The organism is Fimbriimonadaceae bacterium, from assembly GCA_019454125.1.
GTDB lineage: Bacteria > Armatimonadota > Fimbriimonadia > Fimbriimonadales > Fimbriimonadaceae > JALHNM01.
On the sequence record CP075365.1, the window covers coordinates 1,943,475 to 2,058,817 of the forward strand.

General features: G+C 65.3%; 103 protein-coding genes and 1 tRNA gene. 38 read left to right on the plus strand and 66 right to left on the minus strand.

The features are described 5' to 3' along the window. Window positions 1-77: 77 nt before the first annotated feature. From KF733_09570 to KF733_09585, 4 genes are all read left to right on the plus strand, one after another. Complete coding sequence (locus KF733_09570) at window positions 78-1,583, plus strand: PQQ-dependent sugar dehydrogenase (GenBank protein QYK55250.1); 1,506 nt, start codon at window positions 78-80, stop codon at window positions 1,581-1,583. A gap of 71 nt (window positions 1,584-1,654) precedes the next feature. Further along, window positions 1,655-1,999, plus strand: a complete 345-nt coding sequence (locus KF733_09575) for a winged helix-turn-helix transcriptional regulator (GenBank protein QYK55251.1) — start codon at window positions 1,655-1,657, stop codon at window positions 1,997-1,999. Further along, window positions 1,996-2,472 (plus strand): SRPBCC domain-containing protein, encoded by a 477-nt coding sequence (locus tag KF733_09580; protein QYK55252.1) that lies wholly within the window; start codon window positions 1,996-1,998, stop codon window positions 2,470-2,472. The genes KF733_09575 and KF733_09580 overlap by 4 nt, the downstream gene beginning before the upstream one ends. A gap of 34 nt (window positions 2,473-2,506) precedes the next feature. Next, a complete protein-coding gene (locus KF733_09585) occupies window positions 2,507-2,866 on the plus strand; it encodes a sulfite exporter TauE/SafE family protein (protein QYK55253.1) in 360 nt (119 codons plus the stop codon). Here KF733_09585 and KF733_09590 read toward each other — a convergent pair. Further along, window positions 2,863-3,483 carry an iron-containing redox enzyme family protein gene (locus KF733_09590; protein ID QYK55254.1) on the minus strand — a complete coding sequence of 207 codons (621 nt, stop codon included), beginning with the start codon at window positions 3,481-3,483 and terminating at the stop codon, window positions 2,863-2,865. The genes KF733_09585 and KF733_09590 overlap by 4 nt on opposite strands. Before the next feature lie 172 nt (window positions 3,484-3,655). On the opposite strand from KF733_09590, the gene KF733_09595 reads away from it, so the two are divergent. Then, entirely contained in the window at window positions 3,656-5,083 is a 1,428-nt protein-coding gene (locus KF733_09595) for a DUF2779 domain-containing protein (GenBank protein ID QYK55255.1), read from the plus strand. On the opposite strand, the gene KF733_09600 is transcribed toward KF733_09595, so the two are convergent. From KF733_09600 to KF733_09650, 11 genes are all read right to left on the minus strand, one after another. Continuing rightward, a complete protein-coding gene (locus KF733_09600) occupies window positions 5,072-6,511 on the minus strand; it encodes a hypothetical protein (protein QYK55256.1) in 1,440 nt (479 codons plus the stop codon). The two genes, KF733_09595 and KF733_09600, sit on opposite strands and share 12 nt — an antisense overlap. A 39-nt stretch (window positions 6,512-6,550) precedes the next feature. Next, window positions 6,551-6,625 (minus strand) — tRNA-Val (locus KF733_09605). A gap of 85 nt (window positions 6,626-6,710) precedes the next feature. Further along, the gene (locus tag KF733_09610; GenBank protein QYK55257.1) at window positions 6,711-6,887 is read right to left on the minus strand and encodes a hypothetical protein; all 177 of its coding nucleotides are present in this window, start codon (window positions 6,885-6,887) and stop codon (window positions 6,711-6,713) included. A gap of 65 nt (window positions 6,888-6,952) precedes the next feature. Further along, a complete protein-coding gene (locus KF733_09615; protein QYK55258.1) occupies window positions 6,953-7,978 on the minus strand; it encodes a helix-turn-helix transcriptional regulator in 1,026 nt (341 codons plus the stop codon). A gap of 185 nt (window positions 7,979-8,163) precedes the next feature. Continuing rightward, window positions 8,164-9,762: a peptide ABC transporter substrate-binding protein gene (locus KF733_09620; GenBank protein ID QYK55259.1), complete on the minus strand. Its 1,599-nt coding sequence runs from the start codon at window positions 9,760-9,762 to the stop codon at window positions 8,164-8,166. 10 nt (window positions 9,763-9,772) lie between these two features. Further along, a complete protein-coding gene (recO, locus tag KF733_09625) occupies window positions 9,773-10,552 on the minus strand; it encodes a DNA repair protein RecO (protein QYK55260.1) in 780 nt (259 codons plus the stop codon). A 3-nt stretch (window positions 10,553-10,555) separates the two neighbouring features. Then, window positions 10,556-11,338 (minus strand): hypothetical protein, encoded by a 783-nt coding sequence (locus KF733_09630; protein ID QYK55261.1) that lies wholly within the window; start codon window positions 11,336-11,338, stop codon window positions 10,556-10,558. Further along, window positions 11,335-12,306 carry a hypothetical protein gene (locus KF733_09635; protein ID QYK55262.1) on the minus strand — a complete coding sequence of 324 codons (972 nt, stop codon included), beginning with the start codon at window positions 12,304-12,306 and terminating at the stop codon, window positions 11,335-11,337. The genes KF733_09630 and KF733_09635 overlap by 4 nt, the downstream gene beginning before the upstream one ends. Further along, the gene (locus KF733_09640) at window positions 12,303-13,250 is read right to left on the minus strand and encodes a hypothetical protein (protein ID QYK55263.1); all 948 of its coding nucleotides are present in this window, start codon (window positions 13,248-13,250) and stop codon (window positions 12,303-12,305) included. The genes KF733_09635 and KF733_09640 overlap by 4 nt, the downstream gene beginning before the upstream one ends. Further along, window positions 13,247-14,224 (minus strand): hypothetical protein, encoded by a 978-nt coding sequence (locus tag KF733_09645; GenBank protein ID QYK55264.1) that lies wholly within the window; start codon window positions 14,222-14,224, stop codon window positions 13,247-13,249. Before KF733_09645 ends, KF733_09640 begins: the two co-directional genes overlap by 4 nt. Further along, window positions 14,225-14,521, minus strand: coding sequence for a hypothetical protein (locus tag KF733_09650; protein QYK55265.1), 297 nt, complete (start codon window positions 14,519-14,521; stop codon window positions 14,225-14,227). It abuts the gene before it with no gap. 469 nt (window positions 14,522-14,990) lie between these two features. Between KF733_09650 and KF733_09655 the strand changes: the two genes are divergently transcribed. Continuing rightward, a complete protein-coding gene (locus KF733_09655) occupies window positions 14,991-15,650 on the plus strand; it encodes an alpha/beta fold hydrolase (GenBank protein QYK55266.1) in 660 nt (219 codons plus the stop codon). Window positions 15,651-15,656: 6 nt separating this feature from the next. On the opposite strand, the gene KF733_09660 is transcribed toward KF733_09655, so the two are convergent. The 4 genes from KF733_09660 to smc all read right to left on the minus strand — a co-directional run bounded on the left by KF733_09660 (window position 15,657) and on the right by smc (window position 22,279). Further along, complete coding sequence (locus tag KF733_09660) at window positions 15,657-16,667, minus strand: ribose-phosphate pyrophosphokinase (GenBank protein ID QYK55267.1); 1,011 nt, start codon at window positions 16,665-16,667, stop codon at window positions 15,657-15,659. Further along, entirely contained in the window at window positions 16,598-18,076 is a 1,479-nt protein-coding gene (glmU, locus tag KF733_09665) for a bifunctional UDP-N-acetylglucosamine diphosphorylase/glucosamine-1-phosphate N-acetyltransferase GlmU (protein QYK55268.1), read from the minus strand. The genes KF733_09660 and glmU overlap by 70 nt, the downstream gene beginning before the upstream one ends. Window positions 18,077-18,138: 62 nt before the next feature. Further along, on the minus strand, window positions 18,139-18,723 hold the full coding sequence (locus KF733_09670; protein QYK55269.1) for a PEP-CTERM sorting domain-containing protein: 585 nt from the start codon (window positions 18,721-18,723) through the stop codon (window positions 18,139-18,141). Between the two features lie 85 nt (window positions 18,724-18,808). Beyond that, complete coding sequence (gene smc, locus KF733_09675; GenBank protein QYK55270.1) at window positions 18,809-22,279, minus strand: chromosome segregation protein SMC; 3,471 nt, start codon at window positions 22,277-22,279, stop codon at window positions 18,809-18,811. Between the two features lie 160 nt (window positions 22,280-22,439). On the opposite strand from smc, the gene KF733_09680 reads away from it, so the two are divergent. Next, a complete protein-coding gene (locus tag KF733_09680) occupies window positions 22,440-23,033 on the plus strand; it encodes a hypothetical protein (protein QYK55271.1) in 594 nt (197 codons plus the stop codon). 3 nt (window positions 23,034-23,036) lie between these two features. Here KF733_09680 and KF733_09685 read toward each other — a convergent pair whose 3' ends face one another. After that, the gene (locus KF733_09685; protein QYK55272.1) at window positions 23,037-23,750 is read right to left on the minus strand and encodes a dienelactone hydrolase family protein; all 714 of its coding nucleotides are present in this window, start codon (window positions 23,748-23,750) and stop codon (window positions 23,037-23,039) included. Between the two features lie 56 nt (window positions 23,751-23,806). Here KF733_09685 and KF733_09690 point away from each other — a divergent pair, with 56 nt between their 5' ends. Beyond that, window positions 23,807-25,633 (plus strand): hypothetical protein, encoded by a 1,827-nt coding sequence (locus KF733_09690; protein QYK55273.1) that lies wholly within the window; start codon window positions 23,807-23,809, stop codon window positions 25,631-25,633. Window positions 25,634-25,692: 59 nt separating this feature from the next. Continuing rightward, window positions 25,693-28,263: an alpha-glucan family phosphorylase gene (gene glgP / locus KF733_09695; protein ID QYK55274.1), complete on the plus strand. Its 2,571-nt coding sequence runs from the start codon at window positions 25,693-25,695 to the stop codon at window positions 28,261-28,263. A 3-nt stretch (window positions 28,264-28,266) separates the two neighbouring features. On the opposite strand, the gene ftsZ is transcribed toward glgP, so the two are convergent. The 16 genes from ftsZ to KF733_09775 form a co-directional block, all read right to left on the minus strand. Next, entirely contained in the window at window positions 28,267-29,460 is a 1,194-nt protein-coding gene (gene ftsZ, locus KF733_09700; GenBank protein ID QYK55275.1) for a cell division protein FtsZ, read from the minus strand. A 14-nt stretch (window positions 29,461-29,474) separates the two neighbouring features. Beyond that, window positions 29,475-30,701: a cell division protein FtsA gene (gene ftsA, locus KF733_09705; GenBank protein ID QYK55276.1), complete on the minus strand. Its 1,227-nt coding sequence runs from the start codon at window positions 30,699-30,701 to the stop codon at window positions 29,475-29,477. Beyond that, window positions 30,698-31,120: a small basic family protein gene (locus KF733_09710; protein QYK55277.1), complete on the minus strand. Its 423-nt coding sequence runs from the start codon at window positions 31,118-31,120 to the stop codon at window positions 30,698-30,700. Before KF733_09710 ends, ftsA begins: the two co-directional genes overlap by 4 nt. After that, entirely contained in the window at window positions 31,117-31,824 is a 708-nt protein-coding gene (locus KF733_09715) for a DUF881 domain-containing protein (protein QYK55278.1), read from the minus strand. The genes KF733_09710 and KF733_09715 overlap by 4 nt, the downstream gene beginning before the upstream one ends. Window positions 31,825-31,885: 61 nt before the next feature. Next, entirely contained in the window at window positions 31,886-32,614 is a 729-nt protein-coding gene (locus KF733_09720) for a cell division protein FtsQ/DivIB (GenBank protein ID QYK55279.1), read from the minus strand. Beyond that, window positions 32,589-34,880, minus strand: coding sequence for a D-alanine--D-alanine ligase (locus KF733_09725; protein QYK55280.1), 2,292 nt, complete (start codon window positions 34,878-34,880; stop codon window positions 32,589-32,591). Before KF733_09725 ends, KF733_09720 begins: the two co-directional genes overlap by 26 nt. Beyond that, window positions 34,877-35,974 (minus strand): undecaprenyldiphospho-muramoylpentapeptide beta-N-acetylglucosaminyltransferase, encoded by a 1,098-nt coding sequence (murG, locus tag KF733_09730; protein QYK55281.1) that lies wholly within the window; start codon window positions 35,972-35,974, stop codon window positions 34,877-34,879. Before murG ends, KF733_09725 begins: the two co-directional genes overlap by 4 nt. Next, window positions 35,919-37,124, minus strand: coding sequence for an FtsW/RodA/SpoVE family cell cycle protein (locus tag KF733_09735; GenBank protein ID QYK55282.1), 1,206 nt, complete (start codon window positions 37,122-37,124; stop codon window positions 35,919-35,921). The genes murG and KF733_09735 overlap by 56 nt, the downstream gene beginning before the upstream one ends. Next, window positions 37,121-38,503, minus strand: coding sequence for a UDP-N-acetylmuramoyl-L-alanine--D-glutamate ligase (gene murD, locus KF733_09740; protein QYK55283.1), 1,383 nt, complete (start codon window positions 38,501-38,503; stop codon window positions 37,121-37,123). Before murD ends, KF733_09735 begins: the two co-directional genes overlap by 4 nt. Continuing rightward, entirely contained in the window at window positions 38,500-39,459 is a 960-nt protein-coding gene (locus tag KF733_09745) for a hypothetical protein (GenBank protein QYK55284.1), read from the minus strand. The genes murD and KF733_09745 overlap by 4 nt, the downstream gene beginning before the upstream one ends. Before the next feature lie 11 nt (window positions 39,460-39,470). After that, window positions 39,471-40,838 (minus strand): UDP-N-acetylmuramoyl-tripeptide--D-alanyl-D-alanine ligase, encoded by a 1,368-nt coding sequence (locus KF733_09750; GenBank protein QYK55285.1) that lies wholly within the window; start codon window positions 40,836-40,838, stop codon window positions 39,471-39,473. Then, the gene (locus KF733_09755) at window positions 40,835-42,340 is read right to left on the minus strand and encodes a UDP-N-acetylmuramoyl-L-alanyl-D-glutamate--2,6-diaminopimelate ligase (protein ID QYK55286.1); all 1,506 of its coding nucleotides are present in this window, start codon (window positions 42,338-42,340) and stop codon (window positions 40,835-40,837) included. The genes KF733_09750 and KF733_09755 overlap by 4 nt, the downstream gene beginning before the upstream one ends. A 4-nt stretch (window positions 42,341-42,344) precedes the next feature. After that, a complete protein-coding gene (locus KF733_09760; protein QYK55287.1) occupies window positions 42,345-43,967 on the minus strand; it encodes a penicillin-binding protein 2 in 1,623 nt (540 codons plus the stop codon). Further along, complete coding sequence (locus KF733_09765) at window positions 43,964-44,350, minus strand: hypothetical protein (protein ID QYK55288.1); 387 nt, start codon at window positions 44,348-44,350, stop codon at window positions 43,964-43,966. Before KF733_09765 ends, KF733_09760 begins: the two co-directional genes overlap by 4 nt. Next, window positions 44,347-45,249, minus strand: a complete 903-nt coding sequence (gene rsmH / locus KF733_09770) for a 16S rRNA (cytosine(1402)-N(4))-methyltransferase RsmH (protein QYK55289.1) — start codon at window positions 45,247-45,249, stop codon at window positions 44,347-44,349. The genes KF733_09765 and rsmH overlap by 4 nt, the downstream gene beginning before the upstream one ends. Further along, window positions 45,246-45,731, minus strand: a complete 486-nt coding sequence (locus tag KF733_09775; protein QYK55290.1) for a hypothetical protein — start codon at window positions 45,729-45,731, stop codon at window positions 45,246-45,248. Before KF733_09775 ends, rsmH begins: the two co-directional genes overlap by 4 nt. A gap of 712 nt (window positions 45,732-46,443) precedes the next feature. Here KF733_09775 and KF733_09780 point away from each other — a divergent pair. Further along, the gene (locus KF733_09780; protein QYK55291.1) at window positions 46,444-49,020 is read left to right on the plus strand and encodes a hypothetical protein; all 2,577 of its coding nucleotides are present in this window, start codon (window positions 46,444-46,446) and stop codon (window positions 49,018-49,020) included. On the opposite strand, the gene mscL is transcribed toward KF733_09780, so the two are convergent. Then, window positions 49,017-49,445: a large conductance mechanosensitive channel protein MscL gene (mscL, locus tag KF733_09785; protein ID QYK55292.1), complete on the minus strand. Its 429-nt coding sequence runs from the start codon at window positions 49,443-49,445 to the stop codon at window positions 49,017-49,019. The two genes, KF733_09780 and mscL, sit on opposite strands and share 4 nt — an antisense overlap. A gap of 74 nt (window positions 49,446-49,519) precedes the next feature. On the opposite strand from mscL, the gene KF733_09790 reads away from it, so the two are divergent. Then, on the plus strand, window positions 49,520-50,098 hold the full coding sequence (locus tag KF733_09790; GenBank protein QYK55293.1) for a YHS domain-containing protein: 579 nt from the start codon (window positions 49,520-49,522) through the stop codon (window positions 50,096-50,098). Here KF733_09790 and rfbD read toward each other — a convergent pair. Then, complete coding sequence (gene rfbD / locus KF733_09795; protein QYK55294.1) at window positions 50,095-51,066, minus strand: dTDP-4-dehydrorhamnose reductase; 972 nt, start codon at window positions 51,064-51,066, stop codon at window positions 50,095-50,097. The genes KF733_09790 and rfbD overlap by 4 nt on opposite strands. A gap of 59 nt (window positions 51,067-51,125) precedes the next feature. Here rfbD and KF733_09800 point away from each other — a divergent pair, with 59 nt between their 5' ends. Further along, window positions 51,126-52,337 (plus strand): hypothetical protein, encoded by a 1,212-nt coding sequence (locus KF733_09800; GenBank protein ID QYK55295.1) that lies wholly within the window; start codon window positions 51,126-51,128, stop codon window positions 52,335-52,337. Window positions 52,338-52,377: 40 nt separating this feature from the next. On the opposite strand, the gene KF733_09805 is transcribed toward KF733_09800, so the two are convergent. The 7 genes from KF733_09805 to KF733_09835 all read right to left on the minus strand — a co-directional run bounded on the left by KF733_09805 (window position 52,378) and on the right by KF733_09835 (window position 58,281). Beyond that, a complete protein-coding gene (locus KF733_09805) occupies window positions 52,378-53,289 on the minus strand; it encodes a hypothetical protein (GenBank protein QYK55296.1) in 912 nt (303 codons plus the stop codon). A 4-nt stretch (window positions 53,290-53,293) separates the two neighbouring features. Beyond that, complete coding sequence (locus KF733_09810) at window positions 53,294-53,674, minus strand: RidA family protein (protein QYK55297.1); 381 nt, start codon at window positions 53,672-53,674, stop codon at window positions 53,294-53,296. Between the two features lie 9 nt (window positions 53,675-53,683). Further along, window positions 53,684-54,148, minus strand: coding sequence for a hypothetical protein (locus KF733_09815; GenBank protein ID QYK55298.1), 465 nt, complete (start codon window positions 54,146-54,148; stop codon window positions 53,684-53,686). 79 nt (window positions 54,149-54,227) lie between these two features. Continuing rightward, window positions 54,228-55,472, minus strand: coding sequence for a flagellar hook protein FlgE (locus tag KF733_09820; protein QYK55299.1), 1,245 nt, complete (start codon window positions 55,470-55,472; stop codon window positions 54,228-54,230). 125 nt (window positions 55,473-55,597) lie between these two features. Then, window positions 55,598-55,963 carry a hypothetical protein gene (locus KF733_09825; protein ID QYK55300.1) on the minus strand — a complete coding sequence of 122 codons (366 nt, stop codon included), beginning with the start codon at window positions 55,961-55,963 and terminating at the stop codon, window positions 55,598-55,600. A 3-nt stretch (window positions 55,964-55,966) separates the two neighbouring features. Further along, window positions 55,967-56,389 carry a hypothetical protein gene (locus KF733_09830; protein QYK55301.1) on the minus strand — a complete coding sequence of 141 codons (423 nt, stop codon included), beginning with the start codon at window positions 56,387-56,389 and terminating at the stop codon, window positions 55,967-55,969. Window positions 56,390-56,397: 8 nt separating this feature from the next. Continuing rightward, window positions 56,398-58,281: a flagellar hook-length control protein FliK gene (locus tag KF733_09835; protein ID QYK55302.1), complete on the minus strand. Its 1,884-nt coding sequence runs from the start codon at window positions 58,279-58,281 to the stop codon at window positions 56,398-56,400. Window positions 58,282-58,484: 203 nt separating this feature from the next. Between KF733_09835 and KF733_09840 the strand changes: the two genes are divergently transcribed. From KF733_09840 to KF733_09855, 4 genes are all read left to right on the plus strand, one after another. Further along, window positions 58,485-61,658 (plus strand): hypothetical protein, encoded by a 3,174-nt coding sequence (locus KF733_09840; protein QYK55303.1) that lies wholly within the window; start codon window positions 58,485-58,487, stop codon window positions 61,656-61,658. Beyond that, a complete protein-coding gene (era, locus tag KF733_09845; protein QYK55304.1) occupies window positions 61,651-62,628 on the plus strand; it encodes a GTPase Era in 978 nt (325 codons plus the stop codon). The genes KF733_09840 and era overlap by 8 nt, the downstream gene beginning before the upstream one ends. Window positions 62,629-62,732: 104 nt before the next feature. Further along, window positions 62,733-64,124 carry a glycosyltransferase family 4 protein gene (locus KF733_09850; GenBank protein ID QYK55305.1) on the plus strand — a complete coding sequence of 464 codons (1,392 nt, stop codon included), beginning with the start codon at window positions 62,733-62,735 and terminating at the stop codon, window positions 64,122-64,124. Window positions 64,125-64,718: 594 nt separating this feature from the next. Beyond that, window positions 64,719-65,444, plus strand: a complete 726-nt coding sequence (locus KF733_09855) for a hypothetical protein (GenBank protein ID QYK55306.1) — start codon at window positions 64,719-64,721, stop codon at window positions 65,442-65,444. A 6-nt stretch (window positions 65,445-65,450) separates the two neighbouring features. Here KF733_09855 and murB read toward each other — a convergent pair whose 3' ends face one another. Genes murB through KF733_09875 form a run of 4 tightly spaced genes read right to left on the minus strand, consistent with a single transcriptional unit; the run spans window position 65,451 to window position 69,002 of the window. Further along, on the minus strand, window positions 65,451-66,410 hold the full coding sequence (gene murB, locus KF733_09860; GenBank protein QYK55307.1) for a UDP-N-acetylmuramate dehydrogenase: 960 nt from the start codon (window positions 66,408-66,410) through the stop codon (window positions 65,451-65,453). Beyond that, complete coding sequence (gene tsaB / locus KF733_09865) at window positions 66,407-66,979, minus strand: tRNA (adenosine(37)-N6)-threonylcarbamoyltransferase complex dimerization subunit type 1 TsaB (GenBank protein ID QYK55308.1); 573 nt, start codon at window positions 66,977-66,979, stop codon at window positions 66,407-66,409. The genes murB and tsaB overlap by 4 nt, the downstream gene beginning before the upstream one ends. After that, a complete protein-coding gene (locus tag KF733_09870; GenBank protein ID QYK55309.1) occupies window positions 66,976-68,007 on the minus strand; it encodes a hypothetical protein in 1,032 nt (343 codons plus the stop codon). The genes tsaB and KF733_09870 overlap by 4 nt, the downstream gene beginning before the upstream one ends. 59 nt (window positions 68,008-68,066) lie before the next feature. Next, on the minus strand, window positions 68,067-69,002 hold the full coding sequence (locus KF733_09875; protein QYK55310.1) for a DMT family transporter: 936 nt from the start codon (window positions 69,000-69,002) through the stop codon (window positions 68,067-68,069). Between the two features lie 78 nt (window positions 69,003-69,080). Here KF733_09875 and KF733_09880 point away from each other — a divergent pair, with 78 nt between their 5' ends. Beyond that, on the plus strand, window positions 69,081-69,635 hold the full coding sequence (locus KF733_09880) for a DUF899 family protein (protein ID QYK55311.1): 555 nt from the start codon (window positions 69,081-69,083) through the stop codon (window positions 69,633-69,635). Between the two features lie 18 nt (window positions 69,636-69,653). Continuing rightward, window positions 69,654-70,349 (plus strand): M48 family metallopeptidase, encoded by a 696-nt coding sequence (locus KF733_09885; GenBank protein ID QYK55312.1) that lies wholly within the window; start codon window positions 69,654-69,656, stop codon window positions 70,347-70,349. 1 nt (window position 70,350) lies between these two features. Here KF733_09885 and KF733_09890 read toward each other — a convergent pair whose 3' ends face one another. Then, window positions 70,351-72,582: a penicillin acylase family protein gene (locus tag KF733_09890; GenBank protein ID QYK55313.1), complete on the minus strand. Its 2,232-nt coding sequence runs from the start codon at window positions 72,580-72,582 to the stop codon at window positions 70,351-70,353. Between the two features lie 25 nt (window positions 72,583-72,607). Beyond that, window positions 72,608-72,820 carry a DUF5326 family protein gene (locus KF733_09895; protein ID QYK55314.1) on the minus strand — a complete coding sequence of 71 codons (213 nt, stop codon included), beginning with the start codon at window positions 72,818-72,820 and terminating at the stop codon, window positions 72,608-72,610. Between the two features lie 169 nt (window positions 72,821-72,989). On the opposite strand from KF733_09895, the gene KF733_09900 reads away from it, so the two are divergent. Further along, the gene (locus KF733_09900) at window positions 72,990-73,856 is read left to right on the plus strand and encodes an NAD+ synthase (protein ID QYK55315.1); all 867 of its coding nucleotides are present in this window, start codon (window positions 72,990-72,992) and stop codon (window positions 73,854-73,856) included. After that, window positions 73,853-74,125, plus strand: a complete 273-nt coding sequence (locus tag KF733_09905) for an acylphosphatase (protein QYK55316.1) — start codon at window positions 73,853-73,855, stop codon at window positions 74,123-74,125. The genes KF733_09900 and KF733_09905 overlap by 4 nt, the downstream gene beginning before the upstream one ends. On the opposite strand, the gene KF733_09910 is transcribed toward KF733_09905, so the two are convergent. Then, window positions 74,122-75,522 carry an aspartate ammonia-lyase gene (locus KF733_09910; protein QYK55317.1) on the minus strand — a complete coding sequence of 467 codons (1,401 nt, stop codon included), beginning with the start codon at window positions 75,520-75,522 and terminating at the stop codon, window positions 74,122-74,124. The genes KF733_09905 and KF733_09910 overlap by 4 nt on opposite strands. Window positions 75,523-75,607: 85 nt before the next feature. Between KF733_09910 and KF733_09915 the strand changes: the two genes are divergently transcribed. Next, window positions 75,608-76,621, plus strand: a complete 1,014-nt coding sequence (locus KF733_09915) for a Gfo/Idh/MocA family oxidoreductase (protein QYK55318.1) — start codon at window positions 75,608-75,610, stop codon at window positions 76,619-76,621. Window positions 76,622-76,625: 4 nt separating this feature from the next. Here the strand turns inward: KF733_09915 and KF733_09920 are convergent, their stop codons facing one another. The 4 genes from KF733_09920 to ppdK all read right to left on the minus strand — a co-directional run bounded on the left by KF733_09920 (window position 76,626) and on the right by ppdK (window position 84,539). After that, window positions 76,626-77,708 carry an alkene reductase gene (locus KF733_09920; GenBank protein QYK55319.1) on the minus strand — a complete coding sequence of 361 codons (1,083 nt, stop codon included), beginning with the start codon at window positions 77,706-77,708 and terminating at the stop codon, window positions 76,626-76,628. 65 nt (window positions 77,709-77,773) lie between these two features. After that, window positions 77,774-79,096 (minus strand): hypothetical protein, encoded by a 1,323-nt coding sequence (locus KF733_09925; GenBank protein ID QYK55320.1) that lies wholly within the window; start codon window positions 79,094-79,096, stop codon window positions 77,774-77,776. Window positions 79,097-79,168: 72 nt separating this feature from the next. Then, the gene (locus tag KF733_09930) at window positions 79,169-81,703 is read right to left on the minus strand and encodes a hypothetical protein (protein QYK55321.1); all 2,535 of its coding nucleotides are present in this window, start codon (window positions 81,701-81,703) and stop codon (window positions 79,169-79,171) included. Between the two features lie 142 nt (window positions 81,704-81,845). After that, window positions 81,846-84,539, minus strand: a complete 2,694-nt coding sequence (gene ppdK, locus KF733_09935) for a pyruvate, phosphate dikinase (GenBank protein ID QYK55322.1) — start codon at window positions 84,537-84,539, stop codon at window positions 81,846-81,848. Between the two features lie 239 nt (window positions 84,540-84,778). On the opposite strand from ppdK, the gene KF733_09940 reads away from it, so the two are divergent. From KF733_09940 to rpsD, 6 genes are all read left to right on the plus strand, one after another. After that, entirely contained in the window at window positions 84,779-85,498 is a 720-nt protein-coding gene (locus KF733_09940) for an aquaporin (protein ID QYK55323.1), read from the plus strand. 18 nt (window positions 85,499-85,516) lie between these two features. Beyond that, complete coding sequence (locus KF733_09945) at window positions 85,517-85,993, plus strand: hypothetical protein (protein ID QYK55324.1); 477 nt, start codon at window positions 85,517-85,519, stop codon at window positions 85,991-85,993. 39 nt (window positions 85,994-86,032) lie between these two features. Further along, complete coding sequence (locus tag KF733_09950; GenBank protein QYK55325.1) at window positions 86,033-87,004, plus strand: hypothetical protein; 972 nt, start codon at window positions 86,033-86,035, stop codon at window positions 87,002-87,004. 88 nt (window positions 87,005-87,092) lie between these two features. After that, window positions 87,093-87,593, plus strand: coding sequence for an RNA polymerase sigma factor (locus KF733_09955; protein QYK55326.1), 501 nt, complete (start codon window positions 87,093-87,095; stop codon window positions 87,591-87,593). 25 nt (window positions 87,594-87,618) lie between these two features. Beyond that, window positions 87,619-88,764 carry a DUF4349 domain-containing protein gene (locus KF733_09960; GenBank protein ID QYK55327.1) on the plus strand — a complete coding sequence of 382 codons (1,146 nt, stop codon included), beginning with the start codon at window positions 87,619-87,621 and terminating at the stop codon, window positions 88,762-88,764. A gap of 121 nt (window positions 88,765-88,885) precedes the next feature. After that, the gene (gene rpsD / locus KF733_09965; GenBank protein ID QYK55328.1) at window positions 88,886-89,494 is read left to right on the plus strand and encodes a 30S ribosomal protein S4; all 609 of its coding nucleotides are present in this window, start codon (window positions 88,886-88,888) and stop codon (window positions 89,492-89,494) included. A gap of 65 nt (window positions 89,495-89,559) precedes the next feature. On the opposite strand, the gene KF733_09970 is transcribed toward rpsD, so the two are convergent. Genes KF733_09970 through KF733_10010 form a run of 9 tightly spaced genes read right to left on the minus strand, consistent with a single transcriptional unit; the run spans window position 89,560 to window position 96,608 of the window. Next, complete coding sequence (locus KF733_09970; GenBank protein QYK55329.1) at window positions 89,560-90,696, minus strand: histidinol-phosphate aminotransferase family protein; 1,137 nt, start codon at window positions 90,694-90,696, stop codon at window positions 89,560-89,562. Window positions 90,697-90,703: 7 nt separating this feature from the next. Continuing rightward, a complete protein-coding gene (gene trpA / locus KF733_09975) occupies window positions 90,704-91,498 on the minus strand; it encodes a tryptophan synthase subunit alpha (GenBank protein ID QYK55330.1) in 795 nt (264 codons plus the stop codon). Then, window positions 91,482-92,177 (minus strand): hypothetical protein, encoded by a 696-nt coding sequence (locus KF733_09980; protein QYK55331.1) that lies wholly within the window; start codon window positions 92,175-92,177, stop codon window positions 91,482-91,484. The genes trpA and KF733_09980 overlap by 17 nt, the downstream gene beginning before the upstream one ends. After that, window positions 92,174-92,953 (minus strand): hypothetical protein, encoded by a 780-nt coding sequence (locus KF733_09985; protein QYK55332.1) that lies wholly within the window; start codon window positions 92,951-92,953, stop codon window positions 92,174-92,176. Before KF733_09985 ends, KF733_09980 begins: the two co-directional genes overlap by 4 nt. Window positions 92,954-93,001: 48 nt before the next feature. Further along, window positions 93,002-93,664, minus strand: coding sequence for a TrkA family potassium uptake protein (locus KF733_09990; protein QYK55333.1), 663 nt, complete (start codon window positions 93,662-93,664; stop codon window positions 93,002-93,004). 3 nt (window positions 93,665-93,667) lie between these two features. Continuing rightward, on the minus strand, window positions 93,668-94,129 hold the full coding sequence (locus tag KF733_09995) for a TrkA family potassium uptake protein (GenBank protein QYK55334.1): 462 nt from the start codon (window positions 94,127-94,129) through the stop codon (window positions 93,668-93,670). Between the two features lie 47 nt (window positions 94,130-94,176). Further along, window positions 94,177-95,736, minus strand: coding sequence for a hypothetical protein (locus KF733_10000; protein ID QYK55335.1), 1,560 nt, complete (start codon window positions 95,734-95,736; stop codon window positions 94,177-94,179). Then, window positions 95,733-96,053, minus strand: coding sequence for a hypothetical protein (locus tag KF733_10005; GenBank protein QYK55336.1), 321 nt, complete (start codon window positions 96,051-96,053; stop codon window positions 95,733-95,735). The genes KF733_10000 and KF733_10005 overlap by 4 nt, the downstream gene beginning before the upstream one ends. Beyond that, the gene (locus KF733_10010) at window positions 96,054-96,608 is read right to left on the minus strand and encodes a sigma-70 family RNA polymerase sigma factor (protein QYK55337.1); all 555 of its coding nucleotides are present in this window, start codon (window positions 96,606-96,608) and stop codon (window positions 96,054-96,056) included. 78 nt (window positions 96,609-96,686) lie between these two features. Here KF733_10010 and KF733_10015 point away from each other — a divergent pair, with 78 nt between their 5' ends. Beyond that, window positions 96,687-98,207: a hypothetical protein gene (locus KF733_10015; GenBank protein QYK55338.1), complete on the plus strand. Its 1,521-nt coding sequence runs from the start codon at window positions 96,687-96,689 to the stop codon at window positions 98,205-98,207. Between the two features lie 15 nt (window positions 98,208-98,222). On the opposite strand, the gene KF733_10020 is transcribed toward KF733_10015, so the two are convergent. Next, window positions 98,223-98,432, minus strand: a complete 210-nt coding sequence (locus KF733_10020; GenBank protein QYK55339.1) for a hypothetical protein — start codon at window positions 98,430-98,432, stop codon at window positions 98,223-98,225. Between the two features lie 151 nt (window positions 98,433-98,583). Between KF733_10020 and KF733_10025 the strand changes: the two genes are divergently transcribed. Together KF733_10025 and KF733_10030 are read left to right on the plus strand one after the other, a co-directional pair. Then, window positions 98,584-100,488 (plus strand): glycogen debranching enzyme family protein, encoded by a 1,905-nt coding sequence (locus KF733_10025; protein QYK55340.1) that lies wholly within the window; start codon window positions 98,584-98,586, stop codon window positions 100,486-100,488. Beyond that, window positions 100,485-101,738 (plus strand): hypothetical protein, encoded by a 1,254-nt coding sequence (locus KF733_10030; protein ID QYK55341.1) that lies wholly within the window; start codon window positions 100,485-100,487, stop codon window positions 101,736-101,738. Before KF733_10025 ends, KF733_10030 begins: the two co-directional genes overlap by 4 nt. Here the strand turns inward: KF733_10030 and KF733_10035 are convergent. From KF733_10035 to KF733_10045, 3 genes are all read right to left on the minus strand, one after another. Further along, on the minus strand, window positions 101,704-102,723 hold the full coding sequence (locus KF733_10035; protein QYK55342.1) for an alpha-ketoacid dehydrogenase subunit beta: 1,020 nt from the start codon (window positions 102,721-102,723) through the stop codon (window positions 101,704-101,706). The two genes, KF733_10030 and KF733_10035, sit on opposite strands and share 35 nt — an antisense overlap. Continuing rightward, window positions 102,720-103,859, minus strand: a complete 1,140-nt coding sequence (locus KF733_10040) for a thiamine pyrophosphate-dependent dehydrogenase E1 component subunit alpha (protein ID QYK55343.1) — start codon at window positions 103,857-103,859, stop codon at window positions 102,720-102,722. The genes KF733_10035 and KF733_10040 overlap by 4 nt, the downstream gene beginning before the upstream one ends. Window positions 103,860-103,980: 121 nt before the next feature. Beyond that, a complete protein-coding gene (locus KF733_10045; GenBank protein QYK55344.1) occupies window positions 103,981-104,976 on the minus strand; it encodes a thioredoxin family protein in 996 nt (331 codons plus the stop codon). Between the two features lie 91 nt (window positions 104,977-105,067). On the opposite strand from KF733_10045, the gene KF733_10050 reads away from it, so the two are divergent. The 8 genes from KF733_10050 (at window position 105,068) to KF733_10085 (ending at window position 115,271) form a co-directional block, all read left to right on the plus strand. Then, window positions 105,068-106,375 carry a glycosyltransferase family 39 protein gene (locus KF733_10050; protein QYK55345.1) on the plus strand — a complete coding sequence of 436 codons (1,308 nt, stop codon included), beginning with the start codon at window positions 105,068-105,070 and terminating at the stop codon, window positions 106,373-106,375. A gap of 34 nt (window positions 106,376-106,409) precedes the next feature. Further along, window positions 106,410-108,563 carry a hypothetical protein gene (locus tag KF733_10055; protein QYK55346.1) on the plus strand — a complete coding sequence of 718 codons (2,154 nt, stop codon included), beginning with the start codon at window positions 106,410-106,412 and terminating at the stop codon, window positions 108,561-108,563. Between the two features lie 42 nt (window positions 108,564-108,605). Then, complete coding sequence (locus KF733_10060; GenBank protein QYK55347.1) at window positions 108,606-109,178, plus strand: RNA polymerase sigma factor; 573 nt, start codon at window positions 108,606-108,608, stop codon at window positions 109,176-109,178. Next, entirely contained in the window at window positions 109,175-109,978 is an 804-nt protein-coding gene (locus tag KF733_10065; protein ID QYK55348.1) for a hypothetical protein, read from the plus strand. The genes KF733_10060 and KF733_10065 overlap by 4 nt, the downstream gene beginning before the upstream one ends. 60 nt (window positions 109,979-110,038) lie before the next feature. Continuing rightward, window positions 110,039-110,848: a prepilin-type N-terminal cleavage/methylation domain-containing protein gene (locus tag KF733_10070; protein ID QYK55349.1), complete on the plus strand. Its 810-nt coding sequence runs from the start codon at window positions 110,039-110,041 to the stop codon at window positions 110,846-110,848. 72 nt (window positions 110,849-110,920) lie between these two features. Then, the gene (locus KF733_10075) at window positions 110,921-111,649 is read left to right on the plus strand and encodes a hypothetical protein (protein QYK55350.1); all 729 of its coding nucleotides are present in this window, start codon (window positions 110,921-110,923) and stop codon (window positions 111,647-111,649) included. Between the two features lie 113 nt (window positions 111,650-111,762). Continuing rightward, complete coding sequence (locus KF733_10080) at window positions 111,763-114,942, plus strand: sodium/proton-translocating pyrophosphatase (protein ID QYK55351.1); 3,180 nt, start codon at window positions 111,763-111,765, stop codon at window positions 114,940-114,942. Between the two features lie 86 nt (window positions 114,943-115,028). Next, window positions 115,029-115,271 carry a hypothetical protein gene (locus KF733_10085; protein QYK55352.1) on the plus strand — a complete coding sequence of 81 codons (243 nt, stop codon included), beginning with the start codon at window positions 115,029-115,031 and terminating at the stop codon, window positions 115,269-115,271. Window positions 115,272-115,343: the final 72 nt, after the last annotated feature.

The following is a 115,343-nucleotide window of genomic DNA, read 5'->3' on the forward strand; positions in this document are numbered from 1 at the left end:
TGGCCCCTCTGCCACGACACCGATGACGTCTTACCACTAGAGCCGCCCCGGTTCCAGGTCGGCGGTAAAGTGAGGTGATGTCGCAGTTCTTCGGCCTTGCCGCCGCGACGACGGTGCTTGGGATCGCCTTCGTCTTCCCCGCCAGTTGCGGCCCGTACGACAGCGGTGCCCCCGCAACGGCGAAACCGGCACACCAGCCGGCAGAGATGGCCCGTTCCACCAACGCGGCCCAAAGCGCCACCCAGCTCTGGCGCGAGAACTGCACCAACTGCCACGGCGAAGACGGGCGCGGAGGCGGGGCTGGCACCCAGACCCTGCTCACCAAGGAGCTCTTCGAGCAGAAGTACGACCGCCAGTTCTTCGACGCGATCAAGAACGGGGTCCCGGACACGGGGATGACCGCCTTCGGCCCGACCATGTCGGACGAGCAGATCTGGTCGCTGGTCGTGCACGTGCGCGAACTCCAGAACAGGGCCGTGCGCCAGGACGGTCCGGAGGGCCGCCCTGAGAACGGCGTGGTCAAGACCCAGTACCTGAGCTACAAGATCGAGGACGTCGTGACGGAGGGGCTGCGGGTGCCCTGGTCCGTGGACTGGCTGCCCGATGGCCGCATGCTGGTGACGAACCGGCCCGGCCATCTCATGGTGTGGGCCTCCGGAAAGTTAACCCCCGTCGAAGGCACGCCGCAATCGATCCAGGTGGGACAAGGCGGCATGATGGACGTTGCCGTCCACCCGGACTACGCGAAGGACAAGTGGGTGTACCTCGCCGTGACCGACCCGCTCGACGGCGGCCGCAAGTGCTACACGATGATCGTGCGCGGCAAGATCGCCGAAGAATCCGGTAAGTTCCGCTGGACTGAGAACCAAGTGCTCTGGAGGGCCAAGCCCGAGCACTACACCACGTCCGGCATCCACTTCGGCTGCCGGATCGTCTTCGACGGCAAGGGGCACATTTTCTTCGCCACCGGCGAACGGGGCACCGGCATGCCCGCCCAAGACCTCGACACCCCATACGGCAAGGTCTTCCGCCTGAACGAGGACGGGTCTGTCCCCAAGGACAACCCCTTCGCGGATAAGGAGGGCCCCTATGCGGCGGTCTGGTCATACGGCCACCGCAACCCGCAGGGCCTGGCCATCGACGCAAACGGCACGCTCTGGGAGACCGAGCACGCCCCGCGCGGCGGGGACGAGCTGAACGAGATTGTCAAGGGCGCGAACTATGGCTGGCCCGTCGTCTCCTTCGGGATCAACTACAACGACTCCGCGCTGGCCACTCCTTGGCCGAAGGAGGGCCAAGACTTCAAGATGCCCGTCCTGCGCTGGCTTCCTTCCACGGCGGCCTGCGGCCTCGACGTTGTCCGGCAGGACAAGTTCGCGGCCTGGAAAGGCGACCTTCTCAGCGGGGGCCTTGCCGGGCAAAGCCTCGATCGGGTGCGGGTCAAGAGCGGCCAGGTCGTGGAACACGAGCTCGTTCTCCACGGCATCGGTCGGATCCGCGACGTCGTCGAGGGGCCCGACGGATTCGTCTACGTCGTGCTCAACGATCCCGACAAGGTCGTCCGCCTCGTGCCCGTTCCCTAATTCCTTGGGAGGCCGTCACCAGGCCCTAACTCCTAGCTTATATAATCTCATCGTTATATAATCGGGATGGAATGCATGCTGGCACGGTCGATCTCGACGCGGCCTTCTCGGCGATGGCCGATCCCACCCGTCGGGCGATCTTGTCGCGACTGGTCAAGGGGGAAGCCACTGTCCTGGAGCTCGCAAAGCCGTTTGCCATGAGCCAGCCCGCGGTCTCTCGGCACCTGAAGGTGCTCGAGCAGGCGGGACTCATTGTGCGAAGGATCGAAGGGACGAAGCGGCCCTGCCGCCTGGTTCCGGGCGCCCTTGACGAGATCGAACGGTGGCTCACCCAGCTGCGGGGCGCCTTAGAGGCCAACTATTCCCGCCTCGACACCGTTCTCGAAGGCATGCAGACCAGGTCGGACACACCATGAACACCCTCACCTTAACTCTCGAAGGCGACACCCACGTCGTCGTGACCCGCCGCTTCAACGCCAGTCCCGAGGCGGTCTACCGCGCCCACACCGATTGTTCGATCGTCAAGCAGTGGCTCACCGGGCCGGACGGCTGGACGATGCCGAACTGCGAGTGCGATCCACGCCCCGGTGGAGCGATCCGTTACGATTGGGCCAACGGAGAGGGCCACAGCTTCTACCTGACCGGCGAGTTCTTGGAGGTCGAGCCCGGGAGGCGACTGGTCCACGTCGAGCGCATGTTCCTTCCTGACCCGACGCCGGACAACCACGTCGAGACGGTTTTCGCGCAGGACGGGGAGGGGACGCTCATGACGATGCGCATGACGTTGCCGGACAAGGAGACCCGCGAGATGATGCTCGCGACCGGCATGGAAGAGGGCATGGAGGCCAGCTACAAGCGCCTCGACGAGATGACGGGCGTCCCGGCCTGACCCCTCAGTGGGGCCGTTGCAGCACAATGGCCCCATGGAGATTCTTGTCCTGGTCGTGACCGGCTTGGCCGCGGGCGTGCTCGGAGGCCTGTTCGGGATTGGCGGCGGGGTCGTCATCGTCCCAGCGCTCGTCTTCTTCCTCGGCTTTAGCCAGCACAAGGCGCAAGGCACGTCTCTGGTCGCGTTGCTCGCGCCCGTCGGCGCCCTCGCAGTTTGGAACTACTGGCGCGAGGGCCAGGCAGACATCGCAAAAGGCGCGGTCATCGCGGTCGCGTTCCTCGCCGGGGGCTGGCTTGGTTCCAAGCTGGCCCTCGGTCTGGACGAGACGACGATGAAGCGCGCCTTTTCTGTCTTTCTGGTCGTCCTGGGCGTTTACAGTTTCTTCCGGGCTTAGGCGTGGGCCGGCTGGCCGTACTTCTCGTAGAGGCCCGAGAGGGCTCCCCAGAGAGCGCACGCGGTCATCGAGCACGCCTCGACCGCCTTGATCTGCTGCTCCGGAGCGAGGTGCTCGATGCGCTCGATAAGCAGCGCCGGCTCCTGGTCGTCGTCCTTGTGGACGTCGAAGTACTCGTGGCCGCGCACATCGATGTTGTAATGCTCGCGAAGACCCTCCAGCTTGGAGGTCGAGGTCTTCGGCTGCTGCGCCTCGAAGGCGTAGAGCGAGCCGAGCGAAGCAGCCGGGTTGCTCGTGCTGGTCTCAGCTTCAGAGATCAAAGCCTTGACACCCGGGACCTCGGGCTCGCCGATCTCGGTGCCGAGCGCTTGCGCGAAGTTCTGCCACAGCTCCACGTGGTGGCGCTCAGACTCGGCGATTTCAAAGTCGCCGTGCGCCTGCCATTGACGCGGCACCACTTGGACGAACGCCCCCCACTCGCGGGCGTAAGCCTTGATCGCTTCTACCGGAAGGGTGCCCTCGCTCCAAGCTTTGTAGAAGGGATGCTGGAGAAGGTCGTGGCGGGCCACGATATCGTCAAGTCGATCTCGGACGTTCATCGTTTGTTCGGTACTCATGCTAGGGTCGATATATACCCCGTGCGGTCTCCATGGAAAGAGACACCGTTGTCCCCGTCCCGCACGTCAAAATGGACATTACGCCTCGTCTTCCCGATTCTTTCCTCCCCTTGCCGGACAACCGACCAGTATGTTGACCAAGTCCCTCTTTCTCGACGCAAATCTGTGCCTCTTGCGTGCGTACAATAGGTTCCGCCGCCCTGATGATTCGGCCCCGCTGAGCCGGGCCGACGAGGCCCAGATGGCGGCCGGTCGGGAGATCGGAGCGATGGCCCGGACGCTTTGGCCGGACGGGACCTTGATCCAGGCCCAAGGCTACGAGGACCAGGTTGACGCCACCCAGCAGGCGGTGGAGGCGGGGGCGCCCGTGATCTTTGAGGGGGCCTTCATGGCGGACGGCTTCTTCTGCCGGTGCGACGTCCTCGTCCGAACGCCGGAGGGCTGGGACATCGTCGAAGTGAAGTCCTCGAAGAGCGCGAAGGACGTCCACGATCTGGACCTGGCCTTCCAGGTGATGGTCCTGCGCGCCTGTGGACTGAGCGTCGCGCGCGCCGCCGTGATGCACCTCGATCCCAAGGCAGTGTTCCAGGACCAGCCCCTTTCCCCCGCCGAACTGCTCACCGTCACCGACCGCACAAAGGTCGTCTTCGAGATGGTCGATAAAGTCGCGGAGAAGGCGACCGCGGTCGCCGAAGCGCTAAAGTCCGCAATCCCGCCGGAACCCGAGGTCGGCGGCCACTGCGAAAAGCCGAAGTGCGGTTACGCCCACCTTTGCCGCGACCTCATGCCGATAGACGACATCGCCTTCTTGCCGAACGTGCAAGCGAAGAAGATCATCGAGTTCCGCCGGGACGGCTACCATCGGTTCACCGACCTCCCCGAGGACTTGAAACTCGGCGTGAACGCCCGCCGCGCGATCGACGTTGTGCGGTTCAATCGGCCGTACATCTCCGAAAAGCTGCCGGATTGGCTCAGCCGGATCGAGTTCCCCGTCGCCTTCGTGGACTTCGAGGCGATGATGCCGGGCATCCCCATCCTCCCGGGGACAGGCCCCTATGAGACCCTGCCCTTCCAGTGGTCGGCGCACATTCTGGAGCACACCGAAGAGGAAGACCCCCGCCACCTTGAGTTCTTGCACGAGTCCGGCGGCGACCCCCGAGCGGCATTCGCGGACAGCCTTTGGGATCTCGTGGGCTCTGTCCGAAGCGTCGTCTTCTATTCGAGCTATGAGCGGACCCAAGTCCGAAACCTCACCAAGAAGGGGTTCGGCCGGGCCGAGCTCGTCGACGTCTTCGAACGCGGTTTCGACCTTTATGAAGCGGTGAAAGACTGCCTCTACTACGCCGAGTTCCGCGGCTCGAACTCGATAAAGAAGGTGCTGCCGGTCGTCGTGCCCGGGCTCTCCTACGCGGGGCTGGCCATTGCCGACGGCAACACGGCCATGGTCGAATACCACCGAGCCGCCTTCGGCCGGGTGACCGAGGCTGAACGGAAGGAGATCTATGCGAACCTCCGCGCCTATTGCCGCATGGACACCTGGGCGATGGTCGAGCTCTATCGAGCCCTGCGCAAGCTCGGTTGCGGCCCCTTAGCGGTTTGAGAAGAAGTCGCGGACGTCGCCGTGCAACCGCACCAGGGACGGCTCGTGGGTGTACATCATGTGCCCGGCTTCGTACTCGTGGATCCGGAAATTGTTGCGGACCGACGGGTCGAGCCCCATGTGGGAGATCGTGTACTCCGTCGCGAAGAAAGGCGTCGCGAGATCATAGTAGCCGCTCGCCACGAACACCTTCATGTGCGGGTTCTTCGCTAGCGCGGCCCGAAGGGCCTCGCTGGTGTCCGGATGGCCATCCCCGGCCGAACCCCAGTCCCACGACTTCTTGATCCCTCGGAAGATTTCGTACTCCAGGTCGCTCTCATAGCCCAGAGTGCCGCGCACGTAGTCGCTGAAAGTCGCTACATAAGGCGGCATCAGGGCCGACATGCTGGGGTCGTGCTCGGGCCTTTGCGCATGGCCCTTGCCGAAGTCGTCGACGCCCTTCACGCGCGCGTCCAAGCGTCCCACAGTGCGGCGCTCCGTCCGCAAAAGCTCCTTGCAGAAGTCGTGGATGTTGATGCGCAAATCGACGGACTCGATGAAGGCGGGCGAAAGGCCGGTGAAGTTGCTCAAGTGGGTCGCGATGGACGCGCGGGTGTCGTGGTCCAGCCGGTCTCCCTGCGCCAGGGCCGACCAATAGCGCCCGACCGCAAAGCTCCGCGCCTCGGTCACCACGTGCTTCAGGTCGTTCATCGGCTCCTCGAGCTTGCCGTGGTAACAGGCGGCCGCGGCGTAGGTCGGCAGGAAGAGCACGTAGGGCAGGTCGTTGCCCCTGGTGAAGCGCGCCGTCTGGAAGTTGAGGATCGAGCTCACGAGGCAGATGCCGGAGAAGGCCACGCCACGCTCAATGAGGTGCCCCGCCAAGCCGGCCACGCGCGTGGTGCCATAACTCTCGCCGGCCAGATAGAGCGGCGAAGTCCAGCGGCGGTTACGCGTCAGATAGAGCCGGACGAACTCGCCCATGCTCTCGATGTCCCCCTTCAAGCCCCAAAACTTCTCGGCCTCCTCGGGGGTGCGCGCTCGGCTATAGCCGGTGCCGACGGGGTCGACGAACACGAGGTCCGTAAAGTCGAGCCACGCAGAGTCGTTGTCCTCCAAGCGGTAGGGGGGCTCGGGGAGCCCGCCGTCCTCCGCCATGCGCACACGCTTCGGTCCGAGCGCTCCCATGTGGAGCCAAATGGCCGGCGAGCCGGGCCCGCCGTTGAACGTGAAGGTCACCGGGCGGTCAGCGCCCGCATCGTCGCGCGTGTACGCCACGAAGAAGACCTGCGCCACAATCTCGTCCTTCTCGTCGCGTAGAGGCAGTCGGCCGGTGGTGACCGTGTAGGAAGCGCCTTTGATCTGCTGCTTCGTGACGACGGGCTGCTCTTCGCTCAGCTTCGGCTTCTCGTCCTTCGAGGGGGACTCTTTCGGCTTGGCTTCTTCGCTCACAAGGGCCAGTTTATCCCTGGGGGCAAAACGGGGGCCGGGTGGTGGGCGGTGAGGGATTCGAACCCCCGACCCGCTCGGTGTAAACGAGCCGCTCTACCACTGAGCTAACCGCCCCTGAAGGCGGGATTGTACTGCCAGCGGGGTGGCAAGGAGGGTGGGCCAGGCGCCGCCCTCGGCGGACACCCGGCAAGAGACACGTTCAGGCCGCTCGGCGGACGTCTGCGCCTGCGCTGAGGCCGCCTTCGACGACCTGCAGGACAACGCGACTCGGCAAGGACGACTTTTCTTCTTCAAGTCGCATCGCCGTCCCGGCGCAAAGGGCGTAGAAAACGCCCGCCACTAAGAGGTATCCGAGCGAGGCAACGGCTACGGTCACGAACTTCATTATTGGGCGGGTTCCCGGAAACCTGAAGTCCAGAAGACTACTTGCTTTTTATTGCGTTAGTCGCCCCGGCGAATTGCCGAGGGCGGGCTCCCAAAACGTCGTGAGAAAGCCCGGCTAAAGTGGGCAGGGCTGGCGAATCCAACGGCCTGGGCCACGGCGCCCACGTGCCCTTCCCCTCTCACCAAAAGATCCCGCGCCCTTTCCAGCCTAAGTCCGACCACATACTTGTGGAAGGGCTGTTTCGTCGCCTGGCGGAACAGATGGCGGAAATGCGAGGTGCTCAACCCCAAGTCTTCGGCGATTTGGTGGTCCTGAAGGTCTTTCGCGAAGTTCCGGTCCACGATGGCCAGGGCCCGGTCGATCAGGCGGTCGTTGGGGGAGCCTCGACCGATCACGCCCTCGGTCAAGTCGTGCGCCCGCTCGACCGTCCTGCGGCTCAGCAACGCCTTGTCCTCAAGCTGAAGGAATTCCTTCGCCGCCTCAAGTTGCGCCTTGTGCGTGCTCTTATCCGCGCCGACCTCGAGCATGGCAGCCCCGACCACGGCCAAAAAGGTCAGCGCAAAACCTCGGGCCTCATCCAGGTCACCCGCCGCTAGGATCGCATTAGACACCTGCTTAATCGCGACCTCGAACTTTGCGCGGTCGCAAAGGCGTAAAGCCTGCCCAATCTCGTGGAAAGCCACGTCCCCGCCGTGCCCTCGGAAGGGACAGGTTTTCGGGGTTTCGAACTCAAAGAAGACGTCGAAAAAGACGAAACTTGCGGGACCGTCTGCCTTGCGGAAGACGACCTTGTCGACCTTCGTGCCACTCTCGACTTCGAGCCAAAGACAGTCGACCCGGTTTTCGACCCCATCGACGGACACCGACGCGACCGGCTCGATCTCGCTCCCGTCCCCGTTCGGCAGGCTCACGGGATCGGGATCGCTGGCGACCCCATAATGACGCCCAAAGGTCAGCGGCAACGACGCCGTGAGCTCGCCTTCGTGCATGAAAAGGAGGTGGCCGCCAAGGGCACCGGGGTTATCCTGCGCGCTTTCGCAATAAAGCGCAAAGATCCCGACAATTCCCACGCGCTTCAGCACACCCTCGTTTTCTGGAACGGGGACCTCGAGCGACCGCGGCAAACCTCTCGCGGGATGGCGTTCGCCGGAACCCCCATGACTCTGCCATCCATGACCCCCGCGAAATACGATCCCTCCGATATCAAACCCTTGCCAGGCAGGGGCCGATTCGTTACGGGAGAACGTTCCGAAAACGCGGGAAAAGTTCACTCGCCTATCGACACCTTTGTGTGCGGAAGGTGGCCGAACAAGCTTTCCCGGAGACCCGCCACTTGGGGCCGGATCAACTCGGCGTCACGCTGGAAATAGATCGGGATCCACACCGCATCGTCCAGCACGAGGTCTTCTGCCTGTGCATAAAGCGGTAAGCGCGCGTCCATGTCCTGTAGCGTGTCGGCTTGCCGACAAAGCTCGTCGAAGGCCGCGTTGCTGTAGCCGATCTTGTTCTCGGGCCCCCAAGTCGCCAGCATATGGCTTAAGAAGTTCTGGGGATCCAAGTAGTCGGCTGCCCAACGCATGTGGAAGAACCCTTGCTTCTTGGCGTTATATTTTTCGAGGTACGCGCCCCATTCCATGGTTTGGAGCTTAACGTCGATTCCAAGGTTCTTTTTCAGGTCGCTCGCCACCGCTTCCGCCACAAGTTTGATGTCTGGGCGGTCTTCGCGGAAGGTGAGGGTGAGGGCCGGGAAACCGATACCTCCAGGGTAACCCGCATCGCCAAGGAGCGCCTTGGCCGAGGCTACGTCGTACTTATGCGCTGCCGCTTCCGGCCGCCCTCCCCCGGGCACGCCCGGCGGGACGATACCGTTGGCAACGGAGTTGATGCCCCCCAAGAGCTCGTCCACTATACGCTGTTTGTCGATCGCTTTCGCGACCGCCTGCCGCACGCGCTTGTCCTTAAACTCTTTGATCACGTTCTGGTTTAGACCGACGTACCAAATCGCAGGCCTTTGGAAAAGCTTCAGGTCGTTCTTGAACTTTTCGTCTTTCTGCAAAGGCGCGACATCCTGCCGCTCAAGCATCACGAGGTCAAGCTCGCCGTTCTTATACTTGTTAAGCCGCGTGACCGCGTCCCCGATGACGGGCCGCTCGATGCTCTCCAGTAACGGCGCACCGCCGTGGTAGTCCTTATTCGCTTCTAAGATTATGCTCTGTTGCGCCAGATACGTCTTAACCTTGAAGGGGCCCGCGCCAATCATCTGGCTGACTTGGGTGATGGCGGTTTCAGCAGGGACAGATTCCTTCGGGAGGACGGCAGCCGTCAAGAAAGTCAACTTTCCTAAGAAGTAAGGCGTTGGCTTAACGAGGGTGATTTCAACCGTTTTGTCGTCAACGACCTTAACGCCGGAAATCTCGTTCGCGCTTCCTTCTATCCGCTCCTTAACCCCTAAGATATCACCCAGGTAGGCGTCCGCGACTGGAGAAGCGAGCTTAGGGTTCGCGGTGCGTTCCAAGCTCCATTTGACGTCTGCGGCCGTGACCGCGCGCCCGTTGTGGAACTTCGCGTCTCGAAGCGTAAATGTGTAGGTCTTCCCGTCCGGGCTAACCTCCCACTTTTCTGCCAGGTAGCCGGTCGGTTTGCTGTCTTCGTCCCAACCCACCAAGCCTTCATAGACCTGTTGAAGGAGGTCGATCGTGTCCCCGTCCTGGACCAGGTGCGGGTCCATGGTCGTGGGGTTCGTCACGATTGGATAGCGGAAAGCCTTTGAGGGGCCCTTGGAGGCTTGGCCCTCGGAGAACTTTCCGGGCTGGCATCCCACCAGCAACGTAAGAAGTGAAACGGCGAGGATAGCGGAGACTCGCATCCGTTATAAATTATGTACCAGGTGTGTTGCGGGGTTCGGGGCTCTTCGCTTTCGGCGCCTCCCTCGTGCGCAAAAGGCTCCGCAAAGTCGGTAGTTCGCGTTCGAGGGTGGCCGACCAAAACCAGAGGAGGACGCCCAGACACTCGGCAGCCCGGGCGATCCTGGGCGGCGGTTCGACCTGGCCGCTCACCTTTTTGAGCGCGATCAGGGCTTCGGCCGAGACCAAGCGGCGGTCCGCGTAGGGCTCCGCAGACTCCGCCCGCACAAAGCCGCCCGCAGAGGCAGAGACCCAAGCCGGGTTTAAGTCCAGCCCTTCGCCCGTGACGACGCACCGCGTCCAGTCCGTGCCTAGCCCTTCTTCGCGCAAGAGCCAGGCGAGGAACCACACCAGCGGCGCCTCCCAAGGTTCCCCGCCCGCGATCGCGGCGAGGGCACCGCCCATCAGGTCGAAGGTGTCCGGGGCAGGACTCTCATAGGGCAGCGCGGTCGCCACAACCTCAGCGACGGCCAGCCCCGCCATGAGACGGTCGTAGTCGGTCCGTAGCCCGGGATAGGACGTGACCGGGCGCACATGGGTGACAAACCGCCGCGCGGGGCCAGGCGCCCAGGTCACGAGCGACCGCGCGAGAAGCTCGCTGCTGCCAGCCAAGCGCGAGCCCGATTTCCGCGCGCCTTTCGCAACGACATCAAGCTTGCCGAAGGTGCGCGTCAAGAGCACGAGGCGGCGGTCGCTCTCGCCGGCGTCGTGCCGGCGCAAGACGATGGCCTCGTCGGAAACTTCGCGCGACAACGGCTAGCCGGCGGGGCCGCCGCCACCCAGGTTCTGGAAACTTTGGATCCACTCGACCCAGATGAAGAACATGCGGTCGATGACCAACGCAAAACGCGCCATGACCGTGCTCCCGAAGATCGCGCCAAAGCCGACCATGAGCATCCAGCGCCCAAGCTTGTTAAAGCTGAGAAGGAACTTGCCCTTGAGCTCGAAGCTAAAGAGGAAGTAGCTGAGAGAGGCGAGCACGGTGACCACAAAGATCAGGTTGCTGAGAGCCTGGCTCGGCCAGAGCGCCCCGTTGATCGCGGCACGGGCGGCGGGCTCAAGGCCGGCCGTTCCCGGCTTGGTCCACTGGAAGGGCTGGTCGAGCTGGATGGAGGTCGGAATGATGGGCTGCATGCTGCCCATGATCTGGCCGCTATAGGTCTGCCACCAGACCTGGATCTGCTGCCCTGCCCAGAGGCCGAGGATGATCCCGATGGGGACGCGGCTCATCCACCCGTTCTTCTTGCTGAAGACCCAATAGCCCATGAGGCCGACGGGCAGGAGGATGGCGTAGATCCAATAGGCGGGCTGCTCCAGGGCGCCGGTCGAGGTGTCGATCTGGCCGACCATTTTCTCCCACCAGAGCGGGAAGAGCGTCTCGCGCCAAAGCGCGACGAGCGAATAGCCTGCAGCAAGGCCAAGGAAGATGTGCTCGAAGAAGCGGTAAAGCTTGGTCTCCTTATAGAGCACGCTGTACAGGCCGATGGTGGCAATGACGCCGAGCGTCAGTTTTATCAGCGTGTAAGTCCCGATGTTCAACGCTTTGCCCTCCGCACCTGGATCATGCCGATGTTTCCGACCACGACCGCGGTGATCAGCAACGCGATCGCCACGTGGAACGCAAGATAGTATTTTTGGCCACGTGCGAAGGTGATGGTGTTTGGCTCTATCGACCTCAGTGACGGGGCGGAGACGTTGCTCTTTTGTGGGAACGGAACGATGATGTTTCCGGTCTCGTCGGGCACGTTGAGCCCGTATCGCATCATGTATTCGACGTCGTAGACCCCTTTAAGCCCGATCGCCACCCCGACGACCTGCCCGGACTGCCAAAACGGCAAGACTTGGGGGCCGGTGACGCCGGTCGTCATCGCGGAGAGTCTCGTCTTTCGGGAAAGGCGCTGGATCGCGATATCGATCGAAGCACTAGCAGTGACGACAACGTAAAGCCCTGCGTCGCCGATCTTGCGGACCGACCGCAGCACGGGCGACTCGAAGATCGGCCTTTCGACGCCCGCAGGGTCCTTGACCCGCCGCGAGCCGATCGCCTGGCGAACGTCGAAGGCGACCGCGTTCAGGGTGCCCTCCGCGTTCGGGAAGTAGGAGAGGTCGAGATAGTCCTCCCAACTTCGGTACGGCTCCAGGCCGATGCGCTGCCGCTCGAGGTTCAGCTGGGAGATGACGTTGCGGAAGACCTGCGGCGCCTGCGGGTCGGCGACGCTATAGATGGCGAACTTCAGCTTGCGCGCCATGACAATCCGCAGAAGGCCCTCAAGGTGCCCCTGGCTCTCGCCGCGCGTGGATACCGTCCAGTCCGACTGGATGAACACGGTCTTGTTCGGCGGGACGTCCATCAGCGCCTTGTACATGTCCTTCGAAGAAGGATCTGGATCGACCGGGATCGTGGCCGGGACGAAGAGCGGAATGCTCACGACGACGACAAGGATGGCGTAAAGAATCCGCCGGTCGATTGCCTGTAGCTTTTCCCAAATAGTCCGTTCACCGTTCATCCGGAGACCCCTCCTCGCTCAAGTCCGAGCCAAAGCCGCAGTCCCATCGCGAGCGCGCCAAGCCCGACTCCGAACTCAAGAGCGCGCAAGGCGGGGACCTGCATGAACGACCGCACCCAGTCGGCGACCACGTTCAGTTTGAAGTTGTTCAAGAAGTGCGCCTCGCCGGTCGTCGCGGAGGCTCCCGGCAGGTTGAGGGCAGTTGCCAGTCCGGTGACGCCCGAGTTCCAGAGCACGACGAGCGCGCCCAGCAGGCTGAGCATCAGGATCAGCGCGCTTCCCATCAGCACGGTCGATTCGACCGAGCGGATCCGGAACGCGCGATAGGCCGCAGAGAGGATGAAGAACGCGATCATGGAGAACATAGCCGCGTCCATCTGTTGCAGGAGCCCGTCGAAGAACAGGTCGAAGGCGAAGTTCACCGGCATCCAGTTCTGCATGAGGTCGAGCTGTCCTTGCGGATCGCCGAAGCGGCGCGTGATCCAGTCGGCATAGCCGAGGCCCACCATCACGACCATGCTTCCCAGGAGCAGCGCGCTGAACTCGCGGTCCGGTTGACGCCGGACGATGCGGCCGATATGGACGCGCAGGAGCGAGTAGATCCCGAGGCCGAGCAGGAACGCGGTCAGGATGTTTGCGACGTCGGCGACCTTTGGCAACGCGTCCGAGAGGAAGAACCCGAACTCCTCACCGGGCCGCGGCAGGTCGCCGGCGGCGCGATTAATCGGTTGCGGCACGATCCAGAGCAAGAAGTAGAAGAGCCCGGCCGCGAAGGTGAAGATCCACACCACCCCGCGGCGCGCCTGGGCCGGGAGCTGGGTGCAGGCAATGACCCCCGCGAAGCCGATCACCAGGGTGACGGCTATCTTCAGCCACATTTCCGGCGAGCCTGGCGTCACGCCCCAGAACGTGATCGGCGGCACTTGGGCGATCAGTTGGTTCACTGTCCGCCACCTGTCTCAGGTTTCTGCGGTCGTTCGATCGTGATGTCCTTATCTGTGATGAGTGGGTTGAAAAGTCGATAGACAGAGGTGTCGGCCCTGGTCTTCAAAGCGGGCTCTTGCTCCAAAAGCCGCTCCGTCGATTCGTAGACGCTCTTTTCTTCGTCGCTCATCTGCTCGAACCGCTCGGGCTCTGCGTCTGAGAAACCGACCCGCGCCATCGTGGTCTGTTGCGTGCGTTCGATGCTCATCCCGAGGAAGCCGAAGATGACGAAGCACGCGACGAGCAGCTTGCACCAGTCTTGGCCGACCAAGCTGCCGACCAAGACCGGGATCCGGCTCAGATAGGCGCTGGCGGCGTAGAACTCGTCGCCAATGAGGACGTAGTCGCAGGCTGCGATGAAGAACGGGGTTTGCGCGGTCTGGGTCGAACCTGCGACCTGGATCGCGCCGACGCTGTTCGCGGTCTCGGCAAAGATCAGCGACTCAGCGTAGAACTCACCGAGCAGGAACGTCGCCGCCGCCTTTTCGCGCAGGATGGTCCCGCTCACGCCGGCCGCGAAGGCGAACTGACGGTCGCTCACGAACCGCACCGAGTCCACATCGTAGCGTTCGATCAAGCCTTGTTTCTGATATGTTTCGCGGATGATCTCCTGTGCCACCGTGTAGACCGCGGCGTCCGCGATGCAGAGCTTGATGGGCGTGGCGAACTGGGCAGCGATCTTTGTGACGTGGGCGAAGACGTTGAGCGCCTGGACCGAGACCGCGTTCAGGGTCCCGATCCCAGGGACCATGATGATTGGCCGACCCATCTCCGTGGCACGGCCGATCGAATCGTCGATCGCGTTCAGCCCCGGGATGCGGCGGATAAACAGCTCCTTCTTCCCTTTCTGGGCGCGGTAAATGTTGAAGAGGATGAAGGTCACCATGACCAACGTGACAACGATGCCGAACCAACCGGTGTCGAGGTATTGCACCTAAGCCTCCTGCCCCGCGAGTTTTTTCTCTTCGATCCGGCTTATCAGCCTTTCAAGGGCTGCGCGGTTGCGCATGAGCCGCGAATAGTCGTTGATGGCGTCGAAGCCCAAAAACGGCACAAGGAACGGAGAGAAAGCGATCGTCCCCTGGGCAGCGATGCCCATCACAGGCTTGTGCATCTCCAGGAAAAAGACGGCGGGCACCTCCATGCCTCGCTTAGCGACTTCATCCGCCACCTTCTCGATCAAGCGGTCCGTCTCCTCCCGCGTGAGGTCTTGTTCCCAGAACGTCTCCATCGGCCTTCCAGAGTTCGCGTATTTTGGCCAATACTTGCGCCTCGTTGCTTGCATAGACCAGTTGCACCCCCCGAAAGGCGTCTAACCGGCCCGGCTTTTCTAGCGGGGAAAGCCTGATCCCTCCCTGCTCAGGGATGAGACGCTTGACGTCGGACCAACGTATCGCGGTAACTGAAAGACCGCACCTTCGGCGCGCTTCGTTCTCGCCAAGGCTAAATTTTAGGGGCAAAAAAAGTTCGGCCGTGCTAGCCAAGACCACGCCACCGCCGAGAAGGGCCATGAAAGGGGCCACATTCGGGTGGAAGGCCTCGCCTCGGAAGAGAATGTAGCCGGCGGCGGCCGCGACGAGGGCCACGAGGGAGGCTCGCTGCCGGATGCCCGGCCGTCCCTCCCAAAGGCGCGCTTCCCAGTCCATCCGTAGCCGCCATTCTGAACGGACCCGCGCTGCGTGCCCAGATATCATGGGCGGATGGCGCGTTGGACGGTGCCGGTCCGCGACAGCGAGGTGCCGGTTATGGCGGAGGGGGACGGGAGCACCGTGGTCGTCCTGGCCCACGGTGCAGGCAGCCACATGGAGCACAAGACCATGGAATGGCTGGCCGGCTTGGTGCGGCAGACTGGAGCTTCGGTCGCCCGTTTCAACTTCCTGTACCGCGCCTGTGGCCGGCCCCTGCCGGACCGCATGCCTCTGCTCGTCCAGACCTACCGTGCGGTGGTGGACAGCGTGCGCGGACAGCTCTCACCGAAGAGGCTCGTGGTCGGCGGACACTCGATGGGCGGGCGCGTGGCGTCTGTCATGGAGTCCGAGGCGCGGACCGCCGACGGGCTCCTGCTCTTCGCCTACCCCCTCCATCCCCCCGGCCAGCCGGAAAAGCTCCGCGATGCGCACTTGGCGTCGATCCAGACGCCGACCCTACAGTTCAGCGGAACCCGGGACGAGTTCTGCACGCGAGGACTGATGGAGGCCGTCCACCAGCGCCTCGATGCCCAGACCTGGCGGCTGCACTGGATCGAGGGCGCAGACCACAGCTATTCTGTGGGCAGGGCCTCTGGCCGGACGCGAAAGGACGTCGAAGCCGAGATCGTCGAGGCCCTCACCGGCTTTGGATCTGGAGCGGGCCTCTGGTGACCGCCCTTAGCGCCAACCTTCGAAAAGACCGCTGACCGACTCGTTCTTGTGGATGCGCACGATCGCCTCGCCCAGCAGGGGCGAGATCGGCAGCACGCTGAGTTTGGGGAACATCTTCACGCTGGGGATCGGCACGGTGTCGGTCACGATCACCTTGCTCAGGACGCTGTCCTGCAGGCTCTGGGGAGCGTTGCCGCTCATGATCGCGTGGGTGCCCGTGGCGATGACCTCGGTCGCTCCGCGCTTGCGCAAGGCCTCGGCGCCGCGAATGATGGTCCCGCCCGTGTCGATCATGTCGTCGATGATCACGCAGCGCATCCCGTTGACGTCGCCGATGATCTCCATGATGTCCACCTTGTTCGGCTCGGGCCGACGCTTGGCGATGATCGCGATGGGCGCGCCCAGAGTCTCGGCGAGCGAGCGGGCGCGTTGCACACCGGCGACGTCCGGGCTCACGACGCAGACGTCGTCCGAGTCGCCATAGCCGTTCTCCTTCAGCCAGCGGCCCAGCACGGGGCCCGCGTAAAGGTGGTCGACGGGGATGTCGAAGAAGCCCTGGATCTGCTCCGCGTGCAGGTCGACGCAGACCACCCGGTTTGCCCCCGCCTCCTCGATCAGGTCCGCGACCAGGCGCGCCGTGATCGGTTCGCGCGGTTGCAGCTTCTTGTCCTGGCGGGCGTAGCCGTAGTAAGGCATGACGACCGTGATGCGGCGCGCGCTGGCCCTTCGGAAGGCGTCCAGCATGATCAAGAGCTCCATCAAGGTGTCGTTGACCGGCGCGCACGTCGGCTGGAGGATGAAGACATCGTTGCCGCGAGCGCTCTCCTCGACCATAAGCCGGATCTCGCCGTCGCTGAAGCGTGTCAGCGTGAGGCGACCGAGCTCAGTCCCAAGGTAGGCCGTCAGCCTCGCCCCCAGCTCGGGGTGCGAGTTGCCGCAGAAGATCCTTAGTCCGCTGAGGTCTCGTTCTTTTTCAAGGTTTCCGTTTGTCTCCGTTGCCGCCACGACGCTACCCATTGCTCCTTTGTTACCTGCCTTGCCCGACCGACCGCCATCGCGTCGTCCGGAACATCTTCTGTCACCACGCTGCCCGCCGCGACCATGGCGCCGTCGCCGATGGTGCGCGGGGCCACGATCGTGGAGTTGCTGCCAATAAACGTGTCCGCGCCGATCTCCGTGCGGTGCTTGGCAAATCCGTCATAGTTGCAGGTGATCGTGCCCGCGCCGACGTTCGTGCGCGCCCCGACGCTGGCGTCGCCGATATAGGTCAGGTGCGAGACCGCCGCGTCCTCGCCGATCTGGCCGTTCTTGATCTCGACGAAGTTGCCGATCTTCACCCGGGCGCCGAGCCGCGTGCCCGGCCGGAGGTTGCTGAAGGGGCCGCAGCGGGCGCCGTCGGCCATTTCCGCCTGGTCCACATGGCTCATGAAGACCTGGCAACCGTCCCCAATGGCGGAATCCTTGACCCAGGCGTTCGGCCCGATCGTGCAACCGGACCCGATGCGCGTGTCCCCGTCGATCACCGTCATGGGGTGCACCAGCGTGTCCGGGCCGATCTGGACCCCCGCTCCGATGTAGGTGCTGCTCGGGTCGACGATGGTGACCCCGTTCAGGGCGTGCCGCCGCAGCACCCGGAGCCGCATGATGCGGGAGGCCTCGGCGAGCTGCCAACGATCGTTCACGCCCATAAACTCGTCCGGGTCGTCAAAGCAGGTGGCGACCACCTTGCCGCCCTCCCCGCGGATCGCGGCGATCACGTCGGTCAGGTAGTACTCGCCCTGCGCGTTACCCTTTTGAAGGTTCGGCAAGTGGCGGAGAAGGGTCGCGCAGTCGAAGCAGTAGACGGCCGCGTTGACTTCCTTGATCTCAAGCTCTTCTGCCGTCGCGTCTTTCGCCTCGACGATCCCGCTAACGTGGCCTTCTTCGTCCCGCACCACGCGTCCATAGGAACCCGGTTCAAACGTGACGAATGAAGCGACGGCGGCTTGCGCACCCTCGTCCGTAAAGGTCTTGACGAGTTCCGCGAGGGTCTCGCCGGAAAGAAGCGGAGTGTCACCCGGCGTGACCAGCACCGGGCCGTCGTGGCCCTTCAGCAGGTCGACCGCCATCATGGCGGCGTGGCCCGTGCCCAACTGCTCGCGCTGCTCGACGAACTGGTGCGTCCCGTCCTGCAGGGTCGCCACCACGGTCTCGGCGTCGTGACCGACCACAACGATCGGCTTCTCGACCCCCGCCTGGCGCACGGCCTGCGAGACAAGCTCGATCATGGACGCCCCGGCGACCTCGTGCAAAACCTTCGCCCGTTCGCCGCGCATCCGCGTGCCCTTTCCAGCGGCCAGGATCAGTCCAGCAAGCATGGTGCGCGGCATCGTCGGAAGCGAGACGATACCATGGGTCGTCTGCTCCCTCGTCTCCGCCTTCGCCATCCGAGACCATTATCCCAATGTTAAGCAAGGTTGCGCCAGCCGCCCGATGAAAATCGGACCCCTTAGCGCCGGCGCCTCTTCAAGAGGGCTAAGCCCGCCGCCAAGGCAAGCACCGTCGTCGGCTCCGGAACCGCTTGGAAGTTATCCGCATACTGGCGAAGAAGCCCACCGATCGAGGGTTCAAACCGCCGCGTGATCCGCGCTCCCACCTCGTAGACGCCAGTCGTCCCCGGCGTAAAAATGGCCGCCACGGAGTTGCGCACAATCTGGTTCCCGCCGATTTGCTCGACGGCGATAGCCGAGAGTTCGGTGCCGTTCACGATGATCGAGAACCGGCCGCCTTGGGCGTTCGGACCACCGGTATTCTCGACCGCAAAGTCGAATCCAAGCGAGTACTGAACGCCGCCCGTCAGGTTCAGGTTCTGGACGAGCTCGATGCCCGCCTCGGTCCCGGTGAACTGGGTGTTGCCCACGATGTACCGCGCGGCGAGGCTCGCCCCGCCGCCCGTGACATCAAAGCTGGTCACCTGGCCTGGGGCACCGCCGCCACTCGGGGTGTTGCGCTGGGTCCAGCCATTGAAGTTCCCGGTCTCAAAGCCGGGGTTGACGAAGAGGTTCTGCGCGCGCGCAGAAGCGAGGAGCGCCATCGTGCAAAGGATAAAGGGGGTACGCATGGTGTTCGTCCGTCCTGTGAGCCTTGATTATAGACGGTTTATATGTGGCTTGCAATCTTTACGCGACCGAGGCTTTTGGAGGGGCTTTGAAGGGCACGACGGTCGAGACGCCGGGCTCCTGCATCGTCACGCCGAACCAGACGTCCGCGCTTTCGATCGTCATCGGGTTGTGCGTGATGAGGAGGAACTGGGTGCCGCCGGAGAACTCGCGAAGCAGGCTCACGAAGCGCTCCACGTTCCGGCCGTCGAGCGGAGCATCGACCTCGTCGAGGACCACAAGCGGGCTGGGCCGCACCCGGAGCAGGGCGAAGAGGAACGCGAGCGCCGCCATCGCCCTCTCGCCCCCGCTGAGCAGGGCGAGGCGCTGGCGCTTCTTGCCCGGGACCGTCACCTCGATCTCCACGCCCTCTTCTCCGTCGGCTTCCTCGTCCGAAACGAGGCGAAGCTCGGCCTGCCCGCCGCCGAAGAGCTTGACGAAGGTGGTGGCGAACTCCTCGCGGACCCGGTCGAACGCCTCGCGAAACTTCTCGGCGGTCAGCCGGTCCAACTCGCGTACGGCGGCCAAGATCTCGGCACGGCCCTGCTCAATGTCGGCTGTCTGAGCGGTGAGTTCTCCGTGCCGCTCGGAAAGCCGCTCATAGGCTTCGATCGCCCCCAGGTTGACGTCGCCCATGGCGCGGATCTCCCGGCGGAGGGTGGCCACAGTCGAGGAGGCCTCGGCAGGCAGCTCCGTCTCGCAGGCCAGCCGGTCCGCCTCGGCCTCATCAATCCCGTATTCGGAGAGCAACCTCTCTAGGGACGCCTGCCGACGGGCTTCGGCACGGGCGCGCGCCACCTCGTGCTCGTTCGCTTTCCGCTCCGCTTCCGACGCCGTGTGCCGGGCCTTGAAGGCCGCTTCCCGCTCTTGGCCTGCTTCGTCCAGGGCGGCCGTGCGCATCTTTTCGCGCTCTTCGGTCTGGGCCTGGAGCCGGGCCGCTTCCTCCTCCGCCCGCTGTCGAGTCGCTTCGGCCTCTTTGATGGTGGCTTCCTGGCGCTCGCGCTGGGGGCCGAGGTCGTCCCGCCGTTTCTCGCGCGCGGACTCTGACTCTTTGATCCGGATGAGACGCCGTTTGGCTTCGGCCAAGCGGGCCTCTGCCTGGCCCAGGTGGTCGCGGTGCTCCTTAAGCCGCTCGTTCGTGAGGCGAAGCTCCTCGGAGTGCGAAGCGACCGCCTTCCAAGCCTCGTCCCGCCGGGCCTCGGCCGCGGGCAGGTCGACCTCGACCGCTTCGAGCAGGGTCGCTGCACGCAGGGAGTCCCGCTCTGTCGCCAACCGGTCCCGGTCGCGCTCGCAGCCGTTCAGCTCGTGCCGGACGCTCGCTAGCCATGCCCGCGCGTCTTCGCGCGATGCAGAGTCCGCCTCGCGCCTCCGCGCCACCTCCGCCAGTTGCGCCTCGATCCGCTCGGCCTCTTCGGCGAGCCGCTGCTCTTCGGCGCGTAGGGCCTCCGCTTCCGCCTCGGCCCCGTCGATCTGGTCCAGCGTCTCGTCGAGCTCGGCGCGACGCTGGACGAGGCCCGTCACGGTCCTGAGCGCGCGACCGCCCGTGACCGCCCCGCTGGCATGGACGACCTCGCCATCCAAGGTCACCAGCCGCGACCAGCCCTTCGTCCGAGCCAGGCGCAACGCGTCGGCCAGGGTCTCGACCACGGTCACGTTGCCCAGCAGCGAGTCGACCACGGCGCGGACGCTCGCCTCGCAGGCCACGAGTTCCGAAGCCCGGCCGACGACGCCGGGCCCGGTCGGCCCCGTACCGCGGTCCGCACGCGGCCGCACCAAATCCAGCGGCTGGAACGTCGCCCGCCCGAGGCGATCCCGCTTCAGCGCCTCGATCGCCGCTTTCGCGTCCTTTTCGCCCGGCGTGATGAGGTCGTTGGCGGCCGCCCCAAGCGCGGTATCAATCGCGAGGGCGTTGGCCGGTTCGGTCCGAAGGGCCTCGCCGACCGGCCGGTAGCGGTCCGGGAGCGCGCCCTGCCGAACCAAGTCCAGCACCGCCCGGGAGCCCTGCGAAAGGCCCTCGTGGGCTGCAATGGTGGATTCAATGCCCCGACGGCGGCCCTCGAGCGCGGCGCTTTCAGCGAGGACGTCGCGGAGCCGCTTTGCCAGTTCGGCGAGTTGCTCGCCCAGGGCGGCCCGCTCTTCCTTGAGGGCATGGGCCTCGCTCTCCGCCTCCTGGATCGTGGCTTCGGCCTCGGAAAGGCTCCGCTCCGCTTCTGCCAAGGCTTGCCGCAGATCCGGGAGCGACTGGTCCACTCCCTCCAGTTCCCGCTCGACCTCTTCCGCGCGGGCGTCTCGGTGGGCGCGCTCTACCTCGGCTCGGCGACGCACCTCGGCCGCTTCGCGGGCTTCGGCCAGGGCCTTCTCGGCCTGGCGAAGGGCCTCGGCGAGGGCCTTGCCCTGAGCGTCGTTCCCCTTCGCCTGACCCTCGCACTCACGGACGGCGGCGCTCCGCGCCTCGACCTCAGAGAGGGCGGCCGCCACGTCTTCTTCTGCCTGGCGCTCGCGCTCCGTGTGGGCCGCGCCCTCCTCTTCCAGGTTCGCCTCCAGCGCGTGCAAGCCTTCGATGCGGGACCGGGCGACGTTGATCGCCGCCTCCGCCTGCTCGCGCTCGACGGAGGCGCGCCGCAACGCTTCTCGATCCGCTTCCAGCTGCCTTCCCAGCTGCTCTGCCCGGGTCGCGGCCTCTACTGCCCGCTCGTCGCAGTCCGCTGCGAGGCCGCCTTCTTTGTCCGCCATCGCACGGGCTTCCGCCGCGGCCTCCATCGCCGCCGAGACGTCCTTGCCGAGGCTCGAGAACTCGCGGGCGAGCAGGCCCGACTCCACCTCGCGGAGGGCGTTCGCCACTTCCCGGTACCGCCGGGCGACCTCGGCCTCGCGCGCCAACGGTTTCATCTGCGACTCAAGCTCCGAGACCACGTCGTGCACGCGGGCAAGGTGGGCCTCCGAAGAATCGAGCCGACGCTGGGCCTCGACCCGGCGGGCCCGGTAACGGTGGACGCCAGCGGCCTCGTCGATCCAGGCACGGCGCTGGGTGGGCGAGGCCCCCAGGGCCTGGTCGATCTCGCTTTGGCCGACAATGGCGTAGCCCGCCCTGCCCAGCCCGGAGTCGGCGAGAAGGTCGTGGAGGTCTTTCATCCGGCATGAACGCCGGTTGATCGCATAGTCGCCGTCGCCGCCCCGCGTGATGCGGCGGGTGACGGCCACTTCAGCCGACTCGATCGGCAACTGCCCGTCCTCGTTGTCGAAGACGAGCGTCACCTCGGCGTAGCCCACCGGCTTCCGCTGGCTGGAACCGGCGAAGATCACTTCCTTCCCGGTTTGGGCGCGCAAGGAACGCGCGTTCGTCTCGCCAAGCCCCCACAGCACGGCGTCGACAATGTTCGACTTCCCGCACCCGTTCGGGCCGACGACGGCGATGACGTCGCCGTCCAACTCGAATTCCGTGCGGTCTGCGAACGTCTTAAACCCGACGATCTTGACTCGTTTAAGCCTCATCTGCGGCTAATTCGGTTTGAAGACGTTCGACCCCCGGCGATCGGACGATAAACTTTTCCACACCCTCCCCGTGCAACCCTCTGCCACCCAAACTCATATGGCTTTTGGGACTCAGAAGTCCCGGCTCGCCCCGCCCAGACCCTAGACAATTCGCGGACAGATGGATCAAGAAGAGATGCGCCTCGTTCTCGCCCGGGCCGAAGAACTGCAGAAGCAGTCACAAGAAGAAGTCGATTTCGGCCGGGATCTCGGCGAGATCGTCCAGGCCGCGGAAGAGGCCGGGCTCGACCGCGAGGCGGTCCTCCGGGCCCTCCAAGAACGCCAGGCGATCCAGAGGCCGCTCAAGGTGGACGACCTCGTCTTCGCCCGCTCGGCCGATGGCTTCAGCTATCCGGCACGGGTGCGCTCCGTCGAACCTTATTCCGTCACCGTCAAGTTCTTGAACGGAGGCGAGAGCACTCTCCAACCCGAAGAGGTCCGCCGGTTTAGCGTCACCCCCGGGATGACCTTGAACGTCCCCTGGCCGCACTGGGGATGGTGGAACGCCACCGTGGTCTCCTACGACGCGGAGAACGGCAAGCTCTTGATGAGCGACGGCTGGACCAACAACCAGCCGTTCCACATCTCCGACGTGCGGCTCCCTCGGACCGATACCACCTGGACCCGGCAGGCTTTCACCTGGGCGCACATGGCGGCCGTCGGTTTGGCCGGCACGGGCCTCGGCATGCTCGTGATGAAGCTGCTTTCCCGATAGGCTTTACACAGGGAACGTTCGCTCTTCGCCGCCGATCTTCTCCCGCAGGAAGCGCAGCGTCATCTCCCATGCTTGGGCCGCCGCTCTTTCGTCGTAGACCTCCGGGCGGTCATCGTTAAAGAAGGCGTGCTTGACCCCTGGGAAGGTATGCAGGAACCGCGCCTTGCCATGCTCGGCGAGCGTGGCGTCAAGCCCCGCGAGCGCGCTTTCCTCGACGAACTCGTCGTGCTCCGCAAAGAGCCCGAGCACCGGCGCGACCAGCTTGCTATAGTCCGGGTCCACATTGGGATGGACCCCGTAAAAGTCGACGCAGGCCCGGATGCGGTCGTCCACCGTCGCGGCATAGAGGGCAAGCTGGCCGCCCATGCAGAAGCCCACCACCCCGACGATGTCGCCCGTCGTCGAACCACGGGCGAGAAGGGCGTCGATCGCCCTTTTCACGACGGCGGAGGCCTCCTCCATCTTCAGCGCCATCATCATCGTCGCCGCGTCGTCCGGATCGGTCGTGACCTTGCCGTGAAAGAAGTCCGGCGCGAGGGCCGTGAAGCCGGCCGCCGCGAAGCGGTCCGCCACGTTCTTGATGTGGTCCACCAGGCCCCACCACTCCTGGATGACGATCACGCCCGGGCCGCCGCCCTCAGCCTCGCTCAGATAACCGGAATAGGTCTGCCCGTTCCCTTCGAACTCGATCATTTCGCCTTGCATAGTGATTGGCATGGTACCGCCGGCTGCCACGCTCCGTGGACGGCACGATCGGCGGCCAAAATGTGGCGGTGCGTCCCTACCGACTGCTCGTCCTCTTCTTGTTGCTGACGGCATTCGGCTGCCAAGGGCCCACGCCCGAGCTGCCTTCGGAGCCCCCGGCCGCGGTCGGCAACGGCAGGATCGCGTTCCTCCTGGACGACCTCGGGCTTCCCTTCCAGGCGTATGTCGCCGGGGTCTGGGACGACGGCCCCCCTGAAAAGTTGAAACCGCTCGACTTCCAGTGGCCGAAGCCCGTGGTCCAGGGCAGACTGCTCGGTCGCGAAGACCTCGCCTCGCGAGACCGGCAGTGGGTCGGGGCCGGCGAGGTCCGCACCAAGTTCCGCACCCGCTCGGGGATCACGGGCGAGACAACCTTCGCCCTGGCCGCCGACGGCGCGTCCGCCCGCGTGGAGTGGAGCCTCAGGCGGGACGGGCCTTTAAAGGTCTCCCTGGCAAAGGCCGACTTGACAGACCTCGCCGAACACGGCCTTGCCGCCACTCCGGGGCCGCTTGAAAGGGACGAGGAGAAATCACTGGGCGCGCTCGTCCGGTCGGCGCGGGCCTCGTCGCGCGGGACCCTGAGCTTTCCACCCAGGCTGGCGGGGGTCGTTCCAGAGCTCCCTAAGATAGTGATCGACGGGCCTGCCGACGACCAGGTCGCCGTCGACAGCTTCGTCCGTTCCCTCGCCACCCTTTCGCCGCTCGTGCCGGGCGAGCCTGTCGGCCCCTTTGGCCTGACCAGCGATCGATATGGGGGCCGACAGTTTTGGGACGCTGACGCTTTCATCCTGCCGGGCGCGCTCTTCCTGCTGCCCGACCTCGCCCGGCAGGTCACGGCGTACCGGGTCGAGCGAATGGGGCAGGCCGAGAAGAACTTCGACGAATGGCTGCGCACCCGGAACCTCCACGGAAAGCCGGGCCTGGCCGAGCGCTTCCAACCTGCAAGAGCGGCCCGGGGGCTGATGTTCCCCTGGGAATCCGGCCGTAAGGGAGACGAACAAGCGCCTGGCGACGCCAGGAACCAACACCACCTTACTGGAACTGTAGGCTTTTGGCTCTGGCAAGCAAGCGCGCTGGGCTATGTCGAAGCCACCGAAGCCGAGCGGGCTGTGCGCGGTGCGGCCGAGTTTTACCGGCAGCGTGCCGTGATGCAAGGGGAAAGCTTCGGCATCCTGGGCACCATGTCTCCTGATGAATTCGCCAAGGCGGCCGACAACGACCTCTATACGAACCTTGTCGCCCACTGGTGCCTGCGCCAGGCGTTTCCCGAGTTCGCGTTCCAGCCCGTTTTGCCCGCGAAAGGCGGGGTCTTCCTCACCTATGACGGCGATAAGGTGACGACCTACAAACAGGCGGCCGCGATCCTTGCGGTCTGGCCCCTGCAAAACCCGGCGGCGGAGGCCCAGGCCGTTCCCATGCTGGACCGGTTTGCTGGCAAATCCACCCCGAACGGGCCCGCGATGAGCCGCTCGGTGGAGGCGATCGCCCGCGCCCGGTTCGGCGACCCAGATTGGGCGTACCAGGAGTGGCGCTACGGATGGCAACCCTACACCCAGAACAGCCTCCTCCTCTTCAGCGAGGCGCCGAACGGCAAGAACACCGTCTTTCTCACCGGTGCGGCAGGATGTTTGAACACCGTACTGTACGGGTTTCTTGGCTTGCGCATCGACGACCAGCCCCTCGCGGGGGCTGCCTGGACAAGGCAGTTGCGCAACGGCATGGTCTTGAGCTGTAAGCCGCGGCTTCCCCGGGCCTGGTCTCTGGTCACGGTGAGCCCCTTCTGGCTGGACGGCAAGCGATACGAACTAAAGGCCGACCACGCCGGCGCCACTCTGGACAAGCTCGGCGAACCCTAGGCCGGAATTCGGGGAACAAGCAAAGTTGCGCGGGACTGGCCGATAATGGGTAGGAGCCGATGCGCAGTCTGAAATTCGCCCACTCGTTCGAAGTCGTCAAGAAGCTGCCCGAACCCCTGCAGCCCCTGCGCAAGATCGCTTACAACTTTTGGTGGACGTGGAACCACGAGGCCCGCTCCCTGCTCCGCGAGATCGGCCCGGAGCTCTGGGAGACCGTCGAGCACAACCCTGTCGAGCTCATGAACCGCCTAGGCGACGAACAGATCGAGAGGCTCCTGGCCGACGAAATCTTCCTGGCCAAGCTGGGCGTCATCGAGAAGACCCTCGACGACTACATGTCGGCGGAAACCTGGTTCGACCGCAAGTACCCCGGCCACCGGGAGAACACCCTGGTGGCGTACTTCTCCGCCGAGTTCGGTCTGAGCGAGGCGCTGCCGATCTATTCCGGCGGCCTCGGAGTGCTGGCCGGCGACCACCTGAAGGCCGCCAGCGACCTGGGCGTGCCGCTGGTCGGGGTCGGGCTCCTCTATTCGCGGGGCTACTTCCGACAGTCGCTCAGCCCGGACGGCTGGCAACAGGAGCGCTATCCCCAATACGACTTCTTCCGGCTCCCCCTGACCCTCATGTCCGGCGAGGACGGCCAGCCCCTCCGCATCAAGGTCGAGTTCCCGGAGAACGACGTCCAGTGCCAAGTGTGGAAGGCGCAGGTCGGCCGGGTGGAGCTGTTCCTGCTCGATTCGAACATCCTGGAGAACGAGGCCGACGCCCAGACCATCACGGACACGCTCTATGGCGGCGACGAGACCATGCGCATCCGCCAGGAAATGATCCTCGGCTTGGGCGGCTACCGGGCGTTGCTCGCCCTGGGTAAGAAGCCGACGGTCTGCCACATGAACGAGGGCCACGCCGCTTTCTTGGCCCTCGAACGCATCCGAAAGACCATGGCGGAGGAAAACACCGACTTCCGCACCGCGCGCCAAGCCACGGTAGCCGGCAATGTCTTCACCACCCACACGCCGGTTCCGGCAGGCTTCGACCTCTTCCCCGTCGACCTGGTCGAGAGATACGTCTCCAAGGCGACCGGCGACCTTGGGGTCCCCTTCCAGAAGATCGTCGGCCTCGGCCGCTTTGACCCCGCCGACACGAGCGAGAGGTTCAACATGGCGATCCTCGCGATGGAGAACGCGAACCGCGTGAACGGCGTCTCGAAGTTGCACGCCTCGGTCTCACGAGGCATGTTCAGCCGCCGCTGGCCGGACTATCCCCTGGAAGAGGTCCCCATCGCCGCCATCACCAACGGCGTCCACACCATGACCTGGATGAGCCGGCGCATGACCGAGCTCTTCGACCGGCACCTGGGCACCGACTGGCGCGAAGACCCCTCAGACCCCGAAATCTGGGCGAGGGCCGCCGAAATCCCCGACGACCAGATTTGGGAGATGCGCGAGAACGAACGCGGCGACTTCGTGCGCTATTGCCGCCGAAGGCTGACCCACACGTTGCGGCTGGCGGGTTCGCCGCCCCTCGACGCCTCGCACAACGACGTCCTCGACCCGCGCGTGCTCACGATCGGCTTCGCCCGACGCTTCGCGACCTATAAACGGGCGACGCTGCTTTTGCAGGACCGAGAACGGCTCAAGGCGCTGCTCTTCCACCAAGACCGCCCGATCCAGTTCGTCTTCGCGGGCAAGAGCCACCCCCGGGACGACGGCGGCAAGAAGCTGATCCAAGACTTGGTCCACTTCATCCGGCACGAAGGGGCGCGCACCCGAATGGTGTTCTTGGAGGACTACGACATGAGCGTCGCAAGGCGCATGATCCAGGGCGTCGACCTCTGGCTGAACAACCCGCGCCGCCCCCTCGAAGCCAGCGGCACGAGCGGCATGAAGGTCGTGCCGAACGGCGGCCTGAACGCCTCGGTCCTGGACGGTTGGTGGGCCGAGGGCTACCGACCCGGACTGGGCTGGGCGGTCGGCGACGGCAACGACAACGCCGACGAGGGCTATCAAGACTGGCTCGACTCCCGCTCGCTTTACAACCTGCTTGAGACCGAGATCGCCCCGACGTTCTACTACCGCGTGGACGGCGGTGTGCCCTCGAGCTGGGTCGAGATGATCAAGCGCTCCTGGCGCGACCTTTCACCCTACTTCTCCACCCTGAGGATGGTCCGGGAGTACACGAGCCGGTTCTACGTGCCGTCGGACGAGTCTTACCAAAGAATGTCTGCGAACGGCCTCAGCCGGGCAAAGGACGCCTTGGCGTGGCGCGACCGGCTACGGTCGGCCTGGAAGGGCGTCCGCATCGTCTCGGTCACCGATGATGCCAAGCGATCGGTGCCGCTCGGGCAGCGGGTGAAGGTCCGCACCCTCGTGGACCTTGGGCCCTTGAACGTCGAGGAAGTTCGCGTGCAGGCGGTCGTCGGACAGGTCTCGACCAACCGCGAGCTTTCGAACCTGGAGATCAGCGACCTGGAACCGGCCGGGAAAGAGGGCCAGGCCCACGTCTTCGAGGGCCAAGTGGCGACGACTGACCCGGGTCACCGGGGGTACGTCGTGCGGGTGGTGCCTTACCACGAAGACCTCGACGTTGCCGCCGAGGTCGGTCTTGTGGCTTACGAGCCACAGCCCTGAGAACTAGCTGTTCTTCTGGCGGTGCTCGCGCAGGAAGGCGGGGATGTCGATCTCGCTCTCGTCGTAGACGTCCTCGAGCTTGCCCGTGGAATCACGGAGGCCGCGCTGGGCCCGCTCCCAGATGTCCCGCGGGGAGATGCGCTTGTCGGTGACCTCGGGCCGGCTCGGGGTCTTCGCGACCGGCTCGGGCATCTCGACCACGGCCGACTCCGCCTCTTCGCGCGCGGTGTCGACGAACGCCGGGTTCGAAGCGCGGACGGCCGGGTTGAAGCCCGTCGCGAGGACCGTGATCCTCACTTCGCCTTCAAGCTTGTCGTCCACCACCGTGCCGAAGTAGATGTTCGCGTCCTCCACGTCGCAGAGCGAGTGGATGTAGGCCATGGCCTCTGTGACCTCGGCCAGCGTCAGGTCCTCGCTGCTGGAAATATTGACCAGGAGCCCTCGGGCGCCGTGGATGGTCTGCTCGAGGAGGCGGCTGGAAGTCGCCGTCTGGGCGGCCTGGAGGGCGCGCTGTTCGCCGACGCCATAACCGATGCCCATGAGGGCCGGGCCGGCGCCGGCCATGACGGCCTTCACGTCGGCAAAGTCCACGTTGATCTGGCCGGGGACGGTGATGATGTCGGAGATGCCTTGAACGCCCTGGCGCAAGACGTCGTCCGCGATGCGGAAAGCGTCGAGCAGGGTCGTCTTCCGCTCGGCGACGTCCATCAGGCGGTCGTTAGGAATCGTGATGAGGGTGTCCACCCGTCCCATGAGCGAGGTCACGCCCTGGTCGGCGAGCCGCGTGCGGCGCGGGCCCTCGAAGACGAACGGTCGAGTAATGATGGCGACGGTCAGCGCACCGAGCTCACGGGAGAGGTCGGCCACGACCGGCGCCGCGCCGGTGCCAGTGCCACCCCCCATGCCGGCGGTGATGAAGACCATGTCCGCGCCCTCGACGAGCTTGCGGATGTCGTTCTTGCTCTCTTCGGCGGCGGCGCGCCCGACTTCGGGGTCGCCCCCAGCGCCGAGGCCGCGGGTCAAGTTCGTGCCGAGCTGGATCTTCTTGTCGGCCAGGGACTTGTCAAGTACCTGGGTGTCGGTATTCATGGCGACGAACTCGACGCCCTGGATGCCGGTCTCGACCATGCGGTTGACCGCGTTCGAACCGCCCCCGCCGACGCCAACGACCTTAATTACTGCCCCGTTGCTGTTCACCGTGTTTCTCCCTTTTACTTGCCGAACAAAGCCCGGATCGTCCTGATCTTGTCCTTCCAACTCGCGATGCCGGAAACCGGGGCCAACTCGTGCTCCTCGCCTTCCAAGCAGTAGCGGGCGAGCCCGACCACCGCGCTCATCGCGGGCGTCTCGATGCTGCGCGCCATTGGGCCGAGCACTTTCGGCACTCCTAACCGGCCCGAACCGACTCCCAGGACGTCGGCGAAAAGCTGGGGAGCGAGCGGGATTTGCGCCCCACCGCCGGTCAAGACCAACCCAGCCTCTAACCCGTCATGGCAGCCGCTCCGTTCCAAATGCCGACGCACTAAACTGGCAATTTCACGCAGACGACTCTCGACGATCTCACACAGTACCCGACGCTGCATCGGCCGAGCCTCGTCCGAGTCCTTTTGCGTGACGTAGACCGCCTCGTTCGCTGGGACTTCTGCCGCAATTGCACTGGCGTGCGCGACCTTCAAGCGCTCGGCTTCGTCCAGCCCGACCTTCAGCAAATGCGCTAGATCGCTGGTGACGTGCACGCCACCGACTGGGACCACGGCCGAATAGGCGGCCGAGCCGTTCTTTAGGACGGTGATCCCCGTGGTCTCGCCCCCGATGTCCACCACGACGACGCCCCGACCGGCCTCGTCCCCCTGGAGCGAGCCCAGGGCGGAGGCGATGGGGTCCGCCACCATCTGCGCGACTTGGCGGCCCGCGACCGTCACCGCCTTGTCCAAAGCTTGGATCGCCGCCGTCCGCGCCGTGACCAGGTGCGTGACGACGGCCAGCCGGTCTCCGGTCATGCCGATCGGTTTGGCGACGCCCCGATGCGTGCCGACCGTGAACTCGCGCGGGAGCGCCATCACCTGCTCGCGGTCGGGCGGCAGCACGACCTGGCGACTGTGGTTCACCACGTTCAAAACGTCGTCGCGGCGGACCGCCCGGCCAGGGGGAAAGATGGGGAGGAACCCTTGGCCGTTCACGCTCTGCAGGTGCGCCCCGTTCAACGTGACGGCGAGCATATCGACAGGTTTGCCGAGCGTGCGCTCGACCCTGGCGACGACCTCGTCGATGGCCCGGCCCGCGGCTTCTTGGTCGCTCACCACGCCCTTATCGGTCACCTGGCAGGAAACATCGGCGACCGCGTCGATGCGGACCTCGCCCTGCGCGTTCAGGGCGGCCGAGATACAGACCGCCTTCGTACTCCCTAGATCAACGGCGAAAACTGAGTTTGAGCTCATGAAGCAAGGCTGCTGCTGGCAGATTCGCCCTCAGCCCGTTGCCGATTGTGCTCGGATTGCTGTCGCTTTTGCTCGCGATAGTCGTGATAGCGTGTCAAAAGGTAACGGCGTATCAGGCTGAGATTGGTGAAAATCCGCCAACCCATAACCAGGACGGCTGCGAAGTAAAGATCGACGCCGACCCGGTCGCCAAACCACGCTAAGAAGAACGCAATGATGATGTTGGCGAAGAAGCCGGAGGCGAAGACGTCCGTGTGGAACTTGCCCTCGAGGACGCTCCGCGTCCCCCCGAAAACCGAGTCCACCCCCGCAATCACGGCCACGCCCAGGTAGACCCCGAAGCCAGGGCTGATCGTCCCCCGGGCGAGAAACCCAAGGGCGACTCCAATGGCCAAGGCGAGGAGGGGGATGAGGATCATTCCTTGTCTACCGGGACCGTGATGTACTTCGTGGTGGTCGAGCCCGAGAACGCGGCGAGCCGCATCCTTTCGACCGGCTGGATCTCAACCATGTTCGGGTCGACCTGCCGAAGCTCGTCCAAGACCCCGCCCGGCAGGTTCATCGCGCCGAACAGCGTCTCTGTCTCTCCAATCGCGCGGATGATCACGGGGCTGGCGATCTTGGAGTCGTCCACCAGGATCGTCGTCCCGACACACCGGAAGTTCGTGCGGGGCCCGACCCGGCGCTTATTGACCGTGATCGCCTCGGCGCCCGCGTTCTTGAGCTCGTTCACCACGCGCAACACGTCCGTGTCGTGCACGATCTGACCGCCCAGGTCGATCGCTGCCTCGATCGGCTTCTTGCTGTCGCGCAAGACCACGGAGACCCCGGGCCCTTCGACGTCGGTGAGGGTCGCGAAGACCTTCATCTCCTGCAAGCTCTTGTTCAACTCTTCGCTCGCGTTGCTGTTCTTGGCGAGCGCGTTCTGAAGCTTTGTGTTCTCCACGCGAAGCTTGGTGACCTCCAGGCGAAGGTCCTCGTTCTCTTCCGTGAGGTCCAGCGTCCCAATGGCGAAGCGTTGCCGTTGGTCCGGTTCCAGCCGTTGCACGCGGCCACGCCGGTCTTCGACGGAGATCCACGCCAAGGAGGTCATGAACCCCACGATGAGCGCCATGATGCTCACGGGGAGGACCCAGTGTTGCGTTTGTTGGGTTTTAGCGAACGGATTGTGCAAGTTGGCTCTCCTAGCCTTTCACGACCGGACTATCAGGGGCAGTAAGGACCAGTCGCCGCGCCTTCTTCGGCAGATCCGGCCTTTCCTTCAATACGCTCTCCAGACGATCCAGCTTGCGTGCCAGGTCCTCTGCCGACCCCAGGACGACGACGAACCCGTCGCTTGTCTCAAAGGATAGAACCCCACGGGCGTCTAAAGCAATCAGATCGGCAAGATTGGGCAAACGGTCCGCCAAACCTTTGCAGAGTTCAGCGATCTTGTGGCTTTCGACCCCGCTGGAAAGGCACAGGTTCGGGACCTCGCTGCCTTCCGGGAGGGCGAGCCTGGGCAGGCCCGCGAACCGCCGCTTACTCTTGAAAAAGACCCCGTTCCCGTCGAGGTAGACCAGTTGCCCTGAGACCTCCGCCACCGGTGCGCGCAGCACCACCTTCAGGACGCCACGGCCGAAGACGTTCGACTGGAGCTCGGCTTGGGCCACGTCGCCGATCGCTTCCACCTCGGCCTCGAGCGCCCGGCGGTCCTGCCGGACGAAGGGAACCCCGCGCAGCTTCTGGATCGAGGCGGCGATCGCGTCTTCGTCGGCGGGGGCGGCGCCCTCGACCCGCACCCGGCTCAGGCCCGTCGCCGGGCTCGCGAGAAATCCCGCGGCCAGGTTGGCGAACACCAAGAACCAGAGCACCTCGGAGGGGTACAGCCGGAACCGGGATTTTCGCTTACGCTTTCGAGCGGTTGAGGGCATCTTGCACGATCCTGACGCAAAGGTCGTCGAAGTCGATCCCGGCCACCGCCGCGCTCCGCGGGACGAGGCTGGTCTGGGTCATCCCGGGCAGGGTGTTCACTTCCAAGACCACGACCCGTTCGGGGGTCACGATCATGTCGGTGCGGGTGCACCCCGCGCACCCAAGGGCATGGTGGGCGCGGAGCGCGTAGTCCTGGCAGAGGGCGGTCTGCTCCGGGGTGAGGCGCGCCGGGCAGATCTCGTCGGTCGCCCCGGCCGTGTACTTGCTGGCGAAGTCGTACGCCCCGCTCGCGGGCACGATCTCGACAACGGGAAGAGTCTCGGCGCCGAGCACGGGCACGCTTACCTCGACCCCACGGACCCAATCTTCGACGAGCGCGACCTCGTCGAACTGGAGCGCGTAAGCGACTGCGGCGGCGAGTTCAGACGCCTCCTCGACGAACCGGAGCCCCACGGTCGAACCCTGCTTGTTCGGCTTCACCACCCACCCCGCGCCCTCCTTGGGCAAAGGCGGCTCGCCATGCTTGTCCCGGCACACGGCCAGTCCCTCCGGCACGGGCAGTCCGGCGGCGGCCAGCACGGTCTTCGTCCGGTCCTTGTCCAGGGCCACCGCGCTCGCCGCGATCCCCGAACCCGTGTAGGGCAGGTGCAGCAGCTCGAGCAAGCCTTGGATCGCGCCGTCCTCCGCCCGCGACCCGTGGACGGCAAGGAAGCAGACGTCCGGCCGCGCGGGGCCGGCGAGCTTCGCCAGGCTCTGCCCACTGAGCAAGAGTTCGCTGACATCGAGCAAGGACGCGGTGTAGCCGCGGCGCCTGAGGGCGGCGGCCACCTCTCGGCCGCTGAGCAACGAGATCTCCCGCTCCGCCGAGTCCCCGCCATAAAGCACGGCGACCCGCTCAGGGGAGCCCCTCTCCAGTTCTTTCGCGAAGTCGGGCGCGAAGGACGCGATGTTCCCCGCGCCCATGCCGACCACGACGTCTCCGGGCCGGGCGACCTTTGCCACTTCCCGCGGCAACAGGTGGCGCTGCGGCACGTACTGGCAGGGCTTCGTCACTTGCTCCGCAATGCGCCAGGAGCTGACCCCCGGGATCGGCGCCTCGCGCGCCGGATAGATGTCTGTGAGCACCACGAAGTCCGCCTGGGAGAGGGCTGCCGCGAACTCGGCGATGAGCGGCGCCGTGCGCGAATACAGGTGCGGTTGATAGACGACGACCAGCCGCGGGCCGCCCGGTTCCGGCGCTCCCGGGAGCCAACGCTCCCGCACCGCCTGCAGGCTGGCGACGATCTCGGTCGGGTGGTGGGCATAGTCGTCGATCACGACGAGGGGCTTCGTCGCAATGGTCTGGAGCCGCCGCTCCGCCCCTCGATAAGCCGCGATGCCTTGCGCGGCCCGGGCCGGGTCCGCCCCGAGCCGCTCGCACGCGACCAATGCCCCCGTCGCGTTCAGCGCGTTGTGCCGGCCCGGCAACGCGAGTTCGGGCAGGCGGCTGTCCTCGATCGTATAGGCCACGGTTGCGACGCCGTGCTCCGCCGCCACCGCTTCCGCCACCTCGCGGCTCCCGGGGTCTTCTGCGCAATAGACCAGGGTCCCGCCCGGCACGATGCGGCTGAGAAAGGCCTCCATGCTACGGCGCAGCCCCTGCCAGTCGCCGTGGAAATCTACGTGGTCGAGTTCCAAGTTCGTGAGAACGACGATGTAGGGGTCGAAGTCGCGGAGCGAATCGTAGGCCTCGCACGCTTCGACAACGGCGAGGCCGCCCTGCCCTTCCACGATCGCGCCTCCGAAGTCCGGCACCTCCGCGCCGACCACGATGGTCGGATCCAGGCCGCTCGCCCGCAAGCCCGCCCCGATCATCCCCGTGGTCGTGGTCTTGCCGTGCGATCCGGTCACCGCGATGGTCCTCTGCCCTTCGAGCAGCCAGCCAAGGACCTGCGAGCGCCGGAACAAGGGGTTCCCGAACCCGCGGGCGGCCGCGACCTCGGGCGATTCTTCCAGCGGGATCGCGTCCGTCAAGACAAGCGCGTCGCCCCGTTCGACAAAGTCTCCAGAGTGGCCGATCCAGATCTCCACGCCGTCCTCGCGGAGGGCCCTCACGACCTCGGAATCGGTCGAGTCGGTGCCGCGGACGCGGAACCCGCGCCGGGAAAGCATCCGCGCGACGCCGCTCATGCCCGCCCCCCCGATGCCCACCAGGAAGAACGACTTGCGGCCCGCGAGCGAAGCCCGCGGCGCGAACGCCGTCTCGATCTCCTGCTTCGTCCTCATGGAGCCGCTCCTGCCTCCCAAACAATGTCCAGGATTTGCTCGGTGGCATCGGGGACGTCCCACTCCGCCAGCGCCCGTTCGGCCGCCAGCACGCGCTCCCGGTCGTGGATCCAGGAGTAAAGCCGGATCTCTAAGCTCGACGCGGAGAGGTTGTCCTGGGTGAGCACGTCCGCCGCTCCCATGGCCGCGAACTCCTCTGCGTTCTTCCGCTGGTGGTCGCCAAAGGCCCTCGGATAGGGCACGAGGATCGCCGGCTTGCGGAAGGCGGCCAGTTCGCTCAGCGTGCCCGCCCCGGCGCGGCACACCGCCACCGCACTGGAAAAGTAGGCGCAAGCCATCTCGTCCGCGTCCAGGTACGCCTTCACCGAATAAGGCGCCTTGACCGGCATTTTGCGGAGGGTTTCCATCGTGGACTCGAAGTGGGAAAGGCCGGTGAGGTGCAGCCACTGCAGCTCGTCCTTCGCGATCCGCACCGCTGCCGCGAGGGACACATCGTTGAGGGCGAGGCTCCCCTGCGAACCGCCCATGACGAGCACGATCGGCGCGGCTGATTCCAGCGAGTGCGTCGTCGGAAGTCGGCCCTGGGCGGAATCCCGCAGCTCGCGGCGGATCGGCATTCCGGTCCGCACCGTCCGGCCCTGTGGGAAAAACTTCGCGGCCCCGTCAAAGACGAGGCAGACCCGGTGGGCCGAAGGCGCGGCGAGCCGCAAGGTGCGGCCGGGAACGCTGTTCTGCTCGTGCAGCACCAGCGGGACGCCCAGCCGCTTGGCCGCGCTGAGCACCGGCGCGGACGAATATCCGCCCGTGGCGAAGACGCAGTCCGGCCTCTCTCGCTCGAGCGCACGCGCGCACTTCCCGCTCGCGCGCAGGAGCCGCACGATCGAACGCCAGCCTCGAAGCCGCGTCAGCGAGTAGACCGGTTCGCTCGCGAACCCCTCGAACGGCAGGCCGACCTTGGCGCACTGGGCGCCTTCGATCCCACGGTGCGAACCGAAGTAGCGGACGCTCGCGCCCCGGTCCTGTGCCGCTCGCGCGACTTCAAGCGCCGGAAACACGTGGCCGCCGGTGCCACCGCCGGTCATGACCAGCTTCAAGCTCGGCCCCTTGAGCCTTCGCCATGAACTGGGACTGGCAGAGCCCGAGCGCGGCCCACAAGGCGATGAGGCTGGAGCCGCCCGCGCTCACGAACGGAAGCGGAACCCCAATCGGGGGCAAGAAGCCATTGGCCATCATGACATTTGTGCAAGTTTGAACCCCAATCCATGTAGCAACCCCCGCGACCACGAGCTTTCCAAACTGAGTCTGGACGCGCATCGCCGCTCGAAAGAGCATGGCCGTAAGGCCACCCAAGACAGCGAGGACGGCCAGCGACCCGACCAGCCCCGTCTCCTCGGAGATCGTGGTCATCACGAAGTCGGTGGTCGGCGCGGGCAGCGTGTGCTTGGCGCGTCCCTCGCCAAGACCGACCCCTGTCAGGCCCCCGCGGAGCATCGCCTTTTCGGACTGCGTGGTCTGGTAACCGATCGAATCGATGTTGCCCTTCTCCCACCGCGAACCATGGTTCACGATGCGGTCCATACGGTACGGCTCGGTCATGACCATGTAGCCCACGACCACCGTGGAAACCGCCCCCAGGGCCAGGAGGGAGGACGCCCTGACCCCTGCCAGGATCATCATGCCAAGCGTCACGGCGGCGATGACCATGGCGGTCGCCAAGTCCGGCTCGGCCTCGATCAGGAGCACATAGGCCCCTATGGCAAGAAGGGGCCAGGCCCGCAAAAGGCGCGGCATCCAGACCCGATCCAGAGCCTCGTACCAGGCCAACCGCTTTCTCGGGGGCCGTGGGCTGGGCTTGCGGTCCGCAAAGACCGCGGCCAGGAACAAGATGGCGGCGAACTTGGCGACCTCCGAGGGTTGGAGGTTGAAGAACCCCAGTTCGATCCAGCGCTGGGCGCCGTTGATCTCCTTGCCGATGACCTTCACCGCGATAAGGCAGCCCAACCCAAGCAGGTAGACAAGCGGGGCTAACCGCCGCCAGTCCTTTGCGCGGATCGCCGCGCACGCGGCTCCCGCGATCACGGCGGCGACGATCGCCACACCCTGGCTCACGAACTCACGGGGAACGACGCCGCCGTCCGCGGCCGCACGCACATAGCCAGCGTCCCAAATGGCCAGCATCCCGATGACGGTCGCGATGGACGCCAGGGCCCAAATCCAGGCCGATTCCCGCCGGAGGTCGGTCACGATCCCAGCCACCTCACGGCCATCTCGCGGAACGCTTCGCCGCGCTCCTTGAAATTCGCATAGGGCTCCGAGCTCGCGCAACCCGGGGCAAGCATCACGGCCTCGCCCGGCACCGCCGCCGCCACGGCTGCCTCAAACGCGTCTTCAAGGCGGGCGAAAACTTGCCATCGACCCCCCAGGTTCGCGTTTGTTTGCTCAGCTTCTGGGCCGAAAACGTAGACTTTGTGAGGGCTACCTGCGAGATAGTCGCGAACCGGCGCATAGTCCAACTTCTTCGCGTCCCCTCCCATCAGCAGGTGCTGGCGACGCCCAAGCGATTGGCTGCTCGCGACCACGGCCGCAGGGTTGGTGCACATCGAGTTGTTCACCACCAGCACGCCTCCACGCTCCCCGACCCTCTCCAGCCGGTGCGAGAGTCCGCGGAACGACCTGAGGGCATCGACCGAAGCCTCGTTCGGATTCCCCACGCGCGACGCCAGCTCCCAGGCGCAGAGAACGTTCGCGACGCTATGGTGCCCAAGCAACGGCAATTCTCCCCTGCTGAGGACGTGGTCCCCGAGGAGAAGCGTCTCACCCTCGACCCTGGTGACACCTGAAGCCACTTGAGTTCCAGACGGACTGTACGTGACGATCGAAGCGGTCCCACCCGAGGCCGCCACCCTTTCGCGCACTCGCTGCGCGTGCGCGTCGGCGCTGTCAATGTTCAGGACGGCCGCGTCACCTTCCCCCAGCCTATCGAGGATTCGAAGCTTTGTGTCCAAGTAGTCCTCAAAAGTGTTGTACCGATTCATGTGGTCAGGGGTCACGTTTGTGACCGTCGCCGCCCGGGGATGGAACTCTTCGACCCATTCGAGCTGATAGCTGCTGACCTCGGCGACGAGCACGTCGTCCGCGCCTGCGGCAGCGGCCGCTTCGGTGAACGTGGTCTCCTGGAAGCCGCTGCCCGCGATGTTGCCGCAAAGCCAGGCCCTCGTCCCCGAAGCCTCGAGCAGCGTCCAGGTCAGCACCGTGGTCGCGCTCTTGCCGTTGGTGCCGGTGATCGCGACGACGGGCGCCTTCGCGATGCGAAAGCCGAACTCGACCTCGCTCCACACCGGGCGGCCATGGGCCAACATGTCGCGGATCGCGGGGTGCTCCCGAGGAAAGCCGGGGCTCACCACCAAGGCGTCGAACTCGCTCCCGTCGAGCCGGCCGTGCCAGCCCGTCACCGCCTCGACCCCTTCCGCCACGAGCTGGTCGACCGCCTCGATAACGTTCGGGCTATCCGCCGGTTTCTGGTCGAAAACGACCGGGCTCGACCCCAATCGGGCCGCCACGCGCCCTACGGCAAGGCCGCTCACGCCCATTCCGGCAACCGCGATCCGCTTCGGAACCCTCACTTCAGCAAGGCCCCCTGCCCGAGCGAGAACACGCACACGACGGCCCAGGCAAACGCGAAGAACGTGCAGACCGCTTGCGCGACGTGGAACAAGGCGACGACCCGCGTTTCGGGCCAGCCCGCCGACTGGAACTCGTGGTGGACGGGCGTCTTGAAGCGGAAGAGGCGTTTTCCCGTCAGCTTCACCCAGCCGATCTGCATCGGAACCGGGACGATCTCGACCAAAAGCACGGCCGAGGCGATCGCGACCGCGATGCACACCGACACGGCCAGCCCTGCCGGGGCCGATTGGACGAGGCCGAATCCAGCCCAACCGAAGAGGGCACCGATCGGGAGCGCGCCGACATCGCCCATGAACACGCGCGCCGGCGGCGCGTTCAAGAACCAGAACGGGATAAAGCCGCCGATCAGGGCGATCATCACAAGACTTCCGGGACCGAACCTGCCCAAGAACGCGAACTCGAGGGTGATCAGGGCGGCCGCAAGCAAGAGGCCGATCCCGGTTGCCAGCGTGTCCATCCCGTCCGCGAAGTTGAAGGCGTTCGAATAGAAAAGGACGGTGAGCACGAACGCCAACGAGGGGAGCGCCGCCAGCCCTTCCGCGAAGGCCGCCCCGAACGCGAACGCAAACTGGGCAACAAGCTTGGGCATCCAGCTCAACCCGCGCGACTCGGGCCGGAACCGCTGGACAAGGTAGTCGTCTGCGAAGCCGATCAGAGCGAACCCGGCGAGCAAGATCCAAGGGGCAGGGCCTAACCGGAGCACCGCCATCCCCGCCGCGACCCCGATCAGCACGATGAACCCGCCCATGGTCGGCGTCCCCTGTTTGGCAGCGTGCTCGGGCAAGTGCCTGCTCACGTTCTGGCGACTTTTCATCGCGATGAGGGCCCGAAAGACGACCGGGCTGGCCGCGAGCGCGACGAGCAGTGCGGCGAGGCCGCTTCGGACCAGGGGCATCAGGTCGGCCCTCATGGGTGCGCAGCCCGCTCTGTTAGGATTTGCTCCAAGCCGAGGGCGCGGCTCCCCTTCACAAGGAGCGCGTCCCCTTTGTTCAAGTTTCCGACCACTTCCCTTCCCTTATCGATATCCAAGCTTTCGCACCACTCAAGCTTTCCGGACGGCCATCCTGCTTGCGCCGCCTCCTCCGCCGCGTAGCGCATCGAGGGGCCCAGCAGGAGCGCATGGTCCAGACGGGAGGAGGCGATCGCCCGCCCCACGAGGCGGTGTCCACTTTCGGTGAACTCGCCGAGCTCGCGCATGTCGCCCAGCACGGCCAGGCGTCGACCCGCCACCGGGATCTCGTCAAAGGTCGTGATCGCGGCAACGGTGCTGTCGGGGCTCGCGTTGTAGGTGTCCAAGATCACCGTCGCCCCCGCCCTCTCCGAGCGCTCCATGCGCATCGGGGGCAGGTCTGCAAATGGTAAGTTTTCAGCCGCAGACTTATATGGAACGCCGCAGACACCAGCGACGGCCAGTGCCGCCGCCGCATTCGCGGCTTGGTGCCTGCCAACAGTTGGGAGTCTCACGGCCACAGCCTCGCCCCGCGCGTCGACCAGCACTTCGCAGGCCTCGGCCGATTCCGCGCGGTAGCCGATGATGCGCACGTCCGCTTCTTGCGAGAAGCCGAACGTGACGACGGGGCCGGGCGCCGCTGTCAGGAGCTCGGGGTAGAAGTCGTCGTCGCGAGGCAGGACGCTCACCGCGTCCGCGCCCATCGCTTCCAGCATTTCCGACTTCGCACGCAAGATCCCTTCGCGCGAACCGACCATTTCGATGTGCGCCGTGCCAATGCCCGTCACGAGCCCGACGGTGGGTCGCGTGAACCTGGCCAAATGCGCGATCTGGCCGAAACCCCGCATCGCAAGCTCGGCGACGACGAAGGCCTTTCCCTCGACTTCGGCCCAGACGAGCGGGGCGGTGAGCTCCGTGTTGTGGTTCGCAGGACTTTTCAAGACCGCGCCGCCGCTCGAGAGGGCGGCCGCGACCATTTCCTTCGTGGTGGTCTTTCCATTGCTTCCGGTGATGCCGACCACCCCTCCCTCGAAGCGGTCGCGCCGCCCCGCGGCGAACCTCGCCAAAGCCTCGAACAGGCTCTCGACTTGGATGGAGGGCCCGGGAACGCTCCTCTCCACCAAGGCCGCCACGGCGCCGGCCAGGAGGGCCGCCTCGACATAGTCGTGGCCATCGTGATGCGCCCCTTGGACCGCGAGGAAGAGGTCGCCAGGCTTCACATTGCGACTGTCCCAAGCAAAGCCGTGGAACTTGAGGTCAGGGTCGGCGTTCCGTACCGCGCCAAGGACCTCACCCGCAAACTGGCCCAAAGCCACGGGTCTCATGGCTTGGTCGGCTCCATCGCGAGGGCTTCCAGGGCCATCTGTCGGTCGCTCATTGGGAACTTCTGGCGGCCGATGATCTGATAGTCCTCGTGGCCCTTCCCGGCAATGACGACCACATCGCCAGGCTCTGCCGCGTGCACCGCAAGGCGAATCGCTTCAGCTCGGTCTGTATAGGTTTCAACTCGCTTACCTGGCGCGATCCCTGGGAGGATCTCCGCAATAATCGCCTCCGGGTCTTCCGTCCGGGGGTTGTCGCTGGTGACGACGGTCAAGTCGGAATGGGCCGAAGCGGCGCGCGCCATTTTGGGCCGCTTGTTGCGGTCACGGTCTCCGCCACAGCCAAAGACCGTGACGATCCGACGGGGCCCGAGCTCACGCACGGATCGGAGCAAGGCTTCCAGGGCGTCGGGGGTGTGCGCGTAATCGACCAGGATCCCGAAGCCGCGGTCGTTGGGAACCGCCTCGAACCGCCCCGGGACCGGCGGCACTTCGGCAAGCAGAGGAAGGGCCTCGTCGACGTCGTAGCCGAGCGCCGCGAGCGTCGCCACCGCCGCCCGAGCATTCTCCAAGTTGTAATTCCCGCCGAGCCGCATTCGCACCTCGCCGCCAGAGGCCGAGACCAGCGTCAAGCCGTCGACGGCCACGTCCTTGCCCTCCAGCGCGATCATTGCCTCGGAAGAACCATAGGTAAAGACGGGCACCGGGAGATCTGGAATCCAACGTTGCGCCACTTCGTCCGAAATGTTCAAGACCGCGGCGAAATCTTTTACAGATGCGGCCGCGTACTCAGTGAAGAGCAACTTCTTTGCCGCTTCGTACGACTCCATGTCGCCGTGGAAATCGAGGTGGTCCTGCGAGAGGTTCGTGAACACGCCGACGCTGAACGAGACTCCGGCGAGGCGACGCTGGTAAAGCGCGTGACTCGATGCCTCCATCACTAGCGTCTCGCAGCCCGCTTCGGCGACCTCGGCGATCCGTTTCCAGAGCTCGACGGGAAAAGGGGTCGTGTTCTCGAGGGTCGTGGTCTGCGTGCCATAAGCGAGCCCTAGCGTGCCCAAGTAGGCCGTCCGGTGCCCAGCCGCCTCCAAGGCGTGGCGCACGATCCAAGCCGTCGACGTCTTGCCGTTTGTCCCCGTGATCCCGACGACTTCAAGATCGCGGCAAGTTTCGCTATAAAAAGCTGAACAAATACGTCCAACTGCGAAATGGAAGGCTTGGCCCTCGGGAGCGATCCCCACCGCCGCGAGTCCGATTCCGTTCGCCCGTCGCCACCCCTCTGCAGAGTGCACGATGGCGGCGACGGCCCCCGCCTCCTTCGCCTGGTCCAGGAACTCGTGGGTGTCGCGGTTCGCGCTTGGCTCGCAAACGAAGAGCGATCCGTGCGCCACACGGCGCGAGTCTGACTCGATGGACTCGATGACGGGGTCGGCCCCGAACGAAGTCGAATGCCGGACCCCCGCTTTCTCGAGGAGTTCGGAGAGAAGAACCGGGCCAACCGCCATAAACCTACCGCCCTGCAGCGGGCGGAATCCGAAGGCGCCGCACGACCGCTTTCGCGATATCGAGGAACACCGGCCCCGCCACTACCCCGCCATAGTACTGCCCGGCAGAGGGCGAATCGATCATGACCAGGACGGCGGCACGCGGCGACTGCGCCGGAACAAAGCCGACAAAGTTCGCAACGTAGTCGCCATTGGAGGTCCCAATCTTTTGGGCGGTCCCCGTTTTGCCCGCCAACTCATAGCCGGGGAGGCGCAGGTCGCGGCCCGTGCCAAAGTCCTTTTCAATGACCGAGGCCATCAAGTGCAAGACTTCATGGGCCGTCTCCGGCTGGACCACTTGCCCCCGCGAGCTGAGTCCCACCTCTTTCCCGTCAGCTTTCTTGATGAGGCGGGGGCGCATCAGCACGCCGTCGTTCCCGAGGCTCGCGTAGGCGGCCGCCAGGTTCACGGGCACGGCCGTGAACGCCTGTCCGATCCCAAAGTTGGCGCACTGGAGCCTTTGCGCGTACTCGTCCCTCACATAGGAGCCGGCCCGGCGGCCGGGCATCCCGATCTCGAGCGGGTCGAACAGCCCGAGCGCGTTCATAAACTTCAGCATGTCCTCGCGGCCCACGCCGAGTGCCCATTGGGATGCGGCCACGTTGCAGCTCTTGGCGATCGCCGCTTCCAGGTCGACCCGACCATGGGCGCGGCTTCCGTTGTGGGCCACGCAGTGCACCGCTCGTTTCCCGACCGCGACAGAACCCACACAGGTGATCGTGTCGCCCAGGTGCACGGTGCCGTGATCCAGGGCGGTGGCCAAAACCAGCGTCTTGAACGTCGAGCCCGGCTCGTAGGCGCCCATTGTCGCCATGTTGAAGTCGGCGCCGGGCTTCCAAGATTCGTCCGGGTCGAAGCTCGGCCAGTTGGCGATGGCGAGCAGGTCGCCCGTCTTGGGGTCGATCACGACGGCGCACCCCGCCTTCGCCTTGTTCTCCTCGACCGCACGGCGCACGGCTTCCATCGCGGCCACCTGAAGCACGGAGTCGATCGTTAGTTCGACGCTGGGCGCCTCGTGCCGGTTCATGCCCGCTTTTGCCAGCCGCGAACCGGAAAGTAACGTGTCGAGCGAGGCCTCGATGCCGCAGAGGCCCCGGCCCTCCCGCAAGACGCCGACGACGCCTGCGCCCGCTTCTGCCAGCGGATAGGCGCGCGCAGTGGTCGGGCGGAGCGAGATCCCGTCGGCCCCCCAATCCGATTTCACCTGTCTGATCTCATACGCTTGGTCCGGAGTGAAGACGTCTCGCCATACGCGGCCTCCCTTGCCCGACTCGGTGGGGCGGGCAAGGTCGCAGGTCGCGAGGCCGGTCGCCCCCGCCAGCGAGCTAAAGAAGGCCGCGCTCTGGGGAACGCGGCCGAAGTTCAGGCCGAGTTCATAGCCGGCCTGGCTTTCCGCGAGGGTCTTGCCGTCGCTGCTGAGGATGGGGCCGCGCCGAATGGTAGCGGCGGCCGGGGCGGCTCTCTTGTCCTTGTGAGCGGGGTCGCCCTGCTCCAGAACCTGGGCGCGGAGCTGGCTGTAGCCGGTCAGGCCGAAGCCGAGGGCCAGCGCCGCCGCCACGAAGGAGTCCCGCTTGCGCGCCGTGCTCAATGCCCTGCCTCGAGAGCGGGCCGAAAGGCACTGGTCATGCCGCGTGCCGATGCCCAGTTCTCAACGCTTCGGAGCGAAGTCGTCCGGTCGATGTGCGCCTGCAAGCGGTCGACTTCGGCGCGGGCGAACTCGGACCGGGTCGCGGCTCGCCGCGCGGAAAACTTCGCCTGCTCGGCAACGGCGTTCCCAAGAAGGATCGATCCCGTATAGGCAACAAGGAACGACATCGAAAATACGACGAACGCGGGGCCGACAACGGAGGCCTTTCGCCGCACGATTTTTCGGCGGCGGGGCGCGGCGGCGGGCTCGTCCGACGCCCGGTGCCGCACGCGGGGCCTGGGTTGCAGCAGCGGCTCGGCCTCGCGGAACGGGATCGCGCTCAATTGACCCTCCTCAGGGTGCGCATCTTCGCGCTCCGGCTTTTCGGGTTCGCGGCGACCTCGGCCGGAGACGGCGTGCGCGGCTTGCGGTCGAGCTCTTCAAACCCCTCTTCTTTGGCCAGGGCGCGGAAGGCGTGTTTTACGGCCCGGTCTTCGCCCGAGTGGTAGCTCAGGACGCACAGCACCCCGCCCTTCCGCAGGATGCGCGCCGTCTCTTCGATCGAGTCGCCGAGTTCGTCGAGCTCCTGGTTGACGTGGATGCGGACCGCCTGAAAAGTGCGCGTCGCCGGGTGCAGCCTCTTTTCGCGCCGCGCGGGCGGGATCGCCGCCAAGACGCAGTCGACTAAGTCCTGCGTGGTCTTGAGGGGGCGGCGCTCCAGGATGCGGAGCGCGATCTTCTTGGCCCAGCGCTCGTCGCCATGGGCAAAGATCACGTTCTCGATCTCCGAGGCGCTGGCGCGGTTGAGCCAGGCCGCGGCGGACTCTCCCCGCGAGCGGTCCATGCGCATGTCGAGCGGCCCTTCTTGCTGGAAGCTGATCCCGCGCGAAGGGTCTTCGATCTGGGCGTTGTTCAGCCCCAGGTCGAGCAGCACGGCGTCCGCCTGCGCCTTCCGGTGGTGCTCCAGGCAGGCCGCGGCCAGCACGGCCGGAAGCTCCCGGTAGTCCGCATGGGCGGTGAAAACTTGCACGTCCGGCACTTCGGCCAGACGCGCGCGGGCCCTTTCCAACATTTCCTTGTCCCAGTCCATAGCCACGATCAGTCCTCCCGGCGCGATCCTTCGCGCCATTTCCAGTGCGTGCCCCGCGAGCCCGACGGTCCCGTCCACGACGGTCGCGCCCGGCGCCAGGGGCAAAACCTCTAAAACCTCTTCCATCATCACCGGCGTGTGGCCCGGCTTCATACGGAGCCTTCCAAGAGCCGGTAGGCGTGCCCCCAGATCTCCCTTCGCTCCGCGCCGTAATTGAGCGGGTCGGCCTCGCATTTGGCCAACTCCTCCTTGGCCCAGATCTCGAGCCGGTCGTCGCAACCGACAGCCACCACACGGCTCTGCAGGTTCGCGAACTCGCGCATTTGCTTGGGGATCAGGATCCGCCCCTGTGGGTCGAACCGCATCTCGGTCTCCGCGCTGCCCACCAGCATGCGGTTCAGCAGCTTTCGGCCCGCGTTGTGCACCGGGGCCCCGCGGATCGCCTTGACCTCCTCCGCCCAGGTCTCCACCGGGTAGGCGACGAGGCAGCCCATCTCGCTCTGGGCGAGCACGAAGTAGGTGCCCAGGCGGTCGCGGAACTTTTGGCGGAGCATGACGCGGCCCTTCTCGTCGATCGCGGCTTCGTCGCGACCGGCGAGCTGGCTCATAAAGATTTGCGCTGCGTCCGCCGTCATGGTGTGCCCGTTCGGCAAAGGGTTTGAAAGAACGGGCCGGCGTCCATCCGTGGCCACCGGCCCTAGCGTTCGCAGGGAGACCCTTGCCTTCTCGCCTCGCCGCCTTCCCTGGCAGCTCAGCTATTCGTATTGTGCACCACTCAGTTACTACTTTTTACCACCACTAACTTTTTCAGGCTGAAAAATGCCACTTTGCACAAGAGTTATAGGCTTTTACGACGTTTAACTCTTTCTATGTCTACTATTCTTGTCGCGCCAGCATAGGTTCAAACGAGACGCTGTGGGACCTTTGGTAACGTCATGGTGGTAACAAGTGGGTGACGAGCCTGGCCAGGCAAAAAGAGGCCGGCCCCCGAAGGGGCCGGCTGAGGGTGAGCACGCAAGTATAGGGAAAAACTAGGCTCGCTAGGCGTCCGCTTCGAAGTCCCTCTGGCGGAGGGCGTCCTTCGTGAGGTTCCAAGCGCCGACTACGGCGGCAAGGGCGACGGATGCGGCGGCGAGCGAGATAAACATGAGCTTTGGGATCTCTCCCACACCACTCGTTCCGTCTCCCGCGCCCGATCTGAGACGCCAAAGCCCGACTTGTTGCCAGACTCTTGCTCAGGTCAGGCAGGCTTGCTTACCGCACCTCTACGGCCCGTGAGAGGACGGGCCGGAGTTCTTGCATAAACCAGGCCAGGGAACATGGAGCCGGTAGGATAACGGGAATCTTATGCTGAGCCTTGTCCTTACCCTGGCGCTCCGCTCTCAAGAGCAGACGGCCGTCCTCACGTTTGGCGACCTGCAATATGAGGGCCGGGTCACTCCCAGCGGCTGGCAGGAACGGTACACGCGCATCGACCGTAGCCCGCCGGAGAGCCGCCCCGCCCTCCTTTCGGCTTCGCCCGAGACGGGCAACGCCCTCGCTGGGCGCGCGAAGATCATCGAGCTCGACGTAGAGGCCCGCCGCCTGAAGCTCCAGGTCGACGGGGAAGCGGGCGCCTTCCAGAGGACGGTCGAGTTGCAGGGCCCGGACCGTGTTGCGGTCGTGGACTATCTCAACCCCGGCGATAAAGCGCCCGGCCGCGCCGAGAGCCGCTACGAGGCCACGGGCGAGGCGAGGGCGCAAGGGGGCCGCGACTTGGAAGTTGCGGTGCCCGGGGCGGGTCTCGACACGGCCAGCGGCAGCGTCTGCCTCTATTCCGACTGGCGCGATATGGAAGCCGCCCGGCCCGGCCCTTACTTCTGGCGCGCCCAGGCGAACCAGCTCTCGGCGGGGATCGAGACCTTGCGGCCCGGCCCGGTGGAGTACCGGTATTCGATCCTCTTCAGCACTGAGGGAGCGGTCAAGGCGCTGACCGACGCCGCCTACCAGGACATGGATCCCTTGGCCGTCGAGAGGGCCATGCCACAGACGATCCCCTTCCGCTATTACACGCGGTACGCGTTCGGGTTCGGCGCCGGCGAGGAAGAGTCCGAAGTCGAGACGGGAGAGGAGGAAGAAGGCGAGGAGCAAGGTGGCTGGCGGTTCTGGGAGACGGAGACCAACGCTGGCGACGTCGAGGTCGGCCATCCCGGGAGCGCGGAAGAGGTGGAGTTCGGCCCCACGCGGAACGCGCTTGCGGCCGCCTTCGGCATGCGCTCATGGGGCCTGGCCCTGCGTCAGACGACGTTCGTGAAGCAAGCCGACTCCGTGCTGGCGCTCTTGGTCTCCGGCCCCAAGCCGACCGCCTCCCCCTGGAACGGGAGGCTCGACATCGACGACTGGGACTGGGTGCCGGGCGACCCTGGTTCCCTTCCGACCACAGCCACGTGGGTCTTGACCTGGGTTGACCAGCCGGGCGAGATGGAGCATCGTGAACAGGCGCTCGATTGGCTCGGGGAAGCCACGAAGGCAGCGCTCGCCGTCGCAGAGACGGACGGGTTCGACTCCTCTTGGGCGGAGTTCGTGGTGCGGGCGTCCGCCTCGAACTCTGTCCCGAACATGACCCGGGCGGAGCTTGCCGCCTTGAGGCCGAAGGCCGAAGCCGTTCTCTCCCGCGGCTTGGCACAGCCTTCGCTAGCCGACCTCCGGCTCGCCGACGCGCTCTCCGTCGAGGCTAGCGGACGGGACGTGGCCCGGACCGCTGCCCGCTCCTTCCTCTTGCGCCAAGCGTTGTGGCAGGCGCCGAGCATGCCTTCCTCCTCGATCGGCCTGGTCGTTTCGAGCGAGGGGGGCCGCTATCTTGCCGCGGAGCAAGCCGCGGGCCTGAGTCTTCTCCGGATCGGGCTCCGCACCGGCGACCAGGCGATCGCGCAGCGGGGAGCGCTCGCCCTGCGGGCTGGGTTCCGGTTCCTGGCGGTCGGGACGGGCCGCTTGAACGGCCTCACGTTCCCCGAGGACGTGCCGGACGGGACCGCCGCAATCGGCGCCCAGAACGGCCTCTTGCTCACGTCTTTCGGCTTTGAAGACGCAGGCGCGCTCCTGGCCGCGGTCTCGCTCGCGAACCAAGAGTTCGGAGGACTGGTCATCCATCCCGATGGGTGGGCGGTCGGCTTGGACGGCGTGCAAAGCAACCCCGCGACCCCACCGGTCAGCACTCTCGGCGCGAACCCGATCTCCTACGGCGAGCGGCACGTGGTGGAGGTCAAGCGGTTCGGCGAGGCGGGGAGCGACTCCCAGCGGGCCGAGATTGTCTTCGGCATCTCCCGGGTCGAGATCGAGGTTCGCGACGGCCGTGTCTGGCTCGTGATGGCGCCCAGCCGCTCCGTCTCGACGAGCGAGGGCGAGATCAAGGCCTCCTTTGACGTGGCGGGCAAGCAGCTGCAGGCCTCGCTTGGACTGACCGGGCTCGAGGTGGAAGTCTCGCCCGCGGAACTCATGAAAGGGCCGGTCACGGCAAAGGCCACGTTCGGCGGAGAGGCCTTCGCCCTGCCGGAGCAAGACGTCTTCGCTTCCCCGCCCTTGAACCCGGCCGCGAGCGGACGGAGGGGCTGGCGACCATTCGGAGGGCTCGTGGCAAGCGGCGCCGCCTTCGCGCGTCCGAACTGGATCCAGACCGAGCCCGGGCTGACCGGCTCCTTGCGCTGCCCCGATTTCACCGCCACCGCCGGCCAGATCGTGTTCCAATGGGAGGGGGGCGAGAACACCCTCGCCGAGCTCATCGACGCCCGGACCGAGCGAACGCTCGCCCAAGCCGAGGGCCGGACGAAGCGGGTCGTGTGGGACTTGACGCCGTTCGTCGGGGAGAAACTCTATGTCCGGCTCGTGGACAGGAGCCGGGCCCAAAGCGCGGCCATGGGCTGGCCGCGCTTCGAGCCGAAACGCTAGGCCCCGCGGGCTTTGAGCAGGTCGCGGATCTCCTCAAGGAGCGCGACGTCTGCAGGCGGGGGAGCCTCTGGCTCTTCCGCCTTGGGCCCGCGCAGGCTGTTCACGCCCTTCACGATGAAGAAGACGACCAGGGCCAGGATCAGGAACTGGATCGTGGCCGTTATGAAACTTCCGTAGGCGAGAACGTTCGCCCCCGCGTCACGGGCGGCCTGCAGGCTCGCATAAGGCCCCGCTGGACTGCCCTCCTTCAGGACCGCGAACTGGCGGCTGAAGTCGGCCCCGCCCGTGACCAGGCCGACGGGCGGCATGATCAGGTCCGTGATAACGGAGTCCACGATCTTTTGGAACGCGGCACCGATGATGACGCCGACGGCGAGATCCATCGCGTTTCCCTTGGCAATAAAGTCCTTAAATTCTTTCCACATCCTGGTGCCCGCATTCTTGCACGCCACCCGTCCGATGGATCCAGAAGCTCTGTAGGTTCGTCTAAAATAAGGACATGCTCACTTCGCTGCTCTTTGCGGTCGCGGCGCTCGCTCCGGCGGGCGACACGCTTTACTGCCCGATCATGATGGAGGCCGCCCCCGCTATGGCCAAGGCAAAGGCGGTCGAGTATGCGGGTCTTTACGTCGCCTTCTGCTGCGGCGGTTGCGACGCCACCTTCAGCAAGGATCCGGAAGCCCATCTGAAGAAGGCCGAAAGTTCGGACAAGCCCGTCGCCATGGGCTGGTTCGACCCGATCACCGGCCAGCGGATCGACGGTGAGAAGGCCAAGGGCCAGACCGTTTACAAGGGCGTCCGCTACTACTTCGCAACGGACGAGGGCTTGAAGAAGTTCAAGGCGTCGCCCGCGACCTATGCGGCGCGCCCCGCCAAGCAGAGCCTGAACTGTCCGAAGTCAGGCGAGCTGATCGCTTCCTACAGCGAGGCGGCCGGATACCGCGACTATAAAGGCGTGCGCTACTACATCTGCTGCGCGAGCTGCTTCAAGTCGCTTGAGAAATCGATGGGCGAAGCCGTCGCAAAGAACCCTGGCCAACCCGCCGCGCCCAAGGCGATGGCCTACAAACCGCACTAAGCAAGGTCGCCGGGACGGGGTGCTTCGGCCCCCTGCTTGCGAACCCCGACGAAGTGCTGGAGAGCCTCGGAGATCGGCCGCATCGGCCCGATCCCGAGGCTCTCGAGCTTCTGGCACGCGAGCGCGGAGTTACGGGGCCGCCGGGCCGGGCGCGGCATCTCGGCCGTGGTGACTGCCTCGACCTCGACGGCCCTGCCCTCACCCGCCGCCTCATACGCTTCCAGGGTGAGGCGGGCGAAGTGGTGCCACGACATCACGTCTGGCCCCGCCGCGTGGACGACGCCTCCCTCCAGGTCGCGGGCGACGATCTCGGCAAAGATCGCTGAAAGGTCGGGCGCGTAAGTCGGCGTGCCGGTCTGGTCGTCCACCACCCGGAGAGGCCCGCCCGCCTGCCAAAGCTCGATCATCTTTGCCGGAAAGCTCGGTCCCCCTTGCCCAAAAAGCCAAGCGGTCCTCGCGACCACGCAACCGGGCAGCGCCTCCAGGCAGTTCTGCTCGCCCTCCCGTTTCGACTTGCCGTAGACCTGAAGGGGGTTTGGGGCGTCGTCCTCGGTGTAAGGGCTCCCCTTTTCGCCGTCGAAGACATAGTCGGTGGAGACGTGCAGCATCCGCCATCCCCGCTCCTTGGCGGCGAAGGCGAGCGCCCCCGGGGTGACCGCGTTCAACTGGAAGGCGGCCATCGTCTCCTGCTCGGCCTTGTCGACCGCCGTATAGCCCGTGCAATTCACGAGCCAGTCGTAATCGCCGTAGATGCCCTTCACGAGCGCCTCCAGGTGCGGCCGGTACAGGACGTCCAGGTCGATGTGGTTCGGCGAGGCGACCGTCCAACCCCGCGAGGCGAACTCCCGCACGACTTCTTGGCCGAGCATCCCGCTTCCGCCAAGCACCAGGACGCGCTTCGGCCCGGCCTTGGGCTCGGGCGTCGGTTCCGGCTCAAGGTTCAGGTCGAGGGTTTCCTGGTCGGCCATCGAGGCCGATCTTGGCACAAGCGTAACGATGTACCCGCCAACGCGTTAGACTGTATGTAATGAAGAAATCCGCAACGTGGCCAGTGCTGCTCGCGTGCGTGCTCTCCCTTTCCCTCGTAAGCGTTGCGCCCTCGCAGTCGGTGCTCGGCAAGAAGGGGGCGCCGCAGAACAACAATGGCGCGCCTCAGAAGGCTCCCCAAAGCAAGCCGCAACAAGGCAAACCGGAGCGCACGAACCCCCAGCAGGGCAAGCCCGTGCGTGAGACTCCGCCGCCTCGAACGAACCCTCAGCAGGGCAAGCCGGAGCAAAACAACCCTCCGCGTGTGAGCCCGCAGCAGGGTAAGCCTGAGCCTCCCTCTCGACCGAGAACGAACCCGATCGAGAAGCCGAGGCCGGGCCGTCAGGAGGAGGCCCCCCGGGCCAATAACGGCGGTCAGGACCGCGGAGAGGCGCCGGCCCTTGGCCGACCGGACCGGAACACGGAACGGCCGTCGCTGGGCAAGCGCGAGGACAACAACAATATCCGCGCCTTTGACAACCGCATTGCGGAGAGGGGCCAGGTCAAACCGCTCGTCATTTCAGACGTCCCCGTGATCAGCAACAACCGCTCGATCATCGTGGACGCGGACCGGGAAGACCGCGCCCGCGTGAACCGGGGCCGCAACTACGACAACCGGTACCGCCACAACTATTACCAGTATTCGGGTTCTTGGTGCAACGACGACTTCCGCTATCGGCACTATGGTTACTACTATGACCCCGTGCTCTACGTGCCGTCGCCGTTCTACTATTACAGCAACCTTCCCGGGTACGTCTCTTGCTCGCGCATCCAGTTCGGCGTCTTCAGCTGGACAAGCTGCACGACGCGCTATCCCTGGCGCAGCGACCGGTACCGCGACAATTACGATCGCGATCGTATCCTTGAGGCTTCCGCCGAGTCCATCGAGCACGCGTTCCAGCGCGGCAACGTCCGGTTCGTCGAAGACTTGATCCCGAATCGGGGAACCATCTTGGTCGACGTGGACGGCTCAGGCCGCTACCGCATCGACGGGGACGAGTTCTACACGATGTTCGTCGACCTCGTCGAGGGGACGCGCACCATCGACTACAACGTGACCGACGTCTACCGCGACCGCGACGAAGCGACCATCGTGGCCCGCCACACCTTCTACACGGGTTGGGGCGAGCGCCAATCGATGCGGCACACCTTCGGCCTGCAGCGCGATCGCGGCGGCTACGCGATCTCCTACTTCAAGTCGAGCCGCTACTAAGGCGGGAGACCGCGGGACGGGCGCCACGCCCGTCCCTGATTCATCTCGGGCTGGGATCAGTGAGGGTGATCATCGTGGGCGCCCATCCCAGCCGCCCTAAAATCCCGAGGTAGTCCTCGGGCGTTGCGGTCTCGGGCCGCTTGCCCAGCAAGGTGAGAAGAACTCCTTCCATGACGTTTGTTGCGAAGGTCTCCCCGCCCATCACCGGCGTCGTCGCCACCACGCGCGCCACTCCGCACGAGCGGAGCCAGTCAAGGTCCGCCGAGCGGATGGTCTGGGTCAAGACCGTCTTCCCCGGCATCTGATCCGGCGCGTAGCGCCGGATGTAGTGCCAGTCCCCGGCGACCACGGTCGCCCAATCGAACCACTTCTTGTGCTTGGGGGTGCGCTTTTCCTGCTTTTCGCCCGTCGGATAGAACCACTGGATCGGGAGTCTGGTCACGATCGGCAGCAGCACGTTCGCGAGCCGCTCCAGGGCTGAATAGCTGCGGATGGGGATCGGGAGGCCGAGGCCAAAGAGCAGGTCGCCATAAACGACCTTTGCGCCGCTCGCCTCCAACGCCTGCGCCATTCCGAACCGGTCTACTCCGCTCACGAGGAGGACGCGCTCGCGTGGCCAGTCGATCACTTCGGTCATGAGTTTCACCGCTTCCCGTTCGAGCGTGTGCTTGAGCCCGCTGCCATCCACCACCGGGGTCGTCTTCGCCCCCGAGACCAGGTCTTGAACCTCGCGAAAGGCGTAGCGCTTCTCGCCCGAGACGAGCCAGATGTCCGCCCCGCCGACGCCGAGGGCGTCCACCTTGCCGTCGAGCTCGCGGAAAAGGGCGCGGAAGCGCTCGCGGTCCCCGTTCGTGCCGATCCTCTCGATGAGGAACGGCTCGCCCAGGATCTCGGTCTCGAAGGACTTGTCCCGTTTGCTTGTGCCCAGGCTGACGGAAACGACGCGGTGCATCCGGCTAATAGACGGCGATGCCTTCGATCTCGACGTCGACGCCCTTGGGCAAGCCCGCCACCGCCACGGTCGAGCGGGCCGGCGGGTTTCCTTCGAAGAGACCCCCATAGACCTCGTTCACGGTCGCGAAGTGGTCCATCGAGGAGAGGAAAATCGTGGTCTTCACGAGGTTGGCGGGGCCGAGGCCCGCCGCGGCGAGGAGCGCGCGCATGTTCGCCACCACCTGCTGGGTCTGCTCCCTAACGTCCCCTTGCACAAGAGACCCGTCCGGCTTTAACGGGATCTGCCCGCTCATAAAGAGGAGGCGGCCCTCACTCGAGATGGCCTGGCTATAGGGGCCGATCGCGGCAGGGGCGTCGGGAGTCGAGATCACTTCGCGCGTCACGCGCGCAAATTACCTGCTGTCAGTCGGCGGCATATAGGATGGCCGCCCGGAGTTCTGCCCGGGATACGCTTCGGGGCGGTAACTGTCCGTGCCGTTAAGGGGAGCGTACTGCTTGATCACGGGCGAGGTCTCTTCGAGCGCGGGCGGATTGACCGGCCCGCTGGAGGAGACGCCCGGTTGCGGCGTGCGTGCCGTGGTCGGCGACCTCTCGTCACCTGGCTCGGCGGAAAGGTCAGGACCCTCGAAGGGCATGGGGGGCAGGCCGGCTTCGGCCCCTTGCGGCCTGGTCGGCGTGCCGAGCTGCTGCCGGCGGATCTTGTCGAACTCGCTTGGGCGCGACATGGCCTCAAAGCCGCCGCTCGCGACCCAGATGATCAACGCGATCACGAACGCGCCAAGCACGAAGGTGCCGATCCAAAGCAGCCCCTTCACGTTCACCACCGGTTGCAGGTCGTCCGTCTCGTTGTGCGCCATCGCCTTACCCTTATATTCGTCAGGATTCACCGAACCAGAGCCCCGCGCCGTGGGGCGCGGGACTTTAGGCTGAGGAAGCTTAGCGCTTCATATTGATCAGGTCTTGCAGCATTTCGTCGACCGTCGTGACCACGCGAGTGTTCGCCTGGAACCCGCGCTGGGTGACGATGAGGTCCGTGAACTCGTTACCGATGTCCACGTTCGACTGCTCCAAGAAGCCCGCGTTGACCGACCCGCGGCCGCCCGAGCTCGGGGTCCCGATTACGGGAATGCCGGAGTTGTCGGTGTTGCGCCAGAGGTTGCTGCCCGTCCGCTCGAGGCCGTTCGCGTTCGGGAAGATCGCCATGGAGATCTGGCCGAGCGGCCGCGTCAAGCCGTTCGTGTAAAGGCCCGTGATGACCCCGTTCGGGCCGAGCGAGAACGCTGAGAGCGAGCCAGGCGCAAAGCCGTTCTGACTGCTCATCTGGACTTGCATGTCCGAGGCGCGCTGATAGACCTCGCTGAAGTTCAGGTCGATGTTGAAGTTCGGGACACCGGAACCAGAAGGCGGAGAGACCGTGATGGCGCCCGGGCTGCCGGTCAGCATCGTGCCGCTCGAGGGGTCAAACGTGAGGGTCCCCGATCCGCTGACGGTGGTGCCGTTCGAGCCCGCGACCGTCCAGTCCCACTCGTTGGGGTTGGAGCTCGACTCCGTCAGGGTAAGCGTCAAGAGGTGCTCTGTGCCGAGCGTGTCGAAAACGCGCATCGTGAGCTGGGTGGACTGCGCACCAGCCTGGGTGAAAACGCGGGAGTCCAGGTTGCCCGCAAGGTCGACCTGGGTCGTCACCTGGACGGCAGTGCGCGCACCGATCGGGATGCGGAGCGCGGAAGCGGGGCCGATCGGCGCGTTCGTGTCGATGTCGCCCGTCGCCTGGTCTGCGGTCCAGCCCATCATGCGCTCGCCGGTGGCCCGGTGCACGATGTCGCCGTTCGCGTCGAGGTCAAAGGCACCGTCCCTCGAATAGGCGAGACGGTCGCCGTTCGAGACGACGAAGAAGCCGTTGCCCTGGATGGCGAAGTCGGTCGGTCGGTTCGTCGCGTTCAAGGAGCCTTGCTCGTTGCTGACGTCCGTGCCGGCGACCAAGACGCCGAGGCCGAACTGGACGGGGTTGGTACCGCCGAGACCGCTCGTGGGCCGCGAGGCGCCTCGGATGGTCTGGGCGAGCATGTCTTGGAACGTGACCCGGCTGCCCTTGTAGGCGGTCGTGTTGACGTTGGCAAGGTTATTGCCAATGATGTTCATGCGCGTTTGTTGCGCTTTAATGCTGGCGACGCCAGCAAGCATGGCTTGGAGCATGGCTAGTTCTCGATAAGGTTGCTTTGCGAACTTGCCGGCCTTTCTGCTCCGGCCCTCTCGGGCCAGTCCACTTCCAAGACCAGGTGTCGTCCGCGGTCGGGGCCGTTCTCGCCTCAGGCGATCACGGCGCTGTCGATGTTCGTGAACACGTTCTCCTTCAACCGTTCCCGGTCGACGGCCGTGATCACCGTGCGGTTCTTGACGCTCACCACGAGGGCGACGTCGTCCACCATGACAAGGGCGTCGCGGGCGCCTTTCTCAGCCGCCTTGTCGACGCCGTTGAGCACACGCTCCCAGGCGCGTTCGTCCAACTGGATGTCCCGGCTCTGCAACCGGGTCCGTGCGTGGCCGCTCAGCTTCAGCTTGTCGGATAAGAAGGCGTCGAACTCGCCGACCGACGGCTTTTCACACGGCTTCTTCGGAGTCTGCTGAGACTGAAGGAGCCGCTGGACGCTTGCGTTTTGGATGGGTGCGCTCATGGGTCAGGACTTGATCTGTTGGATGTTGGAGAGCTTGACGTCGACAAGGCCGCCGTTCTCTTCGCGGAGCGTGATGATCCGCTCCCCGTCTCGAATAGAAACGGTCTCCACCTTGCCGGTCACGACCGAGGACTTGCCGGTCGACCCGTCCGTCATCGGGCGGACGGCAGTCACCGTCTTTCCGATCAGGGCGGCGGCCTGGCTCATCTCCAGCGAAGACTGGAGCGACCCCATGCCTTGCACCTGGCCGAGCTGGGCCATCTGGGCGAAAAAGTCACGGTCGTTCATGGGCTCCAACGGGTTCTGGTTGGCCAGCTGGACCGTCAGGAGCCGCATAAACGCGGACATGTCGAGTTCGTTCTTCTTGGCCTTCGGGGCACCTTGCCCGAAGTATTGGAAGGCGGTTTGCAGGTTGATGGATTCCATGGGGTTTCCTAAGCGGCTAAATCGAGCGCGTTGGTGGTGAAGGGGTCGCGCGGGGTCAGCTCGGGCGTCTCGGCCTGGCGGGGACCGGTGAAGGCCGCGGCCAGCTGCGCTGACCGGACCGCTTCCGCGTGGGCACCCATGTAGTTGGCGGCCTGGCCGCCCGCTTGGCCCTGGTCGGCTCCCACGTTGAACGAGTTCAGGGTCATGCCCCGGTTCTCGATCTGTTGGAAGAGCTCGGTGCGGCCCGCCTGCAGAGCCTGGCGCACTCCTTCGTGGGTCGCCTTGACCTCGGCGTCCACCCGGTTGCCCAGGGAGGTCACGGAGAGCGTGATCGAGCCCAGGTCCGCGGGATCCAGCCGGACCACGACTTCGCCCGCCTGGCGAGCCGTGATCAGGGTCTGCACCCGGTCAGCGAGCTGGCGGAGCACAGAACTCGCCTGGCTTGCAGAGAGCGTGTTCGTCGCGGAGGGGGATGGCTTAGCGCTCTGCGCGGCCGCCTTCGGCGTGACCGTGACGTGCGGCGCCGTGTCAGAAGGAGCCTGGTGGACCGCCGACGCCTTCGGCTGGGCAGCGGTGGCCCTCGGCGCGGTCTCATCCGCTTCGAGTTCCTTCGCGTTCGGGGCCGGTTTGCTTCCCTGCGTCAGCTCGCCAAGCTCTTCTTGCTTGGCAACGGCGACGGGGGTGGCGGGCTGAGCCTTCGGCTGCGGCTCGTCAAGCTTGCCGATCCCGACCTCCTTCACCGGGGCCGCACTGAAGCCGACCGGCTTCGTGGCGGGCGCAGGCACGTCCTTCGGCTTCACCGGTTCGGTACTGCCCGCGTTCGGCGCGGGCGTCTGCCCGGCTTTCGTCTTGGGCGTCTCGACACGCGGCATCGGGTCGCCGCCCGATTGCCGTCGCTCGGTGCGAGCGTTGGGGCTGGGGGCCGAATCGGTCGCGTTCTGGTTGGAAGTCGCGTGGGTGACGGGCTGCTCGGGGTCCTCGGTCCGGACCGTTCCGGCGGTGGTCTTCGGCAGGTCGACCGGGGGCGCGCCCGGATTTTCGACGACGTGGATCGCGTGGGGTTGCGGCGTCGGCGAGGTCTCCGCCTTCGGCGCAGGGCTGTTCGAGCCCGTCTTGCTCGCCACGATCTGCGGGCGGAGCGCCCTCACGAGGTCGCCGTCAAGCTCTTGGTCCGCATGCGGCAGGGGCAAAGGGCCCTGACCGGGGAGCGGCTCGTGACGACGCCCGTTCGCGGACGGGTCAGGCACCGAGTCCGGGTCCGTCCCCGGATTGGGGCCAGGGTTCGGATTGGCGACATTGTCAGGGGTCGGCCCGGGTTTCGGATTCGGGACCTCGGTGACCCCGTTGGCCGACGGCTTTGGAGTCGGATACGGCAGGTCGCCGTTCGCTTTGGGCTTCGGCACGACGACTCGGCGGCCCAGGTCGATGACCTCTGAAGCGCGGGCGTCCGCATGCGGAAGCGGAAGCGACGAAGCCAGCGTTTCGCGCTGGGCGGCCGAAATCGGCAGCTGTTCGATCGCCGCCCTCAGGCTCTGTGCGTTCGGCACAGGGGTGGGACCCTCCGCCTTCGGCGAAGGCGTCCAGAGCCCGATTTGCACCAGGCTCGCCTGGAGCGCCGCCGGGTTGGGCGGCAAGGTCACCGCCTTCAGAGCGGCCTTGACCTCGGGATCTTGCAAGTCGATGGCCAAGGCGTCGTCACCGAGCGCCTGGGTCTTCGACTGGGACAGGACCATCAGGTCGTAGAGGTTTTGGGGCGCTTGCTCGGCAGCGGCCCGGGGGGTCGCCGAAGGCGCCGGATCCGCGCTCGTCCCGGCGGAAGGGCGTGGCAGAGCCTGGTTGGCCTTCCACTCGGCTGCGGTTCGACTTGGTACGGTTGCGGCTAGGATGTCCATGACTCGCTCCTGTGAACGCTTACAGGAAATGGTCGGAAGAGTGAAAGCCAGAACTTAGGAGTCTTTGCCCGAATCAGCCCATTACTTCTGCCATACTGGCTCCGCAGGCGGCTCCGGGCATCCCGACCGGCGCACGATCTCGGCAAATATGCCTGGAGGTCGAACCGGGGGATCGGCCGCTCCCCGCATTTGCATGACCGTCCATGCCTACTAGAAAGAAACCAGAAGTCGAAACGCCGACCGAAACCACCGCCAAAACGCGGTCTCGGCGCACCACCAAACCGGCCGAGCCGGAACCGACCCCGGCTGCGGAACCCCTAGAGGATAAGCCGAGGGCCGGTCGCAGGGGCCGGGCCGCCGCCAAGACCGCGCCGGAACCCGAGCCGGTCGAGGCTCCCGAGGCCGAGCCCGCCGCTCGGCGCACCCGAGCGAGAAAAGAAGTCGAAGCCCCCGTCGCCAACCCGGAGCCCCCGGTCGAAGAAAAGCCGGCGCGACGGGCCTCTTCGCGGCGCAAGAAGCCTGAGGAACCGTCCGCAACGCCGGAGCCCAAGGCCGAACCCGCCCGGGATGAGGACGCCAAACCCGTCAGACGAGCCCGTTCCACTTCTGAACGCAGGGACTCGGAGCCGGAGCTTGCCGACGCGATCCAGTGGAGGCCTCGGTCCCAAGAGCCCAGCGCCCCGAAGGAAGAGCCCGCCGAGGTCGTAGAGTCGGCCGCGGGCGAAGCCACGCTCGCTCCGCGCCGAAGCCGCACGAAGCGACGCCGCGACCGACAGGAAGCACCCATCACGGCAGAGGTCGTGGCCAAGCCCACCCCCGCGCCCAAGCTTCAGGCTGCCCGGCCCAAGCGCGAGGCGCCCAAGCCCGAGGCGCCTAAGACGGAGACCCGCAAGAGGCGTGAACCGGTGCCGATCCCGGACGACGCGGCACGGGTCGTCTCCCGCGACGGCGTGCCCGTCATCGTGCGGCACAAGACCGTCTTCCCGCCCGTCTGCTTCTTCGCCTCGGCCCAGGACGAGTCGCACTTCGCCACCGTCCTCGAAGAGGTCAAGCTGGCTTCGGAGCAAGGAATCCACCTCTTCTCGCTCCTTGTGGAGCTTGAAGTGGACCGACGGGCGTCGAACGACGCGGTCGCCGCGGCGCTCTACCTCGTCAAGAAAGTCTCCGCGGTCGACCCAGAGGCCCAGATACTCCTTCGCACCGTCCTCGTCGCGCCGAGCGGGTGGGAAGACCGCTTTCCGCGGGCGCGGTACCTCTCGGAGGACGGCGGCGTCGCCGATCCGAGCATTTGCGACGACCAGTTTTGGGAGGAGGCCGAGACCTGCGTGCGCGACTTCGTCGCCAAGGTCAGCAAGCTCGACACGGGCGGCAATGTCCTCGGTTTGCACCTGGAGCGCGGCGAGTGGTTCATCTCCTCGGCCAACGGCTACGACACCTCGATCGCCGCCCAGGAAGGCTTCCGAACGTGGCTCCGCCACCGGTACCGCGAGGACGCCGTCACCCTGCGCGCCTCCTGGTTCGACGGCCAAGTCCAGTTCGAGACGGTCGGCGTCCCCGAGGAGCAGGACCTGCGCCGGTCGGAGCACGCCTTCGTCCGCACCGACCGCAAGGCCCGACCCTGGGTGGACTACCACCTCTACCTCAGCGACTCGACCTGCGACCGGATCACCCAGCTTGCCTATACGGTCAAGGCCGCGAGCGAAGGGCGGTACCTGGTCGGCGTCAGCTACGGCTATACCTTCGAATGGTCGCACCCGCACAGCGGCCACCTCTCGCTCGGTAAGGTGCTGCGGTCCCCGGACATCGACTACATCGCGGGGCCTCCGAGTTATCGGAACCGGGAGCCGGGCGGAAGCGCCCCCTTCCCGGGCCCGATCGACTCCATCGCGCTGAACGGCAAGCTCTACATCAGCGAGGAGGATTTCAAGACCCCGATCAGCGGACGGCGCGAACCGGACGACTTCAACCCCGTGATGAAGACGCCGCAGGCCCTGGAGAGCGTCCACTGGCGGGGCATCGGCTCTGCCCTGGCCCACTGCGCCGGCATCTGTTGGATGGACACCTGGGGCAACGGCTGGTTGAACTCGCTCGGCATCTGGGAGCGGGCGGGCCGCGCCACCACCGCCCTCACTTGGCGTCTGGCGGCCCCCTTCGAGGCCCCCGACGTCGCCGTCTTCATCGACGAGCGCTCGCTCGCCTACCTGATCGACCCGCTCGCCTTCGAAGCGCTCGTCCAGAACGTGCGCGAGTCGGTGCTCCGCTCCGGGCTGAGCGTCGGCTTCTACCTGCTCAGCGACCTCGCCCACCGCGAGAACTTCCCGGACTCGAAACTCTACGTCTTCACCAACGCATGGGACATACGCCCCGAAGTCCGCTCCGCCATTAAGACGCGCCTCCAACGTGACGGCAAGGTGCTCTTCTGGATGTACGCGGCGGGCCTCTTCGAAGGCGGCCGCGAGAGCCTGGAACGCGTCCGCGAGGTCACCGGAATCGCCCTCCGGCCGCAACCCTTCAACAGCAAGACGGGCACGACCATCCTCAATTTCCGCGATCCCCTTTGCCAGGGGTTGCCGGACAAGGCCATGACCGCAGGGGGTCAGCTCGAGCCGAGCTACTTCGCCATTCCCGAGGACGGCCGCGTCCTCGGCGAGTACAGCGCGACCGGCCTGCCCAGCTTCGTCGTCCGCCATTTTGAAGAGAACTGGACGAGCGTCTTCCTTGGGGAGCCGATCGTATCGCCGGGGCTCTTCCGCGCGCTCGGCCAGCTTGCGGGCGCCCATGTTTGGAGTTTTGCCGACGACGTCGTGCACGTCCGGCCGCCGTTCCTCACCGTGCACTGCACGGGCACCGGGCTGCGCACCGTCGCCTTGCCCGAAAAGTGGGCGGCCTATTCGCTCAACACAGGCGAGTGGATGCCGACCGAATCGAACAGCCTACACTTCCACGCCCTCGACGGCGCCTCCCACTCCTTCGTGGTCGGCCTCCGGGGCGAGGTCGAGCACCTCATCGCGAACGACCCCGCCGAACTCCTGCGCATGGAGGTGCCGCCGCCCAAACGCGACGACACCCTGCACTGGGAGGCCGTCAGCTTCGATATCGCGATCATGAAGCTCGACGAATGGGTGGAGGAGAGCTGGGGCGACGACCTGGCCGACGACCTTTTGCTGAAGCCTTCGTTGCTGGATCCCGAGGAGGAGCCGGACGAAGACGACGACGCGGGCGACGGCCGCCAACGGTCGCGAGGCCGAAGGAGGCGACGTCGCCGACGCGGCGTGAACGGCCACGGCAGCGAAGAGGTCGCCACGGCACGGCGCGAAGGAGCCGACCGGGCCCGGGACAGCGAGAGCATGAATGTCGTCTTCCGAAAGCGTGAGTAGTTTCCGCGCAGGACTGGTCGCCGTCGTCGGCAAGCCGAACGTCGGCAAGAGTTCGCTGGTCAACGCCGTCGTCGGCCAAAAGGTCTCGATCGTCAGCGACAAGGCGCAGACCACGCGGAGGCGCATCCTCGGCATCGCGTCCCGGCCCGATTGGCAGATCGTCTTTGCCGACACCCCCGGACTGCACAAGCCGCAGCACCGGCTGGGGGCGATGCTGAACGAGACCATGCGCCAATCGCTTTCCGACGTCGACCTTGTGCTCGTCATGGTCGACGCGAGCCGCATGCCCGGCAAGGACGACCGGACCTTGGCGGAGATGGTCGCTTCGAGCCAGGGGGCTGGTGCCGGCCCGCCGCTCGTCCTCTGCCTAAACAAGATGGACCTGCTCAAGGCGGCCGACGTGCAGTCGCACTACGACGCCTATGCTGCCCTTTTCCCGACCGAACACATCATGCTGACCAGCGTGACGCGGGAGCAGAACGTGGACCGGCTCGTCGAACTGCTCGTCTCGCTCCTGCCGGAGGGCACCCCGCTCTACGACCCCGACGAGGTGACGGATCAACCCATGCGCGAGCTCGCGGCAGAGCTCGTGCGCGAGAAGATCTTGCGCCTCACGCGGCAAGAAGTGCCCCACGCCGTCCACGTGTACGTTGAAGAATGGGACGACTCAGGAGACCCCTCGCCCGAGGCTCCGGAGCCCCCACGCCCCTCCGGGGGTGAGGGGGTTGGGGGTGAGGGAGGCCCGGAGGGCACCGTGCACATCTCGATGGTCGTCCTCGTCGAGACCGAAGGGCAAAAGGCGATCGTCATCGGCCGGGGAGGACAGATGCTGAAGAAGATCGGGACCGAGGCGCGAATGGAGATCGAAGAGATGCTCGAACGGCACGTCTTTCTCCAGCTCTTCGTAAAGGTCCGGTCGCAATGGCGGGACAACCTGCGCATGCTTGGCGAGTTGGGGTTGAGGACCTAAGCGTCGATCTGAAGGCGGCCAAAGGAAGCCGAGAAAGCGCGCGGGGCCCACTTCGATTCGTCCTCCAGAACGCGCCCGGCGACACGGGCTAGACTGTCCAGCGGATGCGCGTGATCATGCTCTCGTGGGAATATCCGCCGAGGATCGTCGGCGGGATCAGTCCCCACGTATTCGACCTCTCCAAGGAACTCGTCAAGCTCGGGATCGAAGTGCATGTCGTCACCAAGCACACGCCGCTCGCCCCAGACGAGGAAATTGAGCCGAGCGGGGTCCACGTGCACCGTGTCCACCTGGACCAAGAGCCCCACAACTTCGTCCACGAGATCCAGCTGCTCAACAAGGCGACCGACCTGCGCGTGCGCCGGCTCCTGGAAGATTGGCGCCCGGGCGGTCAGCCGACCCTTTTCCACGCCCACGACTGGCTGAGCCTGGACGCCGCGCGCGAACTCAAGTACGAGTACCAGCTCCCCGTCGTCGCGACCGTCCACGCCACCGAATGGGGGCGCAACAACGGCATCCGCACCGGCATCAGCAAGTACATCCACGACCAGGAATATTGGCTGACCTACGAAGCCTGGCGCGTGATCGTGTGCAGCCAATTCATGCAAGAGGAAGTCGAGCGGTACTTCAGCTGTCCGGCCGACAAGGTCGACGTCATCTACAACGGGGTGGACCCGGCCAAGTTCGAGTTCGACGCGACGGCGGAAGAGGAGGCGACCTGGCGCGGGCGCCTGGCCCGCCCGGACGAGAACATCGTGATGTACGTGGGCCGGTTTGTGCGGGAGAAGGGCATCCACATCCTCTTGAACGCGGCCAGCGCGGTCCTCGCTGAAGAACCAAACACCAAGTTCGTCATCGTCGGCGGCGGGTACCGGGAGAACCTCGAGCGGTTCGTCCGCTGGTATGGGCTGCGCGACAAGGTGCTCTTCACGGGCTTCATGGCGAACCGCTCGCTCCACCAGCTCTACCGGGTCGCGGACGTCGCCGTCTTCCCTTCCCTTTACGAACCCTTCGGGATCGTGGCCTTGGAAGGCATGGCCGCGGGGTGCGCGGTGGTCGCGAGCGATGCAGGCGGGCTGAATGAGGTCGTCCTGCACGACGAGACCGGCACGAGCAGCTACGCAGGGGACCATGGGTCGCTGGCTTGGGCCATCCTCCGCGTGCTGCGCGAGCCCGAACGGGCCGCGAAGCTGAAGAAGAAGGCTCGCGCCCGCCTGGACACCGACTTCAACTGGGAGAACATCGCGCGCCAGACCGCCGGCGTCTACGAGCGCGTCTGGCAGGAGTTCACCCAGAGCTACTGGGTCGATCGGACGCTGTGGCCGTTGGCCCCTGGTGCGGAAGAGCGGGCCGAGCGGCTGCGAGTCCGGGACAAGGCGCTCACGGGCGCCTATGTGCCGCGCCCGATGTCGCCCGTGGCGATCCCAGAATCCCGGATCGACCCGGACGCCGCCCTGGCCGCAGGCAAGACGGAAGAAGAAGAGCGAGACACGTGAGGCCCGACCTCCAAATGAAAAGAAATCCTGTAGAACATGCGCAATCCGTTTGAAAGCAGGTTGCACCGCAATAGGTCGACATGGCTGCGCACTAAGAAAGACCGGTTCGTCTATTTTTATCGGCATCGAGTGGATCTCCGATGGTCGTTCCTAAGCACCATCTGGGCGGTGTCCTGGGGGCTCGTCGGGTTTACTAACGAGGGCCTTTGGGCATCACCCCTTTCTTCTTCACTAACAGTGGCAAGTGGAATCGCCCTACTGCTTACCTATAGGGGCGTCGTCATTCAGCTAGGTGAGCTCTGGACGGACAAGAGCCTCCAAGCATCTAGGATCACGCTCGATAAACGCCACCCTCCCGGCGCGACGGCCGTGGTGACCACTCGCGGGTATTGCTTTACTTACCCAGAACTGAATAGACACCTTCTTCGGAAAGGTTGTCCAAAGGGGATAGCCCTCACTGGCAAGTTTCCTCTTACCCCAGGAGCGATCAGGGTGACTCCCTATGCTCTCTTACAGCGCTTTCCAAACACGCACAACGATAGAAAACTGCGCCTGGTTTCACCACCAAGCGAGTTACAGGACAGTAGCTCGCTTGTGCGCCTCCAAGAATCGGACTACTTCTCGTATCTCGCTACCTGCCTAATGACAGGCTGGGCTCTTGCAAAGTTTGAAGGCGAAGTTTATGACGGGGAATCCTTCGTAGCGAACGATAAGTCCTGGCACGAGTATCATGACGCGCTGTCCGCCCATCACATCGGCATCAGCGGCATCTTCGTCACTAGCGACTTCAAGATTATTGTTCAGGTCCAGACAATCGACAATACAAACGATGTAGGTGACCTTGTCCCCTCCTCGTCCGGCTCACTCGACCTGAGCGACATCGCACGCGAGACCTTCGACGAGGCAATCTTTGAGGGAATTTTGCGGGAAGGGGTGGAAGAACTGGGAGTTTCTCGCTCCCTGTTCCCTCGCGTCAAAAAGAAGCTCCTTTACGGGATGGCGGTAGACCCTGGACGAGGGCACGTGACGGACTTCTTCAGCGTCTTCTTTCTCGACGAACCCTACGCCGACTTCATCGCAAAGTGCTCTTTCGAACGATCGGACAAGAGACAATGGCCAGTCGATCCGATCGCACTAGACTTCGGATCGCGCGAACGTTGTCTTTCCAGCCTTGGGGCGGCACTCGACGAGCTAAGAAGCCGAGAGATACGACAAGCCGGCAGCGTGTTGCAGGTTTCACTCCAGCTACTGTTGGCTTCCATGAGAGACCCAGAATCCTGGCCCATTCTTGAGAGGGCCGCGACGAAGAGAGTGGGTTGACGGGCCTCACTCGAACGCCGACCAATCCCCCAAGTACAGCACCTCTTCTTCGATCGAGACGCCGAAACGGTCTTGGACCAGGCGGCGCGCGATCTGGGCGAGCTCGCGGATCTCGGTCGCCGTCGCGGACTGCACGTTGACGATGAAATTGGCATGGCGGCGCGCGATCATCGCGCCCCCGTGGCGGTAGCCCACCAGACCGGTGTGCTGGATGAGATAGCCCGCCGGGACGACCCCCGCCTCGCGCAGGCTCGCCGGCAACCCGGGCAGCCCGTCCGCCAACCGCTCGTCGTAAACGTTCTTGAAAAAACTGCCCGCGCTGGCTGGCGACGGTTGCTTTAGGATCCGCTGCCGCTGGTACTCCCGCGCCTCGTCGTAAATCGCCTTCGGCGGGCGCGAGGGGAGCCGCAACCTTGCCCGCACGAGCGCGACCGGCGGCGGGGTGGCACGGCGCAAGATTGAGTCTCGATAAGCGAACCGCATGAAGGCAGGCTCGACCCACTGGCGCGCGCCGTCCACCACGACTTCGATCGCCTCAAGGAACTCGGAGACGTTCGAGCGATAAGCGCCCGCGTTGCTCACAAGAGCCCCGCCGAGAGTGCCCGGGATCCCGACGGCGAACTCCAGCCCCCCGAGCCGCGCTTGCGCACACTTCAAGAAGAGCTCCTGGAAGCCGCAGCCACAGTCGGCGGTGACGACGCCCTCCTCGCCGATCTCGATCGCCCGCGCCTCGTTCAGCACGACGATACCGGGCACGCCCCTATCGCTGGGCAAAACGTTGCTGCCCCACCCGAGGACCGTGAGCGGCATCCCGGACCGGTGCGCCCACGCCGTCATCTCCGCGAACTCGTCCGCAGTCGCCGCTCGGACGAAGCGCTCCGCCGGGCCGCCCGCGCGCAAGGTCGTGAAGGGCTTGAGCGAGCGGTTGCGGTCGATACGGCCGGGATCCAACGGGGTCGCGGTCATGCGGTGCCACCCAGGCCGAACGCCCGCTTCGGAGTCGAAATGCTGGGCTCGGCGAGATAGGTGGGGACCAGGGCGGCGGGGTCCATCGTCGCGAGCCGGGCGAGGAGCGGCCCCGCATTCGCAGCGTCCGGCACCACGCCTTGACGGTGGGGGAGGCCATAGCCCACCGCGCAGATCGGAGGCGCGGGCACGCGCTCGACTTCCCCGCTGGCTGCCCGGCGCAAGAAGAACTCTCCCTTCCGGCTTGGCACGAAGACGTCACGGTCGCAAGCGACCAGGTCGAACGCAGTGAGTCCGGCTGAGGGACGCTGGAGGGCAAACGCCCACGCCTTGGCCATCGTCACGCCGACCCTCACGCCCGTGAAACTCCCCGGCCCCGTGTCCGCCACGAAGACCTCTACCTGGGAAAGTTCGACGCCCGCTGAGCGCAAGACCTCGCCCACCAGCCGGGCAAGGGTGCCGCTCGCGCGGCCAAAGCCTTCGTCGCCTGCCGAGCCGAGCAAAACTCCCTCGGCCGAGAAAAGGGCCGCGCTCACCCACGGGCTGGACGTGCTGCAGACAAGCTTCATGAACCGCGCCGGGCAAGCAACTTGGCCAAGAGATCGTTGACCAGTTCCGTGTCCGCTTTCAAAGTGGCGTCGTCGACCGAGCGATAGGTGAGCAGCCAGAACGCGAGATCGTTGAAGCCGATCGCGTGCAGCACGTTGAGAGGGGCCCCGTCCTTGGTGCCATAGCGCCAAACGGTGGCGACCTCGGCGCCCGCCCGGTTGTACTTCGGCGCGGCGTCCTTGCGGAGCCGCACCTGGTCGTACTCCTTGAGGCTCCCGGACGCGTCCGCAGTCAGGGCGCGCAGCGCCTCGATCGCGGTCCCGCCCCGCGCGGTGAGCATAATCCGACCTCTCAGGCTCGGGTGGGTCAGCGTCCCGTCGGAAGCGAGCTGCCAGCCCTCGGGAAGGAAGATGTCGTAGGGATCCGAGGCTTCGCCCACGCGCGCGCGGACTGGGCCGACATAGCCGTCGCCCTTGCCTGCGTCCGCGGGCTTCAGCACGATCGTGTTCTTCTTGGGTTGCGGCGCGATGACGGGCTGGCTGGGGTCTTCGCCTTCCGGAAGTTGGCCGCTGATCGTGCGCAGCGTAAGCAAGGCGTCGCGCCACTTCTGCTCAGCCTCGGGCGCCTGCTCGACCGGCGCGGTCATGCGGAACTGGAACTTCTCGGGCGTCCGGGAATAAAGCAAGCCGACCAAGGTCGAGACGCGGGCGCCCTCTTCCGCATAGCGCAGCCGCGTGAACAGCATGGGCACGCCGAGGAACTCCTCCTGCCACTGGTTCTCCACGGTTCGGCCCATGGCCTCGCTGACTTCCTTCTGCACGCTTTGCCACTCCTCGGCGGTCTGGCGGAAGACCGCGTTATAGATCTGGGCCGTGGCCTTGCCGTTGTTCGCGAGGGGAATCTCGATGGTCGTGCCGACGCGCTCTTTGCGCATGGTCCAGTCGGCCGGCATCTCTAGGGAAAGGCCCAGCTTCGGATCCGAATAAACCTGCTTCTGGGGCGCCTCTTGCGCGGAGAGCAGAACGGCGGCGATCAGCGCGCATGCCATAGTAGTCCCAGACTAGACGATTCGGAAGCTCCTCACGCACCGAGGGGCCTAATCTTCCGTCAGGACGATTCTCCCGGGCAAACCCGGGCCGGCTCTGCCACCGCAGGTTGCGCGGCGGGCTTGCGGTTGCTCGCCAAGGCGACGCCTGCGACCGTCACGACCAAGCCCACCGCCTCGCTCGCGTGCAAGGGCGAGCCCAGCAAGATCCATGCGAAGAACGCAGCCGCAGGGGGGATGAAGTACTGCACCATCGTCGCCCGCGCCGCCCCGACCTCGCCCAAGCCCTTGTAGTAGGCGGAGAACCCCAGCATGCCCGCGACCACGACAAGGTAGGCGAGCGCCACCCAGGCGTTCCAGGAGACCGCGCCCCAGTCCGTTCTTGCGGCCGCCATCGTCCCATAAGGGAGCATCACGATCGCCGCCCCCGGCAGGGTCAGTGCGAGCGAGGCGAACGGGGTGACGGAAGTCACGACGGGCCGCAAGACCACCGCGGAAAGCGCCCAGACGACCGCCGCCGCCAGCACCATCAGCGCGCCCCAGGTCTCACCGTTGGAGCCCTGGCCACGGCCCAAGATCGCGATCGCCACGCCGAGAAAGCCCACTAACGAGCCCAAAACGAGGCGGGGCGTCATGCGCTCCTGCCCTGCCGCCGCGCCGATGAGCATGGTGAGGATCGGCACCGTCGCGAGGGCGATGGCACCCAGGGCCGCAGGAGACTTCCCCATACCTTCCAAGAAGAGGAGCATATAGACCCCGCTCCCAAGGAAACCGCCCAGGTTGAAGGTCCAGAACGTGCCCTTCGGGTATCTCAAAGACCCGCCCGAAGCGAGCACCGCACCGGCCACGGCCAGGGACATGCCGACATAGCGGACAAGGCCCGCGGCGGCTGGCTGGACGTCGTGGAAAAGGATCTTGAGCGCGCTGAAGTTCGCGGCCCATGCCACGACGACAAACGCCAAGTACGGGCTGAAGTTCCACCGTCGCCCTGCGTCCACCGCGGCTAGTATAGGGCTCACAAAGCGAGAAGGACAGGGACAGATGCTCTGTTCCGACCGTGTATCCTTCGCCCTGCCATGTCCCAGACCGTCGAAGAGCTTGAAAGGCAGATCTATATGCTAAAGGAACAACTGGCGGAAGCCCGCCGCAACGCCGAGCCGGAGCCGATCCAGGACTTTGAGCTCCACAACGGAAGCGGCCCTATCAAGCTTTCCGCACTGTTCGGAGCCCACGAAGATTTGTTAGTGATCCACAACATGGGGGCCAGTTGCTCCTACTGCACGCTCTGGGCGGACGGGCTCAACACGTACCTGCCGCTCGTGGCCTCGCGGATGGCGGCGGTGCTAGTCTCGCCGGACGACCCGGAAACGCAGGCCAGGCTCGCTGCCCACCGGGGCTGGAAGTTTCGTGTGGTCTCCGATCAATCGCGCAAGTTCACGACTGCGATGGGCTTCTATGGCGAGGAGGGCTGGGCGCCGGGGGCGAGCGGTTTCCGCCGCGTGGGCGATCGCGTCTACCGCACCAACAAGACCAACTTCGGCCCGGGCGACGACTTCTGCCCGGTGTGGCCGCTGATGGACTTGGTCGGTGGCCCCAAGGGCTGGGAGCCGGGCGACGCCTTCGGGAACTGACCCTCGTCCCTAGAACCGATGTCGCGCAAGCCCAAGGCCAGGCTCCATTTCGAAGAACCCTTCGAACTGGCCCTGCCGAGCCGGACGGTAGCCGTCGCCTTGCGGCGGTCCACCCGGGCGCGCCGCGCTCGGCTGCAAGTCTCAGCCGCCGGAGTCACCCTGACGGTCCCCGAGCGGCTTCCGCGCCGGGAAGCGATCGACGCCGCCCTGAAGTTTGCCGCGTGGATCGACCGCCATCTGAAGAAGATCGAAGGTGAGCGCGTAGGCGAGGAAGCCGCCCTGCTTTGGCGCGGAGAACCGCTTGAAATCGTGGAAGGGGGCGGGCCCTTCCTTGAGGGGAGCTGCCTCACCGTGCCTGAAGGCTGGGATCGAGCGAGGATCGGGGCCGCGCTGCGCGAGTACGCCGACCCGCTCCTCAGACGCCGGGTCGAAGAGCTTGGCGCCGTCACGGGGCTTCGCCCGAGCAAGGTCCGCATTCTGGACCAGCGGACCAAATGGGGCGCCTGCACCGCCCGCGGGACGGTGACCCTGAATTGGCGGTTGGCCATGGCCCCGCCCGCCGTGATGGACTACGTCCTTCTCCACGAGCTCTGCCACCTGCGGGAGCTGAACCACTCGGCGCGGTTCTGGGCGCTTGTCGAGACGCATTGTCCCGACTGGCGCGAGCACCGGGGCTGGCTCCGGAGGCACGGGGCCAGCCTCGGCGCGCGCTGACTTACTTCGGATCCCTGAGCAGCCACACGGGCTTGAAGAGGAACGACCGCGCCAGGGAGACCTGGTCTGCCGCATGCTCGCCCGATTCGGCCACGCCGGGCGGCAGGACGCTCCTTGCAAAGGGCCCTTCGCCGAATCCCGTGATCTGGATGTACGCCCCCCGGTTGCTATAAGCGACCCGGGTGCCGTCCGGTGCGGGGAAGCTTGCCGCGGTATAGACCCAACCCGCGGGGTCTGCCCCGTACCGGGCCGCCATCGCCTGGAAGGCAGCCTCGGCCGCTTCTTTCGCCACGTCCACCGGGTCGCGCCCAGCGAGATAATCCACCTTGGTCGCCCGGTCCATCGCCTGGAGCATCACACTCGGCTGCACCGCGACCTCGAAGAACCGCTCGCTCGTGAAGTTGCCGACACTTTGCCGGAAGAGCTTGCCCCTCAATTGCCGCACGGCTTCTTCATAGACCGCGGCGGAAGGCGAGCCGTTGTCGAGCCAGCCGTCGAAGGCGCCGAGCGTCTGCCACTCTGCCGAGGGCGTAGGCCCGGCCCTGGCCATCGCCTCTTTGAAGTACGGCATGAAGGAAGCGTCCCCTTCGTCAAAGTGGGAAACGCCCCAGACCGCCCGCTCCAGGTCGCCCTGGGTGAGCACCGGCCGCCTCAAGAACTTATGAAGCGGCTGGTTCCGGAAGAGCCGACCCCATGCCGGCGTGTCACCGTTGGGCCACCAGCTGGCCGGTTTGTTGTTCCAGTTCACGAGGAGGCCCGTTTTCGGGTCGTCGACGGCGGGCAGGTCGCTGGTCGGCAGGGTGCCCTGCCACTGGTTCTCGGGCATATCGCGCACGGGGAAGCGCGCGTCAAGCCCTTCGGCGCGCTTGGGGAAGCGCCCTGTGTAGCGCCACCCGATATGGCCGTCGGCGGTGGCGAAGAAGAAGTTGAAGTTCACCGCGATGCGGGACCTGGCGTCGTCGAGCTCGGCGACGCTTCTCGCGCGGTACATGTCAAAGAGGCTGGACCAGCTCGCCAGCTCGCGCTTCCAATGGCCGGTCTCTACGCTGAAGACGGCCTTCCCGCCTTTGCTTTTCAGCAGGACCGGGCCGTGGTGAGTACGCTCTGCCACGAAGTCCACCGGATCCTGGCCCTTCACCTTGATCGAGTAGCGGATCTTCTCCAAGGGCCGCGTCTCGGCGCCGAACTTGTACGACTCGCCTTCCAGCGGGGCCCAGAAGATATCGGCGAGGTCGCCGACGCCGGTTGTCAGCCCCCAGGCCATATAAGGGGTGTTACCCACGACGATCGCAGGAACGCCCGGGACGTCGATGCCAGCGACGCGCAACCCCGGAGCGTCCAGCGCCACCTCGTGCACGATCGAAGGAACGGTCAGCCCCATCTGCGGCCCGCTAAGGAGGATCGGTCTGCCGTTCGCAGACCGGCTGGCCGCGACCACGATCGCGTAGGAGCCCGTCTTGTAGGGCGCGGAAGCGCTTTGTGCCAGGAGCGTCTGGTCTGTGTCGTTCGCGGCGCGGATCGAGGAGGCGAGCTCCAGCAAATTGACGTTTGGCAGGTCTTGGAGTTGGCGCGCGGTCACTTCCCTTCCGGGGGGCGAATACTTGGGCCGCTCCGCGATCTTGGGGTCGTCAAAGTCGCCGAGCGTCGGGATCGCGCGCGGATCGTTGAACCAGAGGAAATCGTCGAGGACATCGACCGCCCGGTCCTTCACGGGCTGCGTTTTGAGGTACTGCCAAAGGGCGAAGTTGCGAAGCTCGCCCGCTCCGCCCGTCCCGAAGCGCCGCGCGAGCATCACCGAGATCGCGGCCGAGTCGGTCTCCGTCCACGGCTCGGGCTGGAAGCCGTTCTCGGCGTAGCCCTTGGGCAGGGTGCCGGCCGCCTTGCGCGCGTCGATCTCGGCATTCACGCCCCGTGCGTACTCCCGGAAGGCGGTGCGCGCCGTCTCCGGCAGGGCCGCAATCATCTCGCGGTACTCGTCGTCCGTGTAGGCGTCGGATAGGGCGTCCTTGTCCGAGTTCAAAGAGTCCTTGCCGAAGACCTCCGACATCCGACCGCGGGCCACGCGGCGGCTCGTCTCCATTTGCCAGAGCCGGTCTTCGGCGACCACCTTGCCGAACGCGAAGCACGCCTCCTCAAAGGTCGGTGCCGTCACTTTCGCCACACCGTAGGCGTCGCGCTCGACGGCCAAGCGCGGCGGGGCGAGAAGGGCCATGCCAAGTAAAAGGGCGTGCATCGCCGCCTTTGTACCCGCGCCGGGTTTATGGAAGGGAGCGGCGGTCCGAGCCCGTCAGCGACTTCCTCGAAAACGCGCGGTAGACCAGGTATCCAAGTCCGCCGATCACGAGGACGGGGATCAGGACCTTGAAGACCAGCGCGATCGCCCAAGTGAGGACCGACCCCGCCAGCCACAGGGCAAGGACGCCCAGCGCAATGTACAGGAGCAGCTTGCCTATTCCGTTGTTCGAACCCATAGTCGGTACTTAATGAGACGAGCCGAAGGCGGATTCGCCACCGGCCGCTTTGGCCTCTGTCCGTGCTTACCCGTCGCAGGACCGTTGGGTGGCACCCGGGCCTTTGCGCCGGGACTCTCGGCCCGACTCTGCGATAAACCGCTCCCGCCGGCATAATCTCCGGATAGGCGTGGGAAACTTTCAAGTCTTACGGGCGGCGACCCCGTGGAAGGAGGCGGACCGCTTGCTGGCGATCCATCCCGCCTCAATGGTCGAATGGCTCACCCGCTTCCTCGCCGACGAGTGCATCCGGCGTCGAGGGTTTTCGCGCGTCGTCCTCGGCCTGAGCGGCGGGGCGGATTCTGCCGTCAGCGCCTATCTTTGTGCCCGTGCCTTCGGGCCCGAGAACGTGACGGCGGTGCGCATGCCGTTCCGCCTGTCCTCGCCTGAGAGCCTCGACCACGCCGACCTCGTGATCGACGCCCTCGCCGTGCGCTGCGCCACCGTCGACATCACCCCAATGGTCGACGGGTACATCCTTCGGACAGATCCGGACGCTTCGCCCACGCGGGTCGGCAACGTCTGCGCGCGGTGCCGCACGGCCATCCTCTACGACCTCTCCGCTAAGCTGGGCGCGATGACGGTCGGCACTTCGAACAAGAGCGAGAGGATGCTGGGCTACTTCACCTGGCACGGTGACGACGCCCCGGCGGTGAACCCGCTGGGCGACCTCTTCAAGACCCAGGTTTGGGACGTGGCGCGGGAACTGGGCGTGCCGAGCGCGATCGTGAACAAGCCCCCCACCGCAGACCTTGTCAAGGGGCAGACCGACGAGGGCGACATCGGAGTCTCCTATCAAGAGGCCGACCGCATCCTCGTCCACCTGGCTCGCGGCGTGCAAGAACGCAAGCTGGTGGAGTGGGGATACGATCCCGCAAAGGTCCGGCTGGTCTATGCGCGGGTGGCGGGAAGCCACTGGAAGCGGCATTTGCCGACTGTCGCGATGGTCTCCGACTCGGCGATCAACGAATCCTACTTAAGGCCGGTGGACTATTGACGGCCTCGCGCCGCCTAATCGTTTCGGGGCACGTGCAAGGCGTGGGCTTCCGGGCCTTCGTGGTCCGCGAGGCGCTGGGCCTCGGCCTCTCCGGCGAGGTCTGGAACCGTGCCGATGGCGCGGTGGAGCTACTTGCGGCAGGGCCGGAGGCCGACCTGGACAAGCTCGGCGAGCGGCTCTGGTCGGGGCCGGGCCGGGTGGACGGCGTCCTAGCGGAGCCGGCCTCCCCGGTCCTGGCACAAGGGTTCTCGGTCGCCCCGAGCCGCTAGGAGCGGCCCGGGATGCCGGGCTCGGTGAGAAGGGCGGGGTCGAGCGCCTTCGCCAAAGTCTCTTCGTCGAGCAGTCCTTGTTCGCGCACGACCTCGGGGATCGTCTTCTTCTCTGCCAGCGCCTGCTTCACGACTTGCGCCGCCTTTTGGTAGCCGACATAAACGTTAAGGGCAGTCGCGAGCGAAGGCGATGTTTCCGCGTAGTGCTTACAACGCTCCTCGTCTGCCACGATCCCTAAGACGCAATTGTCAATATAGGTCTCGATCGCGTTCGTGAGGATCATGATCGCGAACTGGGCCGAGAAGGCCATCCCCGGCATCATAACGTTGAGTTCGAGCTGTCCTCCGCGTACGCTATCGTCTAGGGCCTGGCACTGGCCCAGCACCTGGAAAAGCACGATGTTCATGTTCTCCGGGATGCTCGGGTTGACCTTGCCGGGCATGATCGAAGACCCCGGCTGCACGGCGGGAAGCCGGATCTCGGCCAGGCCCGTGAGCGGCCCGCTCGCCATGAGCCGCAGGTCGTTCGTGATGCGGGTGAGCTCGTTCGCGAGGAGCCGGAGGCCGGCGCCGAGCGCGGACATGCAGAGTTGGCTCTGCATCGCTTCGCGCAGGTCCTGCGCGGGGCGGAAGGGGAGGCCTGTGGCCTCGCCCAAAAGCTCGACGACGCGCTTGCGGTAGTCGGGGTGCGTGTTCAGTCCGGTGCCCGCCGCACTCCCTCCGATGCCCAGCTCTTCCAACTCGTATGCAGCGTGGTCCAGCCATCTCCGGCAGCGACGGATGGAGACGCTATAGGCCATGAATTCCTGGCCAAGTCGCACTGGTACCGCGTCTTGCAAGTGGGTCCTTCCGCTCTTTAGGACGCCGTCGAATTCCACGCCCTTTTGGGCAAATGCGTCGGCTAAACGGTCGACCGAGTGCAACAAGTCTTCCAGCATGACGCGGGCCATGACCCGCATTGCCGTCGGGAACGTGTCGTTCGTCGATTGGCCATAGTTCACGTGGTCGTTCGGGTTGACCCTTTGGTACTCTCCACGGTTCCCACCCAGAAGCTCTTCAGCACGGTTCGCAAGCACCTCGTTCGTGTTCATGTTGAAGCTTGTGCCCGCGCCCATGTGGAAGACGTCGACTGGGAACTGGTCGCGCAACCCGCCGTTCAAGACCTCGTCGGCCGCTTGCTGGATGGCCTTGCCGATCTCCGCGTCGAGCAAGCCGAGCTCCGTGTTCGCCTGCGCGCACGCCCTCTTGAGGAGCACATAGGCGTCGATCATCCGGGGGTGCTCGGTCAGGCCGCTGATCTGGAACAGGCGTCGGCTCCGCTCCGCCTGACTGCCCCAATAGGCTTCCGTGCTGACCTCGACTTCGCCGAGAGAATCCTTCTCAATTCGAGTTCCCATGCTCGCCCGAGTCTACCGGTGCATGCGGCCCCGATGAGGCCGGGCGAGCCCTCACAAGGCGGCCAAGTCTTGCCATACTGGTTCCATGCTGGTCGGAATCGTCGGGTGCGGAGGAATGGGCAACGTGCACGCCTCCAAGTACACGCAGTTACGGGGCGTCGGACTGGCCGCCTACGACGCCGACCCGGAGCGGCTGGCCGCTTTCTGTACCAGGCACAAGGCGACGCCGACCCAGAGCTTTGAGGAACTTTTGAAGGGGGCGCAGGCGGTGGACGTGTGCCTCCCGACTGACCTTCACGTCCAGACCGCTCGCCAGGCCCTAGAAGCGGGCAAGCCGACGCTTCTGGAAAAGCCGATGGCGCCAAGTGTCGCGGAATGCCGCGAGCTCGGTCGCCTCGCGCGCGAGAAGGGGGTCGCCCTGATGCCGGCCCAGGTCGTGCGCTGGTTCCCCGAGCACCGCGCCGCGCACAAAGCCATCGTTGCCGGCCAGATCGGCAAACCGGCTTCCCTCCGCCTGCACCGCGGGGGAAAGGCGCCGAGCGGCGCGGGCGGCTGGTTCCAGGATTACGCGCGGTCCGGCGGCGTCTTGCTGGACCTGGCCGTCCACGATTTCGACTGGCTGAACTGGACGCTCGGAAAGCCGACGACCGTATACGCCCAGTCCGTGCGGTTCGGCAAGACCGTGACCGAAGACTTCGTGGGGGACTATGCCCTCACCACGATCCGCTATGAAAACGGGGCGGTGGCGCACGTGGAGAGCACCTGGCTGGACCCCAGCGGCTTCAGCACCGCCATCGACGCGGCCGGCAGCGAGGGCCTGATCGAGTACGACTCTCGGCGCAACCCCTCGCTGCGCCTGCACCAAGAATCGGGATCGCGCGCCGAAAACAATTACTCGGCCGCGGACGACCCCTACTACCGCCAAATCTCGGCCTTCGTCGAGACCGTGCGGCAGGGCGGCACGCTACCCGTGACGCCGGAAGAAGGAGCGAACGCGGTCGCCGTCGCCCTAGCCGCGATCGAAAGCGCGCGCACGGGGCGGCCCGTCACGCCCGATTGGACCGAGACGCCGCCCTTCCAGGTCGGTGCGGCGGGCTAGCCGCCTACGCCGTGCCAGATGCCACCACGTCCAAGGCCGGGTAGTCGATGTAACCCGTCGGCCCGGGCGTGTAGAAGGTCTCTGTGTTCCATTCCGCCAAGGGCGCGCCACGGCGGAACCGCTCGGGCAAGTCCGGGTTTGAAATGAACGGACGGCCAAACGCCACCAGGTCCGCCCCCAGGTCAAGCGCCTTCAACGCGCGCTCCAGCGTATAGCCCCCGCACACGATGAGGGGGCCCCGGAAAGCTTGGCGGATCGCCGGAGTGGCCTGGTCTTCGGGCGAATCGAGCGCGCCCACGACGTGAAGGTACGCGATCTTGCGCTCTTGCGCCTGCTCTGCAACATAACGGTACGTCTCGACCAAGTCGCTATGGGTCATGCCGCGGCCCAGGTTGTGCGGGCTCAGCCGAAGACCGACGTTCTCAGCGGGCAGGTACTCCAGGATCGCGTCCAAGACCTCCATGCAGAAGCGCGCGCGGTTCTCGATCGAGCCGCCATACCGGTCGGTCCGCAGGTTCGTTCCGTCACGTAGGAACTGCTCGACCAGGTACCCGTTTGCCCCGTGGATCTCGACCCCGTCGAACCCCGCGCGGTCCGCCGCCTCGGCCGCCCGGCGATAGTCGTCGACGATCGAAGGGATCTCCGCCGTCTCCAGTGCGCGCGGCGTGTCGAAATCCTCCATCCCGTTCGGCGTTCGAATCTGTCCCTCCGGCTTCACCGCGCTGGGTGCGACGGGGCGGGCGTTGGCGTTCTGCCACATCCGGTGCGAAATGCGGCCCACGTGCCAGAGCTGGCAGAAGATGCGGCCGCTCGCGTGGTGGACCGCGTTCGTCACGTGCTTCCAGGCGGCTTCTTGCTGGACCGTCCAGATGCCGGGGGTCCCCTCATAGCCGACCCCGGACGGGCTGATGGAGGTCGCCTCGCTCACGATGAGCCCCGCTCCGCTGCGCTGGCGGTAGTACTCAGCGATCATCTCGTTCGGGATGCGCTCAGCCCCCGCGCGGCTACGCGTGAGCGGCGCCATCACGATCCGGTTCGGCAGCGTGACGGTCCCAAGGCGGTATGGCGAGAGCAGGCTGTCCAGCACATCTAATAGAATGCCTCGGATCGCCCATTCGTCGCCCAGGCCCTAGTCCGCCGCCGGGCGGCGCGTCATTTGGCCCGCTTGGAGAGCGAAACCTCGCGCTGCTTGCCGTCGTCCTGAATGCTCGGCATCTTTGCGGCGAGCCGCGTAAAGAGCTCCGCAAGGCCGTTCTCGTACCAGCTCTTGGCGGTCGGGTTCGGCTTGTAGACCGGCCCCTGGTAGACCTGCAGCTCGGCTTGCGAGAGTGGGAAGGCTTGGGAAATCTCGGCGTAGGCCTTGTCGATCTTTGGGTTGTCGAGGAACGACCACCACCCCATGAGGAACGTCCCGCTGAGCTCATAAGGGCCATAGCCCTTCCCACCCAAATCCGCCGCGCCGTAGCGGTAAAGGCCGTTCCACCCGTCCATAAAGTTCTTCGTGCGCCAGAACTTGGTGGAGTTGTCCGGCGGAACGAGGACTACGTCTGCCATCTGCTTCGAAAGGCCCTTGAACACGCGGTCCATGTACTTGGCGTCGGAACTCCCCGGTTCCTGGGCGTTGCGGAGCGAGTTGACATAAAGCGCGAACCGGTGGAAGTGGGACGTGTCCATCACGACGTCGCTCTTCTTCTTGGGGACCAAGCCCGGTTGATAGGTCGAGTAACCCGCGTAGGCGTCGTCCGGGTGGTCCGTCCAGCCGCCCACCTGAAAGAGCCAGCCGCCCTGCGGAGTGAACTCGCTCTCGGCACGGACCACGCGCATGGCCGTGTCCACGATCTCTCGTAGGGTAGCGGACTTAGGGTTCTTCACGCCTGTCTTGCGCTCGACATAGATGAGGTCCGAGGCAACCGCGAAGATGAAGAACTCCTCGTCGGTGTACGCCTTGAAGTGCGACCTTGCCGGATTGCTGAGGGACAGCTTGTGGCGGACGCGCTCGCCCACTCCAGTGAACGGTTTGTGGTCGAAAGCGATCGCGTCTTCCGTGGTCCACCGGGCCACGACCGCGTCGGTCAGCACCTTGTTCAGTTCGGGGGCGACGTCGCTTTTGCGGCCCGTCATCGCGCTGAGGGCTAAGAACCGGGAAGGGACGTAAAGATACTGGAAGCGCGAGAGCGGGTTCTTGCACCACTGGTCGCGGGGCACCTTCACGAACCGCTTGAACTGGGCTTCGTACTGCGAGATCCACGCCTCCTCGTCCATTAAGAAAGCGGCCTGCAACGGCACCATCAGGAAGTGGCCGTGCAAGTAGGCGAGCGAGTCGTTCCAAGAGTCTCGCGAGAGGTACTTGGCGATGTTCGCGTCGAACAGCTCCCGATCCCTCTCCGTCACCTCGACACGCGCCTTGGGCGGGGCCACGGTGGCGGGCTCCGTCTTGTGAAGCATCCCAGCGATCCAGAGGGCCAGTTCCAGCATGTCACCTACTATGACGACGGGCCGACGCTTGCGGCTGAGCGTCGACCCGACAATTGGGACCCGAAGACGGTCTTAGTCGTCGTCCTGCTCGTTCAGCTGGACGTTTCGCCGCACGGGCGGACGCGGGGTCTTCGCCCCTTTGATCGCGCCCCAAAGAATGTCCTTCAGCTCGATGTCGGGCAACGACTCCTCCTGGAAGCGGCTGATGAGCCTGGCGCTGTCGGCCGACCGGTAGGCGTCCGGCTGGTTGATCTCACCGATGATCTCCTTCGCGGGCTTGATCGCGGTAAAAGTCTCCGCGTTGTCCGGGGTCTTGGCGAAGAAGCGGAACGGCTCGGCGATCGCCACCAGCTGGTTCCAGGGCTTCATGCCGAGCAAGGCCGAGATGGAATGGAGCACCGAGTCGGTGTTGTAGAAGCGGGAGTCGTGGGTGCCTCGGGGCACGTAGGGGCTCACGACGAAGCAGATCGAGCGGTGGCAGTCGACGTGGTCGTAGCCAGCTTGCGCGTCGTCCTCGATCACGAAGATCGCGGTCTTCGTCCAGTACGGGCTCTTCGAGACCGCCTCAACCAGCAATCCCACCGCATAGTCGTTGTCCGCGACCATGGCGCGGGGGCTGAAACCGCCCGCCCGGGTGCCGGCCGTATGGTCGTTCCCCATCCGGACGAGGGAGAGGGCGGGCAACTTGCCGTTCTTGACGAACTCGTCGAACTCCGCTTTCCAGGCTTCAAACCGGGACTTGAACCCGCCGAACTCTTTGAGCTGGTTCTGGCTCGGGTTGGCATATTCGTGCCAGGCCGGGCTCTCGGCATAGGCGAGGTCGTACCGCCGGTAGTTCAGGTCCGTGTGCTCCAGCAGGGCCCTTTTCGTCGGCTTGTTGTCCTCGCTGACGGGCGTGCCTTGCGGAGTCACGGTCGCGTCTCCAAAGGCGGTGTACATGCCGTAGTTGCGGTACGTCTTCCCCGCCTTGGCGGCCGCGTCCCAGATGTAGCCGCCGTCCGGCTCGCTCACGTCGCGCAGCCCGAGCAGGTCGACCGCGGTGCCGTTGTTCTGGCCCTCGAAGTCGTACTCCCGGCCACGGCCCGCGTAGTTGTACCGGCTGTTCCGCTGGTTGTACTCGTTCGCCATGCCCGCCACAGACCAGCTCCAGCCGTCCGCGCTCACCTCCGCGCAGACGTAGAAGTTGTCGAGGAGGGCGAAGCGCTCGGCAAGGGCGTGCTGGTTCGGCGTCACCTCTTTCGGGAAGAGGCAGATCTCAGGGTCGCCGTTGCCCTTCTCGTAGTCGCCAAGCACCTGGTCGTACGTGCGGTTCTCCTTGACCACATAGATGCAGTGCTCGATGCCGGGGTTGTAAGTCTTGTAGAGCTCGGCGAAGCGGGCGAGTTCCGCGAAGCGGTTGTTCGCGACCACCTTCTCCGTCATCGCCGCAAGGGCCTTGCGGCTAGGGACCGGCATCATGCTGACGGTGCCCTGCATCACGCGAAGCGGGTGCCGCTCGTTCGAGCTGTCCGGTACATTGTTGGGGTTCAGGGACTCTATGCCCTTGGCGCTCGCGACGAAGAGCCGGGCGCCGTCCGGCGAGACCGCGACCGACGTCGGGTACCAACCCGTCGGGATATAGCCCTCAAGCTCGCGCGTCGCCACTTCGATGACGGCCACCGCGTTGATGTCGGCGCAGGCGACGAAGAGCGTCTTCTCGTCCGGAGAAAGCGCCATGCCCAGGGGCGTGGTCCCCGGGAAGCCGCGCACCGCGTCCGGCCGCACCAGGATGGTGGCCAAGACTCTGCTGCTTCGCGTGTCGATGATAGTCACCGTGTCCCCGCCGGAGTTCGCCACGAACAACCGCGTCTGGTCGCGGTTGAGCATCAAGTGGGTGGGTTCGGAGCCGGTTTTGATGTCGCGGACGACCCGGCCCTCCGTTAGGCTCACGACCTGGACGACCCCGTCGCGCTCGCTGGTGACATAGGCTTTACGGTCTCTCTGCGGCCCTTTAGTGAGGAGCTTGACGTCAAGCGGAAAGCCCGCCGTCGAGATCTGCGCCTCGCGCTGGCCCGTCTTCAGGTCCATCACGACCAGTTCGCCTTTGAAATCGGTGAAGGCGCTGGTGCCGTTGTGGACTACGAGCAGCTTGCCGCCCGTAGAATCCAGCGCGATGCCGGCCGCCTGGGCGCGGAGGGCGTCCTCCTTTGCCGGGGGCGCCGTGCGGATCGACCGGAGCGGCTTCGCGAGGCTTCCGTCCGGCATCGCCTTGCACTCGGTGACGGAGTCCATGGAGCCGTTCGCCGCGTAGACGAGGCGGCCATCCCCGCTGAGCGGCCCCCAGGCGATGCCGAAGTAAAGGCTCTGCCTCTCGTCATCGGTGCGGCCGTTGAAGTCCTGCTGGCCGACGATCTCGCCCGTCTTCGTATCGATCACGCTCAGGAACTCGCGGTGCCCCGCCGTGGTGACGAGAAGGCTGCGCCCGTCCGGCGAGAGCGCCATGTTGCAGGGGAAATAGCCCGGGTCTACGTGCTTGCCGATCGGCGAGATGACCTGGCCGGTCGAGATCGGCTGGGCGTCTTGCCGGTCCTGCACGAGGACAGAGGCAAGGACGAGCGAAGTTATCACCGCTCCAGTTTGCCCAGATGGCCCGCGGCCCGGCTTGGCCAACGGCGCTTCTTGGAGCGGTCTCTTAACCTAGGACGCAAACCTCGCAAATATGCGGATGGTGCCCCTCCCCGGATTTCAGGGAGGCGTGCTCGGGAGCCGGTTACTTGTCGAGCGTGACCTTTACGCGCTCGCGGATCGCGGCCTGCGCGGCCGAGAGCCGCGCGATCGGCACGCGGAAGGGCGAGCACGAGACGTAGTCCAGCCCGATTTCGTGGCAGAAGTAGATGGACTCGGGATCCCCGCCGTGCTCGCCACAGATGCCGCATTTCAGCCCGTCGCGCGCCCCGCGGCCCTCCTCGACCGACATCCGCATCAGGCGTCCTACACCCGTGCGGTCGATCGACTCGAACGGGTTCGTCGGCAAGATCTTGTCCTCGACGTACTTCTGGAGGAACTTGCCTTCGGCGTCGTCCCGGCTATAGCCGAACGTCATCTGGGTGAGGTCGTTCGTGCCGAAGCTGAAGAACTGGGCGAACTCGGCGATCTCGGCGGAAGTCAGCGCCGCGCGCGGGATTTCGATCATCGTACCGAAGAGGTACGGCACCTGGACGCCGGTCTCCAGCATCACCTCCTTGGCCACGCGCTCCAGCTGCACCTGGACGACCCGGAGCTCGTTCACATGCCCGACGAGCGGGATCATGATCTCTGGTTGGACGTCCACGCCCTGCGCCTTCAGCTTGCAGGCCGCGCCCATGATCGCGCGGGTCTGCATCTCGACGATCCCCGGGAAGACGACGGAAAGGCGGACGCCGCGCAGGCCCATCATCGGGTTGGCCTCGCGCATGCTCTCGACCGCTTCCAACATGGTCTCCTTCTCCGCCAGAATCCCCTTGAGCCCTTGGCCTCCCGTCAAATTCGCGGCGATGCGGAGCTCGGTGGCTTCGCGGAGCAGCTCGTCGTGCGAGGGCAGGAACTCGTGCAGCGGCGGGTCGATCAGGCGGATCGTCACCGGCTTGCCCGCCATGACCCGGAAGATGCCCTCGAAGTCGGCTTGCTGGACCGCGAGGAGTTTCGCAAGCGCAGCCTCGCGAACGTGCTCGTTCTTGGCAAGGATCATGTCGCGGACGATCGGCAGCCGGTCTGGCTCAAAGAACATGTGCTCTGTGCGGCAGAGTCCGATGCCTTCCGCGCCAAAGTCGATCGCCTGCTGGCTATCGCGCGGGTTGTCCGCGTTCGTCCTGACGCGCAGGCGCCGGAACTCGTCGCACCAGCCCATAAGTATCCCGAAGTGGCCACTCACGTCCGGCGGGATAAGTGCAAGTTCCAGGTTATAAATCTTACCGGTTGAGCCGTCTATCGTGACCAAGTCGCCTTCGTTCACGACCACGTCGCCCACCGTCATCCGTGCGTTGTGCTCATCGACTGTGATCGCCTCACAACCCGCCACGCACGGGATTCCGAAACCGCGCGCGACGACCGCCGCGTGCGAGGTCTTCCCGCCACGTGCCGTGAGGATGCCCTGCGCGGCAAGCATTCCGTGGACGTCGTCGGGGTTTGTCTCGTCGCGAATGAGCACGACCTTTTGGCCCTGGCCCCCAAGACGCTCGGCCGAGTCCGCGTTAAAGACGGCCTTGCCGACCGCCGCACCTGGCGAAGCGGCCAAGCCCTGGGCGACCGGCTTGATCCCACGGTCCGTAACATAGACCTCGTCGATGCGCGGGTGCAAAAGTTGGTCCAGGTGCGAGGCGGTGACGCGCTGGATCGCGGTCTCCTTATCGATCAAGCCCTGTTCGACCATCTCGACGGCCATGCGCACGCCCGCTGGGCCGGTCCGCTTGCCCGCGCGACACTGGAGCATGAAGAGCCGACCCTTTTCGATCGTGAACTCCAGGTCCATCATGTCCTTGTAATGGCCCTCGAGCCGGTGGCATATCGCGACGAACTCGTCGTAAACGGCGCGGTTCTGCTCGGCCAGCTCGCTGATCGGCACCGGAGTGCGCGTCCCTGCGACCACGTCTTCACCTTGGGCGTTCATCAGGTATTCGCCGTAGAGCAAGTTCTCGCCGGTCGAGGGGTCTCGGGTGAAGGCGACGCCCGTGCCGCAGTCTTCGCCCAGGTTGCCGAAGACCATCGCTTGGACGTTCACGGCGGTGCCGATCTCGTCCGGAATCTTCTCGGTGCGGCGATAGACGATGGCGCGGTCGTTGTTCCAGCTGCGGAAGACGGCCTCGATCGCCATCTCAAGCTGCTGCCAGGGGTCGCCGGGGAAACCGTGCCCCGTCTCCTTCAGGACGAGCGCGAGGAAATCGGTACAGAGGTGCTTCAGATCCTCGGCCGAAAGGTCGGTGTCGAGCTTGGCGCCCTTCTGCTTCTTCATGTCGTGGAGCAGGGCCTCGAACTTCGCCTTCGGGACGTCCAACACGACGTCGCTGAACATCGCGATGAAGCGGCGGTTAGCGTCGTAGGCGAAACGCTCGTCCCCGCTCTGTCGCACAACACCCGCGAGGGTCTCTTGGTTCAAGCCCAGGTTGAGGATCGTGTCCATCATTCCGGGCATCGAGAACTTGGCGCCCGAGCGGACCGAAAGGAGAAGCGGGTTTGACGCGTCGCCGAACTTCTTGCCGAGGTCGTGCTCGATCGAGGCGACCGCGGCGCGCACGTCGTCCATCAGCCCGGCCGGCAGCCGGCGGTCGTTCGCGTAGTACTCGTTGCAGACCGCCGTGGTGATCGTCAGTCCGGGAGGTACCGGCAAGCCGATATTGCTCATCTCGGAAAGGTTCGCCCCCTTTCCACCCAACAGATCCCGCATGGTGGCGTTCCCTTCCCGGAACAAGTAAACGCGTTTTTCGCTCATCTCTTAATTCGTCCTTGGCGACGGGCCGCGCGCCGTTGCGTGGCTGTGCTTGGTGACAGTCTATCTCCGGTTCTTTTGCCCCCTTAGGGCGGTGCTATACCGTGCCGGGGTTATTCCGTGGCGCCCTGTAACTCCCCATCGACTGTCCTCCCGTACCACCCTGTCCGCTTGCGGCCTATGGATCGGCCATGCGGCCGGCTCTGGCCATGGAGCAAGGTGCGCGGGTACAAATGGGCGCGATGACATCGAAGCTTCTTACCGAGTTCATCGGAACCCTTGGCCTCGTCTTCACCATCTGCCTGGCGGTCGCGGCGACCCAGCCTCCCGCGAGTTTCGAAGGCGTCGGCGTGCCGACCGACGTCCAGTCCAAGATGATGCTCGCCGCTGCCGCGCAACCCAGCGCGATCATCGCAATCGGCTTCGTCCTCATGACCCTGGTCTACATGGGGGCGCCCGCCAGTGGCGCGCACTTTAACCCGGCCATCACGACCGCCTTGGCCATCAGCGGCAAGATGCCGAAGGGCGAGGCCCTTCCCTACATTCTCTCGCAGCTCGTCGGCGGGACGGCGGGCGCCTATCTCGGCATGGCTGTCACAGGCCACACCACGCCCATCGCCCCTGGAGCGGGGGTCCAAACCCTTCCGGCCCTGCTTGTCGAGGTCATTTTCACGTTCATCTTGGTGCTTGTCGTGTTCAACGTCGCCGTGAACCCGAAGGCCCAGGGCAACAGCTACTTTGGGCTCGCGATCGGAGCGGTCATCGTGGCGGGCGCCTATGCGGGCGGGGGCATCTCGGGCGGCGCCTTCAACCCGGCGGTCGGCACCGGTCTCACCATTGCCCACGCGCTGAGCGGTGGCGGTGGGTGGGAGAACCTGTGGCTCTACCTGGTCGGCCCGTTGTTGGGCGGCACTCTCGCGATGCTCGTCTATAAGGTTCAGGAGGGCGCCCAGACGGCCTGACGAGTATCCTTTCCGACGATGACCCCTCAAGACGTTAAGGCCCACATTCGCGAGCGCATTTCCGACGCCGCGAACCTCTACCTGAAAGATCTGCAGGCGATGGACGAAGCCCAGCTCGGCACCAGCTTCGCCGGTTCCGCGCGGCAAGCCTACGACTTCACGTATGAGACGGCCGTCGTGAACAAGCGGATCGCGGCGCGGTTGCGCGGCGAGGACCCCGGCCCGTGGCCGTTCGAGGAAGGCTGGGCCGTCGCGCCGGGCGGGGCCCGCACCAAGGACGGGTGCATCGCCGAGTTCCGCGCGGGGGCCGACGCAGTCCTCGCCGCATGGGACGCGCTGCCGGAGGGCAACCTCCACGCCAGCATCGAGACCCCCGGCGGGAACAACACCATGGTCGCAATGGCCAGCCTCAGCGCGACCCACATGATGTATCACGACGCTCAGCTGAATTACATCCAGTCTCTGCACGGAGATCTTGCGGTGCACTGGGAGTAAGAGGCCCAAAACCGCGAAATTTCGTCGTAGAATCGTAACGTGGAGTTGGAGACCGTCGGCTCGCTCGCCGGACCTGCCGTCAGACCGGCGGCGTCCTGGCGCGTCTCCCAAGACGTGGTGGACGGGGCGCGGGCCAGCCTCTCCGACACCCTCTGGTTCCGGGCATTCGCGTGGTTCTTCTTTGCCTGCGGCTATGTCTATTACTTCCTGATCGCGCGCAGCTACCTGGGGCCGGAAGCCAACCTCATGGCGCACCTTAAGGCGATCGGGATGATCTCGGTCTCCCAACTGGTGCTCTGCCATCTCTACCGCCGCCTGCTAAACCGGGTGGAGATCGGGCCCGGCCTGCGCCGCCTGAGCACCAAGGTCCCCAGCGACAAGGCGTGTCCCGTCGCGGTCGAGATCCGCCAGGACGGCGCGATCACCGGCTACGACGAGGGGTACATGTGGCTGGAGGACGGCACCCTCTTCTTCAAGGGACTCCAAACGGTCTTCCGACTGAACCGAGAGGACGTGCCCCCGATCGGGCTCTGGCCAAAGGCGCTGCGCCCCGTTTCCGTCAACAAGATGAAGGACGTCATTCCGGTGCCGATGGTGGATCGCGATGTCAAGGTGTGGCTCAAGCTGATCGATCCGTTCGAAGACTACACAGCTCGCCGCCGGGCCACCGCCTTCCGGGCATCGCTTCTGGAATGGTTCGAGGAGCGCCCCAAGGGATGGCTCGAATCCATGCTGCCGCCGCTCGAACTCCACCCGTCCCTGGCCGCCGCCGAGAACCGGCGTCGCGAGGGCCAGGTCGGCGCCTTCCTGCTCGCGGGGCTCGATCTGGGACTCGTCTTTGGGACGCCGTGGCCCGCGAACATGGATGGCCTGGTGCCGATCGGCGAGGTCCTCACAATCGCCACAGGGCTCCTGCTCTTTGGGATCGCGCTACGGCTCGCCTGGGACGAATGGAGCACGGCCGCGACCCGGCGCTCCCTCGAGACGGCGAAGGCCTTCACCGTCCAATGAAGCTCATGGCCTGGGCCTAACGTCCGATTCTGCGGAGGGGCTTTGAACGGGGGGCGCGGGCGGCGACACCCACTCCCGAGCGCCGTACATGGACGGTCGAATCGAGCAAGCGAAGCGCGGGGACGCGGACGCCTTGGCCTTCCTTATCCGGGAGCATTACGCCAGGGTCTACCGTTTCTGTGCCCGCCGGCTCGGCGACGACCTCGCCCAAGACGCCGCCCAGGAAACATTCGTCACGATGCAACGCGGCCTGCGGAGATTCAAAGGGGACTCGGACTTCGGCACATGGCTGTTGGGAATCGCCCGGAACCATTGCCGCAACCTGGCCCGTAAGCGCGGACGTGACCCTTTGCCGCTGGAACCCTGGTTCGAAGCCCCGACCCAGGACGGGGCCGGCCCGGTCGAGCGCGAGGCCTTGCGCCAAGCGCTCGCCAGCCTGAGCGAGGACCACCGGGAGGTCGTGCTCTTGCACGAGGTGGAGGGCCTGCGCTATGCGGAGATCGCCGCTTTGCTCCAGGTCCCGGAAGGGACGGTGAAAAGCCGCCTCCACCACGCGTTCCTCTGCCTCAGGAGGCACCTGTGCGACTAAGTCGCTGCATGGGAGGGTTGGGGAGATGAGCCAAGACTTTCGCGAAGACCTAAAGGCGTTCATCGACGACGAACTGGACCCTGGGCGGGCCGCCGAGGTGCAGGCCGCCATCGACCGTGACCCTGGATTGCGCCGGGATTACGAAGTCATGAAACTTATAAGTCAGGAAGTCCAGGAATCGGCCCGCCAACCCGAGCCGAAAGGGCTTGAAGAAACACTCGACAAGGTCGCAAGACCGAGGCGCCCTTCTTGGATGCGCTGGGCCGCGGTCGGCTCTTGCGCCGTCGGCGCCGTGCTCGTCTCCGCCCTGCTCATCCCGACCTACCAGGCCAAGTCGAGCGCGCGTTCCACCGCTCCAGCCATGGAACGTGCCGAACTCGACCGGAGCAAGGCGTCAGCCGATGCGCCGGCAGGCGCCCTGGCCAGCCGCCCCGAGGAAGCGAAGGCCTCTCGGTCCAAGATAGGCTTCGCCGAACCGGCGCCAGCCTATCCGGACACGGTCATCGAGCCGAACCGCCTGGTCGTGCGGACAGCCGACCTTACCGTGCAGGTCGAAGACGCCCGGGCCTGCCTCGCCAAAGCCACAAAGCTTGCGGGCGCGCTCTCCGGTTGGGTTGAGGACAGCTCCGTGATCGACTTCGACGGAAAGCCCCAGTCCAGCCTGCGCATGCGGATCCCGCAGACCAAGTTCGACTCGGCCGTCGACGCGCTTCGCGGGATGGGCTATGTCCAGGCCGAGACCATGAGCGGCGAGGACGTGACGAACCAGGTGATCGACTCCGACGTCCGCGCCCGGGTGCTGGCTGAAGAAGAGCAGCAGTACATCACCCTGCTGCGCTCCACTAAGAATCCGGACCAGCTCATTCGCATCCGCACCCGCCTCAGCCAGATCCGCCAAGAGCGGGACAGCCTGAAGGCGCAAAGCAAGAGCCTCCGAGGGCTCTCCGCCATGAGCACGATCAACGCCCGGTTCGTCCAGGACGGCAAGCCGATCGGGAGGCGCCCCGGACCGGACGACTGGTTCCAGAACACTTGGGACGACGCGACCGGGACGCTGGGCCTCTTCGGGCGCGGTGCCGGGCAGTTCCTCACCTATGCCTTGGTGCTCAGCCCGGTCTGGATACCCTTCGGCTTGCTGGGCTGGCACCTCTGGAGAAAGATCGGCCGGTAACCCTGGCTGGAGGCCGGTCCCCGCACGGGCGGTCGCGATTGGGTCACAATTGCCAGTCACGCCCGCCCGGATCGGCATTGCCGAGTCCGGCGCGAAACCAAAGGAACGGCTAACACACAGCATGGCGACATACCGAGGAAGGAGGTCCGACATTTGCCGCAAAGTCGGGTTCAACCTCTGGGGGCAGGCGAAGTGCCCCAGTAGTAAGCGGCCCTACCCGCCCGGGCAGCACGGCCCGAACCAGCGCGAACAGCGCATGTCTGAGTTTGGCGAGCAGCTTTTGGCCAAGCAGGTCATCCGCCGCTATTACGGAATGCTTGAAAAGCAGTTCCGCCGCACGTTTGAGAAGGCCAGCCGGATGCACGGCAACTCGGGTTTGAACTTCCTGCGATTGCTGGAGATGCGGCTGCAGACCCAGGTTTACCGCATGGGCTGGGCCCGGACGATCGAGCAGGCCCGCCAGATGGTGAGCCATGGCCACATCTTCGTTAACGGCAAGCTGGTCGACATCCCCAGCTACACCTGCCGGGTCGGGGACGTCATCGAGGTCCGCGACCGAGAGCAGAGCCGAGGAATCGCCCGCCGCAACGGCTATGAAGGCGCCGCCGTCCCGGTCTACATCGACCCCGACGTCGCAAACTTCCGGGGCAAGATCGTGACCCTGCCCGAGCGCGAGGACTTCCCCAAGTTCTTCCACGAGCAGCAAGTCATCGAGTTTTACGCCCGCTAAGCCCGCTTATCGGACGACAAAAGGCACGAGGACAAGTTGTTCTCGTGCCTTTGCCTTTCTCGGTTTCAAGAGTTGGATAGCGCGTCGCGAAGGACTTCGCAAATCCTTACGTTCGTCCTGCCGTCCTTAATCGCGACGCGGATAAAGTGGCCCTGAAAGCGGTCGCTCAAGGAGTCGCAGTTCCTGAGGTAAACGTCGTGCTCGGCGCAACGCCGGACGACTTCCGCCGCGACCGGTCGCTCAAGCCGCAAGAGCAGGAAGTTCGCCACCGACGGATAGACCTTGTCGACTCCCTCCATCCGATGGAGGACCCGCTCCAGTTCCCCACGCATTGAACTCGTCGCATGGGTCATGGACCGGTAGTAACTGGGGTCACGAAGCGCCTCGACCGCCGCCACCTGGGCGAGCAGACCGACCGACCAGGGCGGGCTCGAGGGCGCCAACATCTGCACCAGGGACTTGGCCGCGACCAGGTAACCGACCCGCAATCCGCTTAAGGCGTAATACTTCGACATGGACTTGCTGACGATGACGCGGTCGTCCAGCGCGGGGAGAGATTCTGCTGTATAGCCAGAACGTCCAAGGTTTGCGTTTTGGTGGTCGGCAAAGCCTATATAAGTCTCGTCTATCCAAAGCCTGGTGCCTGGGTCAAGCCTTCGAAGAAGCTCGTCGATAAAGGGACGGTCGACGGCGACGCCAGTCGGGCTGTTCGGGTTGACGACCACGACCATCTGGCAACCCCGCGCCGCCGTGGTCAAACGGTCGATGCTGGGGCGGAACGACTCCTCCGAGTCAAGCTCGCAGAGAACCGTCTCGACTCCGATCACGCGGTCGAAAATGTGCCGGTACTCGCCGTACATGGGGTCCAGCACGCAGACCCGGTCTCCCGGCTTCAGGAGCCGAGGAAAGGCGAGGTACATCAGGCTCGACGTTCCAGAGCCGACCAGCACATTCTCGGGGGACACTCCGCGGGCCCGGGCGATCTCTTCGACAAGGCCCTCGCCGTGGGTAGGCGGGCTGGTCTTCACGAGCCATGCGAGGTGGCTGGAGAGAGCTTCGATGACCCCTGGAGCGGGGTCGTACCAGGCGTCCAGAACGTCCGCGTTCACGACCTCATGGATGCGGCCCAAGTCCTGGAACCCACTCCCGATCGCCTCGAACGACGCGCCCCCGTGTACCGCGTGAGCGGGATTTCCGGCCATATTTTCTTTACGAAGAATCCTTCGTGGCGTCTTTCAGTGCCCGGACCGCAGCGACCACCTCGTCCCTTCCCCGCCCGTCCTCCCAGCGGTCGGCCAGCAAGTCGACCAGCCAGGAACCGACCACGGCACCATCGGCCACGCTACAAACCATGCGGACGTGGTCGGGCCGACTGATGCCAAATCCGACGCAAACGGGAAGGTCGGTGTGCGTCCGGATGCGGCCCACCAGTTCGCGGACCTCGGGCGGCGCCTCCTGGCCCGCGCCGGTCACCCCCGTTCGGCTGACCGCGTAAACGAACCCGGTCGCGGCTTTGCAGGCCGCTTCGATGCGCCCCTCGGTAGAGGTCGGGGCGCAAAGGAAGATGTTGTCCAGCCCATGGCTACGCGAGGTCTCGATCCATCCCGTGGCCTCCTCGGGGATCGCGTCGCACAGGATCGTCCCGGCCACGCCGGCCAGGCTTGCCTCGGTCGCGAAGCGCTCCGCACCGATGCGCATGATCGGGTTCATATATCCCATCAGCACAACCGGCACTCGGTCGAACCCGCGCAGGGCGGCGAAGACATCGGCCATGCGGGTTCCTCGGTCGAGCGCGCGTTGGCTCGCGGCCTGGATGGTCGGGCCGTCGGCGATCGGGTCGCTGAAGGGCAGGCCGACCTCGATCGCGTCCGCGCCGCCCTCGGCCAGAGCGTCCAAAATTGCCGGAAGCTGGTCTAGAGACGGGTCGCCGGCGGTCACAAAGAGCACGAGGGCTTTTTCACCCCGCCGCCTCAACTCCTCAAAGGTCTCAGAGATGCGAGGCATTGGGGGCTTGCCCTTCCTCTTCTTCGTAAATCGTGACAAGTTCGGCGAAATCCTTGATTTCGTAGAAGACGCGCTCGCGCTGATCTTTGGAAAGGTGTCGGATTTTCGGAACCGTAAGCTCAAGGGTCTCGGCGATGAACGCCGCGTCTGCGAGGGCTGAACCATAGACGTCCCGCCCTTCCGGAAAATACTCCTGGATATCGGTCTTTGAAGCGGCTAGGCGTTTACGCATCTTCGCGATTGCCGCCCTCGCGCTGGCCTGGGTCGCGCGTTGCTTGATGCCCTTAGGGCGCATGAGGTCGGCAAGGAGCTCTTCAGTGTCCGCCGCGACCCCCGCCGAGATGGGAATCCACATGGTGCCGCCCCCGCCTATCGCGTAACCAATGTCGCAAGCCTTTATCCCGGCGTCGTTAAACCGGACGCGAATCCAGTCGGCTAGGGCCTGGAAGGCCTTGGGCTGGCTCTTTATGGCCTTGTCGTTCACCACACGGTAAGCGTAACCGTAGGCGCTTTCGGCCCCGGCCATCGCGGCCGTGCTCGCCCCGTGCTCCTCGGTGTGGACGTCCATCCACTTTTCGCGGCCCATCGCCACGACTTGCTCAGGGGTGTACTTTCCTAAATCGACCGGTTCTTCCTGCTGCAGGAGGCCGATAAGCGCCGCGAAGACGAGGGCGCTCACTTCTTTATTTCCTGAACGAAGTAGCTTTCCACCTTCAAACCCTGCTCCGCCATGTTATTGATCATCTCGAACTTATAGATCCGGGAATTCTTGGGGTTGACCCACAGGGTCAGCTCGTCGACAGAAGTGGGGTAGATGCCCGGTATCTTTACAAAGACCTTCAGGGTCTGTTCGCCCGCGATCGGCTCCAGACCCATGACCTTCGCGACCGCCGGTTTCATTTCCTTGAAAGGCGTAAACTCCCAAGTCTCCCCGACCCGGACGGGCTTGCTCGGGAAAATCTTGTTCATGGTGTTGGTCAAGGGATCCAACACTTGTTGCTGGTCAATGTTCTCCCAATTGGACTTGACCGTGAACTTCTGCAACTGGGGCTCTTTTGCAAGCAAGTCCTTTGCCTGGGCGTCTCCAAAACCCGTACCCTTCGCCGTCTTTGTGACAGTCTTGGTCTTGAAGGTGGTCTTCCCATCTTTCACTTCCACGACTTCCATCTCCACTTCGCCCGTGACCTCGAAAGTAGCGGGGTCTTGGTACATTTTCGGGAGCTTCTTCTTCCACTCTTCGTCAGTCGGTTCCGACTTCGAACGGCTCATGTAAGTGTAAGACCACTTCGCGCCTTTCTCTTCGCTGATCTTGAGCGTATATGCCGGAGAGTTAGGATCGACTGCCGCCCGGCCCGTGCTGCCCGTGCCGCCATCGGCCTTCGGCGGGGCGGTCGGGGCGCAAGCTTGCAGGCTGAGCAGGGCGAGGGCGAGCCCGAAAAGAGAGACCTTTCGCATGAGCAAGTACCGCCGATATTGTGGCACCCGGCAGAAGGGGCGTCCGGACTAACCCGAGGTCAGAATCGCCCGCAGCTCTTCCGCCCGGGCGGTCGGCACGAGGGCCACGACCATGTCTCCGACCGTGAACTGGGTGTCCCCGTCGACCGTCGTTCCGTGCCCGTCCCGCAGCAGGTACACGAAGAACGTTCCGACCGGCAACTGGATGTCCCGCACCCGCTTGCCGACCAGTGGCGAGCGAGACCGGAAGACGGTCTCGACCACTTCGACGTGGCCGCGGTGCAAGGCTCCGACCGGCACCATTTCGTCCCCGCTAATCTGCTGCTCGATAAGGCTGAAAATGATGCCCGTCGCGCTCACTGTGTCGTCAATCCCGATGTCCCGGAAGACTTCCTCGTGGCCCGGGTCGTTGACGCGGGCGAGGACACGGTCGACCTGCCAAACCTCCTTGGCGAGTTGGCAGACGACGAGGTTGTCCTCGTCCTCGCCCGTTACGGCGACGACGACGTCGGCGCGGTTGAAGCCGGCCGATTTCTGGGTGTGCAGCTCACAGCCGTCGCCGTGCAGGACGAATTCGTCGCCCAGCGAGTTCGAGAGCTTCTGGGCTTGGCGCGCGTCCTTCTCCAAGATCAAGACCTCGTGCTGGCGAGCGATCAGCCGCTTTGCGAGCTGCGTCCCCACGTTGCCCCCACCGACCAAGATCAAGTACATCTGCTAGGTGACCTCGAACTGAAACTCGGGAGAGAGCACGTTGTACGCATCAATCGTGTCGAACGGTTCGCCGATGAGCCAGTCGCGGCAGATGCCCGCGATAAGCGCGCTCGCGTTGATGCAGAAGAGGCCCAGCTTGCGGTAGGCCTCGGCCCGCATGGGGTCGGCCACTTTCACCACGACTTTCGGCACCTTGTACCTGCGCTGGACAATCTGGGCCGCCATCAGGTTGGTGTTGTCGCCCCGCGTCATGGCCATGAAGGCGTCGGCCGTATCGACACCTGCCTTGACCAGGATGTCTTCGTCGAGCCCGCTCCCGATGACGATGCGGCAGGGATAGCTCTTCCCGAGCCTGCGCAACGCCTCGGGGTTCCGCTCGATCAGCGTAACTTGGTGTCCCCGCGAGGAAAGCTCCAGGGCGAGGGTCGCGCCGCTTCGCCCGCAGCCCATGATGACAACGTTCATTTCGACCCCGGCGCGGGGTTATACCATGCAATTCGGCACCTGCCTGGTCACTGCCGGGAATCGCTTGCCAGGGCGCTCGATCGAAAGAGGTAGTCGTTCGACTCGTTCTGGAGGATCCGCTCCAGGCGGGCGGTCAAAGCCAAGTCCCACGCGACGCAGAGCGGAGCGGCCACCACTGCCCCGACGAACCCGAGGACGGCGAGGGTCGCGCCATAGGCGCCCAGGCATTGAGGTAGGTACCGTGCCCCGACAAAGCGTCCGAGATACCCTGCCGCGGCCGCTGAAAAGACGACCAGTCCAAAGGTGATGCTTAGCCCGGTCACGCTCAAACGGGGGTCGTTGGCGAGCAACGGCGGCACCGAGGCCCAGGGCTGCAGCGCCCGCAACGGCGCTGAAGCCGAGACCACCGCGCCGAAGACGGCGACGATCGAGGCCACCGCCATCAGCCCGAGGAACAAGCGGTGGAGTTGGCCGAGCTTTGGCATCGGCCCGACCCGCTGGCGGTCCGAGAACACGGCGAGGCTGGCGAGGGCCACCGTCAGCCAAATTGCTGGCAGCGCCAGCCCGGTCCACCAGAAGACCAAGGCCCCGCCGACGACGCCGATGGCCGGGGCTCCCGGAAATCCGAGGGCGACCTGGGCGGCCGGAACCTGGCACAACGCGCCGAGGGCGAGGACGGCCAGGCCGAGCAGCCCGGAAAGCAGCAGCGCCCGGGCGAGGTTGGCAGACGCCATGGAGAGTAGCCCTAGGTCAGGGGCCGTCCTCCGTGCGGTCTCGTTGTCGACCAGGGCGAACCAGGCGTCGTTCGCCTCGAATGCGCTGACGGCCGTGGCCGCCTCGTCCCTTTTGCCGGAGTCCGCGAGTTGCTTGTAGAGGTCGCCGCGAGCTTTTGCGCTCGCTTTGGGGCTCGGCTCGGCCTTCGCGCCTCCCAGGGCGGCGGCTTCGACAAGGCGCGCCCCGAACCGCGAGGAAGCCGCGGACCGCCCGCCCTCGCGCAGCAGGACGCCGTTGCGCAGTGCCTCGTACCGGTCGAGGGTGGTGGCACCGGGCCGGTGAAGTCGGTCGATGCCGTACTCGTATACGGTCTTGGCCGCAGTGGACCTCCGGACGCTGGTGGCGAGGGCCACGTGCCAGGCGAGTTTGGTCCCCGAACTTTGGGCGAGGCCGGAGACCAACCGGGTCAGCCGCTCTGTCTGGTGGTCGTTCCACGAGACGGCCCTTGAAGCGAGCGTCCACGCCCTCTTCGAGGTCGCGTCCCCGACCGACCGAGCGGCAAAGACGGCCTCCATCTGCCGCCAAAACGCATTGTCGGGCTCGGCCTCCACGCCTTCCTGGGCGACTTCGGCCAGCAGGAGGGCCTCGTCCGTGCTCAGCGTGCCCGCCTCGATGCGCTCGCAGCCCACTTGAAGCCAGAGGGCCGCCTCCTGGTGGGTGTCAGGGGCGGAGAGCTTAGCCAGGTTCTCGGGAAGGTCGATCGAACTCTTGAGGAACGTGTCCTCGGGATCGGACAATCGCGGCAAGAGGAAGGGGCGGGAGGAGGGATGGGCAAGGAGGACGAGAAGCGCCCCGAACAGAGCGCCTAGAAACGCCCTCCCCGCCGGGTTCATCGCACGGCGGTGCCGGTGGAGGGATCGAGCATGGTCGGGATCGCCACAGGCTCAGACCGGCGCGCTTCCTGGCCGTGTAGCTCTGCCCTGGGGACGTCCGGGCTGGCGAGCAGCAACTGCAGTACGGCGAGCACCGCCATGGCGGCGACCGCGGCGCCCATCAGCGCCGGTGTCCAGAACCGGATCGTCTTGGTGGCGGACCGAAGGCGCCACTCGCGCAGGACCCTGCGGTCAAACTGCTCGCCGACATCCGGATCAAGCGCGTTCTCGCGCAAGACCTCGAACAAGCCTTCCAGCTTTTCGTCACGCTCGTGCATTTACTCCCCCGTGGCCTCGAAGTAGAGCGCCCGAAACTTTTCGCGGGCGGTGTGCAGCCGGGACCGGACGGTGCCCAACGGCACGTTCAGAGCCGTCGCGACCTCCTCGTAGCTCAACTGCTCGACTTCTCGCAGCACAAGCGTCATACGGAGCTCGGGCGAAAGCTGCTGCAAAAGCTTTTCAAGCAAGACCTTAGTCTCGACCCGAGGGCCGTCCGAGGCCTGGACTCGCTCGATCACGGCGGGCTCGGCCCGACGGGAGCGCAAGCGGTCCAGGCAGAGCCGCACGCAAATCCGGTAAAGATAACTGGCGAAGGCCCGGTCGTCGCGGAGCTTTCCGAGCTCCTTGAAGGCCTTCAGGAAGGCTTCCTGGGCGACGTCCTCGGCTTCGTGGGTGTCCCGCAAGGAGTTGGCCGCGATGCGGATGACGCGACGGCGATGCTTGGCGATCACGGTCGCCATAGCCGCTTCATCGCCTTCGCGGCACCGTTGAAGCAGGACTGAATCCTCAGTCCATACCCTTTGTGAGCCCCAGGTCGACGGTGATTCCTGCATCGCGTAACTGAGCATGATACCCTATGGACGGGACTTTCGTGCCGAAACGTTCGAGCCTGGTACGCTTCCGATTCTTACATGCTGCCCGGGGCCCTATCTCCTCCGCAAGACGCCGCCCCGCCCGCCGTCCAGGCGCAGCAACGGCCAGAGTCCGCCTTCCCCGGCGGCCTTAAGGTCAAGTTCGATTCCAGCACTTACGACCCGACGACGGGCAAGCTCGTCTTCTCCGGGCGGGTCGAGGCCCGCTACGACCTGACCACCATCACGAGCGAACAGCTCACCCTGGACGTCGAGGGCCGGCAGGGCACGGCCGAGGGCGGGGTCGTGGTGACAGACCCGGAGGGCACGATCCAAAGCGCCCGCCTGGAGTTCGATTGGGAGCGCCGCACCGGAGTCGCCATGGACGTGAAGCTGCAAGCGGACAACGTCCGAATCGAGGCGCGCAGGATCGACGTGCGGCCCGAGACTTGGGAGCTGACCGACGCCTCGGGGGCGCTGGCCCGGAGCGACAAGCCACCCGTCTCCTTCACCGCCGCCACCGTGACCTTGCGGCCCGGTCGCGACGGGGTCGCCCGCCACGTCTACCTGCGCGTCCTGGGGGCGAAGATCGGCCCGGTCCCGCGGGTCGCCTTCAGCCTGCGCAAGCGGGTGCGCGGCATCGGCATCCCTTCCTTGACCAACCGGAAGGGGCTCGGACTCGGCGTCACCTGGGGGCCGTCCTTGGCTCTGGGCGACCAGGCCGCGGCAATCGCGTCCTTCGACTCGTTTCCGCGCCAAGCGCCCGGTTACAGCCTGGAGATCGCGTACAGCCCGCTCGACCCGGAGTCAGACTCGCTGATCCAACCGCGCAGCGACTTGGGCGAGCGGTTCTCGGACGGGTGGTTCGACAACATCGCCGTCGCCTCGCCCCAAGACGAGCGCTCTAATATCGGCAAAAGACGCAGGTCCGTCTCCGTCGGAACGGGCTGGAACCGGGCGACCCAGGCGCGACCGAACGACGCCCTCAACGTCACCAAGCAGCTGGAGATCGTCGGCGAGGCGGGCGAGCAGATCGGTGGGCTGGGAGTCTACGGCAACCTCCGCATCCAGAGCATCCGCCCGAACCCGCGCGAGAACTTCATCGAGCGGGCCTTGGGCCTGGTCACCGTCGCCGCGCCGACCGTGAATCTGGGCCGCGACCTGTTGCTCGTCACCCGGGCCGACCTCTTTGGGACCGCCAGCGAGAAGAACACCTTTGCCTGGGTCCGGGGCCTTGCCGGGCTCACATGGGAGCCCATCGAGGGCTTGACGGCAGGCGTCGCCTACACCAGGGGGACGAGCGCGGGCACGCCGGACTTCCTTTTCGACCCGCTGGTCAGTCGGGAGGCGTTCCACGTCCGCTTCGACTACGTCCGCGGCCCGTACACCCTCCGCTACCTGACGAAGTACGACTTCGACCGGAAGAACTGGTACGACCGAGAGTACGAGATCGCCCTCGTCGCCCAAGTGGTCGAACCGTTCATTCTATTCAGGAGCTTTCCGAGCGACACCCGCTTCGGAGTCCGGTTCCGGCTCGACAGCTTTGTGGACCGGCTCCAGCGTCGCCGCCAGAGCCGGTGACCCCAAGAGGGGCTCCTAAGCCGCTTTGGACTTGTCTGCGACGCTGCACCCGACGACCCGGTCTAACCGGAACTCGCCAAGATCGGTGATGAGGCACGGCCCAAAGTGGGGGACGAAGCTGACGTCGTACACCTCGGCCAAGTGAACGGCCTCTCGGCCGGCCCGGTCGCGGTAGGTGAGGTTGACATAGCTGCCGACAAAAGTTTTAGCTTCAGAGGAAAGCATAGGGTCCGCCTAATCAAGGTACGACGGGGGTCGAGCCCTCGCCTAGTCCCTTTCTTCCCGACCTCGACCGGGCCCCCGACCGTAGCTCTACATGTTTGGCCTCAGTCCAGCGAGTTAACGGGCCCCCGTCCGCCAGTAGAATGGAGGGGAGATGGCTTACCGGCTGGAGGGCGCACGGTGCCGCGACTTTTCGCAATCGTCCCGCACGGAGTGGCTGCTGACGAACGGGCTCGGCGGATACGCGATGGGCACGGTCAGCGGAGCGAACTCGCGTCGGTACCACGGACACTTGGTGGCCGCGATCCGGCCCCCGACCGAGAGGATCGTGCTGCTCGCCGCGATCGAGGCCTACGCCACGATCGCCGACCAGGTCTTCGGCGTCTCGACGAACCAGTACGTCGGCGCCGTCCATCCCCAGGGCTATTCCCTGCTGGAGTCCTTCGAGGTGGGCGACCACGCCGAGTGGCGCTTTCGTCTTGCGGGCCAGGCGCTGGCCAAGCGGTTGAAGCCCCATGACGGCGCCAACGCCGTCACCGTGGAATACCGCAACCACGGCGACACTCCGATCCAGCTGACCCTGCGTCCCCTGGCCTGCCACAAGTTCTACCACGACAACTTCCGGGTCACCGACTTCTATCCGCAGTTCCTCATCTTCCCCGAGGATCGGACGATCCTGGCCCAGGACGGCGTGCAGCTCTTCCTGGAACATCCGAACGCGGAGAGGACGCCCACGACCGGCTGGTACTACCGGTTCGAGCACGGGCGCGAGATCGACCGGGGGCTCGACCCGATCGACGACCTTTACTGCCCGTGCGAGCTGCGCTATTACCTGATGCCGGGCGAGGCAGCCACGCTCGTCGCGTCCACGGAAGAAGGCACTCCGCCGGTGGCCTTCGGCGAGCTCGCCGCCACCCCGCAGGAACCGGAGGCGAAGCTGGTGGAAGCGGCGAAGTACTTCCTGGTGGGCGGATCGGCGCGGACCACGATCATCGCGGGCTACCCGTGGTTCACGGACTGGGGCCGCGACACCATGATCTCCCTGCCGGGCATCTGCCTTGAGACCGGGAACGTGGCAGCCGCCCGAGAAATCCTCCGCGCCTACGCAGGCGCGATGAACAAGGGGCTCGTCCCGAACCGCTTCCCCGACCGCTCGGAAACGCCGGAGTACAACACGGCCGACGCGACCCTCTGGTTCGCCAACGCACTTCACCTGACCCTCCAGGCGGAGTGGGACGAGGGGTTCGCGCTGGAGGCGTTCACGTGGTTGCGCGAGATCTTCGAATGGCACCAAAAGGGAACGTCCTTCGGCATCGGCGTCGACCCCGCTGACGGGCTCCTGCGCCAAGGCGCCGACGGATACCAGCTGACCTGGATGGACGCCAAAGTCGGACACTGGGTGGTGACACCCCGGCACGGCAAGCCGATCGAGGTGAACGGTCTGTGGGTGAACGCCTTGCGCGTCGCCCAGGCCCTGGCAGACCGGCTCGGAAAGGACGGCGCCGACTTTCGCGCGGCCGCGGAGCTGGCCGAGGCGAACTTCGAGGCGAAGTTCTGGAAGGCCTCGATGGGCCACTATCTCGACACCATCGACCCGGACGACGCGAGCCTCCGACCGAACCAATTGATCGCGATGGGGCTCCCCTTCGCCCCCTTGCGGGGGGAGAACGCCAAGGCTGCGCTTCGAAAGATCCGCGAAGAGCTGCTGACGGAGCACGGACTCCGGACGCTCGGTCCTCGGGAGTCCGCCTATCGCGGCAAATACATCGGCACCATGACCGAGCGGGACGCGGCCTATCATCAGGGCACCACCTGGCCCTGGCTGATCGGCCCCTACGTGTCCGCGGTCTTGCGCGTGGAAGGGGACGTGGCGGAGGCGCGACGAGTCCTCACGAGCGTCCCGACTTGGATGGACGAGTACGGCCTGGGCGGGATCGCCGAGGTCTATGACGGCGACGAGCCGCAAAACCCCGGCGGATGCCCCTGGCAAGCTTGGAGCACGGCCGAGGCCCTTCGCGCCTGGCGCGAGACGGAGGCGTTCGCAAAGGGGCGAGAATGATCGGGCGCGCCGCTGCCTTGACCTTGCTCGGTTGCGGCCTCCTTGCCCCGGCGTGCCGACCCGGCCCGACGACTTCTTCAGCCCTAGACCGTCCTCGCTTCCAGGCTGAAAAGGTCGACCCCAAGGTCTACGACTCGATGAACGAGTTCTCGTTCAAGCTGGCCCGCGCGGCGAACCTGGCCGGCGGGAACTCGTGTTTGAGCCCGGTGTCCCTCGACCAAACTTTAGTGGTCTTGTTAAACGGAGCGGAAGGCAAAGCCTTTGAGACTCTTGCCGACCTCTTGGACGTGGAGAACCCGGACATTGACGCGATTAACCAAGGGCGCATGGCCTTGATCGACGAATTGCGATACTTGCCGGGAAATCCCGTCACACTTTCCACAGGGATCTTTTCCGTCCAACCCTTGCGAATCCATCCCCCCTTTGCGGGAGAGATGCGGACAAAGTTTGGCGCAGAGCTCCGCAAGTTGGGCGGAGCGAACACAGATTCCGCACGCCAGGTCCGCGACTGGGTGGCGAACGAGTCTCTCGGTCGGATCACCGAATATGACCCCGAACTTTCCAAGGACCTGCTTTTCATTGTTCTGAATGTCGCCACGTTGACGGCCGAGTGGGAAGGGCCTTTCGACGCGCCGCAAGCCGCGCAATTCATGTCGCCCAGCGGCACAAAGGAAGTCCCTACGATCAAAGACCATCGCGCGGTCGGCTATTATAGAGACGACACCTTCTCTGCCGTGCGTATCCCTTATAAAGACAAGACCTTATCGATGGTCTTCGCCCTCCCGAAGAAAGGCAATGTTTCAGGCCTTGTAAACAGTTTAAGCGCAACGAAGTGGCGCTCTTTGCTTAAGAGTTTTCGTACTGATTCCCTCGACCTGCAGTTTCCTGTTTTCTCGGTGGAGGCCACCCAAGACCTGGTTCCCGCGCTGAAGGCGCTCGGCGGCGAGAGCCTCTTCCGGCCCGGGAACGACTTCCGCCGGGTCTCCCGCGAGGTGTACCCTCCCGAGACCTCCATTTCCAGGTTCAAGCAGACGACCTTCATCGAGGTGGATGAAAGGGGGACGCGGGCGGCCGCGGCGACTCAAACCGACGCCGTCGCCATGGATGCCCCCATGGAGCCTCTGAACTTCATCGCCGACCGGCCCTTCTTCTATGCCGTCGTCGAGGAGAAGACGGGCACGATCCTCTTCTTCGGGGTCGTCACCGACCCCTCCGTCAGAAGCGGCAGATCCGAAGCGCAGCCTCGGTGATCTTCTCGACCGAAGGCAGCACGTAGGTTTCGAGCGGCTTCACCCACGGCACCGGCGTGTCCAAGCGCGTGATCCGGGCAGGCGGCGCGTCCAGGTACATGAACGCCTCTTGCGAAAGCCGCGCAAGGATCTCGCCGGCGAACCCGCAAGTGCGTGGAGCCTCGTTCACGACGAGCAACCGGTTCGTCTTCTTCACCGATTCGATGATCGCTTGCTCGTCCAGCGGCACCAGGCTGCGGATGTCGATCACTTCCGCGCTGAAGCCCTCCTTGTCGAGGTTCTTCGCGGCTTCCAGGCAATGGTAGACGTTGTTGCCATAGGTGACGATCGTGATGTCGTCGCCCTCGCGGCGGGTCGCCGCCTTGCCGAACGGGACCAGCGCGGCGTCGCCCTCCTCCAATTCTTCTTCGATCGCGCGGAGCCGGTAGAGCTCCTTCATCTCATAAAGCAACACCGGGTTCGGGTCGCGCAGCGCGCTCTTGAGCAAGCCTTTCGCGTCGGCCGGGGTGCTGGGACACACGATCTTCAGGCCCGGGGAGTTCGCGAACCAAGCCTCGTTCATTTGGCTGTGGTAGAGCGCGCCCCCGCCGTACCCGCCGGCAGGGCCGCGGATGACCATGGGGATCGCGACCTCGCCCGCCGTGCGGTAATGGTAGGTCGCGACCATGTTCACGATCTGGTCGAAGCCGCACGAGATGAAGTCGATGAACTGCATCTCGACCATCGCGGTCTTGCCGTTGAGGCACATGCCGCAGGCGACACCCACGATCGCGGCCTCGCTGATCGGCGCATCGATCACGCGCTGCGGGCCGAACTCGGTGCGCAGTCCGTCCGTGACGCCGAAGGCGCCGCCGAGGATGCCGATGTCCTCCCCGATGCAGACCATGTCCTGGTTGGAGGCCATCTCCTCGAAGAGGGCCTCTTTGAGGGCGGTCAGGTAGTTCTTTTTAAGCCCGGTCGGTGCCGGCGTGGCGACAGCGCTCACTGGCCGAACTCCCGATAAACCCACATGCCGCCTTCTTCCGCCTCTGGGACGGGTTGGTTCACGGCGTATTCGACGCCCTCGTTCAAGTAGTCCACAACTTCGGCTGGGAAGTCCACGTCCGTCACTTCGCCTGCGCTCCGGCCCTCGGGCGCGTGCTTCTCAAACTCTTCTTGGGTCAGCATGCCCTTGGCGAGCATGATGCGCTTCATCACCGCGATCGGGTCGCGGGAGCGGCCCGAGTCGACTTCCGCCTTCGGCCGGTACTTCGCGGCCCGGTCGTCGTCGTGGTCGCCGTGGCCATAGGCGCGGAATGTCTTGCACTCCACGATGCTCGGCCCTTTGCCGCTTCGGGCGTGGTCGACCGCCTCCATGACCTTCTCGTAGACGTCCAACACGTTCTGGCCGTCCGCGATGAGCCCGGGAATGCCATATCCGTCGGCGCGGCGGGCGAAGTCTTCCAGGGGATACTCCAGCTCGGTCGGCGTGCCATACGCCCACTGGTTGTTCTCGATGATGGTCACCACGGGCAGCTTGTGCACGGCGGCGAAGTTGACCGCTTCGTGGAAGACTCCTTGGGCGGTCGAGCCTTCCCCGTTATAGGTGAGCACGACCGCATCACCCCCATTCAGCCGGTCGGCGTAAACGACGCCGGCCGCGGCAGGGATCGTGCCCGCAAGCATCGACGTCGAGTGGATGATGTGGTTCTTTCGAGAACCGATGTGCGACCAGTTGTCGCGGGCCCTGCCAGGGGAGCCGACTTTGCCCCAGACCTGGCTGCAAACCTCTTGGATAGTCATGCCCATCCGCTCCGGGTTCCGCCAACCGTTGCGGAAGTCCTTCAAGAAGAACGCGGGCATGTCGCGGTGGATCGGGCTGATCCAGTCCGTGGGCTTAAGGCCATAGAGCGAGCCGACCAAGATCGCTTCCTGGTTGTGGCTCGAATAGAGCGTCCCTCTCAGACGGCCACGCTTCTTCTCCTTGATAAGGCGGACGTCGAAGTACCGAGCGAGGTACAGCTGGAGGAGGAGCTCGCGATAGTCCTCTGCGGTGAGTTTCGAGCCATGGGGCCCTAACTCGAACTCGTCGGTGTTTTTGGCGTTGCCCTTTCGGGCCGATTCGGCTGCGGTCGTGGCCAAGGGGAAAACTCCGGGATCGGTGATCCTTAAAGATACCTATCGGGGCAAAACGTGAAAGGCTCGAACGGCCCAATACAAAGGCCCCGCCCCATCAATAGGGCCGGGGCCTTTGGCACAGGGCTTAGTTAGCGGCTTTCAGGGCCTTGTCCATGTCGGCCAAGACCTGGGAGAGGCCGGCATAGCCCACGTACTCGTAGACCAACCGCCCCTTCGCGTCGATAAACTTGACGGTCGGGTAGGCCTCGACGTTGTACTTCTGGGCGAGGGCCACGTTCGGCCCGGCTTCCGCGTCGAGCTTCACCAGGATGAAGTCCTTCGCCTTCTTCTTGAACTCGGCCGCGGTGAAGGCCTCGGCCGCCATCATCTTGCAGGGGCCGCACCAGGTGGCGTAAAAGTCCACCATCATCATCTTGCCGGTCTGCTCAGAGACCTTGCGCGCTTCCTCGAAGTTCGTGAACCACTTGCCTTCCGTCATGGCCGCGAAGTCGAGCTCCTTGGCGCCTGCGGGCGCCTTGAACGCGAAGAGGTCGCTGGCGGCCTCGGTGGCGAGGCCCGAGACGTTCCAGACCGACTGGTCGCTAGCCGTCTTCGTCTTCACGACGACCTCGCCCTGGCGGGGCAGGCGGTCGCTGGGATCGATGTACAGGGTGACCATGGCCTGCGCGTCCTTGTCCACCTGGACCGTGACGACATCGTAGCTCTTGCCGCCGCGGTTTTTGTTGCCCATGTCGCGGCTGGCGTAAACGTTCTTGAAGGCGGCGCCGTCAAAGAACGCCTTCCAGGGCATCAAGGCGACGCTGTCGAAGAGCTCGCCGAGCTTTGCGGCGTCCTGCGGCTGCTTGTAAAAGGTCTTGGCGTTCTTGTCATAGGTCGTGACGTTCGTGCCGTCCGCGACCGTGAGGGTCGAGGCGGTCTCGACGCGGGCCATGTTCGGCTTCGCGAGCGCGACCGTGACCTGCTCCGAAGAGCCGCCCAGCTTCGAGACCGTCACCGTCATCTTCAAGGTCTCGGCTTTGGCCATCGCTTCGATGGCGGCTTGGAGTTTTGGCGAAACATCGATCGCTCGCGCGGCGACGGCCACGCTCATCAGCGCGGCGAACATAATGGCTCGTTTCATCGTGAATTCTCCCGGTTCAGGCAATCAAGGGCATTTTGACATGTCGCGGCAAGAAACGTCAAAAAATTTCCTTAGCTCGCATTGGCGGCTCGTGGTCGTGGCCGTCCTCTACCTCGCCGTCTGCGTCGCCATCATGAGCGTGACCCCGTACCGGACGGGCGGACTCCTGCGCTACCAGCGCGGACCGGACGGCTTTCCCGCTCGCATCGCCGACATCGGCGCGCCCGACGAGCGGCAGCACGCCAACTACATCCGCGTGCTTCTCGATGGCAAACCCTTCCCCGTCCTTAAGCCCGGCGACCCCGACCTCTATGAGTCATACCAAGCCCACCAGCCTCCGCTCTACTATCTCGTCGCGGCCGGCTGGTGCCGGGCTCTTGGCCTTGACCCCACCGCCCCTTCGGCAGGGGGAGGAGTCCGCACCCTGAATGTCTTGGTCGGGCTCCTGACCTTGGCGGGGCTCGCGGCCGGCGTGCGGTGGGCGGGAGGAAGCGCGGCCATGCAAGCTTCGGCCGCAGTCGCCATGCTCGTCCCCATGGTCGCCGCGCTTCACGCGGCGGTGGGCAACGACCCGCTGCTGTATGCCCTGCTAACGTGGTCGGTAGCGTTGGCGGTGAAGGGATGTGTACATGGTTGGCCGTTAAAGCTTGGCATCTTGATCGGAGTCCTTGGCGGGCTCGCCCTGCTCACGAAGACGACGGCCCTGGCCCTCTTCCCCGTTCTCGCCGTCGCCATAGCCCTCGCTTGGCGGAGCGGCCAAAGGCAACCCGCGGGTTGGGCGGCGGCGCTGGCCCTGCCCGCGCTGATCGCCTCGCCGTGGATGGTCCGCAACACCCAGCTTTACGGCGACCCCTTTGCGCTCAAAGCCTTCAACGAGGCCTTCGTCGGTTCGCCGCAGGCCTCGCTCTTCATCGAGGGGCTGGGCCCCCTCACCTATTGGACGCAGATGGTCGGCTGGTGGACCTGGCGCAGCATAGTCGGCGCCTTCGGCTACATGGACATCTTCATCCTGGAGACGGCGGGGCCCAACGCATCGGGCGCCTTCTACAACCTGGCGGGGCTCTTGGCGGCGGCGACGGTCGGCGTCGGCGTCTGGTCGCTGGCCTCCCGGGAAAACAAGGCGGAGGGTGGTCGGGTCCTCCTAGTGCTCGGAGCGACGCTCATGGCCGTGGTCGCCCTCCTTTTTGTGCGGTTCAACCTGCAGTACTTCCAGGCTCAGGCCCGTTACCTCTATCCCGCGATCGCGGGGTTCGCGTGGATCGGCGCCGCCGGGGCCGCCCGCATGGCCGGGGACCGGCGGGAGCTGGCATGGGTCGTGCCCGCCCTCTTCTGGCTGCTGGTGGACGGCCTCGCCTGGTCCGCCATGGCGACAGGATTCCCAATTCGCGCCGAACCTTAAACGCGAAACCCCTCTTCGAGCGTCTTGGGAGATAGTGCTCGCGCCCCTCACACTCGTGCTGACCCTGGCACCCGCCCTCCGGGCCCAGGAAGCCAAGTCCGTCACCCTGCACTTGACCGCACGCCTGGAGCAGGTGGCCGCCAAAATCTCCGAGAAGGCAGGGGTCAAGTTGTCCGTAGACACCGCCCTAAAGGACCGCATCGTGCTCGTGGACGTGGACAGCGTCCCCTACGAAGAGCTTGTGCGGCGGCTTGGGCTGGCCTGTGACGCGAAGCTGGAAGAGCGCGCCGGGGCGAGCTGGTTGGCCCGCGACCCCGAGAAAGAGGCGGCCTCAGAAAAGCGGGGGCAGAAGGACCGGCTCGAATCCATCGAGAGGACGCGGGAACGGCTGCGGTCCATTGCAGAGGCCGAGTACACGGCCAGCAACGTTGCCAACTACATCCGGGCGGGGGGCCAAGCGCCGAGCCGCCTAGACGCCACGACCATGCTTTTCGGCTCCGGCGGCGCAAACGACGGCACGCCCCTGGGCCGGGCCGGGGCAAAGATCTTTCTCTCCATTCCGCCCGAGGAAATCGCCGCGATGAAGAGCGGCGAGCGCACCGTCTATTCGACCCGCCCCACGAAGATGCAGCGGCCGATAGACCCGAAGGCAGGCGACGTCCTCAAGGGCTATACCGAGGACTTGGCCACCGCCGCAGAAGGCGTGAAGCTGGCTGGCAACGAGGCGAACCCCCAGGCGCGGTCCGCGTTCCAGACTACCGAGGAAGCGGCCAAGGCGGTAAAGGTGCTCGCGGTGATGAGCCACCACCTCTTCTTCGGCATGGGGGTGCTCATCTGCGAGGTGAAGGCGCTCGCCCCGACCGGCCAAGTGGTCGACACCAACACGTTCGCGATCTGGGCAAGCCCCTTGCTCGCCGGCACTATGGACAGTGGGCTCCAGGCCTTCGAGGGCGAAAGCAAGATTGTCCTGAGCGAGCAGTCCCAGAAGTACCTCGAAAGCATGTCCTCGTTCGTCCGTGAGCCGGACGGGCCCGAGACGAACCCAGCCGCCCGCGACGAGACCCTGGTGCGGAGCGTCGACACGGTCGAGCCCCTTTCGCTCGTGGCGGCGGACGTGATCCGCGGCCTCTATGGGGGCGAAGGCAAGGGGGTTGTAGCGGAGATCCCTGACCAGATCCACCTGGTCGTGATGATCGCGGGAGGTGCCAAGGGCATCGACCCGAAGCGCGTCCGAAAGTTTATCTTCGACAACGTCCTGCACCCGGTCGAGGAGACCGACCAAAGCGTGGTCCTCACCCCGATCGAAGCGAGCGAGGCCCGAGACCAAGCCGTCGACAGAAAGGCCCTCGCGAACCTGGTCGAGCGGTATCCGACGCCGGGATCGGTGACGTTGGAGGACGCCGCCAACTACACCGCAAACCGCAAGTCGCGCGGCTCTGGGAACGCGATCGAGCTCGTCACGCTGGGATCGCTGGGCATCGACCTGGTGATGAACCAGCAGTTCGGGGACTCGGGGGCGGCTGCCTCTTTCCTGGACTTTCTCGGCCACCTGCCCCTTCCGCAACGGCAGACCCTCGCCGCGGGCGGGACGCTCCCCTATAAGACCCAGCTGCAGGACCAGCAGCGGCGCCTGCGCGAGATCGTCTACTCCGCGTCGGGCAAGCTCGAGCAGCGCTCGACCGAAGCAGCGCCGCACGCACCGGACGGACTCGAAGAGGACTGGATCCCCTATGGGGCGCAGGTCGAGCCGACTGAGGCCCTCCCCGACGGCATACCTGCGGACGCCTTCATCCGTCTTACGACCAAGAACGAGCCCTTGCTCTATACCGTCGACCCGAAGACGGGGGCCTGGGGGGCCATCGATATCTCGACCCTGGCATCGCTGATCGCCCAGAAGGAGGCCGCGCCAAAGGCGGAGAAGTCAGAGTACGTCGACCCGCCGAACCGGTTCCGCATCGGGGGGCACCGCACCTACCTCATCGAGTTCGTTCTCGGCGCCGACCTTTTCAGTTCCATGCCGTATGAAGAGGACGTCAAGCCGACCACCGAGAAAGAATTCACATTGAAGACCCTGCCGCCCGACATCCTGAAGCGCTTGCAGGAGTCGGTCAAACGCGCCCGCGAGGAACTCCGAGAAATGGAGGAAGAGGGCGGCGGCAACTTTACGGTCCCCGACGACGGAGGTTAGGCCGCGTGACCTTTTGGGATTGTCCGGCGTCCAATTCCGCTGGTGGTGTGCTCCCTGTACGAACCATTGGAAACTCCGCACTTTGACGAAGACGCCCGCTTGGTCGAGCAGGCGGCCAAGGGCGAAGGCAGAGCGTTCCAAAGGCTCTACGAGCGGCACTTCAACCGGGTGTTCGCTGTCTGTCGCGGTGTTCTCCTGGACACCGACGACGCCCACGACGCGGCACAGGAAACATTTACGTTAGTCTATCGAAACTTGCACAAATTCGACCAGAGAGCCCGCTTTTCCACCTGGCTCTTCAGAATCGCTTTGAACCGGGCGGTCCAGGAGGCCCGGCGCTTGAAGTACCGGCGCAAAGCCCAGCCGCTGGACGCGGCGCTCTCCCTTGCGGCCCCACCTGTGGAGCGGCACGGCGTCGACCCGGACCCCAAGGTGGACGCCTGCCTGAACGCAATGAGCCCCGCCGACCGCGCCGTCCTCACGTTTTTTTACTGGGAGGACCTCTCTTTGCAGGAAATCGCGGAAGTCCTTGAGTGCTCTCCTAACGCGGCCAAGACGCGGCTCTTCCGGGCGCGTGAGCGATTCCGCGAGCTATATAGAGGAGAGGGGCAATGAAAGCGCTTCTGCCGGAGGTGAGCGAGATGATCTGGCGCGTCGTGGACTCTGGCGACGCGGCCGTGATCAACGAGTTCAAGCTGCGCTACCCGGAACTCGCCGACGAGGTGGAAGCCCGGATCGCGATGGGCCGGCTGATCCGCGACTCGAGGCCGGCGGCCGTGGCCGGAGTCTTCGTACCGAGCCTCCAGGTCGTGAGGAAGCCCTCGGTGCCGAGGTGGGCGCTGGTGGCGGCGGTCGTTTCGCTGGCGATGCTGATCATCGCCTCGATTATCTTCTTGAGACAGGAGCCCTCCGAGCCGAGCCTCTACGACCAGCGCGACAAGAGCCTGACGAAGGAGCAGGAAGCCTTGGTCCGCCAGAAGCGCAAGTTCAGCAAGGAGAAGCAGAAGGGCGGCGACAGCGGGCACGGCGACCCCAACGGGGCGGGCTCCGGAAGCGGGCCCGGTCCGGGCCTGCCGTCGGGAACGACCGGCTCATTGGCACCGCCCCTGCAAAGGCCGGTCACGCTGGAGTTCGACACCGCGAAGCTCACCAGCGTGATCTCCTCGATCGCCTGCCAGTCCGGCCTGAACATCGAAGTCGCCCCCCTCTTCCAGGACCAGGTCGTCGACGTGCACTATAGCGGCATCCCCGCCCAGAACGTGCTTGACGAGCTTGGTGAGCAGTTTGCTTTTACGGCTTTGCCGCAGGACGACCGAACGGTCCTGATCGTCCCGGCCCGAGAGGTGGACCAAAGCCCGACCCTGGTGGATCCAGAACCGGGCTCACTGGGCTCGGAACCCCGTATAAGGGACTAGGACCACGCAAACGATCTGGCACGCTTCGTGCGTCAAACTGCGAATTCCTCAGGATCTTCCATGAAAAGAGCTGCTTTCACCCTTATCGAGCTTCTCGTGGTCATCGCGATCATCGCGATCCTGGCCGCGATCCTCTTCCCTGTCTTCTCGCAAGCGAAGGAGTCGGCCAAGATCTCGCAACAGCTTTCGCAGCAGCGTCAGCTCTCCCTGAGCGTGATGATGTACGCCAGCGACTACGACGACAACTTCGTCCCCGCCTCCAACCGATGGGTCGGCATGGTCGGCGACCCGATCATCTGGACCGAGGGGCTGGAGTCGTACGTGAAGAACCAAGACCTTTTCGTCGCGGTCGCCAGCAACGGCGCGGCCGCCAAGAACTGGGCTACCCGACGGCAGCAGACGGTGGGCTACAGCGACGCGACCGGCGTCGACCAGACCGCCCCCTGCACCCCTAACGCGGCCACTGTCGGTTGCGAAGGCTTCCCTGGCTCGGCCAGCTTCAGCGTTGCGGAGGAAGTCTCCAAGACCGGTCTCTTCGCGACGACCCCCGGCGCGCCGATCGGCAACAACACGACCAAGCACCGCGGTTACGTTTTCAACCCGTACAACGGCCAGAACGACCCCGGCGGCGAATATAAGTACGGACTGCCCCTCATCAGCGACCGGGATCTCGTCACCCAGCGCGGCGACAAGAACTACCCGAACTCGCCCGACCTCGCGGCGGGCGCCCTTAAGCCGATCTTCGCCCGCTATCGCGCGGACAGGCAGAACGGCGGCGTCACCCCGGTCATCTTCGCCGACGGCCATGCCAAGGTCATGAGCGCGAATGCGATGAACACGTTCGGCAACGTTATTTGGCGATTCCGGTAAGAAGAATCGCCAAGACGGTCAAACACGTCGCTATACTGAGGGTAGGACTTAAATCCTGCCCTCAGGTGGCCGATGACGACACCGGAACGAGTCTCTAACATCCGCGAAGAGCATGCGCAGAAAGCGCTTCTCGCCCTTGTCCCCGGGATCGTGCTGGACATTTTGGGCGCAGTCCTGATTTCCTACGGGCGGGAGTTCACCGCCCTGGGCTATGTGCTCCTCGTGATCGGGTTCGTGGCGACGGTTTACGGCGCCGTCCAACTCATGACCATGCGCAAGGTGCGCGGCCATGTCGTCGAGTGCCCGTTCTGCCACACGAAGAACGAGTTCCAAGAGGTGCCCGAAGGGGACGTGCGCTGCGAGGGGTGCCACCGGAGCATCCCGATCGTAGGGGGCCAGGTCGTGGCCATCCACCAGGTCCGTTGCGGCTTCTGCAACCATCTGAACTATTACAGCGACAAGAGCACAGGGCTTATCTGCGAAGAGTGCAACCGCGAAGTCCCGATCGCGCTCGCGGACGGGACGTCCACAAAGTCTCGCGCCGCGTTCGAGTCCTACACGGTCCATGACGACGAGCGCCCCTACGACCTCTTGCTCGCGGAACCCGGCAACAAGGATGAAGAACTCATCTCCTGCCTTCAGAAGATGCTGGCGCTGAACCGGAACCAAGTCAAGCAGTTGTTGGAGGACACTCCCGTCTTGCTGCTGAGTGGGATCCCCCGGCGAAAGGCGGAGATGCTAAAGGCCCAAATCGACATGCACCACGGCTTGGCCGAATACCGCGTTTCCCAGCAAGTTTAAGTCCCGACCTTCGCGAAAGGTCGTCCTAGGGTATCTTATGCGCTCGCGGTTGCCGGAGCTTTTCCCCAGCCGCGATGAGCCTTTTTGGAGAAGCCTTGCCAAGGACAGCAAACATGCCAACGCTCGCACGACTCCCGAGACGCCTTTTGGGGGGAGCCATGCTCCTCGCACCGGTCGCCGCACTGGCCTCAGAAGCTAACGTCCGCCTGAGTTTTCGCCCGCAAGACCAGATTTACCTGATCGTCTCGCTGGTCATCGGCATCATTTCGATCATCGCCGCCTTAGCCTTCCGCTCGCATGTCATTGCCCAATCGCCGGGCAATGAAAAGATGCAGGAAGTCGGCAAAGCGATCCACGAGGGGGCCCTCGCCTACCTTGGACAACAGTTCCGACTTATGGTCGTGTTCATCGTCGTCCTCGCGATCGGGCTATACGCGCTTTACCAAGGCGACTACGGCGCGACGGTCGCCACCTTCGTCGCCGTGTGTTTCGTCCTCGGCGTCTTGGCCTCTTACGTCGCGGGCTTCGTCGGCATGGACATGGCCGTCCGCGCGAACATGCGGGCCGCCGCCGCCGCCCTCACGAGCAACAAACGGAGCCTTGAAGTCGCGTTCCGCGCTGGCGCCGTCGCCGGCCTCATGACGGTCGGCATGGGCTTGATCGGCGCCACGCTGATCCTCTGGCTCGGCCAGAGCGACGCGATGAAGTACCTCATCGGCTTCGGTTTCGGCGGCTCCTTGGCCGCCCTTTTCATGCGCGTCGGCGGCGGTATCTATACCAAAGCGGCCGACGTCGGCGCCGACCTGGTCGGTAAGGTCGAGGCGGGCATCCCCGAGGACGACCCGCGAAACCCGGCCGTCATCGCCGACAACGTCGGCGATAACGTCGGCGACTGCGCCGGCATGGCGGCCGACGTCTTCGAGTCTTACGAAGTCACCCTCGTTTCCGCGATCGTCCTGGGCGCCGCCACGGCCGTCCTCTTCGACACCGAGACGTGGATGCGGCTCGTCCTTTTCGCCCTCATGGCGCGCGGCGTCGGCATCATCGCTTCGATCGTCGGGGTTCTGATGGTGAAGGGCAGCGACAACGTAGACACCGACCCGCTGAAGCCGATCACCTTCGGTTTCCAGGGTTCGGCGCTCCTCGCAGCCGTCCTCACATTCGGCCTGGCCTACATGATGCTGGGCGGCGTCCCGAGCGTCGGCGGGCCGGTCGTCACCAACCTGGTGACCACCCGGGCCCAGAAGGAGTTCGACGAGATTTCCCGCATCAAGGACATTCAAAAGGAGCTGGCCGTCAGCAAGAACGTGCCGCTCTACGAAGTCACCGCCGCGGACATCGAGAACGACAAGCGCGCGCAAGAACTCTTCCCCGTCAAGGCCGAGCTCCAGCAGGCGGTCTCTCGAGCGCTCTTCACGCCTGAAGACCAGATCAAGGCGCCCGAGCCGACCGAGGGCTTTTCGCCTGTCGACTGGTCGGACACCAAGCGCCCGCTCCTGACCTACGCCACCACCGAGCAGCAGCGGCCGGACAACCCGGCCCAAGCACCGCCGGAGCCGACGACGATGTCGCTCGCCGACCGCCTTTCGAAGGGCGACATGCGGTACTACAAGCTCTCGGTCGAGTTCGACGTCCCGGCTGCGCCGGGCAGCGACGCCAAGCCCGAGAAGCAGACCCAGACCTTCTACTACGGCCCCACCCGCAAGGACGACTTCGACAAGCTGGTCAAGCAGGCGCAGGACCAAGGGCAGAAGATCAAGGTCGAGGGCGACTTCCCGATCAAGTACATGACGACCCGGACGGGCAAGCTTGTCGTCGGCATCGTCGACAACAAGAGCGAGGTGCCGATCCACAAGGTCGCCGGCCCTCCGATCACCTACTACGAAGCCCCGGTCGCCAAGATCAAGGAGCTGCAGGAAAAGCAGAAGGCGAGCCCGCAGACCCAGGTGCCGATGCCCCAGATGCAGACGGCCGAGGTCGTCGGGGTCCGAGAGGTGCCCGTGCCGTACTTCAAGTTCTTCGGCTGCGTCTTCTTCGGGATCATCATGGCGTTCCTCTTTGAGCGCCTGACCGACTACTACGTCTCGCTCCACAAGAAGCCGGTGCGCGAAGTTGCTGCGGTCGCCACCGCCGGCCCCGCCCCGATGATCATCCAGGGCATCGCCCTCGGAAAGGAATCGGCCGTGATGAGCCTCTTCGCGATCGTCGCGTGTCTCATCGCCCCGCTTCTCATCTTCCCCGCCAGCGAGTACGGCAGCTACATCCTGTCGTTCTACGGCATCGCGTTGGTCGGCCTCGGCCTCCTGACGACGACCGGCTACATCCTGGCGATGGACACCTTCGGCCCCATCAGCGACAACGCCCAGGGCGTGTTCGAGATGTCGGGCGCCGGAGCGGACAACCCGACCGCCAGCAAGGGCATCCAGCGGCTGGATGCGGCGGGCAACACGACCAAGGCTCTCACCAAGGGCTTCGCGATCGCCACTGCGGTCGTCGCGGCGGTCGCGCTGTTCCACGCCTTCGTCGAATCCGCCATGCTCAACGGCATCGGCATGCGCCTGGACGTGCCCGAGATCTTCCTTGGGCTCCTCATCGGCGGCGCCGCCCCCTACCTGTTCGCCGCCTTCTCGATCAACGCGGTCGGCCGAGCGGCCTTCCAGCTGATCAACGAGGTGCGCAGGCAGTTCCGAAGCGATCCGGGCATCATGGCCGGGACGTCGAAGCCGGACTACGCACGGTGCGTGGCGATCGTCACCTCCGCGGCGCAGAAGGAGCTTCTCGGCCCAGGCATCCTCGCGATCGCCCTGCCCGTCATGGTCGCCTTCGGCTTCTCGATCGGGAAGGCCCCGACCGAAATCGGAGGCCAGCTCTATAACCTGACCGGCGCCCAGGCGCTCGGCGGCTTCCTCGCCGGCACCATCCTCAGCGGCCAGCTCCTGGCCGTGATGCTCGCCAACTCTGGCGGTATCTGGGACAACGCGAAGAAGCTCATCGAGGACGGCCTCCACGGGGGCAAAGGGACGGAAGCCCACAAGGCCGGCGTCGTCTGCGACACGGTCGGCGACCCGTTCAAGGACACCGCGGGCCCTGCCCTCAACCCGCTGATCAAGGTCATGAACTTGATCGCGCTGCTCCTCGTGCCGGCGATCATCGCGCCGCTCAAGCAAGAGGTGCTCATCGTGATCACCGTCGTCTCCGCGATCTTCCTGGTCATCGCGTTCGCGATGTCCAAGCGGAGTTCGCTGGGCAGCGAGATGGCCGCGATCGAGAGCTCCACGCCCCCCAGCGCTTAAAGCCAGTCCGCTGGTAAAGCGGATCGAGAGCCCGGAGGCCAACCCTCCGGGCTCTCTTCTTTTGTCCGGGAGGGCTACAATGCGCTATGGCCGATCCACAAGATGTCCAGGCGACGAAAGCGCTACGGAGCGAACTCGGACGGCGGTTCGTGGACACCACCCAGGCCGACGTCCGCGTGATGCACGGCGTGGCCTACATCCGAGGCGTTGTGAAGCCCATCAAGGGCGGGAACCCGGACGTCAAGGCCGCGCTCGAAATGGTGGCGAAGTCCATGCGCCAGAAGGGGCTGGTCCGCGACGTCGTCATCGATTGCGCCTTCCGAACCTGAAGCGGCGTCCTGGGCCAAAAGGGCAGACGGCCCGCCACCCGAGGAACCGCATACCGGAGTTCACCCGTTAAC

Coding starts and splice junctions, on each gene's coding strand:
- KF733_09570 (QYK55250.1), top strand. CDS start 78: ATGTCGCAGTTCTTCGGCCTTGCCGCCGCGACGACGGTGCTTGGGATC.
- KF733_09575 (QYK55251.1), top strand. CDS start 1,655: ATGCATGCTGGCACGGTCGATCTCGACGCGGCCTTCTCGGCGATGGCC.
- KF733_09580 (QYK55252.1), top strand. CDS start 1,996: ATGAACACCCTCACCTTAACTCTCGAAGGCGACACCCACGTCGTCGTG.
- KF733_09585 (QYK55253.1), top strand. CDS start 2,507: ATGGAGATTCTTGTCCTGGTCGTGACCGGCTTGGCCGCGGGCGTGCTC.
- KF733_09590 (QYK55254.1), bottom strand. CDS start 3,483: ATGAGTACCGAACAAACGATGAACGTCCGAGATCGACTTGACGATATC.
- KF733_09620 (QYK55259.1), bottom strand. CDS start 9,762: ATGCGAGTCTCCGCTATCCTCGCCGTTTCACTTCTTACGTTGCTGGTG.
- KF733_09635 (QYK55262.1), bottom strand. CDS start 12,306: ATGAACGGTGAACGGACTATTTGGGAAAAGCTACAGGCAATCGACCGG.
- KF733_09650 (QYK55265.1), bottom strand. CDS start 14,521: ATGGAGACGTTCTGGGAACAAGACCTCACGCGGGAGGAGACGGACCGC.
- KF733_09655 (QYK55266.1), top strand. CDS start 14,991: ATGGCGCGTTGGACGGTGCCGGTCCGCGACAGCGAGGTGCCGGTTATG.
- KF733_09660 (QYK55267.1), bottom strand. CDS start 16,667: ATGGGTAGCGTCGTGGCGGCAACGGAGACAAACGGAAACCTTGAAAAA.
- glmU (QYK55268.1), bottom strand. CDS start 18,076: ATGGCGAAGGCGGAGACGAGGGAGCAGACGACCCATGGTATCGTCTCG.
- KF733_09670 (QYK55269.1), bottom strand. CDS start 18,723: ATGGCGCTCCTCGCTTCTGCGCGCGCGCAGAACCTCTTCGTCAACCCC.
- smc (QYK55270.1), bottom strand. CDS start 22,279: ATGAGGCTTAAACGAGTCAAGATCGTCGGGTTTAAGACGTTCGCAGAC.
- KF733_09680 (QYK55271.1), top strand. CDS start 22,440: ATGGATCAAGAAGAGATGCGCCTCGTTCTCGCCCGGGCCGAAGAACTG.
- KF733_09685 (QYK55272.1), bottom strand. CDS start 23,750: ATGCCAATCACTATGCAAGGCGAAATGATCGAGTTCGAAGGGAACGGG.
- glgP (QYK55274.1), top strand. CDS start 25,693: ATGCGCAGTCTGAAATTCGCCCACTCGTTCGAAGTCGTCAAGAAGCTG.
- ftsA (QYK55276.1), bottom strand. CDS start 30,701: ATGAGCTCAAACTCAGTTTTCGCCGTTGATCTAGGGAGTACGAAGGCG.
- KF733_09710 (QYK55277.1), bottom strand. CDS start 31,120: ATGATCCTCATCCCCCTCCTCGCCTTGGCCATTGGAGTCGCCCTTGGG.
- KF733_09720 (QYK55279.1), bottom strand. CDS start 32,614: ATGCCCTCAACCGCTCGAAAGCGTAAGCGAAAATCCCGGTTCCGGCTG.
- KF733_09725 (QYK55280.1), bottom strand. CDS start 34,880: ATGAGGACGAAGCAGGAGATCGAGACGGCGTTCGCGCCGCGGGCTTCG.
- KF733_09745 (QYK55284.1), bottom strand. CDS start 39,459: ATGCCCCTGGTCCGAAGCGGCCTCGCCGCACTGCTCGTCGCGCTCGCG.
- KF733_09750 (QYK55285.1), bottom strand. CDS start 40,838: ATGAGACCCGTGGCTTTGGGCCAGTTTGCGGGTGAGGTCCTTGGCGCG.
- KF733_09755 (QYK55286.1), bottom strand. CDS start 42,340: ATGGCGGTTGGCCCGGTTCTTCTCTCCGAACTCCTCGAGAAAGCGGGG.
- rsmH (QYK55289.1), bottom strand. CDS start 45,249: ATGAAGCCGGGCCACACGCCGGTGATGATGGAAGAGGTTTTAGAGGTT.
- KF733_09775 (QYK55290.1), bottom strand. CDS start 45,731: ATGACGGCGGACGCAGCGCAAATCTTTATGAGCCAGCTCGCCGGTCGC.
- KF733_09780 (QYK55291.1), top strand. CDS start 46,444: ATGCTGAGCCTTGTCCTTACCCTGGCGCTCCGCTCTCAAGAGCAGACG.
- mscL (QYK55292.1), bottom strand. CDS start 49,445: ATGTGGAAAGAATTTAAGGACTTTATTGCCAAGGGAAACGCGATGGAT.
- KF733_09790 (QYK55293.1), top strand. CDS start 49,520: ATGCTCACTTCGCTGCTCTTTGCGGTCGCGGCGCTCGCTCCGGCGGGC.
- rfbD (QYK55294.1), bottom strand. CDS start 51,066: ATGGCCGACCAGGAAACCCTCGACCTGAACCTTGAGCCGGAACCGACG.
- KF733_09800 (QYK55295.1), top strand. CDS start 51,126: ATGAAGAAATCCGCAACGTGGCCAGTGCTGCTCGCGTGCGTGCTCTCC.
- KF733_09805 (QYK55296.1), bottom strand. CDS start 53,289: ATGCACCGCGTCGTTTCCGTCAGCCTGGGCACAAGCAAACGGGACAAG.
- KF733_09815 (QYK55298.1), bottom strand. CDS start 54,148: ATGGCGCACAACGAGACGGACGACCTGCAACCGGTGGTGAACGTGAAG.
- KF733_09820 (QYK55299.1), bottom strand. CDS start 55,472: ATGCTTGCTGGCGTCGCCAGCATTAAAGCGCAACAAACGCGCATGAAC.
- KF733_09825 (QYK55300.1), bottom strand. CDS start 55,963: ATGAGCGCACCCATCCAAAACGCAAGCGTCCAGCGGCTCCTTCAGTCT.
- KF733_09830 (QYK55301.1), bottom strand. CDS start 56,389: ATGGAATCCATCAACCTGCAAACCGCCTTCCAATACTTCGGGCAAGGT.
- KF733_09835 (QYK55302.1), bottom strand. CDS start 58,281: ATGGACATCCTAGCCGCAACCGTACCAAGTCGAACCGCAGCCGAGTGG.
- KF733_09840 (QYK55303.1), top strand. CDS start 58,485: ATGCCTACTAGAAAGAAACCAGAAGTCGAAACGCCGACCGAAACCACC.
- KF733_09850 (QYK55305.1), top strand. CDS start 62,733: ATGCGCGTGATCATGCTCTCGTGGGAATATCCGCCGAGGATCGTCGGC.
- murB (QYK55307.1), bottom strand. CDS start 66,410: ATGACCGCGACCCCGTTGGATCCCGGCCGTATCGACCGCAACCGCTCG.
- tsaB (QYK55308.1), bottom strand. CDS start 66,979: ATGAAGCTTGTCTGCAGCACGTCCAGCCCGTGGGTGAGCGCGGCCCTT.
- KF733_09870 (QYK55309.1), bottom strand. CDS start 68,007: ATGGCATGCGCGCTGATCGCCGCCGTTCTGCTCTCCGCGCAAGAGGCG.
- KF733_09880 (QYK55311.1), top strand. CDS start 69,081: ATGTCCCAGACCGTCGAAGAGCTTGAAAGGCAGATCTATATGCTAAAG.
- KF733_09885 (QYK55312.1), top strand. CDS start 69,654: ATGTCGCGCAAGCCCAAGGCCAGGCTCCATTTCGAAGAACCCTTCGAA.
- KF733_09890 (QYK55313.1), bottom strand. CDS start 72,582: ATGCACGCCCTTTTACTTGGCATGGCCCTTCTCGCCCCGCCGCGCTTG.
- KF733_09895 (QYK55314.1), bottom strand. CDS start 72,820: ATGGGTTCGAACAACGGAATAGGCAAGCTGCTCCTGTACATTGCGCTG.
- KF733_09910 (QYK55317.1), bottom strand. CDS start 75,522: ATGGGAACTCGAATTGAGAAGGATTCTCTCGGCGAAGTCGAGGTCAGC.
- KF733_09915 (QYK55318.1), top strand. CDS start 75,608: ATGCTGGTCGGAATCGTCGGGTGCGGAGGAATGGGCAACGTGCACGCC.
- KF733_09925 (QYK55320.1), bottom strand. CDS start 79,096: ATGCTGGAACTGGCCCTCTGGATCGCTGGGATGCTTCACAAGACGGAG.
- ppdK (QYK55322.1), bottom strand. CDS start 84,539: ATGAGCGAAAAACGCGTTTACTTGTTCCGGGAAGGGAACGCCACCATG.
- KF733_09940 (QYK55323.1), top strand. CDS start 84,779: ATGACATCGAAGCTTCTTACCGAGTTCATCGGAACCCTTGGCCTCGTC.
- KF733_09945 (QYK55324.1), top strand. CDS start 85,517: ATGACCCCTCAAGACGTTAAGGCCCACATTCGCGAGCGCATTTCCGAC.
- KF733_09955 (QYK55326.1), top strand. CDS start 87,093: ATGGACGGTCGAATCGAGCAAGCGAAGCGCGGGGACGCGGACGCCTTG.
- KF733_09960 (QYK55327.1), top strand. CDS start 87,619: ATGAGCCAAGACTTTCGCGAAGACCTAAAGGCGTTCATCGACGACGAA.
- rpsD (QYK55328.1), top strand. CDS start 88,886: ATGGCGACATACCGAGGAAGGAGGTCCGACATTTGCCGCAAAGTCGGG.
- KF733_09970 (QYK55329.1), bottom strand. CDS start 90,696: ATGGCCGGAAATCCCGCTCACGCGGTACACGGGGGCGCGTCGTTCGAG.
- trpA (QYK55330.1), bottom strand. CDS start 91,498: ATGCCTCGCATCTCTGAGACCTTTGAGGAGTTGAGGCGGCGGGGTGAA.
- KF733_09985 (QYK55332.1), bottom strand. CDS start 92,953: ATGCGAAAGGTCTCTCTTTTCGGGCTCGCCCTCGCCCTGCTCAGCCTG.
- KF733_09990 (QYK55333.1), bottom strand. CDS start 93,664: ATGTACTTGATCTTGGTCGGTGGGGGCAACGTGGGGACGCAGCTCGCA.
- KF733_09995 (QYK55334.1), bottom strand. CDS start 94,129: ATGAACGTTGTCATCATGGGCTGCGGGCGAAGCGGCGCGACCCTCGCC.
- KF733_10000 (QYK55335.1), bottom strand. CDS start 95,736: ATGAACCCGGCGGGGAGGGCGTTTCTAGGCGCTCTGTTCGGGGCGCTT.
- KF733_10005 (QYK55336.1), bottom strand. CDS start 96,053: ATGCACGAGCGTGACGAAAAGCTGGAAGGCTTGTTCGAGGTCTTGCGC.
- KF733_10010 (QYK55337.1), bottom strand. CDS start 96,608: ATGCAGGAATCACCGTCGACCTGGGGCTCACAAAGGGTATGGACTGAG.
- KF733_10015 (QYK55338.1), top strand. CDS start 96,687: ATGCTGCCCGGGGCCCTATCTCCTCCGCAAGACGCCGCCCCGCCCGCC.
- KF733_10020 (QYK55339.1), bottom strand. CDS start 98,432: ATGCTTTCCTCTGAAGCTAAAACTTTTGTCGGCAGCTATGTCAACCTC.
- KF733_10025 (QYK55340.1), top strand. CDS start 98,584: ATGGCTTACCGGCTGGAGGGCGCACGGTGCCGCGACTTTTCGCAATCG.
- KF733_10030 (QYK55341.1), top strand. CDS start 100,485: ATGATCGGGCGCGCCGCTGCCTTGACCTTGCTCGGTTGCGGCCTCCTT.
- KF733_10045 (QYK55344.1), bottom strand. CDS start 104,976: ATGAAACGAGCCATTATGTTCGCCGCGCTGATGAGCGTGGCCGTCGCC.
- KF733_10065 (QYK55348.1), top strand. CDS start 109,175: ATGAAAGCGCTTCTGCCGGAGGTGAGCGAGATGATCTGGCGCGTCGTG.
- KF733_10070 (QYK55349.1), top strand. CDS start 110,039: ATGAAAAGAGCTGCTTTCACCCTTATCGAGCTTCTCGTGGTCATCGCG.
- KF733_10075 (QYK55350.1), top strand. CDS start 110,921: ATGACGACACCGGAACGAGTCTCTAACATCCGCGAAGAGCATGCGCAG.
- KF733_10080 (QYK55351.1), top strand. CDS start 111,763: ATGCCAACGCTCGCACGACTCCCGAGACGCCTTTTGGGGGGAGCCATG.
- KF733_10085 (QYK55352.1), top strand. CDS start 115,029: ATGGCCGATCCACAAGATGTCCAGGCGACGAAAGCGCTACGGAGCGAA.